General features: G+C 34.5%; 87 protein-coding genes and 1 riboswitch (2 of these 88 cut by a window edge). Of the genes, 37 read left to right on the top strand and 50 right to left on the bottom strand.

Annotated features, from left to right (window positions below):
* Positions 1-1,110, top strand: the 3' portion of a protein-coding gene (locus QMA06_RS00620) for a BaiN/RdsA family NAD(P)/FAD-dependent oxidoreductase (RefSeq protein ID WP_290204948.1). 108 nt of this gene lie to the left of the window's left edge; only the last 1,110 of its 1,218 coding nucleotides appear in the window; its start codon lies beyond the left edge, outside the window; it ends in the stop codon at positions 1,108-1,110.
* On the opposite strand, the gene QMA06_RS00615 is transcribed toward QMA06_RS00620, so the two are convergent.
* The gene (locus QMA06_RS00615) at positions 1,077-3,359 is read right to left on the bottom strand and encodes a response regulator (RefSeq protein ID WP_290204947.1); all 2,283 of its coding nucleotides are present in this window, start codon (positions 3,357-3,359) and stop codon (positions 1,077-1,079) included. The genes QMA06_RS00620 and QMA06_RS00615 overlap by 34 nt on opposite strands.
* Before the next feature lie 401 nt (positions 3,360-3,760).
* Between QMA06_RS00615 and QMA06_RS00610 the strand changes: the two genes are divergently transcribed.
* The 13 genes from QMA06_RS00610 to QMA06_RS00550 all read left to right on the top strand — a co-directional run bounded on the left by QMA06_RS00610 (position 3,761) and on the right by QMA06_RS00550 (position 15,981).
* Positions 3,761-4,294 (top strand): DUF1697 domain-containing protein, encoded by a 534-nt coding sequence (locus tag QMA06_RS00610; RefSeq protein ID WP_290204946.1) that lies wholly within the window; start codon positions 3,761-3,763, stop codon positions 4,292-4,294.
* A gap of 99 nt (positions 4,295-4,393) precedes the next feature.
* Positions 4,394-5,488: a diphosphomevalonate/mevalonate 3,5-bisphosphate decarboxylase family protein gene (locus QMA06_RS00605; RefSeq protein ID WP_290204945.1), complete on the top strand. Its 1,095-nt coding sequence runs from the start codon at positions 4,394-4,396 to the stop codon at positions 5,486-5,488.
* Positions 5,489-5,528: 40 nt separating this feature from the next.
* Positions 5,529-6,458: a mevalonate kinase family protein gene (locus tag QMA06_RS00600; protein WP_290204944.1), complete on the top strand. Its 930-nt coding sequence runs from the start codon at positions 5,529-5,531 to the stop codon at positions 6,456-6,458.
* A gap of 70 nt (positions 6,459-6,528) precedes the next feature.
* Entirely contained in the window at positions 6,529-7,431 is a 903-nt protein-coding gene (locus tag QMA06_RS00595) for a geranylgeranylglycerol-phosphate geranylgeranyltransferase (RefSeq protein WP_290204943.1), read from the top strand.
* A gap of 97 nt (positions 7,432-7,528) precedes the next feature.
* A complete protein-coding gene (locus QMA06_RS00590) occupies positions 7,529-8,377 on the top strand; it encodes a pseudouridine synthase (protein ID WP_290204942.1) in 849 nt (282 codons plus the stop codon).
* A 117-nt stretch (positions 8,378-8,494) separates the two neighbouring features.
* Positions 8,495-8,869 (top strand): hypothetical protein, encoded by a 375-nt coding sequence (locus tag QMA06_RS00585; protein WP_290204941.1) that lies wholly within the window; start codon positions 8,495-8,497, stop codon positions 8,867-8,869.
* Between the two features lie 622 nt (positions 8,870-9,491).
* Positions 9,492-10,898 (top strand): type III PLP-dependent enzyme domain-containing protein, encoded by a 1,407-nt coding sequence (locus tag QMA06_RS00580; protein WP_290204940.1) that lies wholly within the window; start codon positions 9,492-9,494, stop codon positions 10,896-10,898.
* Between the two features lie 151 nt (positions 10,899-11,049).
* The gene (speB, locus tag QMA06_RS00575; protein WP_290204939.1) at positions 11,050-11,991 is read left to right on the top strand and encodes an agmatinase; all 942 of its coding nucleotides are present in this window, start codon (positions 11,050-11,052) and stop codon (positions 11,989-11,991) included.
* A complete protein-coding gene (locus tag QMA06_RS00570; protein WP_290204938.1) occupies positions 11,981-12,958 on the top strand; it encodes a deoxyhypusine synthase family protein in 978 nt (325 codons plus the stop codon). Before speB ends, QMA06_RS00570 begins: the two co-directional genes overlap by 11 nt.
* Positions 12,958-14,490, top strand: a complete 1,533-nt coding sequence (locus QMA06_RS00565) for a carbon-nitrogen hydrolase family protein (protein ID WP_290204937.1) — start codon at positions 12,958-12,960, stop codon at positions 14,488-14,490. The genes QMA06_RS00570 and QMA06_RS00565 overlap by 1 nt, the downstream gene beginning before the upstream one ends.
* A 134-nt stretch (positions 14,491-14,624) precedes the next feature.
* Positions 14,625-14,951, top strand: coding sequence for a hypothetical protein (locus QMA06_RS00560; RefSeq protein WP_290204936.1), 327 nt, complete (start codon positions 14,625-14,627; stop codon positions 14,949-14,951).
* Between the two features lie 74 nt (positions 14,952-15,025).
* Positions 15,026-15,439: a VOC family protein gene (locus tag QMA06_RS00555; protein WP_290204935.1), complete on the top strand. Its 414-nt coding sequence runs from the start codon at positions 15,026-15,028 to the stop codon at positions 15,437-15,439.
* A 170-nt stretch (positions 15,440-15,609) separates the two neighbouring features.
* Positions 15,610-15,981 carry a hypothetical protein gene (locus QMA06_RS00550; protein WP_290204934.1) on the top strand — a complete coding sequence of 124 codons (372 nt, stop codon included), beginning with the start codon at positions 15,610-15,612 and terminating at the stop codon, positions 15,979-15,981.
* Between the two features lie 31 nt (positions 15,982-16,012).
* Here the strand turns inward: QMA06_RS00550 and QMA06_RS00545 are convergent, their stop codons facing one another.
* The 5 genes from QMA06_RS00545 to QMA06_RS00525 all read right to left on the bottom strand — a co-directional run bounded on the left by QMA06_RS00545 (position 16,013) and on the right by QMA06_RS00525 (position 22,727).
* Positions 16,013-17,404 carry a mannosyltransferase gene (locus QMA06_RS00545; RefSeq protein WP_290204933.1) on the bottom strand — a complete coding sequence of 464 codons (1,392 nt, stop codon included), beginning with the start codon at positions 17,402-17,404 and terminating at the stop codon, positions 16,013-16,015.
* A complete protein-coding gene (locus QMA06_RS00540) occupies positions 17,401-18,891 on the bottom strand; it encodes a cellulose synthase family protein (protein ID WP_290205746.1) in 1,491 nt (496 codons plus the stop codon). Before QMA06_RS00540 ends, QMA06_RS00545 begins: the two co-directional genes overlap by 4 nt.
* Complete coding sequence (locus tag QMA06_RS00535; RefSeq protein WP_290204932.1) at positions 18,891-19,580, bottom strand: glycosyltransferase family 2 protein; 690 nt, start codon at positions 19,578-19,580, stop codon at positions 18,891-18,893. Before QMA06_RS00535 ends, QMA06_RS00540 begins: the two co-directional genes overlap by 1 nt.
* Before the next feature lie 208 nt (positions 19,581-19,788).
* The gene (locus QMA06_RS00530) at positions 19,789-21,381 is read right to left on the bottom strand and encodes a 4Fe-4S binding protein (RefSeq protein ID WP_290204931.1); all 1,593 of its coding nucleotides are present in this window, start codon (positions 21,379-21,381) and stop codon (positions 19,789-19,791) included.
* Positions 21,382-21,413: 32 nt separating this feature from the next.
* Complete coding sequence (locus QMA06_RS00525) at positions 21,414-22,727, bottom strand: NAD(P)/FAD-dependent oxidoreductase (protein WP_290204930.1); 1,314 nt, start codon at positions 22,725-22,727, stop codon at positions 21,414-21,416.
* Between the two features lie 146 nt (positions 22,728-22,873).
* On the opposite strand from QMA06_RS00525, the gene QMA06_RS00520 reads away from it, so the two are divergent.
* Both QMA06_RS00520 and QMA06_RS00515 read left to right on the top strand, forming a co-directional pair.
* Positions 22,874-23,884: a glycoside hydrolase family 113 gene (locus QMA06_RS00520; protein WP_290204929.1), complete on the top strand. Its 1,011-nt coding sequence runs from the start codon at positions 22,874-22,876 to the stop codon at positions 23,882-23,884.
* On the top strand, positions 23,881-24,612 hold the full coding sequence (locus QMA06_RS00515) for a metallophosphoesterase family protein (protein WP_290204928.1): 732 nt from the start codon (positions 23,881-23,883) through the stop codon (positions 24,610-24,612). Before QMA06_RS00520 ends, QMA06_RS00515 begins: the two co-directional genes overlap by 4 nt.
* Here QMA06_RS00515 and QMA06_RS00510 read toward each other — a convergent pair whose 3' ends face one another.
* From QMA06_RS00510 to QMA06_RS00470, 9 genes are all read right to left on the bottom strand, one after another.
* Positions 24,613-25,350 carry a TIGR04283 family arsenosugar biosynthesis glycosyltransferase gene (locus QMA06_RS00510; RefSeq protein ID WP_290204927.1) on the bottom strand — a complete coding sequence of 246 codons (738 nt, stop codon included), beginning with the start codon at positions 25,348-25,350 and terminating at the stop codon, positions 24,613-24,615.
* Between the two features lie 33 nt (positions 25,351-25,383).
* The gene (locus tag QMA06_RS00505) at positions 25,384-26,187 is read right to left on the bottom strand and encodes a DUF547 domain-containing protein (RefSeq protein ID WP_290204926.1); all 804 of its coding nucleotides are present in this window, start codon (positions 26,185-26,187) and stop codon (positions 25,384-25,386) included.
* Between the two features lie 11 nt (positions 26,188-26,198).
* On the bottom strand, positions 26,199-27,101 hold the full coding sequence (locus QMA06_RS00500) for a sterol desaturase family protein (RefSeq protein ID WP_290205745.1): 903 nt from the start codon (positions 27,099-27,101) through the stop codon (positions 26,199-26,201).
* A gap of 129 nt (positions 27,102-27,230) precedes the next feature.
* On the bottom strand, positions 27,231-28,199 hold the full coding sequence (gene arsM, locus QMA06_RS00495; protein WP_290204925.1) for an arsenosugar biosynthesis arsenite methyltransferase ArsM: 969 nt from the start codon (positions 28,197-28,199) through the stop codon (positions 27,231-27,233).
* 90 nt (positions 28,200-28,289) lie between these two features.
* The gene (locus tag QMA06_RS00490; RefSeq protein WP_290204924.1) at positions 28,290-29,102 is read right to left on the bottom strand and encodes a purine-nucleoside phosphorylase; all 813 of its coding nucleotides are present in this window, start codon (positions 29,100-29,102) and stop codon (positions 28,290-28,292) included.
* Between the two features lie 2 nt (positions 29,103-29,104).
* Positions 29,105-29,755 carry a TIGR04282 family arsenosugar biosynthesis glycosyltransferase gene (locus QMA06_RS00485; protein WP_290204923.1) on the bottom strand — a complete coding sequence of 217 codons (651 nt, stop codon included), beginning with the start codon at positions 29,753-29,755 and terminating at the stop codon, positions 29,105-29,107.
* Positions 29,748-30,239 carry a rhodanese-like domain-containing protein gene (locus QMA06_RS00480; RefSeq protein ID WP_290204922.1) on the bottom strand — a complete coding sequence of 164 codons (492 nt, stop codon included), beginning with the start codon at positions 30,237-30,239 and terminating at the stop codon, positions 29,748-29,750. The genes QMA06_RS00485 and QMA06_RS00480 overlap by 8 nt, the downstream gene beginning before the upstream one ends.
* A gap of 16 nt (positions 30,240-30,255) precedes the next feature.
* Positions 30,256-31,323 (bottom strand): arsenosugar biosynthesis radical SAM (seleno)protein ArsS, encoded by a 1,068-nt coding sequence (arsS, locus tag QMA06_RS00475; RefSeq protein ID WP_290204921.1) that lies wholly within the window; start codon positions 31,321-31,323, stop codon positions 30,256-30,258.
* Positions 31,324-31,403: 80 nt separating this feature from the next.
* Positions 31,404-31,739, bottom strand: a complete 336-nt coding sequence (locus QMA06_RS00470; RefSeq protein WP_290204920.1) for an arsenosugar biosynthesis-associated peroxidase-like protein — start codon at positions 31,737-31,739, stop codon at positions 31,404-31,406.
* A gap of 166 nt (positions 31,740-31,905) precedes the next feature.
* Between QMA06_RS00470 and xdhC the strand changes: the two genes are divergently transcribed.
* On the top strand, positions 31,906-32,676 hold the full coding sequence (gene xdhC / locus QMA06_RS00465; protein ID WP_290204919.1) for a xanthine dehydrogenase accessory protein XdhC: 771 nt from the start codon (positions 31,906-31,908) through the stop codon (positions 32,674-32,676).
* 96 nt (positions 32,677-32,772) lie between these two features.
* On the opposite strand, the gene QMA06_RS00460 is transcribed toward xdhC, so the two are convergent.
* The 9 genes from QMA06_RS00460 to QMA06_RS00420 form a co-directional block, all read right to left on the bottom strand.
* Positions 32,773-33,147: a hypothetical protein gene (locus QMA06_RS00460; RefSeq protein WP_290204918.1), complete on the bottom strand. Its 375-nt coding sequence runs from the start codon at positions 33,145-33,147 to the stop codon at positions 32,773-32,775.
* Positions 33,148-33,290: 143 nt separating this feature from the next.
* Positions 33,291-35,624: a xanthine dehydrogenase molybdopterin binding subunit gene (locus tag QMA06_RS00455; protein WP_290204917.1), complete on the bottom strand. Its 2,334-nt coding sequence runs from the start codon at positions 35,622-35,624 to the stop codon at positions 33,291-33,293.
* On the bottom strand, positions 35,617-37,029 hold the full coding sequence (locus QMA06_RS00450) for an FAD binding domain-containing protein (protein ID WP_290204916.1): 1,413 nt from the start codon (positions 37,027-37,029) through the stop codon (positions 35,617-35,619). The genes QMA06_RS00455 and QMA06_RS00450 overlap by 8 nt, the downstream gene beginning before the upstream one ends.
* 167 nt (positions 37,030-37,196) lie before the next feature.
* Positions 37,197-37,670 carry a nucleoside deaminase gene (locus QMA06_RS00445; RefSeq protein WP_290204915.1) on the bottom strand — a complete coding sequence of 158 codons (474 nt, stop codon included), beginning with the start codon at positions 37,668-37,670 and terminating at the stop codon, positions 37,197-37,199.
* Between the two features lie 96 nt (positions 37,671-37,766).
* Positions 37,767-40,067 (bottom strand): translocation and assembly module lipoprotein TamL, encoded by a 2,301-nt coding sequence (gene tamL, locus QMA06_RS00440; protein ID WP_290204914.1) that lies wholly within the window; start codon positions 40,065-40,067, stop codon positions 37,767-37,769.
* Positions 40,068-40,070: 3 nt separating this feature from the next.
* Positions 40,071-45,107: a translocation/assembly module TamB domain-containing protein gene (locus tag QMA06_RS00435; protein WP_290204913.1), complete on the bottom strand. Its 5,037-nt coding sequence runs from the start codon at positions 45,105-45,107 to the stop codon at positions 40,071-40,073.
* A gap of 437 nt (positions 45,108-45,544) precedes the next feature.
* Positions 45,545-46,561 carry an alpha/beta fold hydrolase gene (locus QMA06_RS00430; protein ID WP_290204912.1) on the bottom strand — a complete coding sequence of 339 codons (1,017 nt, stop codon included), beginning with the start codon at positions 46,559-46,561 and terminating at the stop codon, positions 45,545-45,547.
* Positions 46,562-46,710: 149 nt separating this feature from the next.
* Positions 46,711-48,009, bottom strand: coding sequence for an O-acetylhomoserine aminocarboxypropyltransferase/cysteine synthase family protein (locus tag QMA06_RS00425; RefSeq protein ID WP_290204911.1), 1,299 nt, complete (start codon positions 48,007-48,009; stop codon positions 46,711-46,713).
* 131 nt (positions 48,010-48,140) lie between these two features.
* Positions 48,141-48,264, bottom strand: a riboswitch (SAM riboswitch).
* Positions 48,265-48,366: 102 nt separating this feature from the next.
* Positions 48,367-49,917, bottom strand: coding sequence for a hypothetical protein (locus tag QMA06_RS00420; protein WP_290204910.1), 1,551 nt, complete (start codon positions 49,915-49,917; stop codon positions 48,367-48,369).
* Between the two features lie 144 nt (positions 49,918-50,061).
* Between QMA06_RS00420 and QMA06_RS00415 the strand changes: the two genes are divergently transcribed.
* Genes QMA06_RS00415 through QMA06_RS00395 form a run of 5 tightly spaced genes read left to right on the top strand, consistent with a single transcriptional unit; the run spans position 50,062 to position 56,986 of the window.
* Complete coding sequence (locus QMA06_RS00415; RefSeq protein WP_290204909.1) at positions 50,062-51,237, top strand: 2-isopropylmalate synthase; 1,176 nt, start codon at positions 50,062-50,064, stop codon at positions 51,235-51,237.
* 55 nt (positions 51,238-51,292) lie between these two features.
* Entirely contained in the window at positions 51,293-52,681 is a 1,389-nt protein-coding gene (leuC, locus tag QMA06_RS00410) for a 3-isopropylmalate dehydratase large subunit (protein WP_290204908.1), read from the top strand.
* The gene (gene leuD, locus QMA06_RS00405; protein WP_290204907.1) at positions 52,681-53,271 is read left to right on the top strand and encodes a 3-isopropylmalate dehydratase small subunit; all 591 of its coding nucleotides are present in this window, start codon (positions 52,681-52,683) and stop codon (positions 53,269-53,271) included. Before leuC ends, leuD begins: the two co-directional genes overlap by 1 nt.
* Before the next feature lie 8 nt (positions 53,272-53,279).
* Positions 53,280-54,398 carry a 3-isopropylmalate dehydrogenase gene (gene leuB / locus QMA06_RS00400; RefSeq protein ID WP_290204906.1) on the top strand — a complete coding sequence of 373 codons (1,119 nt, stop codon included), beginning with the start codon at positions 53,280-53,282 and terminating at the stop codon, positions 54,396-54,398.
* Positions 54,399-54,403: 5 nt separating this feature from the next.
* Complete coding sequence (locus QMA06_RS00395; RefSeq protein WP_290204905.1) at positions 54,404-56,986, top strand: phosphoenolpyruvate carboxylase; 2,583 nt, start codon at positions 54,404-54,406, stop codon at positions 56,984-56,986.
* A 209-nt stretch (positions 56,987-57,195) separates the two neighbouring features.
* Here QMA06_RS00395 and QMA06_RS00390 read toward each other — a convergent pair whose 3' ends face one another.
* The 3 genes from QMA06_RS00390 to QMA06_RS00380 all read right to left on the bottom strand — a co-directional run bounded on the left by QMA06_RS00390 (position 57,196) and on the right by QMA06_RS00380 (position 59,638).
* Positions 57,196-58,428, bottom strand: coding sequence for an ammonium transporter (locus QMA06_RS00390; protein WP_290204904.1), 1,233 nt, complete (start codon positions 58,426-58,428; stop codon positions 57,196-57,198).
* A 5-nt stretch (positions 58,429-58,433) separates the two neighbouring features.
* Positions 58,434-58,772 carry a P-II family nitrogen regulator gene (locus QMA06_RS00385; protein WP_290204903.1) on the bottom strand — a complete coding sequence of 113 codons (339 nt, stop codon included), beginning with the start codon at positions 58,770-58,772 and terminating at the stop codon, positions 58,434-58,436.
* Positions 58,773-58,834: 62 nt separating this feature from the next.
* Positions 58,835-59,638: an outer membrane beta-barrel protein gene (locus QMA06_RS00380; RefSeq protein WP_290204902.1), complete on the bottom strand. Its 804-nt coding sequence runs from the start codon at positions 59,636-59,638 to the stop codon at positions 58,835-58,837.
* A gap of 470 nt (positions 59,639-60,108) precedes the next feature.
* On the opposite strand from QMA06_RS00380, the gene gltB reads away from it, so the two are divergent.
* Positions 60,109-64,623: a glutamate synthase large subunit gene (gltB, locus tag QMA06_RS00375; RefSeq protein ID WP_290204901.1), complete on the top strand. Its 4,515-nt coding sequence runs from the start codon at positions 60,109-60,111 to the stop codon at positions 64,621-64,623.
* A gap of 82 nt (positions 64,624-64,705) precedes the next feature.
* The gene (locus tag QMA06_RS00370; RefSeq protein ID WP_290204900.1) at positions 64,706-66,169 is read left to right on the top strand and encodes a glutamate synthase subunit beta; all 1,464 of its coding nucleotides are present in this window, start codon (positions 64,706-64,708) and stop codon (positions 66,167-66,169) included.
* A gap of 109 nt (positions 66,170-66,278) precedes the next feature.
* Here the strand turns inward: QMA06_RS00370 and hisIE are convergent, their stop codons facing one another.
* From hisIE to ilvD, 23 genes are all read right to left on the bottom strand, one after another.
* Positions 66,279-66,863, bottom strand: a complete 585-nt coding sequence (gene hisIE, locus QMA06_RS00365) for a bifunctional phosphoribosyl-AMP cyclohydrolase/phosphoribosyl-ATP diphosphatase HisIE (RefSeq protein ID WP_290204899.1) — start codon at positions 66,861-66,863, stop codon at positions 66,279-66,281.
* Positions 66,854-67,612: an imidazole glycerol phosphate synthase subunit HisF gene (gene hisF, locus QMA06_RS00360; RefSeq protein ID WP_290204898.1), complete on the bottom strand. Its 759-nt coding sequence runs from the start codon at positions 67,610-67,612 to the stop codon at positions 66,854-66,856. The genes hisIE and hisF overlap by 10 nt, the downstream gene beginning before the upstream one ends.
* Positions 67,606-68,319 carry a 1-(5-phosphoribosyl)-5-[(5-phosphoribosylamino)methylideneamino]imidazole-4-carboxamide isomerase gene (hisA, locus tag QMA06_RS00355; RefSeq protein ID WP_290204897.1) on the bottom strand — a complete coding sequence of 238 codons (714 nt, stop codon included), beginning with the start codon at positions 68,317-68,319 and terminating at the stop codon, positions 67,606-67,608. The genes hisF and hisA overlap by 7 nt, the downstream gene beginning before the upstream one ends.
* Positions 68,320-68,402: 83 nt before the next feature.
* Positions 68,403-68,981, bottom strand: coding sequence for an imidazole glycerol phosphate synthase subunit HisH (gene hisH / locus QMA06_RS00350; RefSeq protein ID WP_290204896.1), 579 nt, complete (start codon positions 68,979-68,981; stop codon positions 68,403-68,405).
* Positions 68,982-69,082: 101 nt separating this feature from the next.
* Positions 69,083-70,174: a bifunctional histidinol-phosphatase/imidazoleglycerol-phosphate dehydratase HisB gene (gene hisB / locus QMA06_RS00345; protein WP_290204895.1), complete on the bottom strand. Its 1,092-nt coding sequence runs from the start codon at positions 70,172-70,174 to the stop codon at positions 69,083-69,085.
* 55 nt (positions 70,175-70,229) lie between these two features.
* Entirely contained in the window at positions 70,230-71,255 is a 1,026-nt protein-coding gene (gene hisC, locus QMA06_RS00340; RefSeq protein WP_290204894.1) for a histidinol-phosphate transaminase, read from the bottom strand.
* On the bottom strand, positions 71,248-72,537 hold the full coding sequence (gene hisD, locus QMA06_RS00335; protein ID WP_290204893.1) for a histidinol dehydrogenase: 1,290 nt from the start codon (positions 72,535-72,537) through the stop codon (positions 71,248-71,250). Before hisD ends, hisC begins: the two co-directional genes overlap by 8 nt.
* Positions 72,537-73,394, bottom strand: coding sequence for an ATP phosphoribosyltransferase (hisG, locus tag QMA06_RS00330; RefSeq protein WP_290204892.1), 858 nt, complete (start codon positions 73,392-73,394; stop codon positions 72,537-72,539). The genes hisD and hisG overlap by 1 nt, the downstream gene beginning before the upstream one ends.
* Before the next feature lie 311 nt (positions 73,395-73,705).
* On the bottom strand, positions 73,706-74,983 hold the full coding sequence (gene argH / locus QMA06_RS00325; RefSeq protein WP_290204891.1) for an argininosuccinate lyase: 1,278 nt from the start codon (positions 74,981-74,983) through the stop codon (positions 73,706-73,708).
* Between the two features lie 129 nt (positions 74,984-75,112).
* Entirely contained in the window at positions 75,113-76,174 is a 1,062-nt protein-coding gene (locus tag QMA06_RS00320) for a M20 family metallo-hydrolase (protein WP_290204890.1), read from the bottom strand.
* Positions 76,171-76,947, bottom strand: a complete 777-nt coding sequence (argB, locus tag QMA06_RS00315) for an acetylglutamate kinase (protein WP_290204889.1) — start codon at positions 76,945-76,947, stop codon at positions 76,171-76,173. The genes QMA06_RS00320 and argB overlap by 4 nt, the downstream gene beginning before the upstream one ends.
* 75 nt (positions 76,948-77,022) lie before the next feature.
* On the bottom strand, positions 77,023-77,958 hold the full coding sequence (locus tag QMA06_RS00310; RefSeq protein ID WP_290204888.1) for an N-acetylornithine carbamoyltransferase: 936 nt from the start codon (positions 77,956-77,958) through the stop codon (positions 77,023-77,025).
* 91 nt (positions 77,959-78,049) lie between these two features.
* Positions 78,050-79,183, bottom strand: a complete 1,134-nt coding sequence (locus QMA06_RS00305) for an aspartate aminotransferase family protein (protein WP_290204887.1) — start codon at positions 79,181-79,183, stop codon at positions 78,050-78,052.
* Positions 79,180-79,980: a pyrroline-5-carboxylate reductase gene (proC, locus tag QMA06_RS00300; protein ID WP_290204886.1), complete on the bottom strand. Its 801-nt coding sequence runs from the start codon at positions 79,978-79,980 to the stop codon at positions 79,180-79,182. The genes QMA06_RS00305 and proC overlap by 4 nt, the downstream gene beginning before the upstream one ends.
* Before the next feature lie 151 nt (positions 79,981-80,131).
* Complete coding sequence (gene argC / locus QMA06_RS00295) at positions 80,132-81,115, bottom strand: N-acetyl-gamma-glutamyl-phosphate reductase (RefSeq protein ID WP_290204885.1); 984 nt, start codon at positions 81,113-81,115, stop codon at positions 80,132-80,134.
* Between the two features lie 144 nt (positions 81,116-81,259).
* On the bottom strand, positions 81,260-82,438 hold the full coding sequence (locus tag QMA06_RS00290; RefSeq protein WP_290204884.1) for an argininosuccinate synthase: 1,179 nt from the start codon (positions 82,436-82,438) through the stop codon (positions 81,260-81,262).
* Complete coding sequence (locus tag QMA06_RS00285) at positions 82,435-83,058, bottom strand: GNAT family N-acetyltransferase (protein ID WP_290204883.1); 624 nt, start codon at positions 83,056-83,058, stop codon at positions 82,435-82,437. The genes QMA06_RS00290 and QMA06_RS00285 overlap by 4 nt, the downstream gene beginning before the upstream one ends.
* Positions 83,059-83,510: 452 nt before the next feature.
* On the bottom strand, positions 83,511-85,103 hold the full coding sequence (locus QMA06_RS00280; RefSeq protein WP_290204882.1) for an NADP-dependent glyceraldehyde-3-phosphate dehydrogenase: 1,593 nt from the start codon (positions 85,101-85,103) through the stop codon (positions 83,511-83,513).
* Positions 85,104-85,191: 88 nt separating this feature from the next.
* Positions 85,192-86,460, bottom strand: a complete 1,269-nt coding sequence (gene ilvA / locus QMA06_RS00275) for a threonine ammonia-lyase IlvA (protein WP_290204881.1) — start codon at positions 86,458-86,460, stop codon at positions 85,192-85,194.
* Positions 86,461-86,606: 146 nt separating this feature from the next.
* Positions 86,607-88,109 carry a ketol-acid reductoisomerase gene (gene ilvC / locus QMA06_RS00270; protein ID WP_290204880.1) on the bottom strand — a complete coding sequence of 501 codons (1,503 nt, stop codon included), beginning with the start codon at positions 88,107-88,109 and terminating at the stop codon, positions 86,607-86,609.
* A 114-nt stretch (positions 88,110-88,223) separates the two neighbouring features.
* The gene (ilvN, locus tag QMA06_RS00265) at positions 88,224-88,754 is read right to left on the bottom strand and encodes an acetolactate synthase small subunit (protein ID WP_290204879.1); all 531 of its coding nucleotides are present in this window, start codon (positions 88,752-88,754) and stop codon (positions 88,224-88,226) included.
* Between the two features lie 112 nt (positions 88,755-88,866).
* Positions 88,867-90,603 (bottom strand): biosynthetic-type acetolactate synthase large subunit, encoded by a 1,737-nt coding sequence (gene ilvB / locus QMA06_RS00260; protein WP_290204878.1) that lies wholly within the window; start codon positions 90,601-90,603, stop codon positions 88,867-88,869.
* Positions 90,604-90,671: 68 nt separating this feature from the next.
* The gene (gene ilvD / locus QMA06_RS00255) at positions 90,672-92,351 is read right to left on the bottom strand and encodes a dihydroxy-acid dehydratase (protein ID WP_290204877.1); all 1,680 of its coding nucleotides are present in this window, start codon (positions 92,349-92,351) and stop codon (positions 90,672-90,674) included.
* 349 nt (positions 92,352-92,700) lie between these two features.
* On the opposite strand from ilvD, the gene QMA06_RS00250 reads away from it, so the two are divergent.
* From QMA06_RS00250 to QMA06_RS00190, 13 genes are all read left to right on the top strand, one after another.
* Positions 92,701-93,345 (top strand): fasciclin domain-containing protein, encoded by a 645-nt coding sequence (locus QMA06_RS00250; RefSeq protein WP_290204876.1) that lies wholly within the window; start codon positions 92,701-92,703, stop codon positions 93,343-93,345.
* 229 nt (positions 93,346-93,574) lie between these two features.
* Positions 93,575-96,277, top strand: a complete 2,703-nt coding sequence (locus QMA06_RS00245; RefSeq protein ID WP_290204875.1) for a helix-turn-helix and ligand-binding sensor domain-containing protein — start codon at positions 93,575-93,577, stop codon at positions 96,275-96,277.
* Positions 96,278-96,529: 252 nt separating this feature from the next.
* The gene (locus QMA06_RS00240; RefSeq protein ID WP_290204874.1) at positions 96,530-99,565 is read left to right on the top strand and encodes a SusC/RagA family TonB-linked outer membrane protein; all 3,036 of its coding nucleotides are present in this window, start codon (positions 96,530-96,532) and stop codon (positions 99,563-99,565) included.
* A gap of 13 nt (positions 99,566-99,578) precedes the next feature.
* Positions 99,579-101,123, top strand: coding sequence for a RagB/SusD family nutrient uptake outer membrane protein (locus QMA06_RS00235; protein ID WP_290204873.1), 1,545 nt, complete (start codon positions 99,579-99,581; stop codon positions 101,121-101,123).
* 13 nt (positions 101,124-101,136) lie between these two features.
* Positions 101,137-102,876 (top strand): LamG domain-containing protein, encoded by a 1,740-nt coding sequence (locus tag QMA06_RS00230; protein ID WP_290204872.1) that lies wholly within the window; start codon positions 101,137-101,139, stop codon positions 102,874-102,876.
* A 117-nt stretch (positions 102,877-102,993) separates the two neighbouring features.
* A complete protein-coding gene (locus QMA06_RS00225) occupies positions 102,994-104,373 on the top strand; it encodes a glucoamylase family protein (protein WP_290204871.1) in 1,380 nt (459 codons plus the stop codon).
* Between the two features lies 1 nt (position 104,374).
* Complete coding sequence (locus tag QMA06_RS00220; protein ID WP_290204870.1) at positions 104,375-105,733, top strand: glucoamylase family protein; 1,359 nt, start codon at positions 104,375-104,377, stop codon at positions 105,731-105,733.
* Between the two features lie 3 nt (positions 105,734-105,736).
* Complete coding sequence (locus tag QMA06_RS00215) at positions 105,737-106,711, top strand: metallophosphoesterase (RefSeq protein ID WP_290204869.1); 975 nt, start codon at positions 105,737-105,739, stop codon at positions 106,709-106,711.
* A 17-nt stretch (positions 106,712-106,728) separates the two neighbouring features.
* Positions 106,729-107,538, top strand: coding sequence for a carboxylesterase family protein (locus QMA06_RS00210; protein WP_290204868.1), 810 nt, complete (start codon positions 106,729-106,731; stop codon positions 107,536-107,538).
* Positions 107,528-109,873, top strand: a complete 2,346-nt coding sequence (gene bglX / locus QMA06_RS00205; RefSeq protein ID WP_407704286.1) for a beta-glucosidase BglX — start codon at positions 107,528-107,530, stop codon at positions 109,871-109,873. Before QMA06_RS00210 ends, bglX (QMA06_RS00205) begins: the two co-directional genes overlap by 11 nt.
* Positions 109,874-109,877: 4 nt before the next feature.
* Positions 109,878-112,097 carry a beta-glucosidase BglX gene (gene bglX, locus QMA06_RS00200; RefSeq protein ID WP_290204867.1) on the top strand — a complete coding sequence of 740 codons (2,220 nt, stop codon included), beginning with the start codon at positions 109,878-109,880 and terminating at the stop codon, positions 112,095-112,097.
* 23 nt (positions 112,098-112,120) lie between these two features.
* Complete coding sequence (locus QMA06_RS00195) at positions 112,121-114,709, top strand: glycoside hydrolase family 2 TIM barrel-domain containing protein (RefSeq protein ID WP_290204866.1); 2,589 nt, start codon at positions 112,121-112,123, stop codon at positions 114,707-114,709.
* Positions 114,710-115,343: the 5' portion of an alpha/beta hydrolase gene (locus QMA06_RS00190; protein WP_290204865.1), read on the top strand. The gene runs 257 nt beyond the window's last position; only the first 634 of its 891 coding nucleotides appear in the window; its start codon is at positions 114,710-114,712; its stop codon lies beyond the right edge, outside the window.

Raw genomic sequence — 115,343 nt, 5'->3', positions numbered from 1 at the left:
CGCGGAAAAGAAGGTTTGCAAAAAGTGAAAATCTCAGGTGGTGGTCGATGCAATGTTACGCATGCGGAATTTATACCTTCCGAATTAGTGTTGAATTATCCACGTGGCGAAAAAGAATTATTAGGCCCGTTTCACACTTTCATGACAGGCGATACCATCGCTTGGTTTGAAGAACGCGGGGTAGAATTGAAGATAGAGGAAGATGGGCGCATGTTTCCGGTTTCAAATACGTCACAAACTATAATTGATTGTTTCCTAAATGAAGCAAAGCAACATCAAGTTGAGGTATTATATAATCACGCAGTTAAAACTTTGCAGTCTTCGGAAAATGGTTTTAAAATTGAAACTTCTCAAGGTGTCTTTCAATCAAAAAAAATAGTAGTGACAACAGGTAGTAATCCTAAAATCTGGAAGTTACTTGAAGATTTGGGCCATACCATTGTTCCGCCAGTTCCATCGTTATTTACGTTCGATATAAAGGATAAGCGTATTAAAGATATACCTGGAGTTGTTGCCAAAAATGTTGACATTAAAGTGGTCGGCACAAATTTAGAATCGCAAGGGCCGTTATTAATTACACATGTCGGTATGAGTGCACCAGCCATTCTAAAGCTATCTGCTTTTGGAGCTGTAGAATTAGCAAAACGAAATTATAATTTTAAAATTGAAGTTAATTTTATTCAATTAGATTTCGCGACCTGTTTAGAACATTTAAAATTATGCAAACAAGATTTTGCTAAAAAAACAGTAATTAAATTAACCCAATTCGATTTGCCAAAACGACTGTGGAAGTCATTAATTTCGGCTTCAAATATTGAAGAATCCGAACGCTGGGCAGATATAAATAAGCAGCAATTAGAAGCTCTAGCTAATCAACTTACCAAAGCCGTGTTTCAGGTATCAGGAAAAAGCACTTTTAAAGAAGAATTTGTAACAGCTGGTGGTGTAGATTTAAAAGACGTAAACTTTAAAACTTTTGAAAGTAAACTAATTCCCAATCTTTATTTTGCAGGTGAAGTGATCAATGTAGATGCGGTAACAGGTGGATTTAATTTTCAGAACGCATGGACAGGCGCCTACATTGTAGCAATGTCTTTAGATTTTACATAGTTGATATCAGCATCGGTATGTGCTAATACAATATCTTTAAAATCATCGAAAACATAAGGTTTTGTAATGATTTGGTTAATTCCGGATGCTTGAGATTTAATTAATATTTCAGCAGAATTTAGGGCCGTTAAAGCAATTACGGGAACCGTAGGATTGAACATTCTAATATGTTTAGTGGCTTCAAAACCGTCCATATCTGGCATATTAATATCCATTAAAATTAGATCAAAATCTTTTTGCTTAATCATGGAAATGGCTTCGCGGCCATTAGTAGCTATTTCACAATTATAACAACCTATTTTTTCAATGTTCTTTTTGGTAATGAGTAAGTTGATTTTATTATCATCAACCACTAAAACTTGCATATTTCTATGAAAATTCGGTATAGCAGTTTTTGTGTTGTGTTTATCTTCAGCAATTTTAAAGGTGGTTTCAAAAAAGAAGGTGGTGCCTTTTCCAGGTTCAGAAATAAAATCGATATTAGAATTATGACTTTGTAATAGCGTTTTTACAATAAATAACCCTAATCCTGAACCACTACTATTTTTACTTAAAAATGCTTTATTTTCAAAAGCGCTAAAAACAACAGAACGATGCTCTTCTTTAATGCCAATTCCAGTATCCTCAATTTCAAATTTTAAAGTGACATGTCCCAAGGTTCGTTTTACAAGCAACACATTAATTTTTATGCCACCCTCAAAAGTATATCTAATGGCATTATAAATTAAGTTGATTAAAATTTGACTAAAAGCGATCTTATCAATTAAGATATGTTCACCTTCATTAGACGGATCAATATGGCAACTGATGTCTAATCCTTTGTTTTTGGCCGCAATTTCAACGGTACTTAAAACATATTTTACAACATTTTCTATTCTGGCTGGTTTTAGGTGAAGTGTTTTCTGTTCAAACTTTAATTTATTGGCTTGTAATATATTATCGATTAGTGTAGAAATATAACTACTAGAAGATATCAATGAGTTTAAATAATGCTGTTTTTTTTCTGGATTTTCTTCCTGCTCAATGAGTGTGGCTAATCCGTTAATTCCGTAAATTGGTGTTCGCAATTCATGGCTTAAAATAGAGAAAAACTCTAATCGGTTTTTATCAATGGCTATCAGTTTTTTATTAGAAGCTTGCAAGGCACTGTTAATTTTTACAATATTTTTTCTGGCTTTAAAATAGACATAAAATGAAGTAAGTACAACCGCCAAAAGTATACTTGTAATAATTGTACTTAATAAGAAAATATGAGAGGTTTGTGCATCTCTATTTCTAATTTCGTTAGATAGGGCTAACTTTTGCTCCGAATTAATAATTTTAGAAATCAATTCACCATTTCTGGTATTATTGGTAGCTACATTTACCAAAGCTTTATATTTATAAGCATCAGATTTTAATAAATATTTATTAGCAGAATCTAAATTTTTGATATTATTTGTATAATAGAGATACTTATAATAATTTAAAGTGGCTAACTTGCGGTAAGACGTAATATCTGTATCTAATGACGCTTTTAACTTTTCTTCATTTAGAGCGAATAGTAAATTAAAGCCATCAGCTTTAAATTCTGATAATTTAACCTTTGCAAGCGCTTTATGATACTGATAAGACTGAAATAAATTTTCTTTCAAATTTTCAGTACGGTAACTGTTAGAATAATTTAAGGTTTTAAAATCGGTGGTCGTAAGCGCTTCTAAACCAAGATCGCTATAAATCAGCATACTTTTATTATCGTTGCAGAAATAATCTTTTTTAATCTTATATTCCAGATTTATAAAATAAATTTCGCTATTTAGAGCTTTAGATACTGCTTCTGCTCTTGGATAAATGCTGTCAAATTTGTCGTAATTTTTAGAATAGACATAAGTATTTAATAAACCCGATAACGAACGATCTATCCCTTTTGTATCGTTAAGGGAATCGTGAATTTTTAACGCTTTATTGTGGTAAGATTCAGCATTATTGAAATTAGACATTTTAGATAATACGATACCTAGTGCGTCATAAGCCTTGGCTTCTAGTGGTTTTATACGATGTTTCTGAGAATAACTAATAGCATCGGTGAGTAATAACGTCGCTTTATACAAACTGTCGTTTTTTACCAATAAATCAAGTTTATAGTTATCAAATATGAAAGTAGAATTGCTATCAGCGTTTATAAGTGGTTGTTGGGCTTGTAATTTAAACCCTTGTAAAAATAGAATTACAAACAAAATAATTGCAATGTTCGATTTGGGAAAACACATGGCATTATACTATTAATACGGTAAAACTACATTATTTCTTTAAGGGTGCAACATTTTATCGTATTTATTTGCATTTTGTGGATTTTATAAGCCCTTCAAATTAGAAGAAAATATGAGGTTATAGATTAGAAAATTAGCAAAATCTAAAAATTAGTTTCAAAGTAAACATACAATAACTTCATTAGTATGACTTAATGCTCAGTGGTATGGCAAACGTTGCAACAATCTTTAATGAATGATTATAGAAGAGGCGATTAGTTGTTGAAAATAGAGGGGATAAAAAATTCTGTATTTCACCGAATGGAAATTTATACGTTCACACTTTGTTTTTATCCTTATTCTATAAACTATATTTTTACTATAAAGAAATAGAAATGTTTTAAAATGATTAGGTTTATTATATGATTACATACATCGCATTTCTTAGAGGTATTAATGTCGGTGGACACAAAAAAGTTCCCATGGTTGAGTTAAGAAATTTACTCACCCAATTAGGATTAAAAAATGTCCAAAGTTACATTCAAAGTGGAAATGTTATATTTCAATCATCAAATAAGAATTTAGAAAATTTAGAAAAAAACATTCAAAAATCAATTTTAAACCATTTCGGTTTTGAGGTGCATATTTTGATAAGAACGCCGTTAGTATTGGAATCGATCTTAAATAATTGTCCTTTCTCGGAAGAAAAAAAAACGAACAGCTATTTCATAATCTTGAAACAACCTCCTGAGGCTACATTGATAGAAGCTATAGCTAAACAAAATTTTCCCAATGAAGAATTTATAATCACTGAAAATTGTGTTTATATATATTATTCATTAGGTGCAGGAAAAGCAAAATTGGGGGTCAATTGGTTTGAAAAGAAATTAAAAGTAATAGCCACAGCTCGAAATTATAAAACCATGATAAAATTGCAGGCGCTCTCTAGGGAATAAAAAATAAGAACGTATATAATTTACGTATTTTTGTGCGCTTAAGATTAAAAAACATTAAAGTTTGCTGTAATGCAGACTTTCTGAGATATATGGTAGACTATGACAGCAGAAGACTTTATCCTGAAAACCTACAATTCAAAAATAAATAACGGTTCCGTAAAATGGGAGTCGCCAAGTAACATTGCTTTAGTAAAGTATTGGGGAAAAAAGGAACATCAAATTCCTGAAAATCCATCGATAAGTTTTACGCTTTCAGATTGTAAAACAATTACCGAAATCAACTTTACTAAAAAAGACCTCATAACTAAAGCGACATCAGGTTTGAGTTTCGATATCTATTTTGAAGGAAATAAAAATGAAGCCTTCAAACCTAAAATTCAAACTTTTTTTGAGCGCATTGAAACTTATATGCCGTTTTTAAGAGATTATCATTTCAAAATTGAAACGTCAAATACGTTCCCTCACAGTTCAGGAATAGCGTCTTCAGCATCCGGAATGAGCGCAATAGCTTTGTGCCTAATGAGTATTGAACGCTTATTAAGCGACGTTGAGATTTCAGAAAAGGCATTCAATCAAAAAGCGTCATTTTTAGCTAGATTAGGCTCAGGAAGTGCCTGTAGAAGTATTGAAGGGGAGCTCGTAGTTTGGGGGAAAAATGAGAGTATTGCTGAAAGTTCAGACTTATATGGAGTGAAATTTGAAGGTGAAGTGCATTCAAATTTTAATAATTTTCAAGACACTATTTTATTGGTCGATAAAGGTGAAAAGCAGGTAAGTAGTACTGTTGGTCATCAGTTAATGTATGGTCATCCATTTGCCGAAACACGTTTTGAGCAAGCACACACCAATTTGGCGGCTCTCAAAGCAATTTTAGCGTCTGGAGATTTAGACGAATTCATTAAAATTGTGGAAAGCGAAGCTTTAACGTTGCATGCTATGATGATGACAAGTATGCCTTATTTCATACTAATGAAACCAAACACATTAGAAATTATAAATAAAATCTGGGAATTTAGGGAAAAAACAAATTCTAAAGTCTGTTTTACTTTAGATGCTGGTGCTAATGTGCATGTATTATATCCGCAAAATGAAAGCAAATCTGTTCTTGAATTTATTAAAAATGAATTAATTAGCTATTGTCAAAATGAACATTATATTTGCGACAAAATTGGATTTGGCGCCAACCAAGTTTAATTATAATACGTATATTTGTTAAAGTAACAGCTATTAAATCATGAAAGGACCATTATTTTATTCAAAGATTCTTTTATTCGGAGAGTACGGAATTATTAAAGATTCTAAAGGCTTATCTATTCCTTATAATTTTTATAATGGGGCTTTAAAAGTAGATAAAAATCCTAATAAATTGGCTCAAGAATCTAACGCCAGTTTAAGACGTTTTGTAGCTTACTTAAATGATCTAGATAAAGAATTAGTGACATTCGATATTAAGGCTTTACAAAGTGATGTGGACAGCGGAATGTATTTTGATTCTTCTATTCCTCAAGGTTATGGGGTAGGTAGTAGTGGAGCTTTAGTCGCAGCAATTTATGATAAATATGCTACAGATAAAATTACTATTTTAGAGAATCTTACAAGAGAAAAATTATTAAAACTTAAAATGATATTTTCTGAAATGGAATCTTTTTTCCACGGAAAATCTTCGGGGTTAGATCCTTTAAATAGCTATTTAAGTCTTCCTATTTTAATTAACTCTAAAGATCATATTGAGGCTACTGGAATTCCTTCTCAACAGACAGACGGAAAAGGTGCCGTATTTTTATTAGACAGTGGTGTAGTTGGTGAAACGGCTCCAATGGTTAGCATTTTTATGGAAAACATGAAGAACGAAGGGTTTCGTAGCATGCTTAAAGACCAGTTTATAAAACATACCGACGCTTGTGTGGACGATTTCTTAAAAGGTGATATAAAATCTTTGTTTAAGAATACTAAACAATTATCTAAAGTAGTGCTAAATAACTTTAAGCCTATGATTCCGGCTCAATTTCATGAACTATGGAAAAAAGGTCTTGAAACCAACGACTATTATTTAAAACTTTGTGGCTCTGGTGGAGGTGGTTATATTTTAGGCTTTACCGAAAACTTAGACAAAGCTAAAGAAGCTCTGAAAGGCCAAAAGTTAGAAGTGGTATATAACTTCTAAAACGCATTATATAATATACGAACCTCACTAGTTATTAAAACTTGTGAGGTTTTTTTAATTAAAGCAATTTATGTTATCAAGACGGCAGAAACATATTCTTCTTAAATTTTTTAGCCTGTTTTCAGTCGTTCGAGGTTATAATATTCTCGTAATAGTCATTGCTCAGTACTTAGCTTCTATTTATATTTTTGCTCACGATAAGCCACTAAAAGCTGTACTTTTAGACCTTAATCTATTAATGCTTGTAATGGCGTCGTCAGCAACAATAGCAGGCGGTTACATCATTAATAACTTCTACGATTCGGAAAAAGATTTAATCAACAAGCCCAGAAAAACGATGTTAGATCGTTTGGTAAGTCAAAATACGAAGTTATCATTTTATTTTACGCTTAATTTTTTGGCGGTTGTTTTTGCAAGTTATGTATCTTTCAAGGCAGTAGTCTTTTTTGCGATTTATATTTTCGCTATTTGGTTTTATTCACATCGCTTTAAAAAGCAACCAATGATTGGTAATATTGTCTCAGCGATATTAACAGTTACCCCATTTTTTGTGATTTTTATTTATTATAAAAATTTTGAATTGGTTGTTTTTGCGCATGGTATATTTCTATTTTTGTTGATTTATATGCGCGAATTAACCAAGGATTTGGAAAATATAAGAGGAGATTTGGCCTTAAATTATAGAACAATTCCGGTAGTTTATGGTGAAAAAGTGTCTAAGCAAATGCTAACCGTAGTTGGTATGCTTACCATAATTTCGGCGGTGCTGCTCGTTTCTTTTTTTAGTATCGGCCATATGTTTTATTACTTCTATCTTAGTATGGGATTATTATCTATATATCTCATTTTTTTATTAAAATCAAATAAGAAAACCGATTATTTAATTCTTCATAATATTTTAAAATTTATTATTGTTGCTGGTGTATTTTCTATTTTATTAATAGATGTTTCTGTGGTTTTAAATAGAATTTAAGATGTAATCATTTATTTTCAGAACATTGTATGCTTTTAAATGAAAACAATAATCAAAAGTTGAAAACTATTGTTATAACTTTGCAAAAAATTAAACTATGAGCAGAAATCAAGATAGCACAGGAAAAGGAAAAGGAAAAACATCAGGAAGAGGAAATGCGAATAGCAAAATAAAAAGTTATGCTAGAGGGAATGCTCCTTTTAAAAAGAAAACACAATCCGTAAAACAATCTACTAATTCAGAGGAGATTCGTTTAAACAAATATATTGCTAACTCAGGGATGTGCTCGCGTCGTGAAGCCGATGAAAACATTGCCATTGGCTTGGTAACGGTTAACGGTAAGGTAATTAACGAAATGGGTTATAAAGTAAAACGGACAGATGAAGTCCGATTTGATGGTCAACGCATTACGCCAGAGGCAAAGGTTTATGTCTTACTGAATAAGCCAAAAGGATTTGCAACCACTACAGCTGAAGGCAAAGGGAGAACCGTTATGGATTTAGTAGCCAATGCCACTAATGCGAACATAAAACCCATTGGGCGTTTAGGTCGTAATTCTTTAGGGTTGCTGTTGTTTACAAATGATGATAACGTGGTACAGAAATTCACTAATTCTAAAAAAGGTGTGGCACGTTTATTTCAAGTTGAATTAGACAAAAATTTAAAATTCGAAGATTTAAAAAAGATCGAAGAAGGTTTTAAAGTGGAAGGCAAATTAATTACTGTGGAAGAGATTAGTTATATTCAGGGTGAATCTAAAAACCAAGTGGGTATAAAAATTAAAAATACAGGTAATACTATTCTACGTACTATTTTCGATCATTTTAATTACGATATTGTAAAAATCGATTGTGTTGCTATTGGTCATTTAACTAAAAAAGATATTCCTCGTGGTCATTGGAAGCATCTTACCGAACAAGAAGTAAGTACTTTAAAAATGTTATAAAAAATGGCTTAACCATTTGATAACATACCGTTTGTCGAATAAATTCATCTTTTTACCGACTAATTAGAGGTTTTTTCTATATTGCAGCCCCAAATAGAATGAAAAAATAACCTACTTATGAAAAATGTAAGACTACTTTTTGTGCTTTTACTTATGGTAAATTGTACAACAGATTCTCCAAATTTTGCTGAAAATTCAGAATTTTCACCCCCAGAAATGCTAACGTGTGTTGATGATTTGCCTAAAGTTAGATTAACAAATAACGGCACCAATAATTTCGATTTCACTATTTATGCTTTAGATTATAGTCAATTGCATTCTCAAAATGTCATTGCTACGGCTAATAGTAGTTATGTTGAACTTTCTAGCAATGAGGTGGTGCTAGTAGTCTCTAATTCCGTTAACTATGGTCAAAAAGTTCAATTAAGCCTTTCAAATTGCGACATTGTAGAATTAGAGGTAGATGCGGACAATTTGTTGGTAATTAACTAGAAATGTGTTTGTAGTAAGCTTTAATTTAGATTTTAATTAGAGAAATCCTTCAAAGACGTTAATATAAGTACCAATACTTATTTCTAAAAAATTAAATCTATTAGACATCGTTCTCATAGCATAGGACCCAGAGTCCGATCTGATTTTGAGTGATTTGAAATATTATCTTTCAAATCACTTTATTTTCAAACCTCATAAATTTATTTGAACATGCATGGTTTAGTTTATTGCATTTTTTTTTTTTTTGCTAAAGACCTTAAAAACTAGTGTTTTAAGAATGTTTTAAAAAAAATAAAAAAATGTTTTAGGTATTAAAAAATAATTTACATTTGTTGCCAAAATTGGTAAGGTCTCAACACGATTATTAAACCAATTTTAGCTGAACAATTGAAATATGTTTTTATGTTCGGGCTTTTGAAAATTAGGAAGTCATATTCAAAAGCAGCTTACAGGTTAAGTAACCGAATTTTAGAGCTAACTTCCGTTTTTACCATTGCTGCCAGTCAGCATATCTATGGTTTTGTGCCTACTACTCAAAGCCAAATTCAGGTATGATATAACGTAATCTTAACATAGTTTACGCTTATATTTTTTATTTTAACCTGAATTATTAATACTTCACATGAACAATAAATATATTGATCTTATCGATCAATCCTTTCACTTTCCACAAGACGAATTTAAACTTGAGGACAAAGCGCTGCATTTCCATGATATTGACTTAATGAAATTAGTCGAGGACTATGGTGTGCCATTAAAATTTACTTATTTACCGCAAATATCCAATAATATACAACGGGCCAAAACATGGTTTGCTGATGCTTTTAAAAAACATAATTATAAAGGCAAGTACAACTATTGTTACTGTACTAAGAGTTCGCACTTTAAACATGTTTTAGATGAAGCGCTAACCAATGATATTCATATTGAAACGTCTTCGGCTTTCGATATTGATATTGTTCGTTCCCTTAAAAAAGAAGGAAAAATAAACGACAATACCTATGTGTTGAGCAACGGTTTTAAACGTGAACAATACATTAATAATATTGCCGATCTTATAAATGATGGCCATAAAAATGTCATTCCCATTATAGATAATTACGAAGAACTCGATTTACTGTCCGAAGAAATAAAAGGCAAATTTCAAGTTGGTATTAGAATAGCTTCCGAAGAAGAGCCAAAATTTGAATTTTATACGTCTCGCTTAGGAATTGGTTACAAGAATATTGTACCATTTTACAAGAGTCAAATTCAAGATAATAAAAAAGTAGAGTTAAAAATGCTGCACTTTTTTATCAATACGGGGATTAGAGACAACGCCTATTATTGGAATGAATTACATAAATGTTTGAAAGTTTACACCTCATTAAAGAAAATTTGTCCATCATTAAATAGTTTGAATATTGGTGGAGGATTTCCTATAAAAAACTCTTTGGCTTTCGATTTTGACTATGCGTATATGGTCGATGAAATTGTAAATCAGATTAAGTTGGTTTGTGACGAAGAAGAGGTGGATACACCAAACATTTTTACAGAATTCGGAAGTTTTACAGTGGGCGAGAGCGGTGGAGCACTTTACAAAATCCTTTATCAAAAACAACAAAACGATCGTGAAAAGTGGAATATGATTAATTCATCATTCATCACAACCTTACCAGATACATGGGCCATCAACAAACGTTTTATTATGCTGCCAATTAACCGTTGGCACGACAGTTATGAACGTGTTTTGTTAGGTGGTTTAACATGCGATAGTGACGATTATTACAATAGCGAGCAGCATACTAACGCCATTTATTTACCAAAATATAACAAGGATAAAGACTTGTATATTGGCTTTTTCAACACTGGAGCTTACCAAGAAACTATTGGTGGTTTTGGAGGTTTGCAACATTGTTTAATTCCCACACCAAAGCATATTCTAATTCAAAAAGATGAAAACGGAAACTTATCAACTAAAGTATTTGCCGAGCAACAGAAAAGTGAAAATTTGTTGGATATTTTGGGGTATAAAACGGATAATAATTAATAAAAAACGAATAGGCCTATAGGTCTTCTTTAAAATATAAATTAAAGTAAAAAATTATACCTATTTTATAATTGTCCTCTTAATTGGACTTTAAAGGTGTTTTTTTTAAGTATAACAATTAATAAGATTCCCGTTAGTACGGGAAGTACACATGAAAACAAAAACTTACGCTGGCATTCCAGAAGAATTAGCAAAATTAGAAACGGCTAAAATCGTATTAATTCCTGTACCTTTTGATGGCACTAGTACATGGCAAAAAGGTGCTGATAAAGGACCTGATGCATTTTTAGATGCGTCGGCAAATATGGAACTTTATGATATTGAAACCGACTCAGAAGTTTACCAACAAGGTGTATTTTTAGCAGATGCTGTTACCGAAAATACGTCACCAGAAGCGATGGTAGAAGCGGTTCATCAGGCTACTAAAAAATACATTAAGAAAAACAAATTTGTAACTGTTTTTGGTGGAGAGCATTCTGTATCTATAGGAACGATTAGAGCTTTTAACGAGATGTTTGAGGATTTAACTGTTTTACATATCGATGCACATGCAGATTTACGTGAAAGCTACGAAGGTTCTACTTGTAACCACGCGTGCGCCGTTTATGAAGCTAGTCAAACGACCAATTTAATTCAGGTTGGTATTCGCTCTATGGATAGTATTGAAAAAACCGTTATGGATGAAGAAAAAACCTACTTCGCTCACGAAATGGCTGTGGATGATAGTTGGATGGATTCGGCAATTGATCAAATGACAGAAAATGTATTTATAACATTTGATTTAGATGCTTTCGATCCTTCAATTATGCCAAGTACAGGTACACCAGAACCAGGAGGTTTATTGTATTACGAAACTTTGGAATTTTTAAAACAAGTTTTTGCAGAAAAAAATGTGGTAGGATTTGATATCGTAGAATTATGTCCAAATGAAAACGATAAGTCTTCAGATTTCTTAGCCGCAAAATTATATTACAAAATGTTGAGCTATAAATTTCAAGATGAAAATATAGAAGATACTTTTGAAAGTAACTTTAGCAATTCAAACCAAGAAGGAAATAAAAAATCTAAATTTAATACAGAAGATGACTACTAATAAAGGAGAGATTTCAAAATTTATAGAAAAATATTATTTACACTTTAATGCGGCAGCTTTAGTGGATGCAGCAAAGGGATATGAAGAACAATTAAATTCGGGTGCCAAGATGTTGGTGTCTCTGGCGGGTGCGATGAGTACTGCGGAATTAGGTAAGATATTTGCAGAAATGATTCGTCAAGACAAAGTACAAATAGTGTCTTGTACAGGTGCAAATCTGGAAGAAGACATCATGAACTTGGTAGCACATTCTCATTACAAGCGTGTCCCTAATTATAGAGATTTAACACCTCAAGATGAGTGGGATTTGTTAGAAAAAGGCTTAAATCGTGTAACGGATACCTGTATCCCTGAAGAAGAAGCGTTTAGAAGAATTCAAGAACATATTGTAAAAATTTGGAAAGACGCTGAAGCCAAAGGCGAACGCTATTTACCACATGAGTATATGTACAAATTATTATTATCTGGTGTTTTAGAAGAGCATTACGAAATAGATATTAAGGATTCTTGGATGTATGCAGCTGCAGAAAAAAATCTACCTATTATCTGCCCTGGGTGGGAAGATAGTACTATGGGGAATATTTTTGCAAGCTACGTTCTTAAAGGCGAATTGAAAGCAAGTACAATGAAGTCTGGTATTGAGTACATGACATTCTTGGCCGATTGGTACACGGATAATTCTCAAAATGGTATCGGTTTCTTCCAGATTGGAGGTGGTATTGCAGGAGACTTTCCTATTTGTGTCGTACCGATGTTATATCAAGATATGGAACGACCAGAAACACCATTCTGGAGTTATTTTTGCCAAATAAGTGATAGTACTACCAGTTACGGATCGTATTCTGGAGCTGTACCAAACGAGAAAATTACTTGGGGAAAATTAGATATAAACACACCAAAATTTATTATTGAAAGTGATGCAACCATTGTTGCTCCGTTAATTTTTGCTTATCTTTTAGATATGTAATGGAAGATCAGAGGATTGAAAATATAGAATTGAAGTTTTTAACGGTTGATGATTTTGAAGAATTAAAATCAGCAACCTTAGAATCTTATGGAGGCGTTTTAAATTCCTATTGGAAAAAACAGCACATCGAACGGTTAACAACGATTTTTCCGCAAGGACAAGTAGTTATTAAAATCGATGGTAATATTGCCGGCTGTGCATTATCGCTAATTGTAGATTATGATAAGGTGGAGGATAACCATACTTATGCGGATATCATTGAAGGTGATAAATTTAATAATCACGATGAATTCGGTGATGTTTTATATGGTATTGATGTTTTTATTAAACCAGAATATCGAGGTCTAAGATTGGGACGTCGTTTATATGACTACAGAAAAGAACTTTGTGAAAATCTAAATCTTAAAGGGATTGTTTTTGGTGGTAGAATGCCAAACTATCATAAATTTCAAAGTGAATTAACACCAAAGGAATATATTGAAAAAGTAAGACATAAGGAAATTCATGATCCGGTTTTAAACTTTCAAATTTCAAATGATTTTCATCCATTACGAATTATTAAAGGATATTTAGAAGGTGATACAGCTTCCAGCGAATATGCGGTCTTAATGGAATGGGACAATATCTATTATACTAAAAAAAGTAAAAAGGCAAGTTCTGTAAAAACCATTGTACGCTTGGGATTGATTCAATGGCAAATGCGTACCTATAACAGTTTGGAGGATTTAATGCAGCAAGTAGAATATTTTGTAGATAGCGTTGCAGCGTACAGGTCTGATTTTGCTTTGTTTCCAGAGTTTTTCAATGCCCCATTAATGGCAAAATACAATCACATGTACGAGCCAGATGCTATTAGAGAATTGGCAAAATACACGACGATTATAGTTGAAAAGATGCAACAATTATCTATCTCTTATAATATCAATATTATTACAGGTAGCATGCCAGAACTTATCGACGATAAACTTTATAATGTCGGGTACTTGTGCAGAAGGGATGGCAGTTCGGAACGATATGAGAAAATACATGTAACTCCAGACGAAGCCAAAGTTTGGGGGATGCAACCTGGCCATCAACTAAAAACTTTTGACACCGATTGTGGTAAAATAGGAGTTTTAATTTGTTATGATTCCGAATTTCCTGAATTGTCAAGATTGTTGTCCGATGAAGGTATGGATATTCTGTTTATACCGTTTTTAACCGACACGCAAAACGGGTATTCGAGAGTCCGCTTGTGCTCACAAGCAAGGGCAATAGAGAATGAATGTTATGTGGCCATTGCTGGAAGCGTTGGTAATTTACCAAATGTAAACAATATGGACATTCAATATGCGCAATCTGCCGTATTTACGCCATGTGACTTCTCGTTTCCAAGTAATGGTATAAAAGCAGAAGCTACAACAAACACTGAAATGATTTTAGTAGCAGATGTAGATTTAAGTCTGTTAAGGGAGTTACATGCTTTTGGTGCCGTAAAAAATCTAAAAGATCGTAGAAAAGATGTTTACGATGTTATTCGAGTTAGTAAATAAGTATTATATTTAAAAAAAAATAGCCTCAGAAATATTCAAAAGGATAATAAATTTATGGTTGAATTTATACCTTTACACACAAAATTGGAGGTCACTTCTGATAAATAGAAAATTGAAAAAATAGAGATTACTTAATGAAACCAAAAGACGCACATTTAAAACGAGTTATAGTTGATTTTAAAAAATTAACACCTGAAATCCTAGCACTTTTAGTGGAAAGATATCCTGATGGATATGATGACGGCCAAATTGTTTCGTTTAAAAATGCAAAAAATGAAACTGTTGAAGCGGTCGAAGTCACTACTGAAGATACTAAATATTTAGTAAAAGTGAGTACAAAGCTAGAACAGACTATGGAGAATTACGACGAAGAGGATTATGAAGATTTTGAAGATGATGATCCAGATGCTGTAGTAGATCCAGATTTAGAACCAGGAGCTGAAGACGAAGATTTCGGCTAAAATAGTGGTGCTACACGATAATATTTTGTAATTTACTGTATATTAATTTGTTATAAATTTAAAATGGTTAAATTATGGAAACAGCATTTCACATGTCTTTACCATGTTTAAATATAGAGGATACTAAAAGTTTCTATATTAATAACATTGGTGCTTCTCTAGGAAGAACAAGCGAGAACTGGGTTGATATTAATCTGTTTGGTCATCAACTTACTTTTATTCAAGCTGAAAAATTTAATTTCAATAGTCCAAATTATGTATTTGAAGGTAAAATGTTGCCATCATTTCATTTTGGTGTTATTGTAGATGTAGAACAATGGGGTGAACTCTATGCAAAACTTAATCATTTAAATCTAAAGGTGGTCACTCAAACCACGTTTTTAAAAGACAAAACTGGAGAACATTTATCTTTCTTCATTAAAGATTCTAACGATTATATGTTAGAATTTAAGAGCTTTAAAGATGCTACAGAAATGTTTAACGTATAATGTTGCTTAAATTGAATTAAACAAAAAATAAATTCTTAAAAAGTGTCCACAGTATTTATAACCAAAAGGTTGTAATCTAAAAGCATTTGGGCTTGAGGTGGCAAAATCCCGAAAACCACAATCTAAAAATTAATCCGTGCTGAAATATTTCAGTATAAAAATTTATTGCGATGAATGCTAAAAAAATAACAGTGTTTGTGCTTATGGTAATGGTTTTAAGCGCAAATGCATTTTCAATATCTAAGGAGAGACTTCAAGATAAAATGAAGGTAACTACCGCTGCCACTTTTGATGGCTACGATGCGGACGATGGTTACGCTTTTATAATTACTCAAGAAACAGAAGATGAAGATAGTGAGGAAACCGTCTATTTTTCTGAAATTACCGAAGAGGCTCTGAAAGCGGGAAATTTACAGTCTAAAGACATGATTGGCAAACGTTTTGAGATTACATATGAAATCACAGAATTCGAAGAAGAAGACGAAAATGGCTACGTTGAAATATTTGAAAGCTACAAAATTATTAAAGTTAAGAAGTTGTAAATAATGCGTTAATTAGATAAAGATGAGACTGTTAGTAAGCTAGCGGTCTTTTTTTTATAAATACTTCCCATACAAAAACTGAAACTACAATACTATATTCTAAAGCAATAGCCCAAAGGTTCTCAGAATTTGCCATATTAGAGTATGCCAAATAACTTAACACAACCACCAAAGACCAAATAAAAGGAAATTTGTAGTCAGTAAATGTACTAAGAATTACTAAAGTTGCAATATACCATGGGTGTACAGTTGTACTCAAAAACAAGTAACATGTAAATACCAATAACATAGAGGTAATAAGTTTTTGCAAGCTATTATTCCGTTTAAAGAATGTAAATCCAAGTATGATAAGAACTGATATTAAAGGTAGAATTTTACCAATAATAGCAATTTCGTTATATCCAGTAATAGCATAGCCAATGGCTCTTGCTAAATAATAAATGCTGGCATTAAATTCAAAATTACCAAACCAAAGCCCTACTGTTTTTGAGTAATTTGTAATGAATTCTATGGAGAAGAATGGAAGGAAGAATAACAATGTTATTACACCAATAATCGTATAAAAAATTATTAACTTAAATAGATTTAGTTTTTCTTTTCGGTCACTGAGCGAATTATTAGTGAACCAATTAAAAAATAATGGTAAAAGCATCAATGGAATCAATTTTACAGAAATAGAACAGGCCAAAATTACAGCGGCCCATTTCCATTTTCCTACATGTAACAAATATAATGACCATACTAGAAAGAAAATCATGACACCTTCAAAGTGAAGATTGCCTGTTAGTTCAATAATTATAAACGGGTTTAACAAATACCAAAAAATTCTTCCTGTAGGCAGTTTTAAACGTTGTAATAATTTTCTTCCAAAATATAAAACACCGATATCTGCTGCAATGATTATAAGTCGCATTACAATAACAGAACCTATAATACTATTCCCAGAAAATAGTGCAGCAATCGTAAAACAAAGTTGATTAATTGGTGGGTAATTGGTAAAATGCGAAGCACTTAGACTACCCATACCATCATATAATTCTTGCGCCTGATGAATTGGAAATGTTCCATTTTCTATAAAAGAATGAGGTGTGTATAAATAGGGATTGAAACCTTCGAGTGCCATCCGTCCATCCCAAATAAAACGGTAAAAATCTTGTGATAAATTCGGAATAGCAAAAAGAAATATTAACCGTGAAAGAACAGAGAAAACTATTAAAAGTTTGAATGGGGTATTTAGTTTATTCGAAAAACTAATTCCAGATGTTTTAATAATTTGAAAAGCAAATACAAATAGCGCTACATACAGCCATAGTAATTTGGTAGTATCGAGACGCTCTAAATTATAAGCAAACGATACATAAAAGATACAGCTAAGAATAAAAAATAGACATGGAATTTTGTGATATTTCCAAATCGCAATCACACTTTAGAACTCAAAGATTTAAAAAACACGTAAGCAAAACCTATAAAGAGCATTAGATGAAACGGAAATAACCCGAAATCGCCTCCTTGGTCGCCTACTACGAACGCACTGTACATACCGAAAGCGAAGTATAACATTAAAATACCTTCAATAATAACATTTGGAGACAAGTTTTTACGTAAGTATTTGTTGTTTTTCCAGTTGTCTTTATACTTGCTTAAATTGAATTTCGGTGTTCTTACGAAGTCACTTCGTTTACCTGCATGTCCTTCTAAAACAGCGATGGAATTATGTAGTGAAAAACCCATGGCAATGGAAAAAAACGTAAAAAACATACCGATATAGCCAAAGAATTTCTTAAAACCACTACCATAAATGCTTTTGTACATAAACCAATAGCAGACAAAGAATATAATGGTGCTCATTACAAAGAAACTCATAATATAAAAGTAATTGCGCAGATGAGCATATTCATTTTTAATATACAACATCGGAATACTCAAAATTGCAACAGTAAATATGCTTAAGAACATGGTGCTATTTAACAAATGCAATAAACCATGTATTTTGGTTTTGGTTGAAATGTTCTCTGACTTAACAACGCGTTTAAGCATTTTTCTAAAGTTCTCCGCACCACCTTTATTCCAACGAAATTGTTGTGAACGAGCTGCACTGATAACAATTGGTAATTCTGCAGGCGTTTCAACATCCTCTAAGTATTTAAACTCCCAATTTTTTAATTGTGCTCTATAACTTAAATCTAAATCTTCGGTTAGTGTGTCACCTTCCCAATTGCCAGCATCAAGAATACACGCTTTTCGCCAAACCCCTGCCGTGCCGTTAAAATTAATGAAATGACCTTTACTATTTCTACCGACTTGCTCTAGTGTAAAATGGGCATCTAAAGCAAACGCCTGAATTTTTGTTAATAACGAATAATCCCGGTTAATATGTCCCCAGCGTGTCTGTACAACCCCAATTTTTTCATTTTTAAAATAAGGAATCGTGCGCTTTAGCCAATTAGGTTGTGGTAAAAAATCGGCATCAAAAATGGCGATATATTCACCTTTGGCAATTTTTAAGCCTTCCTTTAAAGCACCAGCTTTAAAGCCTGTTCTATCAGTTCTGGTTATATGTCTAATATCTAGACCTGTTTTAGCGAGTTGAGCTACGTGTGCTTTAGTAGTCTCAACGGTTTCATCTGTTGAATCGTCTAAAACTTGAATTTCTAATTTATTTTGTGGGTATTGTAATAAGGCGATATTATCTAATAAGCGTTCCATAACGTACATTTCATTAAATACGGGAAGCTGAATGGTTACCATCGGAATTTCCTCAGAATTTGAAAAATCGAACGTATCGCAATCGTCTCTTTTCTTTTTTGATGAAAGGTAATTGTAGAGTAAATTTAACTGCGCCAAAGCATACGCAAAAATCAGCACGATGGCAATTGTATAAATTACAATTATGGTGTATTGAAGATAGATCACTTAAAACTATATTTAAAAATCCATGTCAGGATTTTTACGCCTGCAAAGATAGCTCCTTTTATGGTTCCTGAAACTTTTGAGACACCTATTCTATTTCTGTACTGAACAGGAATCTCTCTGTAACTCAGTTTTTGTTTTAAGACTTTAAGTTGCATCTCTACGGTCCACCCATAAGTTTTGTCTTCCATTTTTAAGTCCAAGAGTTTTTGGTACTTAATCGCTCTAAAGGGACCTAAATCCGTAAATGTTGAATTAAAAAATAGGGCCATCAATTTGGTTGCTAGCCAATTACCAAAAATCTGCGGTGTGGTCATAGAGCCATCCTCACGCAATTCTTTAACTCTTGCACCAACGACAAAATCAATATTATCTTGTAATATCGGTTGTGTTATTTTTGTTAATTCCTCAGGGTAATCGCTGTAATCTCCATCCAAAAAAACTATAATATCTGGTTTAATTTCCTGTTGAGCTAAGTAGTCCATACCTTTTAAACAGGCATAACCGTACCCCTTTTGTTTTTCTACTAAGACTGTAGCGCCTGCATTTCGAGCATTAATTTCTGTAAGATCTGTTGAATTATTACTTATTACAATAATTTCGTCTACAATTTTTGGAATGTCCTTTATAACTAAAGCAATAGATTTTTCTTCGTTATAAGCAGGAATTATGACTTTAATATTGGGCATTTCATGAATTTGAAGGTGCAAAAGTAAGGGTTTGTAAGCTTAACGCGTACAAAATTCGGTATCATATTTTTAGACAAGGACGCTCTATTGCAAATTTTGCTAACGAAATATTTATAATATTCTAAGTTATTTAGAGATCATAAAATACTTAATATAATTGCGACGACTTTGAAAATAATTATTGTTATAAAGCTGCTGTGAATGAGATTTATTTTTGATTTAATAAATCCATTAAATCGACATCATTGCCTAAAAGAATTTCATTAGAATTAATACGTCCTTTCATGGAATCGTTCTCTAATTTTAGCACACCTCTTGGGCAAACCGCAGAACAAATACCACAACCAACGCAACTAGAGCGCACAATGTTTTCACCTTTTTGAGCATAAGCTCTAACATCTATTCCCATTTCACAATAGGTAGAACAGTTGCCACAAGATATACATTGACCTCCATTAGTTGTAATTCTAAATTTAGAAAATAATCGCTGCTGAAATCCCAGAATGGCTGCCATCGGACAACCAAAACGACACCATACGCGATTTCCAAAAATAGGATAGAAGCCCGTACCTATAACACCAGAAAATATAGCCCCAATAAGAAAGCCATAAAATTGCCTTAAGGATTCTGCTTTAAATAAAAATAAATTAGAACCATTTAAATAATGCATACCTATTAAAACCATGATAATAATAAAGTAGCCAATTGCTCCATATTTGGCATCCTTAGCCAATTGGTCTCGCTTAAAAATCATAACTAAGGCAAAAACAACGGTTAGTAATGTGGCAACACTGATCAGAAACGTACTTTTAGTTAGCCAATATTTACTACTATCATTGCCTAAATAAGAATAGATTACAGCGGTTGTCATAAGCGTTACAAATACCACAACACTATGTACTACCCATCTTTCTATATTCCAAGCAAACTGGCGCTTGTCGCTTAGATGTCTAAAAGCATCACCTGAAGTTTCTGCTAAGCCTCCACAACCGCAAACCCAAGAGCAATACCAACGTTTACCATATTTAAACGTTAAAATAGGAGTAATTACAAAAATTGAAAGTATGCCGAAGATGAGTAAAGCCAACCCAATGTCTCCTGCACTTATAAAGGAATCTACACGATACTGTTCAAAATTATAATAATTTAATGGCCAGATGTTTTTTAAATCGTAATACGGTAAACTGAAGGTATCTGAATTTAAGCGCGCCATAAATTCAGGAATTAAGAACGCAAATGCCAATTGAAAAAACATAACCGAAAACGTACGCAACCGTTCATAGCGGTTGTGTCTGTATTTTAGCAAAAACTTATAACCAAATACTAAAATCGCCACAGTATAAAGTGTACCGTAGACAAACCATTGGCTAGCTTGACCACCATTTAATAGTCTACTTAAAGGATCGAACAATGCTACTAAACCTGTATTATTAGCACCATCAGTACCCATCCCGAGCCATGCTGCTTTAAAATATAATATAATATAGAAACTAGTTAATGCAATACCCGTAATCCAAGCCCATAGTCCACGAGAAGATATGGATTTGAACATCACACCGTCATTTTTAATCCCTGGATGTTTGCCCAAATACAAATCGTTGGTAAACAATACGACGCCTGCAGTAATCATTACTAATGCCGCAGTTAATACGATGGGTTTATATGGAAAATTAACGTTAAACGCCGCAAGTGCTAATATAATCAGTCCTAAAATTCCAATTGCTGTAGATAGCTTTTGTTTTCCTGATAAATCAAATGCTTCAGGCTTGGTAAGGGACATGCTAGGTTTTGGTGTATTCATGTTTTTATGTATATGGTTCAAGACGATGTGTCTTATTTACTATAAGAAATTGCAAATTGGTTTTTATATTCAGAAATAATATCCTTTTCGTAGTGGGTATAAAATTCAGGATCAAAATTGGCTTGCTTTAAATGCGTAATCACATAATCGATATCACGTTGTTCGGTTAGCCATCGATTAAAAACCTCATGTTTCATTCTTACACCAAAAGTATTAATACCTAAAAATATATTGGTGTCTTTATGAAAAGCCACGGTAATACATTTGGTATCATCGCTATGTTTCCAATGAAAATGCTTTTCATACTCTGGTCTACCCTTCTTTCCAAATACCCAGCCGTACGTTTGGTATTCAATATCCATAAATTTTGCCGAATTAAACCAATGTCCAGGATTGTAAGCCATCTTGTTTCCACATATAGTTTGAGCCAAAACCTCTCCCATCATACGACCAGTATACCAAACCGCTTCAATTGGTCTGCGATTGCCCACAGGTTCTTGCTGCTCTGCGCAATCTCCAATGGCGTAAATATCTTCAATATTAGTTTCGAGATATTTATTGACTATAACCCCTTTGGAAGTTGCTATATCTGTTGATTTTAAGAAATCTATATTGGGTGAAACCCCAGCTGTAAGCCCCACCAAATCACATTCAATTTCTTCCCCGGTTTCTTCAATTATTACAGATTTTGCATGCCCATTTTCATCGGCTTTAATTTCTTTTAAATTTGTTGATAATCGTAAATCGATATGGTGGCTTCTAATGTGTCTATTAAGCATTTCGCTTTCTCCTTCCGGTAACACACCGTTCCAAAAGCTGCTTTCACGAACTAAAAAAGTTACAGGAATATTTCTAGAATTCAGCATTTCTGCTAATTCAATTCCTATTAAACCTCCTCCAACGATAACCGCACGTTTACAAACTGTTTTATTAGGTGCATCTTTTTCTAATTGATCGACATCTTGTTTGCTATATAAGCCTTGAACTCTTTTTAAATCTTGTCCTGGCCAACCAAACTTGTTGGGTTTGCTTCCGGTTGCAATGACCAATTTATCGTATTCTAAAGTTTCTCCGTTAGAAAAATGTAGCGTCTTAGATTTAGTTTCAATGGTTTTTACGTAGCCTTTTTTTAATTCAATGCGATTTTTTTTCCAAAACCAATCTTCATAGGGTTTAGTGTGTTCGTACGTCATATGTCCCATATAGATATACATTAATGCGGTACGAGAGAAGAAATAGTCCGTCTCAGCAGAAATTATAGTTATTTTTTTATCAGATAATTTTCTTACGTGCCTTGCTAGGGTCACTCCAGAAATTCCATTACCAATTATAACAAGATGCTCCATGTATTGTAGTTAGTTAGCCGTTAGGTCGAAGGTTTGGGTAAAACCTTAATTATTTATTTTAAATAAATATTAAAATTTACTTTGCTTATCTTAAAATTCAATAAGTATTTGCTGATTTTCTTTAAATTTAGGCATAATTGTAGAATATGCGATATTTTTTCTATTCCGTTTTGTTTCTTCTCTTTATAGGTTGCGCCGCGGTACCTTTTAAACCTTATAAAATTAAAGGATTGAGTTTAGTAGCAGCGGGTACTGCTATAGATTCTACCCATACAAAACCGGTAATTAACATGAATGCCAATGCGGTTTCAATAATGCCTTATGGTTTTATAAGAGATAAAAGTAATCCTGAAATTATTTATAATACGGAGCGGCAATGGTTTGGTGAAACAAAAGCAGGAGCAAAGCAGTATATAGAAACCTTACGGAAAGATGATATTGAAATTATGATTAAACCCCATATATGGTTATGGCATGGTGAATTTACAGGGTTTTTAAAAATGAATTCGGAAACCAATTGGAAACGACTTGAACAATCATATACTAATTATATTTTAGATTATGCAAAGTTAGCAGAAGACGTAAATGCTGAAGTTTTTTGTATAGGGACGGAACTAGAAGAATTTATAAAAAGCCGACCACAGTATTGGGAAAATCTCATAAAAGAGATCAGAAGTCTTTATTCCGGAAAACTAACCTATGCTGCCAATTGGGACGAGTTTTGGCATACACCATTTTGGTCTGATTTAGATTATATTGGTATTGATGCTTATTTTCCTATAAGTGATATGCGAACACCAACTGTAGAAAATTGTATAGAAGGATGGGAAAAGCATAAACAAGGTTTAAAGGAGTTTTCAGACAAACTGAATCGGCCTATTTTATTTACGGAATATGGTTATAGAAGTGTAGATTATGCAGGGAAAGAACCTTGGAGGTATGATCGTTCTATGATATCAGTTAATCACGAAGCGCAAAATAATACCACGCAAGCTTTGTTCGATACCGTTTGGCACGAGGATTGGTTTGCGGGCGGATACTTGTGGAAATGGTTTATAGAACATCATAAAGTTGGGGGTATGGATAATAATCAGTTTACTCCTCAAAATAAGCCTGTAGAAGACATTATTAAAAATTTTTATAAAAAGAAATTATGAGAACATTAGCAATTGGTGACATTCACGGAGGTTTTAGAGCCTTAAAAGAGCTTATGGATAAACTTCAAATTAGAAAAGATGATCAATTTATTTTCTTAGGAGACTACGTGGATGGCTGGAGCGAATCTGCGCAAGTTGTTCAGTATTTAATAGCACTTTCAGAGAATTACAATTGCACATTTATAAAAGGAAATCATGATGTATGGTGCGAACATTGGTTAAGATTGGGAGAGGCAAATGCGGTTTGGTTAGAACATGGAGGACAAGGAACAATGAAAAGTTACGAAGCGTTTGATAAAGCTAATAAAAAGCAGCATTTAGAGTTTTTTGAGAGCATGAAATTATATCATATTGATAATCAAAACAGATTATTTCTTCACGCAGGATTTACCTCTATGCATGGTGTTGAAAATGAAAGTCACAAAGAGAATTTTTATTTTGATAGAACCCTTTGGGAAATGGCTTTAACGATGGATAAACGAATTCAAAAAAACTCAGAATTATATCCAGATCGATTGAAACATTATAATGAAATATACATTGGGCATACACCAACTATTAATTATAAAATAACGGAACCTATGCATGCTATTAACGTATGGAATGTCGATACCGGAGCTGCATTTACAGGACCATTATCTGCTATAGATATTGATACTAAAGCGATTTTTCAGACCGATAAGGTTATGGAATTTTACCCTGATGAAAACGGACGAAATAAAAATTAATTAACACATGTGGTTTTTATAATACGTTACTAAATCTTCGGCTGAAGCTCCAAGCCATTTCTTAACATATATGGTCCAAAAGTGATATTGTAATTTCCAAATGCCATGCTTTTCATATAATCGGGCAGAGGTCTGTATCTTTTTATTAATCACTACATATTGACCACGTGCATAGAGTTCATTAATTAATATGTTATCTTCATATATAATATAATTCTCGTCGTAGCCACCAATAGTATCAAAAAGCGCACGAGTTATAAACTGACTCTGGTCTCCACCTCTACAAGCACGCCAAGAAAATTGTGTAAGCCAACTGGCCAAACGTAACCACCAATGATTGTTGTCAAACTGCAATCTAAAGCAACCGGCATTGTTACCATTTTTAACTTCATTGATTATATATTGGTCAAAGTTTATTGGCGGAAAAGAATCTGCATGTAAAAAATAGAAGATGCCTCCATTAGCATTTTTTGCACCAAAATTCATTTGTTTAGCGCGCCCTTTTTCAGAAGTTAATAATTTAATGTTTGGTCGAGCTCCGGTCAGATTTCCTTTTTGAGACTTCTCGGCTTGGCAAGAGATGACAGCACCCATAATTTCCAAAGTTCCATCAGTACTACCACCATCAACAACAATAATTTCCGTAATATGTTTTGATTGAGAATTTTCAGTAATATGTTTTAATAAGCTGCCAATCGTATTTACTTCATTTAAAACAGGAATTATTATACTAATCATATAACTATCTACGAAAAATCTTGAATTAAAGTTTTAATTGTTCAAACCCCAATCATAATCCTTATAGCGCACTTTTGCAGATTGGGAAATTTCAATATCAACAAATTCATTTATAAAATCAATAAGACTGCCCTTTTGTTCAAAATCTTTTTTAAACCATTTAAATATTTTGGATATTTTGAGGCTGTTTTGGGAAATTTCGTTTTTAGAGGTATCCGCTAAAAATTCTTTAGTAGCATTTGTTAATTGATCATCTAAATTTGATGCTGTGAACGCTTCATTCTGCAATTTGGGGCAAGAGATTGAAGCACAAACAATAGCAAAATGAATTCTTGGTTCATTCATTTCCCTGAGAATTTTATGTTCAATATCATTGAGATTTTGCCATTCGTCACCGAATTTCCAAAGGCGTTGATCCCATGGATCCTTAATATCTTTTATACTTTTAGTGGGGTAGTTTCTTAGAATTAAATCGATGGTTAGTGCGTTATAAGCATTAATCCAAAATGTGAGCGATTCATCTTTAGAACTTTCAGTAGTTAAGATTTTCTTTTTATACAAATTTTGAAGAAACCCGATATAATTTTGTAAATTTTTATAATCTGTTTTAAATCCTGCATAGTCCACTTTGCCATCTTCTGAAACATGCCTTTTTAAAATTTCGTCCCATAATTGGTGTTCGGTTCGAGTTTGCTCGGTTAAATTTTGAAGATCTGATGTATCACTAACATTGGTTTCAATCTTTGCAACTTCAGTAGTCTGTTTTAAAGTTCGGATTTGTGCATTACCATTGGAAAATATTAAAACGATAATTATTAAACGCGCGAAATACTTCATAGAGTACGTATTTATTTTTTTTGTTTATGCTTACGCTGAAAGGCCGGATATGCAGTTTGTCGCATAAAATCCTTAGGAAATTTGTCATCATCTTCAAAACCCAATTCGATATCTCGGCCGTTATGTGGCACATAGTCTGTTTTAAAAATATAATCCCAAAGGCTTAATGTTAGTCCGTAGTTAACACCATATTTTGTATGACTAGGCAATTCCTTGGCGTGATGCCAAATATGCATTTTCGGATTGTTGAAAAAATATTTTAGAACCCCATAATCCCAACCCAAATTAGCATGATTAAGATGACCAATAGCAATGCTAAAAAAGTAAACAATGGCTACATCTTGTGCATCAAACCCTCCTATAATTGCAATAGGAATATATAAAATGGATTTGTAAACTACAGGTTCCATCCAATGGTAACGCAAATGTGCAGCAAATCCCATTTCTTTTACTGAGTGATGCACTTTATGAAAATTCCAAAGCCACGGCACACGATGTAGCAGTCGGTGCGTGTTCCATTGTACAAAATCTGAAACTATAAAAAAGATAAATAAGCCTAACCACTTAGGTAGTTCATCTACATCAAAAAGTTGAAAGCTTGACACCGATAAACCGATAATTCCCAAAACATCATTAAAGAGTTCAGCAACGGTATTAGACAACGCTATAAAGACAATAAGATTTAACAAAAAGAAATTGAAGAACATGTAAAACGTATCTAGCCAAAAATCTTTTCTAAAAATGGCTTGATTTTTTCGCCATGGAAAAGCAATTTCTAAAATCCAAACTAAAATTGAAATCACTACCAGACCATAAAAGAAGTTATCCCAATGGTTGAGGTCAATGAGCTCGTATTTGAGGTAATTCCAGTAGTCGGAATAAGATGATTTAAATATGTCTAGGTATTTTTGCATTCCAGTTCCCGCAATAAAGGGAGGTTTTTTTATCATTCCTGCAAAGGCAAGAATTTCATTTAGTAATTGACCTCACGTTGTAAATGTCTGTTAAGTCCTATTTATAAATAATTAAATGGCGATTATTGTTTAACAACAGCCTCCACCATCATAATGAAACGTTGAATCACTAATAAAGATATCATCTCTTCCTAAACTTGCCAAAGCACCAGCGGTTTTATCACAAATTGCTAATGGTTGATTTTTTAGTAAAATATGTCCCTTTTTATCATCCACATAATCATCGTCACCAAAATATATGGCCGCTTTTCCTGTAAATATACATGGGCCATCTTCTGGCATTGGATCTTTAATCGCCGCAACTTCAATAGATTCGATGTAAATTAATTCGTCGGTATTGTAATTCTTTGGGTCTAAAATTCTGTAAGGTTTGCGTGCTCTAATTTCAATAGTGCCAAAGCCAGCATCAGTTAATGCTTTCACATAATCTGCAATAGGTAAACTGCCGCTTAAACATAATGCCCTAAGACGATCGTCGTTTCGTAATTCATCGTTCATAGGTTGTTCACAAGTCGGATCACTCATTACCAAACGACCATGAGGTTTTAAAACACGATACATTTCTGCAATCGCTTTCTTTAAATCTTCGGCTTTAAAAATATTGAATAAACAATTTTGAGCCGCCACATCAATACTATTGTCCTCAACAGGAAGATTCATAGCATCCCCTTTTTTGAGCTCAACAAAATTAGATTTAAACCAATCATTTTGGACTTCAGCTTCTTTAAAGTTTTTACGCGACGCTTCTAACATCTCAACAACCACATCGACACCAATAACACCTCCTTTTTGTCTGTTAAAATATGAAAATTGTAATAATTCCATGCCGCCGCCAACACCAACATATAGCATTTTTGGGTTGTTGGTCAAATCTCGAGCATTAACTGTTGAACCACAACCGTAGTTCATTTCTTGCATAATCTTAGGAATCTTTAGTCCGGGTAGTTCCCAAATAGGATTTGTGGTACAGCAAAGTCCAACGTCTGGTGTTAAGGCTGCTTCTTTATACAGGTTATTTGTCGCTTCTAGGTAACTCATAGTTCAATCTTCAGGTTTTTAATAGTCTTATAATCACAATTTTACGCAATCAGCATGACTGAGGACTGCAAATTAAGAACTGCTAACTTTTTATAATGTCTTTATTAATTCTTTAAAAAGCATAATCATATTCGGTTCTGCTTTTTCTGCCATGGCAATAATTTCTGAAATGTCAACAGGTTCTAAATTACCAGGATCACATTCGTCAGTTAAGACAGAAACAGCTGCTACTTTTAAATTTAGATGATTGGCAACAATCACTTCCGGAACTGTGCTCATACCAACGGCATCTGCTCCAATAATTTTAAGCATGCGGTATTCTGCTCTGGTTTCTAATTGAGGCCCTACTACACTTGCATATACACCCTTGTGCAAGGTGATGTTATTGGCTTTGGCAATGTTTTCAAATTTTGAATTGATTTCAGCATCATAAGGAGCGCTCATATCTGTAAATCGTTCTCCTAATTCCGATACGCCTTTGAATGCCAATGGTGAACCTCCTTGCAAATTAATATGGTCGTCAATAAGCATTAATTCGCCTTTCTTAAAGTTGAGATTTACAGCTCCAGATGCATTAGAAACCAATAAGGTTTTGATACCGAGTTTCTCCATAATCCGAACCGGAAGCGTTACATCTTGTAGAGTGTAACCTTCATAAACATGAAAACGACCTTGCATTACCATAACTTTTTTACCTTCAAGATTACCGTAAATTAATTTTCCTTTGTGGAACTCTACAGTTGCTGTGGGGAAGTTGGGAATATGGTTATAACTTGCTTCAGCTAAGATTTCAATTTCATCAATGAGTTGTCCTAAACCTGTTCCTAAAATAATACCAATTTCAGGGTTTTCAAAACCTTTACTTTGTAAGTACTCTGTACTTTCTGTGATCTGTTTAATCATATTTATTTTTCTTGAAAAAGGAAGTCTGCTTTTTGGGTTACTATTTTTTCTTGTAATTTTAAGTTGGATTTGTAAAAATCTGAAACAATTAAATCGTCATAAGTATCAATATCATTCAGCACAGCTAAAGTACCAACTGAGATGTGTTTACTATGTAACTCTTGTAACGTTACTTCTAATAAATTTGGTTGACTCCATGGCTTATCAGTAAAAATATCGGTATTTAATTTTGATAAACCCACCAAATAATATCCGCCATCTTCAGCAGGTCCAAAAACAACATCGTTCGTTTCTAAAGCCTTTAAACCTGAAGTAATATGAGTGGAATTGATATCGGGTAAATCGGAACCGATTAAAACGATTTTTTTATAACCAGCATCAAAACCTTCTTTAAAAGCATTCATCATGCGTTCGCCTAAGTCCTTCCCATTCTGAACGGTTTTAAAATCATTTTGCCATTTACTTTCAACTACTGCGTTAGAAAAATAAATACGCTTGTCCATAGTTAATGCATCAGTGGCTTTCTCTGTTATTTTTACCAATTCGGAATACACTTCAAATGCACCAAAATCGCCAATGGTTTTGGCGAGTCGGGTTTTTACTGTACCTAATTTTATGTTTTTTACAAATACTATTACGAGGGCGTCAGTCATATATTTTAGTTCCTTTTAAAAGCCATTGGCTCCAATCTTTAGAGAATGCGTGTACATTTTCTGTTTCGCCAGTAGTGTTATAGACTGTGAAATCATTATTTTTCCATTCAAAAATACCACCAAATAAATTGTAAACGTTAGTATATCCTGATCTTTTGAGTTGTTCGGCAATATCTTCTGAACGTATGCCTAAGGAACAATATACCACGATGGTTTGTTGTTTATCATTCAGTAATTTTGTTGTATCTTCTAATTTGAAATTATCATAACCTACATAGATAGCATCTTTTAAATGACTGGTTTCAAATTCTATTAATTCTCTCGAATCTAAAAGCACGACTTCGGTTTTTGGCATCGCTAATTCCTGAACTGAGATATATGGAACACTTTCAGAATTGTGTCTTTTCAATAACTCCGAAATGGTTTCTTGTGAAAACCCAAGTGTAGAAAATATGAGAAATATGTAAAAGATCACTTTTTTCATAATATGAGATTCCTGCCTACACCGAAGTAGTATTTCCTTGACAACTACTACCAGCACCAGCAGTACAACCGTAACAATGTTGTGAAATCACAATATTTCTGCCTTCAAGTAGTTCTTCATTATAGTCTGAAATGTGTTTTATTTTACTATTTACAGGCAATTCTAACATTTGATTAAAATCACAATCAAATAAATAACCATCCCAACTAATGGAAAGTGTATTAGTACACATTACACTTTTTACAGCGGCAGGATTATAAGCTTCAACAAGCGAATACATATAATCTTCGTAATTTTCTGAAGCGATTAAATAGTCTAAAAATCGTGCAATAGGTAAATTGGTAATGGCAAATAAATTATGAAATTGAATATTAAAATCTTCCAATAACGCTTTTTTGAAATCTTTTTCCATAGCCGCTTGGTCTCCAGGTAAAAATGCACCTGAAGGATTATATACCAAATCCAACCGCAAATCGCTATCTGGCATGCCGTAACCAACAGCATTTAATTCTTGTAATGCTTTTATAGATTTATCAAAAACACCATCGCCACGTTGTTTGTCGGTTTTTCCACGCGTCCAATGTGGCATGGAACTCACCACATGCACATTATGTTTTTTAAAGAATTCTGGTAAATCGTAATATTTTTTGTTGGCACGAATAATCGTCAAATTAGAACGGACAATAAAATCTTTAATGCCTGCTTTGGCCGCTTCTTCAACAAACCATCTAAAATCCGGATTCATTTCTGGTGCGCCGCCTGTTAAATCTAAAGTATGTGCACTTGTGTTTTTTATAACCTCAAGGCATTGACGCATGGTTTCGCGGGTCATAATTTCCTTTCGGTCTGGGCCAGCATCGACATGGCAATGATCGCAAACCTGGTTACACATGTAGCCAACGTTAATCTGAAGGATTTCAAGTTTATTAGCTTTAAGCGGAAATTGGTTCGTCTCAGAAATTTTATCCTTAAAAGTAGACAATTCGCCACTTTTAAAAATACCATTGGAAAGTATTTCTATCTGTCGATTGCTTTGTGCTAAATCGCTTCCTTGTTTTTTAAGTGATTTTGTTGCTGTCGCCATTAATCTATTTCGGGTTTTAAATGCTTGCTCATTAATCGAGTGCTAATTTTTTTCCTTTGGGGAAATTAAAAGGGGCTTTTTTACCCATCTAACTTATTAACCTTATTCATCATTTGCACACCATGTACCAAAGTAGCTCCGCTTTTAATCGCAGCACCGACATGGATTGCTTCCATCATTTGTTCTTTGGTTACGCCACGTTGAAGTGTGTCCTTTGTGTAAGCATCAATACAATACGGACATTGCTCAGTATGTGCAACGGCTAAGGCGATTAATGATTTTTCACGCGCAGTGAGAGCTCCTTCTTCAAAAACTTTACCGTAATATTCGAAAAATCTGTTACCCAATTCCTCATCCCATTCAGTGATATTTCCAAATTTTCTTAAATCGGCTGGGTCATAATATGTTTTTGACATGTTTTTATATTTAGTGATTATAATATTTACGAAAAAGTCAAGCTTTGGGTTTTTGTCGAGATTAGATACCAAACTTAACAGAAAAAGAATAGGAAAGCTAATTTTATTTACGAACTAAGCGTTACACAAAAATTGTATTACTTTTAATTTCTAGTTTTATGTAAGAATGAACAATTGGATTGAACTTTTATCAGAATTTAAAGCTAAACAAAAACCTGTCGCTTTAATCACTATAATTAAGTGCTTTGGCTCGGCACCTTGTGTGGTTGGATCGCGGATGATTGTAACAAAAGCTAAAGAAATTTATGGAACTATTGGTGGCGGAAAATTAGAATTTCTTGCTATTGATGAGGCCGTAGTTGCGATTAATGAAAATAGAATTATTGAATCGTCTTATACATTAGGGCCCGAATTTGAACAATGCTGTGGCGGAAAAGTTGAATTTATTATAGAGCATATGAATCAATCACCTGAATTATTTTTGTTTGGTGCAGGTCATATTGGTGTAGAAATTTCCAAATTGTTAGTAGACACTCCGTTTCAAGTAAATCTTATTGATTCTCGTGATGACTGGTTTTTTAATCTCGATTTAGATAAAAGTATTTCAACGCACCAAACTTCTGAAACCGATTTTAAAACCTTTAAGGATGTCGTAAATTGGGGAAGTAATTGTTATGTTTTGGTACTCACGCATAATCATGCCATTGATTTTGATATTATTGCAATGGCCTTGCATAATGAAACCAAATTTTTAGGGTTAATTGGAAGCAAAACTAAAAAAGTGCGTTTCAATAATATGCTGATAAAAGATTTAGATATCAAAGAAGGTATGAGCAACGTGGTTTGCCCAATCGGTTTAGATTTAGGGGGCAGTACACCAAAGGAAATTGCCATAAGCGTGGTAGCGCAGTTGTTACAGGTGCATTATCAAGAATAAAAACAGTACTTCCTCATCATACATTCACATGTGTAACTCTGTGATGTGGACTATAATTTAAAGGCATTCAGTATTTATTTTCTTCAAAATTATGCGTTAACTAAAAATAGTCTCACTCAAAGCGTAATAAATAGCCATAATTGCGGAAAAAACAGCACTTCCCAGAAATCGCCATTTAATCTTAAATCGATTTTGAATAATATAATTTGCCGTAAATGATATTGGAATATTCACCAAAAATGACCAAAAGGCGATTTCTAGAAGGGTCATGTTAATATCATAGAATTGTCCTGAAAACAATTGAATAAACAACAGATGCCTAGCAATCCATAATGGATTAAAATATAGAATGGCTAAAACGGTTTTTGTTATTGTGGCTTTGATGCCTTTTAGATGCGAAGTCTTTTTTACAATCCAATCAAAATAATTCGGGATTTCAAAAGCATAGAATGTGGCCCCAATAAACATCAAACCTAGTAAACGGTATATGGAAAATTCGTCTAATAAAAATGCGGCAATGGTGTCCCCAGCACTATATATTAGCGCACCTTTTAGGATGTTTTGTTTTTTATAGTGAAGTGCGATACGCGCCTTTTTGTTAGGTTTATTTAAAATTAATCAGGTTTCTTTTCGTACAAACCCATTAAAACCTTTTCTGGTGTCATAGGAGCATGAAACTTCATATTGTAATTAGGATTAAAAGCTTTTATCGCATTTTGAATGGCAAAATAAGCACCTATACCATACATTAATGGTGGTTCGCCAACGGCTTTGGATTTTAAAATCGCTAAAACATGACCGTCGGTTTCTAAGGGCACAGTTTCAACATGTTTTGGAACTGAGAATAAATCTGGAATTTTATAGGTCGATAAAGCATTTGACAATAATTTTCCGTCTTCATTATATGAAATTTCTTCCATTGTCATCCAACCAATACCTTGAATTAACGCTCCTTCTACCTGACCCAAATCAATGCCTTTACTCATACTCTTTCCATAATCGTGAACAATTTTAGCCGAGTCGAATTCGTAAGTGCCACGCATACAATCAACCGTTGTGGTTATTATAGATGTTCCGTAAACATGATAGGCAAAAGGATGACCTTTTTCTTTCGATTTATCAAAATGGATTTCAGGTGTAGCATAGTGTGCATTTTCGGTTAGCGCTACTCGTTCTATCATAGCCATACTAATGAGATGTTGCCATTCTACTTGAGATTTTTCATGGTCAACATAGACAAATCCATCTTTTAATGAAACTTGATCTGGATTCACTTTGTGGTATTTAGAGGCTACTTTTTTTAAGCGCTCCAATAATATATTACAAGCTTTAAGAGTGGCTTTTCCGTTCAAATCTGCCGTAGAACTAGCGGCAGAAGGTGAGGTGTTGGCAACTCTAGTCGTATTGGTAGATTCAATCTTAATAGACTCGAGAGGAATGGAAAATACCTGTGCAGCAATTTGTATTATTTTAGTATTGACACCTTGTCCCATTTCAACAGCTGCTGTACTGATACCAACACTTCCGTCCAAATAAATATGAACCAAAGCACGGGCATGATTCATTGGTGTGTTGGTAAATGAAATCCCAAAGCAAATGGGCATAAAGGCCATTCCTTTTTTGAAAACCGAATTATTTTTATTGAAATCTTCAACCTCTTGGTCTAAGGATTCAATCTCGAATAATGATTTGGCCGAATTCCAAGAGTTTTTAGCTTCTACTTGCTTGGCAACTTGTCCGTATGAGAAGGTGTCATTTTCATCTAATAAATTAGCTTCTTGTATTGTTCTCGCACTCACACCAATGCTATCAGCTGCCCTTGCTATAGCAGATTCGATAACGAACATCCCTTGCGGTCCACCAAACCCTCGAAACGCTGTATTAGGTGGTAAATTGGTTTTACAACTCAATACTTTTGTGGTAACATTCGGTACATAATAACTATTGGTCGCATGAAACAATGTACGTTCTGCAATGGCTGGTGATAAATCGGCGGCGGCACCAGAATTCTGAAGAAATTCCACTTGGTAAGCTAATATTTTTAAATCTTTAGATAAACCAATTTTATACGAACTTTCATAAGGGTGGCGTTTGCCTGTCATACGCAAATCATCATGACGATTCAGTACAAGTTTTACCGATTGGTTTAAATGATAGGTAGCTAGAGCTGCCATTACCGCCCATGGTGTTGCTTGGTCTTCTTTACCACCAAATCCACCACCAAGACGCGTGACATCAACTTCAATTTTATGCATAGCTATACCCAAAACCAAGGCAGTCGTTTTTTGGACAGCCGTTGGTCCTTGCGTTGATGACGTTATTTTTATGTTACCGTTTTCTAAGGGTTCGGCATACGCTCCTTGTGCTTCTATATATAAATGTTCTTGACCATTTGAGAAGGTTTCGCCTTCAAAAATATACTCGCAATTTTCAAAAGCTTTTTCAGAATCACCTAAATTAAAGGTTCTTGGTTCGTTAATAAAACTGCCTTTTTCTTTAGCGTCTTTTGCGGTTATGATTACTGGTAAATCTTCAATATCTATGGTAATTAGACGTCTGGCCTCTCGAGCTATAAATTCAGTTTCGGCAATAATAAGTGCAATGGGCATACCGCAAAAATGTACTTCGTTTTCAGCAAATAAAGGTTCATCTGGAATAATACCACCAATTTGATTTTTTCCAGGTATATCTTTGTATGTAAGAATGCGCTCCACGCCTTCCAAAGCCTCTGCCTTCGAATAATCAATATGTTTAATTTTACCATGTGCTTTTGGCGAATCGAAGACTACTGCATGAAATGTGCCTTGTCTAATATTAACATCATCCACATATAAAGATTCTCCACGTACATGTGTATAAGAATCTCGGTTTTTAATGCTCTTTTTCAACGCTGTGTATTCAGCATCAAGCTTAGCATCTAATATGTTATATGATTTGTTTTTATGCATGTTGAACAAAATCGTTTAAAGTGAAAAGCTTAGGAAATAACGCGATAAAGTGAGCAAAAAATAATTGTCTCGCTAATAGACGTTTATAATTGTCGGAACCGCGAACATCACTAATCGGTGAAATCTCATTTTGAAGTCTATCGCTAGCTTCCAAAATGGTTGTTGATGTCAATGGTTTTCCAGATAAAAATGCGGATGTTTTATGTAAATATTTCGGAATGGCCGCAACGCCTCCTATGGCCACATGAGCTTCTAAAATCACCTCTTTTTCCACAGCAATATAGATTGCAGAATTTACACTTGCAATATCTAAATGGGTTCGTTTAGATACTTTTTCGAAATTGAAGTAGGAATGTTTTGTTGGTAGATTAAAACTGATATTTTTTATAAGTTCACTTTCTTTTAAATCGAACGTCTTATAATCTTGATAGAAATTTTTCAGTGCAACGGTCCGTTCTTTTTGATTATTAGTTGTAATCGTAATATCGCTATTTAATGCTAAAAATAAAATTGTCATATCTCCAATTGGGGAGGCATTAACCAAGTTGCCTCCAAAAGAAGCCATATTTCTTATTTGCTCAGAAGATACGAGTTTTAAATAATTTTTTAAATTTGGGAAATGGGTATTCAGTTCGGTGTGATTCCATAAGTCTGAAACCGTAGAGTTGGTGCCTATCGTGCAGGTGTGTTTTTCAATTTTAATTCCTTTTAAATAGTCTTTTTCTGCAATAAGATGTACCGAATTATCAATTAAATTATCCGCTTGTTGGACATATAAATCCGTACCTCCCGAAACAAATTTTCCTTTCGGTTGATTTAAATCTTTTAACTCTAAATCTTTTAAGCGATCTGGTATGGTTTCAAAATATGCTGGAATAAAGTCGTTGTCAATTAACCAGCTAAACGATTGATGTTTTTTGTTTTCTAATTTCTCAACAACGTCACGTGCCGCTCGTTCTATAGATTTATAACCTGTACATCGGCAGATATTTCCACTAATAGCATCAAGAGCATTGGTGTAATTGTTGTCTGAATTCGATAGCGCAAAACCAGTTAAAGCCACCACAAAACCAGGTGTGCAAAAACCACATTGTGTGGCATAATTGGCTTTCATGGCGTGTTGCGTAGCGGTAAGTTTATTCTGAAGATTTGTGCCCTCAACGGTAACAATATGTTTACCATGCGCATTTCCTAATGGTGAAATACAAGAAGTGATGCTCTGATATTCTACAAAACCTTCAGAATTTAAAGTGCCAACTAAAACGGTACAAGCACCGCAATCTCCTTCGCGACAGCCAATTTTAGTGCCAGTGAGTCGTTGTTGATAGCGAACAAAATCCAGCAAAGTCATTCCAGAATTTTCTGGTGTTTTGATGGTTTTATTGTTTAGGATGAAGGTTATCATTTATTTTTATTGGTTATCAGTAGTTCTTTTGAAAATTGAACTCCAAGCTCATTTCGAGTGAAATTCTCTATTTCGAAATCTTGTATCGAGAAACTTTAGGAACACTTAAGATTCTCGATACATTTCGGCAAAAAATTCGAAACATTCAAACTGACGTTAGTTTTAATTCAATACTCAGTCTTATCTACCTTCTTAGACCATTCTTGAAAAGGCTCCAAAGCAATATCTCTCGCTAATTGCTCAAAAGGAATACTTCTCTTTTCGTAGGGTAAGGGAATTTCTTTATAGATAAATTCATCGTCAAAGCCAATATTTGCAGCATCTACTTGATTACTGCCATAATACACTTTATCTGGTCGTGCCCAATAAATAGCGCCTAAACACATTGGGCAAGGTTCGCAAGAGGTATAAATCTCGCAACCTTCTAATTGGAAAGAATCTAAATTTTTACAAGCATCTCTAATAGCTGTAACCTCGGCATGCGCTGTTGGGTCGTTAGTTGAGGTTACCTTATTGTTACCGCGCCCTACAATTTTTCCATCTTTTACCACGATGCAGCCAAAAGGGCCACCTTCGTTGTTATTCATACCTTTTAAAGCGGCATTCACCGCTTCTTTCATGAATTGTTCTTTTTCAGTCATATATAATTAGTGTCTTTTTTTTTAAAATTTTATTTTTAATAAAGGTATTAAATTTTTAAGAATAGGGTGAGTACTAATTGAGCTAAGGGCCAAATTCTAGAATGAATATCCTATAGCAAAATTAAGTACTGGCTCGTCGGCCCTAAAATCGAAACGCTGCCCTTTGGGTAGTGCAGGGTCGTGAAATGGTGCTGCCAAATCAAATCGAATTACAAATCCTTGTACATCTACACGCAATCCGAAACCAGCTCCCATACCTAATTCGTTTATAAAGTTGGATGTGAATTTATCGGTTTCATTTCCCTCTTCATCATCGAAAGTAGGATTTGATTTTGAATTCCAAACATTTCCGGCGTCAGCGAAAACAGCACCTTTAAAAAATGAAAATATTGGAAAGCGATATTCTATATTAGCTTCTAAGCGTATGTTACCGGTTTGGTCGAAAAATGTACCATCGCTGTTAGGATCATCATCTTCATCATAAGTTCCAGGTCCTAATGATCTAATTCTAAATGCTCTAACACTGTATGGTCCGCCAGAAAAATATTGTTTTACAAACGGAATCACATCAGAATTACCGTACGCTAATCCGTAACCGGCAAATAATCTCGTAGCTATGGTTTGTGTATTGTTTTTTCCAAAATTAAGATGAAATCTAGCATCGATATCTGCTTTAGCATATTGTGCGTATTCTAATCCCAAAAACTGTTTGGGTTCTCCTGCTTCTTTTTCTTTTCCGAAAAGACTTATAGAATTACCCGCAATATCTAGAGTGGAATTTACATAAAATTGGTTAGGGTCATTGGTGTCAACCATGCCGTTATACGTAAAAGAAAATGTTAATCCTGAAATAAACTGTTGATCAAAACTGCGTTCTAAAAAAGGATTATCATCTAAGATTTCCTGAAATTCATCTGTAGTATTAGATAAGCTGGTATAATTGACAGAAATAGGGTTAAGCTCATAGGTAATGTAACGATTGGCATTCCAGATATAGCCAAATAGAGCATTTCCTGAAAGTAGCGAATACAATTTACTACGTTTTAAAAGCGTCACTCCCAAACTTGTTTTCGTTTTAGGTATTGAATATTCGAAAAAATCATCACTAATTTTAAAAGGCGAGATGACTCTTGGAAAAATAAGTTCACCTTTTAATCCTAATTCTAAACTGCTTAATCCTGCGTTTTCGCCGCTTCCAAATTGTGTTTCATAGCCAACATTCGCACTTAGGTTAAATGTTTCACCACCCTGAAAAAGATTCCTGTTACTATAGGTTAGGGCTAGGTTTGGACCAGTAAAATTATTTGATTTTGTTACCGCTTGTAATTCCGCCCTCACAGCGCGCTTAGTTAAAGGAGATAAAAAGATATTGGCTTCTAGCGCACCTAAACTATCGGTTAAGGACGAATCGATTTCTTTATATTGAATGTTTACATATTTATATGCACCTATAGTGGATAAGCGCCGAGCGGTGTTTTTTGATGTTTGAGGGTCGAAAAATTCTCCTTCTTTTAACGTCACAAACTTATCGAGATATTTCGGCTTGAAAAATAAAGAATCTTGAAAATAATTTTTTTCGCTAAAACGTTCTGGTGTTGCTCTAGTCGAATCTTGAAGATCGTGATTAGGATATACATTAACCCGTTTAACCACATACGGGACTATTGCTTTTTTTGGTACTTCTGCCTTTAATTTTAGAAATAGGTCAAACCTTTTATTATTGTATTGGTTGGTATCTGCTTCAAAAATGAAAAAATCTGGATTTAGATTATAATAGCCTTTCTGCTTTAATTCAGAATCTATTCGCTGCCGTTCCAATTTCATGTTAGATAAATCGAAACGCATGTTTTCTTGAAAGTTTGAAAGTTTAGATGCCTGTTTTACATCACTCTCTATTGGAGCAGGCATAGAATCTAACTGATAACTTGCCATGGTATAAGGTTCTACAATATTTAGTTTATAGGTTGCAGATGCCTCGATTTCTTTCTCTTGAAATGACGAACTTGCTGTGCTGTAAAAAAAACCGTTATTTTCTAATCGGTTACGTAAAATGTCTTCAACTTCAAAAGTTTCAACATCAGATTGATATACAGGTTCTTCACCAAATTGTTTGTAAAGCCAACGGTTAATAAATCCTGGTTTCTCTTTACGAGTTTTATAATAATAGTATAATCCTGGTCGCATGCCCAAGAATTTTGAATTAGGCTCAGGACGTAAAATAGTTTCCAATTGGCTTTTTAAACCATCAACATTCTTAACGGTAGAATCGGCCTTGATTTCTATTGTAGCACCGGTGTACAAACGTTCGTCTTCAGGAATATGTTTTCTAATACTGCACGAGTATATAAACAGTCCTGAGGTAATAATTAACGCTATGTATTTTGTTTTTAATTTCAAGGTTTAATTCTTTTTCTTTTCAATGCTTTTGTCAGTTGCTTCTTCTTTGGCCTTTAGTTTTTCGTCCGCTGCTTTTTTTTCAGCTTCCAGTTTTGCTTTCTTTTCATTTTGAGCTCGGAAAATAGCGTCCCAAAGTTCGTTAAATTGGTTGAACTCTTGTGTGAAAATAAGGGCAATTCCACTCACAATAGTCTGACCGTCGATAACATTCTCAAATTCACTTTTTCTAAACCCTTTTAGTCGATATCTCCCGTCTTCAGAAAGTGTATATTCTAAACTCACATTACCAATTAGCGGTGATTCGTCTTCTGTGGAACCACTGCCTTCAATATCTACTTCACTACCAACCCTTACAGTTAACCGATCATTAAACAATTTCTTTTGTGCAGCAACATCTAATTGGGTTCGGTTGGTTGGCGAATCGCCTTGGTAGTCGGTATAACTATCGAGACCAAAATCGAGTTCAATACCAGAATTGCCCAATAATTTATCTGAAAAGGCATTGAGCTGTTCAGAAACAGCATCATTAAGGTTGTCTCTAGCAATGGTTGCGAAGCCCCCCGTACTACCGTCGCTTCCAGGTTCTGGGTAGAAGCGATTAAGGACTAATAAGGAAAATACTTGTCGATTAAGTTCTCCTTCTTGCTGATTCACTTGTTGTACCCGTCCATAAACTTGTCCGCCAATAGCTCCCTGTTCTTCTTCAGGCATATCTAAACCAAATGATATTTTGGGCTGAAGCAGTTCTCCATCAATATTTAAATATACATTAAACGGTAATACCTGTCTGTATTTACTTTTTACAGACGGATCTGCACCAGAAATTTGAGGGGCCATAAGCGCAGAAGCTGACGTTTCTAGGTTGTAAATTGCGCGTACATCTAATTTGGCATCAAATGGATCTCCTGACCAGGTGACGCGACTACCAGGTGCGATTAAAAATTTTCTATTAACTAAATTGTAAAGATTAAGTTCGTAATGTCCGTCTGAAATTTCATAACCACCCGAAAGAGAGATGCGACCGTTTGGTGTCATGGTGAAGACAAAATCGCCTTCTCCCGAAACTTTAAAATTGTCACCAGTTTCTTCATCAATTATTATGGTTACAGCTGCTTCTTTACCGACGTTGATTTGTGTTGAAATATCAAAACCTTTTATAGTTGCAGTTTGTTCTTCGGTTTGGGTAAGAATGGCATCAGGGTTTTCCCGATTAACAAATACCACAACACCATCGCGTTCTTCTATACTTGCAAGACTCGAAGGTAGAACGTACGTAAAATCAGTTTCAGAGCCTAAAGTTAGTTTAGCACTTAATTTTGGAATTTGTAAATCGCCAGTGAGTTTGGCGTTAGCATCAAAAGTGACCTTTCCATAGAATTCCTCATTGTCTTCTTGTGTGGCATTAAGAACTTGGAAATTGTTCGCTTTAACGTTTAAATTAAAGGTTGGGTTTATGAAACTTTCAGTACCAATATCGCCAGATAGTACCAAATCATTATTGTTTTCATCACGAATGGTAAAATTAGACATTGAAAATCCATCGTTATCAATGTTTAACGTCTCGCTGTTTAAGGTAAATTGTGTGTTGAGTTTGGCAATATTAAAATCGGCGTCATTAAATGTTACAGAACCATTATATTGCGGATCTGCCGTGGTGCCTGTAACCTTGAATGCTCCAGAAAAACTACCATCAGTTTCTTTTATTTCGCCTAATGAAAGTGTGTTAAGAGCTTTCATTTTAAATTCATTAATATCAAAATCGAGGTCGAGGTTAGCCGTGTTATTATCTACCATATAATCGCCAACCAAATCAAAATCGATATCACCACCTTTTAAGCCAGCATTAAATGCGTAACTACCTTGACCAAGTGAATTTCCATTTAGGCTAAACGTGCCCAGATCGGTATTCAACATTTCAAATTTTTCAATACTTAAATCTGCTATTAAACCTGTATTTATAAAAGGGTCTTCCAAAATAAAGCTGCCATTGAGTTGCCCTGAAGCGATTTCAGAATCTGGATTTAAATATTTAAACACTTCAGTAATATTAAAATTAGCGAACTCGATAGCTATATGTTGCTTTGAAATATTTGGGAGTTTATTTGTGATTTCTATAGATTGATTGTTTTTATTAATTTTAAAATCATTGAATTCTAGATTCTTGTCAGTTATAATAACTTCATTTGATGATGGGATAACCCACTTTTCTTTATTCAAGATTAAACTATCCGGACTGACGGAGAACTGCAACCGTTCACGACTCCCGGTAATCTTAGTATTGACGTTCATTAGTTGCTCATCATTATGATAACCTAGAAAATTTAGAGATAATTCGTTATTGGCCTGATTTCCTGTAATTATGGTTTCAGGGATATCTAACGGGCCTGCGTTAATATTTTTAAAACCGAGATTAAAATTAAAACTGTCCTTGTCCGTATCCATAGAGAAGGCCAAGCTGTCTAATACGTTACCGCTATAGTTAATGTGTGGAGCTGTAATGTTGGCTTTTAATTTTCGAGCTTTTTCATTGAAATCTACAGCAATGTCAATAGTATCTAGGTCTTTTACATTAACCAAAAAAACATCGTTTAACAATGGGGATTCGGAAATTTTACCTTTCAGTTGTAAGATGACATATTTATTAATGGTATCTGGGAGTTTTTCATCGCGATAGAAATAACTGAATACATGTCGTTTTAGCGCATTACTAAATGTAACAGGATCGGAATTAGACTTTAAGTTTAAATCAATCATTTTGTTACTCAAAGAAACGGATGAGGTGTCTTTTCGCACATGAGCTAATGCGTCTAACGAACCTAATAAGTAAGTTTTGTTATCATATATAACAACACCATCATCAATGATAGCAGAGACGTCATAGTTTTCTCCATTACCTTTAAAATCAGCGTAAATTTTCATGCCTGTTTTTACGTTTCGCTGCATTAATCCAAGTGCTTGTAAATCTGCACCAATAAGATTGAGCTCAACCGTTGCTTCAGGCGCTATAGAATCTAAAACCACCAAAGCATCTAAATTAATATTGAGGTTGTCGTCTTTGTATTTTGAAACCACATTACCTGTGCCGTTTTTAATATTACCTTTAAGATTAAGGTTTTTAATGGCGTAATTATTAAGTTGAAATTTTGAAACCGTGGCGTCTAAAGTTGCATCTAATGTGTTAATGGTTGTACCGCTACCTTTAGAATCGAGAGTTAAACTCAATTCCCCAAACTGAGGATTGTTTAGCAACTCATTCACCTTATAATCTTCAATAGTTACCGTGGCATCGTAAGCAATGGCTTCTTTATTTTTAAAATTTCCGTTTACAGTGGCAATACCTTGTGTTGTAGTTAGTTTCGCTTTACCTGAAATGTCTTCTAGATTTCCAGATAGTCCGCCTGTAAGTTGAATATCTTGTGGTAAACTGACACCCAAATCGTTCTCACTTACAAATTGAATTACATCCGATCGTTTAGTTTTAGCAAAAAACTCAGGAATGTTGAATTGAAGTGTTTCCGGTGTGGTTACATTTTTAATGGTTCCTTTAGCAGAAATCTGCGTGGCATTCCCCCAATTTACTTCAGCTTTTGTCAAGTCTATCGATGCTAAAGTTCCTGAAGCATTAAGGCTTCCTTTTAGTTGCTTTTCGCTTAGTTTTTTGAGATATTCGTTCTGTTTTAGTTCGGGTTGAAACTTGAAGAGTTCTGAAATAGAGACGCGAAATGCTGGTAAATTCAACTTGACTTTTGTCAATTCTGGTGTTTTCATTAATTGCGAAAGCGATTGATAATTTAAAGTAGCATAACCTGATATAGAATTGTTATTCAGTTGAAATTGTAAATTCTCTAAACGCATATTTTGGTCTGTCACATTAAAATTAACAGCCAATTGTTTGAGATTAAACCCAGAAATTTCATTAAAATTTAGTTGCTCTAAGTTGAGTGACGCTTTTTTGTCTCTGAAGGTAATCTCTTTTGCTTGAAGCGTTAGATTTGAAAGTGCAATCGCATTAGGATTAAAAACATTCTTTTTCGGTTGCGCATTGCCAACACGATAATCAAAATGATTGTTTTCAAAATCTATGGCAGCGACATCGACTTTTATTTGAGGCCATTCGAAGGTGTTGCCATCACTGGTTACGTCAGTCTTTGCGGTTTCATTTTGTGTGAGACTATTAATTTCGGTTTCGGTTCTTAGTTTTATTTTAGAGTTTTTGAGAACTATTCTTTTAAGGTTAAAATCACTGGCTTCCAAATTAATTATGGGAACTTCTGTGGTAAACTCGGAAATATCGACATCTGCAATGAGGCGGTCTGGTTGGGATTCATAATAAGCAACCACATTGTTTAAGGTTAAATTATCGAATGCTAATTTTGGTAAAGGCACATCTGTAGTGGTGGTATCAATGGCAACAGCTTTCTGTATAAAATTGATGTAGGAATTGTTGAGTTCAATATTCGAAGCCTCGAAAACCATGTCTTCAATATTGGTGGTTTCCATGTCCGCTTCTAAGTGACCAATTTTAAACCTAGAATCTATGCCGGCAACCGCATCGTCAAATACAATATCAAAATCATTGAAGTTTAAGTCACCCATTACCAGATTTAGTGATGCGGCAGTCGTATCTGTTGCGACTGTAGTGGTATCTGCGGGTCCAAACGCGTCAATTAAAAATTGAAAGTTATAGCCTTCAATTGAATCTTTACGAATAATATTAGCTCGTAAACCCTCCCAATCGAGTGCGTCAACGCCTACACTTTTACCGTTGATCATGGCCCAAAGCGGAATGTTGGCTTCTAGTGATTTCGAATAAACTAACGTGTCTCCTTTCTTGTCTTCGAGATAAAGTCCATCGAGTTGTATGTCTCCATCAAAAGTGATAAAAAGTTTTTCTATGGCGACTTTAGTATTAGTTTTATCTGAGACGTATGTGACCACTTTATCGACGATAACGCTTTGTCCCCAAGGACTTCTTACAAAAAGTACAACGAGAAAAAGAAAAACAAAAATACCCAAAAGTACTCGCAGGGTTCTACGCAACCAGCGAAATTTCGTTTTATTTTGAGATTTTGGTTCTATGTTTTCGGTATCCTCCAAGGTGTAAATATACTATGCCAAATTTATGTTATTTAGCACTATTACAACGTATATTAACCCTTTTACTGTATTATGATTTTCTTAAAAATTTTTTGAATGTAAATCAGTAGCTGAAATTTTTAATGACACCTTCTATTGTTATAGAAAAATGGAACTATTGCTTATAATCAAATTGCGTTTAATATGTATTAATTTTACTGCGTTGCAACTTAAGTTATTCAAATTTTTGGAGCCGTTACCTAATACTAGTGTAGGTCTAAACGCTAAGTGGTGAACCATGAAATTTTAATCCGTTGAGCATCATTTTTTTTGAAGCGTTCCACAGATAAAAAATGCAAAAATTCTCAATTATTATAAAACGTTAGATGTATTTGAAATACTTAGCTAAAGTACGCAACTTCTTTACGAGATTTTTCATCTGACTTTAATTCAGACTTAAAAATCGGTTTTAAAAAACGTTTTAATTGATCGAACTCTATTAAAAAAGCATCGTGACCATGAATGGATTTAATCTCATGGATGTAAGTATTGTTTTTTACGCTTTTCAATTCTACAAAAGCATTCCAGTTTTCTTCAGCCTTAAAGAATAAATCTGAATTAATTGTAATTATGTGAATATCTGAAGAAATTTGAGAGGCCACTTCAAGAAAAGTACCGCGATTTTTAGTGATATCGATAGTTCTCAGTATTTGATTCATGGTTTTGTAGGCAGATACGTTAAAACGCTGACTTAAATTATTACCATGATAGTTTAACCAAGATTCAATATTGTAGAGTGACTCATTCTTTTTAGTTCTTGCAAATTTTTTAGTTAACGATTCTGGTGTTCGATATAAGGTCATAGCATGCATTCTGGCATCAGCTAAAGGTTGTGAAGAATTATTAAGAATTGCATCTTGTATATGGCAATTAGCTATTAACCAATCGGTAGATTTCCAATCTGTTGCTATGGGGATTAAATGCTCTGTTAATTTTGGCTTTAACGCGGCTAATTCCCAAGCGATACCACCACCAACCGATCCGCCTACTACAGCAAAAAGCTTATTAATTTTTAGTTGCTCTATACCGATAGCAAATAGTTTGGCAATATCTCTAGCTGAAAATATTTTGTAATCTTCAATTAGATTTTTAGGGTTGTCATCAAAACCGTTACCAGCAATATTGAAAGTTAAAACGGTGAATTTTTCTGTGTCAATACATTTGTGTTTTCCAATTAAATCGTTCCACCAACCATCCTTTCCAATAACGTTGGAATTTCCAGTGAGCGCGTGGTTGATTAAAACGATTGGTGCTGAGTGTAATTCTTTTCCAAAGGTTTGATATGACAAATTAATGGGATAAGATTTACCAGAATTAGTAACAAAATTAGAGATGTTAAGGTAGTGTAATTCTTTCATATTACTTTCTGCATTGGCAGTCCCGAAATCTCGGGCTATTATTAATTAAATCGTCTATTTAAAAGTGTGATAGCTGTCAGTGTGAGCGCAGTAGAACTCTTTAGGAAATTAATCTAAAAGCCTTTCTATTGCGCTCAATAACAGGTTTTCTAATTTTGAAGCGCTATTTTCTTCTTTACAACAGAAAAAGCATCTTTTAAATCGGCTTTTAAATCTTCAATATTTTCTATTCCAACGGATAAACGAATTAAATCTTTAGTGACGCCTGTAGATTCTTGAGCTTCATCATTTAATTGCTGATGTGTAGTACTAGCTGGGTGGATAATCAATGATTTTGTATCTCCAATATTAGCCAATAACGAAAATACCTTTGTAGTATCGGCTATGGTTTTAGCTGCTTCGTAGCCTCCATCAACTCCAAAAGTTACGACACCACTTTGTCCTTGAGGTAAGTATTTTTTAGCTAGCGTATTGTATGGACTAGATTCTAATCCTGGATAATTTACCCATTTCACTTCGGGTTGTTTTTGTAACCATTGTGCTAATTCGAGTGCATTTTCGCTGTGTTTTTTTATGCGCAATTCTAAAGTTTCTAAACCTTGAATAATTTGAAATGCATTAAACGGACTTAATGCTCCGCCATAATCTCTTAAGCCTTCAATTCTAATCTTTGCAATAAACGCTGCTGGGCCAATAGCTTCACTATACACTAAGCCATGGTAGCCCGCTGATGGTTCGGTGAATTCTGGGAATTTGCCGTTGGTCCAATCAAATGTTCCAGCATCGATAATAACCCCTCCTAGTGATGTACCGTTTCCTGTAATATATTTAGTCAAAGAATGGATAACAATGTTAGCACCATGCTCAATTGGTCTTAATAAATATGGTGTAGCCACTGTATTATCTACAATTAATGGCGCTTTATGTGCTTGAGCTTCTTTTGAAATCGCTTCAAGATCTAAAACATCTAACTTTGGGTTTCCTAAAGATTCTACAAAAAATGCTCTTGTATTTTCTTGTGTAGCCTTCTTAAACTCTTCTGGATTAGAGGCATCGACAAATGTTGTAGTGATACCATGTCTCGGCAAAGTCACACTTAATAAATTATACGTGCCTCCATACAAACTGCTAGAGGCTACAATATGGTCTCCTGCTCGTAAAAGTGTTAAGAGCGTTGTTGAGATTGCTGCTGTACCAGAAGCAGTTGCAACTGCGGCGATTCCACCTTCTAATGTTGCTAAACGTTGTTCTAAAATGTCGTTTGTTGGGTTGTTTAAACGGGTGTAAATAAATCCAGGAATTGATAAATTGAATCGTCCTGCGGCATCGTCTGAATTATCGAATACGTATGATGATGTTTGATAAATTGGGACAGCTCTTGTTCCTGCTGTTTGATTGGTGTCGTGACCTGCGTGCAACGCTTGTGTTGCAAATTTTTGTGTACTCATTCTTCTAAGTTTTTGAGTTAATAAAAGATTAAACCAAAAGCCAAATAAGCCTCATGTTCTTTGAACGTGAAGCGTACTTAATAGAAAAATATTAAAAAGAAAATACTAATTACAGATGAGTAATTAGTCTTGAGTTATCTATCCAAATGTGCAAAAAATGACTTGCATATTTAAGTAGAATTTAGCACCTTCTTAGTAAATCTAAGGGTTGCTAAGGTTTCATAGGGTCATTCCCTCCACCTTTCTTGATAACATTTCAGTAAGTGTTTGAACTTTGTGAGCACAAATATTGCAATACAAAAATTAGAATTCCAAATTTTTTTAGACTTTTTATATTTTTTTATGATATTCTGACAATCAAAGCGTATTTTTTAACAAATACTTAGTCTGGATAATTTCTCCAACAGGCTTGTTTTCAATTTTACTTTCAAGCCAAGAAATAATATCTAAATAGAGAAATGCTCGTCTTTCAAAGGGATGGTCCTCGTAAGTTTTTAGGGTTGTATGCAATTCCTTAAACGCATTTTTAAGATCGTGAGGATAAATATCTTGCAGTCCTCTAATAAATTTTATCATTTCCTTTTGCACTTCATGCAAGTCATTCATTTTTATTAAAAATTTGTACGTACTTCTTAAAAGGGATTCTAAATGATAGTCTAACCCGGCTTCATAATGGGCCACAAGATTTAATACTCTTGAAAAACAGAGTAAATCTTCGCGCATTGAAAGGGATTTATTAGAAATAATTTTATCGAGATATTTTATACAGGCTTTATTATTACCGGCCCCGAAGTGCAAACTGGCAAACTTGTAATAAAATATCATTTTATGATGTGGATCAATACGCTCTTTATACTGAATCAGTTCTTTTTCAATTTTCGGAATTACAGCTAACCCTTCTTCAAAGCTACCGTCAATATAGTGTTGATTAATACTATGAAAGTTGGTGTAAAGAAATATTAAAGCAGATACATTTTCGTCTTTATTAAATTTTGTATTGTGAACGGTGGTTTCAAATTGTTTTAATTTGTTTATGAATTTTGGCTTGTTTCCAATAAAGAACAAAGACTCTAAAAGATAATTATTTCCTTTTAAATAGAAAACAGGATTGAGATTAATCATGCTAGGGTTTTGGTGAAATAAATCTACCCATTTTGAAGCATATTTATAACAGTTCAAAAAATCTTGAAGTAAAAAACTTTGCCATAAATTGGCTTTATATAGCCATAATTTTTCACGAAAACCTAAGGTGTCAAAATTTAATTTAGGTAATCGTTCATTAAAATAATTGATAACAATATTGGCCTCTTGTTCATTTTTAACATAGCCTGTTTTTAATATATTGCTGTATAATTGAAGTGATAAATTAGAAAGCTTACTTGCAATAACATTAAGAGAACTGAGCTCTTTAGCTTGAATAGCCAATTCATCTGCTCGGGTACTGATACTACGGGTAATGTATTGAGACTCTATAACTTTTTCGAGTTCAACAATTTCAAAAGCTGAATTTTTTTCTTCGTTTATAATCGCGAGTTCTTTGGCTTTGTCTAAAATTTTTAAGCTTTGTTTGTAGAGTCCTTTGTGATATAAAATTGCAGCAAAATCTTGCTGTTCTCTAATTTGTAAGCGTAGATCTTGATGTGAGGGGTTAAGTCTTAAACTTATTAAAATTTGTTTATATAGATGTGCTTTTACATTAGATAGCTGCTGTTTTTTTACTATACCACTTTTTATTATTAAATCTTCGTTGTAACCTTTTGCTTTATCTAAAAAATTAAAAAGTTTTAAAAATTTAGAATTAGAATTCACCCCAAGTCGGCCTACATAAAGTTTGAATTGTCGTTTCTCGGACTTGGTCAATGACTTAATGAGAGAAAATAAATTATCTTTTTGGTCTTTAGTTGTCAATGGAAAACAAGTTTATATAACTGTAAATCAAATAAATACAATCTATTTGAGCGACTGAACATCGTAAATTAACTCATGAGTCAAAGTTCGAATCTAGATCAAAACATATATTCGTAAGACAATACTATAAATATATTTTGATATATGTCTGATAACAATATACAAATCTTCGATACAACTTTGCGTGATGGGGAACAAGTTCCAGGTTGCAAACTTAATAAAGAACAAAAAGTACTTATCGCAGAACGGTTAGATGCGCTTGGTGTCGATGTTATAGAGGCCGGTTTTCCGGTATCTAGTCCTGGCGATTTTAAATCAGTTGAGGCTATTTCAAAAATGGTAAAAAATGCAACTGTTTGTGGGTTAACCCGTTCGGTTCAAAACGATATTAAGGTGGCTGCAGAATCGTTAAAGTATGCTGTAAAACCGAGAATTCATACGGGTATCGGTACTTCTGATTCACACATAATTCATAAATTTAAATCGAATAGAGAGTCTATTATAGAGCGGGCTTTTGAAGCTGTAAAATATGCGAAATCATTTGTTGAAGATGTTGAGTTTTACGCTGAAGATGCGGGTAGAACTGATAACGAGTATTTAGCTAGAGTTTGTGAGGCTGCTATTAAGGCCGGTGCAACGGTCTTAAACATTCCTGACACTACAGGTTATTGCTTACCAGGTGAGTACGGTGCAAAAATTAAGTACTTAAAAGAGCATGTTAAGGGTATAGAAAAAGCAATTTTATCTTGCCATTGCCACAATGATTTAGGGTTGGCAACTGCAAATTCTATTGAAGGTGTTATTAATGGAGCAAGACAAATAGAATGTACCATTAATGGTATTGGAGAACGTGCAGGAAACACAGCATTAGAAGAAGTGGTAATGGTGTTAAAACAACACCCTTATCTCAACTTAGATACTCACATTAATACGTCAATGCTATACGGAATAAGTCAATTAGTAAGTGATAGTATGGGAATTTATACCCAGCCAAATAAGGCTATTGTCGGTGCAAATGCCTTTGCTCACAGTTCTGGAATTCATCAAGATGGGGTTATAAAAAACCGAGCCACATACGAAATTATAAATCCTAAAGATGTTGGGGTTACTAAGTCGGCTATAGTTTTAACCGCAAGAAGTGGACGTGCGGCGTTGGCTTATAGAGCTAAAAATGTAGGTTATGAACTAACAAAACTTCAGTTAGATGAAGTGTATTCTAATTTTTTGAATTTTGCAGATAGAAAGAAAGAAATAAATGATAATGATATTCATCAAATTATTGAAACGAGCAAGGTGTATCAACAGATAATTTCAGCCTAACCCATAATAGACACATGTCTAAAAAAAGAAATTACCGCTTTCGCGGAAAATAAATATGACAACAAAAAAAACATTATTCGATAAAGTCTGGGATTCTCACGTGGTAAGTAATATAACCAATGGTCCTCAGGTTTTATATATTGATAAACATTTAATTCACGAAGTAACAAGTCCGCAAGCTTTCAATGAATTAGAAGATCGTGGTATTCCGGTTTTCAGACCTAAACAAATTGTGGCTACGGCAGATCACAATACTCCAACATTACATCAAGATCAGCCCATTAAAGATGCACTATCGAGAAAACAATTAGAGCAGCTTTCTGAAAATTGTAAAAAAAACAATATTACATTATATGAATTGGGACATAAATATAATGGAATTGTCCATGTAATGGCGCCTGAGTTAGGGGTTACACAACCTGGTTTAACCATGGTCTGTGGTGATAGTCATACGTCGACACATGGTGCTTTCGGAGCTATTGCTTTTGGTATCGGAACTAGTCAGGTAGCGCAAGTTTTTGCAAGTCAATGCTTGTTGATTACCAAACCAAAAAGTCTAAGGGTTTCCGTTAATGGCAAATTAAAGAATGGCGTCTTACCAAAAGATGTCATTCTTTATATTATTTCAAAATTAGGCACCAATTCGGGTACGGGCTATTTCTGTGAATATGCAGGAAATGTGTTTGAAGACATGAGTATGGAAGGCCGAATGACCGTTTGTAACATGAGTATAGAAATGGGTGCGCGAGGAGGTATGATTGCGCCAGATGAAACTACTTTCAACTATGTAAAAGGACGAAAATTTGCTCCAACAGGAGATGATTTCGAAAAGAAAGTTGTCTATTGGAAAACTTTACCAACAGATAACGGCGCACAATTTGACCAAGAATATAGCTTCGATGCAGAAGATATAGAACCCATGATTACGTATGGCACAAATCCAGGCATGGGTATTAAAATTTCTGAAAATATCCCGGTTGATGAAAACCCATCATTTAAAAAATCATTGGCCTATATGGATTTTGAAGCTGGTGAAAGTTTAATTAATAAGCCTATCAATTTTGTGTTTATAGGGAGTTGTACCAATTCTAGAATCGAAGATTTTAGAGTTGCTGCAAACTATATAAAAGGAAAGAAAAAAGCGGATAATGTAACAGCTTGGTTGGTGCCAGGAAGTAAACAAGTTGAAACACAGATTATAAAAGAAGGCTTAAAAACTGTTTTTGATGAAGCCGGGTTTGAATTGCGTCAGCCGGGGTGTTCGGCATGTTTGGCTATGAATGACGATAAGATTCCACAAGGGGAATACTGTGTATCAACCTCCAATAGGAATTTTGAAGGACGACAAGGTCAGGGGTCGCGTACCATTTTAGCAAGTCCTTTAGTGGCTGCTGCAACTGCAGTAGAAGGTAAAATTATAGATATTTCAAAGCAATTAAATTAATGGAGAAATTTACAACATTACAATCTAGGGCCATTCCATTAAATATTGAGAATGTAGATACCGATCAAATCATACCTGCGCGTTTTTTAAAAGCAACGGATAGAAAAGGCTTTGGTGATAATGTCTTCAGAGATTGGAGATACCATAAAGATGGAACCATAAATACGGATTTTGTTTTAAATGATTCAAAATATTCAGGAAGCATTTTAGTGGCCGGAGATAATTTTGGCTGCGGATCGAGTAGAGAGCATGCAGCGTGGGCCATTACAGATTTTGGATTTGAAGTAGTCGTGTCTAGTTTTTTTGCTGACATATTTAAAGGCAATGCTTTAAATAATGGATTGTTGCCAGTACAGGTGTCACCAGAATTTTTAAGTGACTTAATGCATAAAATTGAGTCCAATCCAGAGACAGAATTAGTAGTTAATCTCCAAAAACAGATTATTTCAATTAAGGATTCAGAATTATCCGAGAATTTCGAAATTGATGCCTATAAAAAAACATGTATGATCAATGGTTATGATGACATTGATTATCTTATAAATCATAAAGAACAAATTGAGACTTTTGAAGCTCAGAAAATATATTAAATAACACAATGAAGTTAAATATAGCCGTTTTACCAGGTGACGGTATTGGTTCAGAAGTAACCAGTCAAGCCGTAAAAGTTCTAAAAGCGATTGCTTCAGAATTTAACCATAATTTTAAATTTACCAATGCAGATGTTGGTGCAATAGCAATAGATAAGTATAATAATCCATTACCGGAGAAAACTTTAGATTTATGTCGGTCTACAGATGCTATTTTATTTGGAGCAATTGGGCATCCGAAATATGACAACGACCCTTCTGCAAAAGTGCGACCAGAACAAGGACTTTTAAGACTGAGAAAAGAATTAGGTCTATTTGCTAATATTAGACCAGTTCAAGCTTATGAGGCATTACTAGATAAATCTCCATTAAAGAAACATATCATTAAAGGTACAGATATTAGTATTTATCGTGAATTAACAGGTGGCATTTATTTTGGTGAAAAACAATTGAGTAAGGATGGTAATGTGGCCTCGGATTTATGTGAATATTCACGGAAAGAAATTGAGCGTATTGCCCACTTGGCTTTTAAAGCGGCACAAATGCGAAAGCATAAAGTAACGTTAATAGATAAAGCCAATGTACTAGAAACTTCAAGACTCTGGAGAAAAGTGGTGGCTGAAATTGCAGAAGACTATAAAGATGTTATCTTAGATTTCTTATTTGTAGATAATGCTGCTATGCAAATGATATTGAATCCTAAACAATTTGATGTAATTTTAACCGAAAATATGTTTGGAGATATTATTAGTGATGAGGCTAGCGTTATCGGCGGTTCTATTGGCTTACTTGCTTCAGCATCGATAGGAGAAAAATACGCAATGTTTGAACCTATTCACGGGTCATTTCCGCAAGCTACGGGAAAAGGAATTGCCAATCCTGTGGCTTCTATTTTATCTGCAGCCATGTTATTAGAACATTTTGGTTTATTCTCTGAGGCGGAGTTGATACGCCTGGGAGTCGATAAATCATTAAAACTTAATATTTCAACACCAGATATAAATACAAAATACGACAATGTAACCACGGGAAAAGTTGGTGAGTTTATCGAAGATTTTATTAATAACCCGAGCGATACCAACATGAATTTTACTAACATCCACTTAGGACAATCTACAATCATATAAATTAAATGCCTACACAACCAAAGCTTACACGATTCAATCAAAATGTTCTATCAAAATATCAGATATATAACAGTATATTTATGACGCTGCCGTTTGATAGTGTGACAAAAACAGGAGCCTTATTGCCTTTATTTCACGAAACTTGTCAAAAAGGATTTGCAAATAAAGAAAACCCAACAGCTATAGTTGAATCATTTTTCAAGAAATATCAAGCCAGACGTTCACCAGAAAGTCAGATTAATTTATTGTTTCGATTTATTCAATATATAGAACGACAAGTTGTTTTATTCGATGCTATTGAGGATGCTGCTTTTCCGGTGGTAAATAACATGGATGGTATTGGGACTTTGAGAAGTCTGAAAGAATCTACGACAGCAGAAAATAAGTTAGATTCCCTTCAGAAATACCTTGAAGAATTTAAAGTGCGGATTGTTTTAACGGCACATCCTACACAGTTTTATCCAGGTTCAGTTTTAGGAATTATTACCGATTTAACAGAGGCCATTCGTCAGAATGATTTGTTGAGAATTAATGATTTACTAGCACAATTAGGTAAAACCCCTTTTTTCAAGCACGAAAAACCATCACCTTTTGATGAAGCTGTGAGTTTAATCTGGTATTTAGAAAATGTATTTTATAAATCTTTTGGATCGATTTACGATTACATTCAACAAAATATTTTCGATGGAAAACAAATAGATAACGATATTATAAATATTGGTTTCTGGCCTGGTGGCGATAGAGATGGAAACCCATTTGTAACTCCAGAAATCACTTTGAAGGTTGCTGCAAGATTACGACTCTCTATAATAAAGAATTATTACAGAAATGTAAGGCAACTAAAGCGAAAGTTAACTTTTGAAGGAGTAGAAGATAGAATGATGAATTTGGAGCGCAAACTTTATAGCATTATTACAAATGAAGCTTCCGACTTAACGCTAAATCATTTTATTTCAGAATTAAAAGCGGTTAAACAGATTATTGTAGAAAACCATCAGTCGCTTTATGTAGAAGAAATAAATAGTTTAATTAATAAAACGCATTTATTTGGGTTTCATTTTGCGAATTTAGACATACGCCAAGATAGTAGAAAACACCACCAGTTTTTTAACGATATGGTGAAAGCTTTAATAGAAAGCGGAAGCGACATACTCCCAAAAAATTATTTCGATTTATCAGAACAAGAACAGGTACAGATTTTATCTAAAGTAGAAGGGGAAGTTGATTTGTCCTTAATTAATGATGCAGAAACTTTAAAAGCTTTAAATACGATGAAAGCGATAAAAGCCATTCAGAAAACCAATGGCGAAAAAGCGGCGAATCGTTATATTATAAGTAATAATCAAACCACCCTTAATGTCATGCAACTGTTTACTATGTTAAAGTTAGTTGCATTTCAAGATGAATTAACGGTTGATATTGGACCACTTTTTGAAACGATAACGGATTTAGAAAATGCACCAGCCGTGATGGAAGAATTATACAAAAATCCTAAATATGCTGCGCATTTAAAATCTAGAGGAAATCGGCAAACCATTATGCTAGGCTTTAGTGATGGCACCAAAGATGGGGGTTATTTAATGGCGAATTGGGCGATATATAAAGCCAAAGAAAATTTAACCAGAGTCTCTAGAGAACATGGTATTAAAGTGATTTTCTTTGATGGTCGTGGTGGGCCACCTGCGCGTGGAGGTGGGAAAACACATAATTTTTATGCGTCTTTAGGACCAACGATTGAAGATGAAGAAGTGCAGCTCACTATTCAAGGGCAGACGATAAGTTCTAATTTTGGGACTTTAGAATCTTCGCAATATAATTTGGAGCAATTAATAAGTTCTGGAATTGGAAATAGTCTTAGCAATAAAGATTTAAGTATGACTCCAGAGAACAGAGAGGTTATGACAGATTTGTCTAAGCGTAGCTACAAAGCTTATTCAGATTTTAAAGCGCATCCAAAGTTTATTCCCTATTTAGAACACATGAGTACGCTTAAATATTATGCAAAAACTAATATTGGTAGTCGTCCATCTAAGCGTGGTAAAGCTGAAGGTTTAGTATTCGAAGATTTAAGAGCCATTCCATTTGTTGGTTCGTGGAGTCAGTTAAAGCAAAATGTTCCTGGATTTTTTGGCGTTGGAACAGCCTTAAAACATTATGAAGATTCAGGAGAGTTTGAAAAAGTACAAACGCTATTTAAAACATCTGATTTCTTTAAAACCTTAATTGAAAACAGTATGATGTCCTTGTCTAAATCCTTTTTTGATTTAACAAGATATATGGCAGAAGATACTGAATATGGCGAATTTTGGACAATTATTTATAACGAATATGAAACATCAAAACGTCTCATACTAAAATTAACAGGTTATAAAGAATTAATGGAAGAAGAGCCTGCGGGTAAAGCATCCATTGCAGTTAGGGAGTCCATTGTTTTGCCTTTGCTAACCATTCAGCAATATGCCTTAAAGAAAATTCAAGAGCTTGAAAAGGCTGGTGTAAAACCAGATGATGAACAAATGAAGATTTACGCTAATATGGTTACGCGTTCATTATTTGGGAATATTAATGCGAGTCGTAATTCGGCGTAAGGAATGGATTTTTAGACTTGTTAAGTTTCAATAATTGATAATTTTTAAAGAATAATAGAAAGTAAAATCCTGCTAAGTTTTAAAACATGGCAGGATTCTTTTGATTAAAAACAGTTATAGGTGAAATGAAAAACCCTTCAAGCAATAAGCCCAAAGGGTTTTCACTAACAACTAGTTTAATATATAAACAACAATTTAAATCCTTAATATTAGTGTTCGTTCAGTCTAAAATCTGGATAAGCATACATGCTATGCTCATGGGCATCAAGACCCTCTAGTTCTTCGCGTTCAGAAATTCTAATTCCAACCGTTTTCTTCAAAATAAAAATGATTAAGAAAGAAGATGTAATACAGGTCCCAGCGTAAGAAACGACACCAATAAATTGACTTACAAGTTGTGCACCACTAGCTAGCGCACCAAAGATTCCTACAGCTAAAGTTCCCCAAATACCACATGCTAAGTGAACGGCAATAGCGCCAACAGGATCATCTAATCTAATTTTATCTACCAATGCTACGGCAAAAACAATAGTTGCTCCTGCAACAGCACCAATAATAATGGCGTCGGTTGGACTCATTTGGTCAGCGCCAGCAGTTATACCAACTAGACCTCCCAATATACCATTAAGAAACATTGTTAAGTCTAAATTTTTATATTTTAATGTAGAAACTAGGGCGGCAACAACACCACCAGCTGCGGCGGCTAAACAAGTAGTAACTAATGTCAACGATGTTAGACTTGGGTCTGCGGATAATACAGAGCCACCATTAAATCCAAACCAGCCCAGCCATAAAATGATAACACCAGCAGTTGCTAACGGAATATTATGTCCAGGTATTGCTTGTGGTTTTCCATTTTTAAATTTACCAATTCTAGATCCTAATAAATATACTGCAACCAAAGCAGCCCAGCCACCCACAGAGTGTACTAATGTTGAACCTGCAAAATCATAAAATGGTGTTTCTAAAGTTTGTAAAAAACCGCCTCCCCATTTCCATGAACCGGCTATTGGATATATTAATCCAACATAGATTACGGTGAACATCATAAAAGGGCCTATTTTCATTCGCTCTGCAACGGCTCCGGAAACTATAGTCGCAGCAGTAGCGGCAAACATTCCTTGGAATAAGAAATCCGTCCAGTAAGTATAACCTTCATTATAGGTTAAATCTAGTGTTCCTTCAGCGGTTAAGGGAGAGTCTAAGCCAAACCCTGCGAAACCTATAAATCCATTGAAATCTCCTGGATACATGAGGTTAAATCCAACTAAACAATAGAGTAATAAACCAACTGTGATAATAAAAATGTTTTTAAATAAAATATTAAGGGTGTTTTTTTGACGTGTTAATCCGATTTCTAAAAATGCAAATCCTAAGTGCATAAAGAACACGAGTGCTGTACAGATCATCATCCATACATTATTTATAGTTAATAATTCCATGTGTTTTATTTTAAAGTGGTTCCTCCTTTTTCTCCTGTTCGTATTCTATAACATTCTTCGATATTTGAAACGAAGATTTTACCATCGCCAACATCTCCTGTAGATGCAGAATCTAGTATAGCTTTTATGGCTACGTCTAGAAAATCGTCATTAACCACGATTGATAAATAACGTCTTTGAATATCACTTGTGCTATAAGACACACCTCGGTAAACATGCCCTTCTTGTTCGTTGCCGAGTCCAGTAACATCCCAATAAGAGAAAAAGTTTATTCCGACTTCATGAAGAGCATTTTTTACAGTAGTAAATTTGGATTTTCTAATTATTGCTTCGATTTTTTTCATAAAAACTGGTTTTTTATTTTCCACGAAAGAGGAAATCTTAATAAATGTTTAGTGAGTAAATTTTAAAAGGTGTAGATCGCTGCTAATGCTCCTAAACTACTTGAAGCCTCTCCGTCAGCGTCAAAATAACGATCGTCCCAATTCCTCCAAACGTCTAATCCAAGTTCAGGTTTAATGATTAAGTGACTGTCTACAGTATAGTAACCTGTTAAAGTTGCTGCGAATACACTTGGTAAGTCATCATCTTCTTCAGCATAATATCCAAAATATTCACTTTTTAAGCCAAGTGCTAATTTGTTAGACATGGAATATTGGAAGTATAGAGCAGCGTCATAGAGTCCATTGGCGAAATTATCGCTCAGTACATCGCCGTTGTCATCAAATAAATAAGAAGTTCTTTGATGAGCAGCGTTAATTCCTAAGAATATTTCTTCAGATACCTCAAAACCACCAGTATTATCGACTTTGAAACTTAAGCCGTTATTAGCGCCATTATCATAATATGAATTTAGAACTTGTCCTTTGTAACCTAGTTGAGCTCCAAAAGAATAGTCTCCTGTTGTAGTGGTGTCATTGGTGCCCCAAGGATTCATAACAGCGAGCATTAGGCTAAAATCTTCAGATAAGGCAATATCTACTTTTAGTCCGAGATGTGAGAAAGGTCTGTTAATAAATAAATAAGAGGTGCTATAGTTAAAGTTTACAACTGGGGCAAGAACTTCATAACCTAAAAACGTATTAAAACGGCCGAATATTAAAGTGGTGCTTTCTGATACGTTCCAGTAGGCATCAACACTACCTCTAAAAATGAATTTATTTACAGCAATTACTCCAGAATAATCTTGTGCATAAAGTACTAATGACATTGATAATGATGTTAAAGTGAAATTTTTTTTAATAATTACTGTTTTTAAAACGTTAACCTCAATCAAAACTATGTAATATTGAAGTATACCCATTAAAAAACAGGGTATATATTTAATTTTTATGAAAATGTGATTTTGAGCCATTAAAAAGAGGGGTTAAAGTTATTTAAAGGTATTTTTTTATTATATCGATATTTTGGGTTTTCATATTTCGAAGTAAAAATGAGATATTATTAAATAGTTCTTAAGTTATAAGTCTTAACGAAATCGTTTTCGCATTAAAAATCAATTTTTATTGAAAAATATTTATTATTCAATTGGTAGTATAATCCGTAATTATTGCAAAATTTTCATTCAACAACCACATTATTATCGATTTGGGAAAAGTGTTTGTACAATTTTTATAATCAGTTTTTTGAATCTATATTAGAGTAGTAATAAGGTGTAAAAACCTATAAAATTTGGGAATTATGCTGAAGAAACAAGGGCTCTATTTGCCAGAATTTGAACACGAAAATTGTGGAGCAGGATTTATCTGTAATCTAAAGGGCGAAAAGACAAACCAAATTATACATGATGCACTAGAAATATTAGTAAAATTAGAGCATCGAGGAGGTGTAAGTGCTGATGGGAAAACGGGTGATGGAGCAGGTTTGTTAATAGATATTCCACATGCCTATTTTAAGCGTGTTTGTAGTTTTAAAGTTCCTGTTAAAGGGAAGTATGCTGTAGGTATGGTGTTCTTGCCAAAAAATAGAAATCAATACAAGTTTTGTAAGGATCATTTTGAGAAAGAAATTCTCGCTCAAGGGCTAACGGTTATAGGTTGGAGAGAGGTGCCTGTAGATTCTACGCAACTAGGAGAAATCGCTTTGGCTTCAGAGCCAAATATTGAACAACTATTCGTTGGTAAATCAAATGAAGTATCCGAAGAAGACTTTAAAGCAAAACTCTATGCTGCACGTAAAATTACTGAGCATATTGTACGACAATCAAAAATGTCGCAAAGTTCATATTTCTATGTATCTAGTTTGTCCATGAATACACTTATATATAAAGGTATTATTATGCCAGAAGATATAGGGCCTTATTATAAAGATTTACAAGAAGATGATTTGGTAACGCGTTTGGCATTAGTGCACCAACGTTTTTCAACTAATACAATGCCAACTTGGGAATTAGCGCAACCCTTCCGATTTATGTGTCAGAATGGAGAAATTAACACCCTTCGTGGAAACGTGAGTAGAATGCGTGTGCGTGAAGAAATCATGAAAAGTGAGGTTTTCGGTCCGCAAATCGATAAATTATTCCCAATCATTTTACCAGGAAAGTCAGATTCGGCATCTATGGATATGGTAGTAGAATTATTAACGCATACTGGACGATCGTTGCCAGAAGTCATGATGATGATGATTCCAGAAGCATGGGAAAAACATAAAACCATGTCGCCAGAGCGTAAAGCGTTTTACGATTACAACGCTTGTATTATGGAGCCTTGGGATGGTCCAGCTTCTGTGCCATTTACAGATGGTAATTATATAGGTGCACTTTTAGATAGAAATGGTTTAAGGCCATCGCGTTATACGGTTACCAAAAGTGGTAAACTAATAATGTCTTCGGAAATTGGAGTTGTTGATATCGATCCTGAAGATGTACAAAGTCATGGTCGTTTAGAGCCAGGTAAAATGTTTTTAGTAGACATGAACCAAGGTCGTATTATTAATGACGAAGAAATAAAAAGTAAAATCGTTAAGGAGAGACCATATCAAGAATGGTTAGATAAGACGAGATTGCATTTAAAAGATATTCCATACACAGGCGAAACGTGTCCTGTAGAGTTGTTAGATATTAAAACAAGACAACGTCTGTTTAATTATACGTACGAAGATATTCAAGAGGTCATCACACCAATGGCGCAAAAAGCCAAAGAAGCTTTAGGTTCCATGGGAATAGACACACCTTTAGCTGTGTTATCAAACAAACCACAGTTAATTTCAAACTACTTTAAGCAGTTGTTCGCGCAAGTAACTAATCCGCCTTTAGACGGAATTAGAGAAGAAATTGTAACAGATATTAGTCTCTCTTTAGGAAAGGATAGAAATATTTTCAGCATTACAGAAAGACAATGTCGAAAGTTGAAAATTCAGAACCCAGTAATTTCAAATGACGATTTAGCAAAAATTAGAAATATTCAAGTGGAAGGTTTTAAAGCTGAAACTGTTGAATTATTATATCAAAAAGATAAAGGACTTAACGGGTTGGAAGATGCTTTAGATGATATTATTATTCAAATTGAAAAAGCGCTGACTCGAAAAACCAATATCATCATTTTATCAGATAGAGGTGTAAGTAAGGTAATGGCGCCAATTCCTGCGCTGTTAGCGTGTTCCTATGTGAGTCATCAAATGAACCGTTTACGTAAGCGTTCCTATTTCGATATTATAATCGAATCTGCAGAACCACGTGAGCCACATCATTTCGCAACCTTATTTGGTTATGGCGCATCTGCTGTAAATCCTTATATGGTTAACGAAATTATCAGAATGCAAGTGACAGATGGTTTTATCACTGATATGGACGAGCAGAAAGCAGTTGATAATTTCAATAAAGCCATCGGAAAAGGAATTCTGAAAGTGATGAATAAAATCGGTATTTCGACGTTACGTTCGTATAGAGGTTCTCAAATTTTCGAAATCGTTGGTTTTAATTCACAATTCGTAGAAAAATATTTCCCATATACAGCATCAAGAATTGAAGGTATTGGGTTGTATGAAATCGAAAAAGAAATTGATAAACGATACAAACATGCGTATCCAAGTAATGTTTTAGATAAACGTTTAGGGTTAAATATTGGTGGCGATTACCGATGGAGACGAAATGGAGAAAAACATTTATTTAATCCAACAACGGTTGCCAAATTACAACAAGCGGTTCGTTTAAGCGATCAAGCGAGTTATGATGTGTATGCAAAAAACATCAATGAGCAATCAAAAAATTTAATGACCATTCGAGGCTTATTCGAATTTAATAATATCGATCCTATTCCAATTGAAGAAGTAGAGCCTTGGACAGAAATTGTAAAACGTTTCAAAACAGGAGCCATGTCTTATGGTTCAATTTCTCGTGAAGCACATGAAAATTTAGCCATTGCCATGAATAGAATTGGAGGAAAATCTAATTCTGGAGAAGGTGGAGAAGATAGAAGACGTTTTCAGCCAGATGTGAATGGAGATAGCAGAAACTCTGCAATTAAGCAAGTAGCTTCTGGTCGTTTTGGAGTAACGTCGCATTATTTAACCAATGCTAAAGAGATTCAAATTAAAATGGCTCAAGGTGCAAAACCTGGAGAAGGCGGTCAGTTGCCAGGCGAAAAGGTACTACCTTGGATTGCTGCGGCTCGTAACTCAACACCATTCGTGGGATTAATTTCGCCACCACCACATCACGATATTTATTCTATTGAAGATTTAGCACAATTAATTTACGATCTTAAAAATGCAAATCGAGATGCTAGAATTAATGTAAAATTAGTCTCTGAGGTTGGTGTTGGTACCATCGCAGCTGGTGTTGCAAAAGCAAAAGCAGATGTTGTACTCATCGCAGGTTACGATGGTGGAACAGGAGCATCACCTTTAACATCGTTAAAGCATGCTGGTTTACCATGGGAACTTGGTTTAGCAGAAGCGCAACAAACTTTAGTACTTAATAATTTAAGAAGTAGAATTGTTGTAGAATGTGATGGACAATTAAAAACTGGTCGTGATGTTGCTATTGCAGCTTTATTAGGAGCTGAGGAATTTGGTTTCGCCACGGCACCTTTGGTCGCTTCAGGTTGTATTATGATGCGTAAATGTCATTTAAATACCTGTCCTGTTGGTATCGCAACACAAGACAAAGAATTGCGTAAAAACTTTAAAGGCACACCAGAGCACGTTATTAATTTCTTCTATTATATCGCAGAAGAATTAAGAGCAATTATGGCAGAACTTGGATTTAGATCAATGGCAGAAATGGTTGGTCAAACGCATAAAATTAATGCCAATAAAGCCATCAAGCATTACAAAGCTAAAGGCCTAGATTTATCTTCAATTTTACACAGACCAGAAGTCTATAATCAAATGACGGTTAAAAATACTGAGAAACAAGAACACAACTTAGATAGTGTTTTAGATTTCAGAATTTTGAAAGATTCACATCGTGCTTTATACCGAAAAGAGCAAATGACATTATCGTATCCTATTAAGAATACTAATAGAACTGTTGGAGCAATTGTAAGTAACGAAATTTCGAAAATATATGGTCATTTAGGATTACCTGAAGATACCTTAAATATCCATTTTGAAGGTTCAGCCGGACAAAGTTTCGGAGCTTTTGGAGCTCACGGATTAACATTCAACCTTCAAGGAAATACCAATGATTATTTAGGTAAAGGTTTGTCTGGAGCCAAATTAATTGTAAAGAAACCTGAAAAGGCAGATTTCAAAGCAGAGAACAATATCATTATTGGTAATGTGTGCTTGTTTGGAGCTGTTGAAGGTCAGGCTTACATTAACGGAATTGCAGGCGAGCGTTTTGCAGTTAGAAACTCTGGTGCAACTGCGGTTGTAGAAGGTGTAGGAGATCACTGTTGTGAGTACATGACAGGTGGAAAAGTAGTAGTTCTTGGTAAAACAGGACGAAACTTTGCTGCAGGAATGAGTGGAGGAATCGCTTATGTATACGATCCAGAAAACAAGTTTAAAAATGGTTTGTGTAATACCGAAACTATAGAGTTTGAAAAGATTCTGAAGAAAGATGCAAACGATTTAAAAGCAATGATAGAGAAGCACGTAAAATATACAAACAGTGATTTAGGAAAATCGCTATTAGATGATTGGGAAACAAGCTTGAAGCATTTTGTACGCGTAATGCCTACGGAATACAAACGTGCATTGAAGCGTTTAGAGACAGAAGAACAAATGGTTGAAGAGTTAGAAATAGCATAGTGTTACGCTGTTTTGAAGAGTTAAAGAATAGGAATTTAAATTTAGAAAGTATGGAAGAGATTCCTGCTTTCGCAGGAATAAAATGGGAAAAGTAACAGGTTTTAAAGAATTCGAAAGAAAAGATGAGTCATACAAACCCGTAAAGGATCGTGTAAAACATTATAATGAATTTACGGTTCCTTTAAAGGGTAAAGAGATGACCGAGCAAGGATCACGTTGTATGGATTGCGGAATTCCATTTTGTCATAGTGGTTGTCCGCTTGGTAATCTCATTCCAGATTTTAACCACATGGTGCATCAAGGTGAGTGGCAAAAAGCCTCTTGGATTTTACATTCCACAAATAATTTCCCTGAATTTACAGGTCGTTTGTGTCCTGCACCTTGTGAGCAAGCATGCGTTTTAGGAATTATTGAAGATCCAGTATCAATAGAAAATATCGAAAAAAATATAGTTGAACGCGCTTTTAAAGAAGGTTGGATAAAACCACAACCACCAAAAGTGAGAACAGGAAAAACGATTGCTGTCGTTGGTTCTGGACCTGCTGGTTTGGCGGCTGCACAACAATTAAATAGAGCTGGTCATACAGTCACTGTTTTTGAGCGTGATGATGCTATTGGAGGATTATTACGCTACGGAATTCCGAATTTTAAAATGGAAAAAGGCATCATAGATCGTCGTTTAGCGATTCTTGAAGCAGAAGGCATTGTATTTAAAACCAATGTAAATGTTGGTGTGAATTACGATGTTGAAGAGTTGAAAAAGTTTGATGCTGTTGTGCTTTGTGGAGGAGCAACTGAAAGACGTAGTTTACCAACACCTGGTATTGATGCAGATGGAGTAGTGCAAGCTATGGACTTTTTAACGCAGCAGACAAAAACTGTTTTCGGACAGAAAATAAAAGATCAAGTTTTAGCAACTGGTAAAAATGTGATTGTAATTGGAGGTGGTGATACGGGAAGTGATTGTATTGGTACATCAAATCGTCAAGTTGCAAAATCGGTAGTAAATTTTGAGATTATGCCAAAACCACCAGGACATCGTTCGCCAGCAACACCTTGGCCATATTGGCCGTTGCAATTAAAAACATCGTCTTCTCATAAAGAAGGGGTAGAGCGTAACTGGTTAATCAATACTAAAGAGTTTGTTACTAATGCTAAAGGAAAATTAACAGCTTTAAAAACGGTTAATGTAGAATGGGAAATGATTCCTGGCGAGCGTCCAAAATTAATTGAAATTCCTGGTACAGAGAAAACTTGGAAGTGTGATTTAGCATTGTTGGCACTTGGTTTTACAGGTCCAGAATCTACAATTGCAGATCAATTAGGGTTAGATAGAGATGTGCGTTCTAACTACAAGGCGAGTTATGGAAAATACCAAACTAACATACCAAATATATTCACAGCAGGAGATATGCGAAGAGGGCAATCTTTAATCGTTTGGGCAATTTCTGAAGGTAGAGAAGCAGCCAGACAAGTTGATATTTACTTAATGGGTAAATCAGATTTGGCGACTAAAAACGAAGAAGGCGATTTAGTGGCCTTATAAGGAATTTATATTACTTCTGTTACTATAAATTCTTAGGGTTAATTTATAATTAGGGTAGAAGATAAAAGCATCTGAAATTCAGATGCTTTTTCTTATTGTCTGACAATTGTTAATGTCTGGATTTCAAAACAGACTCAATATCTTCAAATCTAAAGCCCTTAGCTTTCAATAGAATTAAATAATGATACATTAAATCCGCAGCCTCATTTTTAAATAAATCGGCGTCATTATCTTTGGCCTCAATAACCAATTCTACAGCTTCCTCACCTACTTTTTGAGCGACTTTATTTATACCTCTTCTGTACAATGTATTAGTGTACGAATTCTCATCGTTAGTATCAATTCTTTCATTGATGGTTTCTTGTAATTCGTATAAAAACCCTTTAGATGTTTCTTCTTTAAAACACGAGGTACTTCCTGTGTGGCAGGTAGGGCCTTTTGGTTCTGCTTTAATTAAAATGGTATCGTTATCACAATCAATTTGGATGTCTTTAACTAATAACAAGTTTCCTGATTCCTCACCTTTTGTCCACAGTCGGTTTTTACTTCTGCTGAAAAACGTGACTTTGTTTTCGGCTTTTGTTTTTTTGAAAGCTTCATCATTCATATACCCTAACATTAAAACCTGTAAGGTGTTATTATTTTGAATGATTACAGGAACTAATCCATCTCCTTTTGAAAAATCTATGTCCATCGTATTGCTATGTTTTCGTTTTTTAAATATTGTTTTAATTCCGGAATTGGTATTTCGCCATAATGAAAAATACTCGCTGCCAATCCTGCGCTGGCCTGTGTAGTTTCAAACAAGGTTTTAAAATGTGTTTTTGTTCCTGCTCCTCCAGATGCGATTACTGGAATATTAACCAATTCGCTTACTTTTTCAGTAATGTCTAGCGCAAATCCAGCTTTTGTACCATCATTATTCATGGAAGTCAATAGTATTTCGCCTGCACCTAAAGTTTCAACTTGCTTTACCCATTCTAATGTTTTTAGAGGTGTTGCTGTTCGTCCGCCATGAACAAACACCATCCATTCCCCATCAACAAATTTCGTGTCTATCGCAACAACACAACATTGACTGCCAAATTGTCTCGCGATTTGTGTAATCAACTCTGGATTTTTAACGGCTGAAGAATTTACACTCACTTTATCGGCTCCAGCTTTTATAACACTAGAAACGTCTTCAATGGTATTAATGCCGCCTCCGACAGTAAAAGGAATATTGATTTCTTCGGCAATATGAGTAACTAGCTCTACTAAGGTTTTTCGCTTTTCTACGGTTGCAGTAATATCTAGAAACACCAGTTCGTCAGCTCCATGCTCAACGTATTGTTTGGCGAGTTCAATTGGGTCTCCAGCATCTCTAATACCCACAAAGTTAATTCCTTTTACAGTTCTACCGTTTTTGATATCTAGGCAAGGTATGATTCGTTTCTTTAACATAATTTCTGAAGTTCTTTTAAGGAAATATTTCCTTCATAAATGGCTTTTCCAAGAATAACTCCTTCGCAACCAATGTCTTTTACCAATTCTAAATCTTTCAGTGATGAAACACCTCCACTTGCAATTAATTTCACATTAGATTCTGATATGATTTCTCTATATAAATCGTTGGACGTACCTTGAAGCATTCCATCTTTTGCTATGTCCGTACAAATTACATATTTAACACCCTTAGATTCGTAGTCTTTTATAAAATCAACAACATCTAATTCTGAAGCTTCTAGCCAGCCATTAGTGGCAATTTTTCGGTCTTTACAATCCGCACCTAAAATGATTTTTTCAGGACCATAATTTTCTAGCCATGTTAAAAACACATTAGGATTGTTGGCTGCAATACTTCCGCCTGTAATTTGATTTGCACCACATTCAAAAGCGATTCTTAAATCATCATCTGATTTTAGTCCACCGCCAAAGTCGACTTTTAGATGCGTTTTAGAAGCAATAGTTTCTAAAATTTTATGATTGACAATATGCTTGGATTTTGCGCCATCTAAATCTACTAAATGCAAGTATTGAATGCCACTGGCTTCAAATTCCTTGGCGACTTCTAGAGGGTTTTCGTTATATACTTTCTTCGTGCTGTAATCGCCTTTAGTGAGTCGAACACATTTTCCGTCGATGATATCTATAGCTGGTATTATTCTCATAAATTCCTGCGAAAGCAGAAATCTCATCCTACTTTCTTGTTTTTTTATTACTTTATTAGACCTGCTAGGTCCACTTTATTTTTTTACAATTCCAAAAAATTCTTTAACAATTGTGTTCCCACATCAGCCGATTTTTCTGGGTGAAATTGTGTCGCATAAAAGTTATTATGTTGAATTGCCGTTGCAAAAGGTAAAATATAATTGCATGTAGCAATAGTTTGTTCGTTTTTTTCAGCATAATAACTGTGAACATAGTACATGTCCTCATTCGTTTTTATATCGTGAAAAAGTTTCCCATTAACATCTGAAAAACTATTCCAACCCATGTGTGGTACTTTTTTATTTGGTGGAAATTTTTTTACTTGTGTATTGAAAATGCCTAGACATTGTGTATTGCCTTCTTCACTATAATCACACATTAATTGCAAACCTAAACAAATTCCGAGCATTGGTTTTTCAATAGCCCTAATAACCTCGTCAAGTCCTTTATCTTTTAAATATTTCATCGCAGAACTCGCTTCGCCAACACCGGGGAAAATGACTTTGCTTGCATTTAAGATTTCAGTTTTATCGTCTGTAATTATGCTTTCGTAACCTAAACGATTTAAGGCATTTTGTACAGAACGGATGTTGCCTGCGTTGTATTTAATAATTGCTATCATTTTAATTTTTGATGTATAATTTACGATTTTCGAATGCGATTCAGAAAAATTGAAACTTAGTGGTATGTCTAAATCTGAAATCGTAATTCAAAATTCGTAAATCACAAAGTTCCTTTTGTACTTGGGATCGAAAAATTACTAGTTTTCGAAACGGCCATTTTTATAGCTTTTGCAAACGCTTTAAAAATAGCTTCAATTTTATGGTGTTCGTTATCGCCATCCGCTTTAATGTTTAAATTACATTTAGAGGCATCGCTAAAGGATTTAAAAAAGTGCATAAACATTTCCGTGGGCATTTCTCCAATCATTTCACGTTTAAATTCGACTTCCCAAACTAACCAAGGCCTCCCACCAAAATCGATGGCTACTTGCGCCAAACAATCGTCCATAGGTAATAAAAAGCCATAACGTTCAATACCTCGCTTGCTTCCCAAAGCTTCAATAAAAGCCTCGCCGAAGGTAATAGCAACATCTTCAATAGTATGATGCTCGTCAATTTCTAAATCGCCATTGACGTTTACAAACAAATCGATATTACCATGTTTGGATATTTGTTCTAACATGTGGTCAAAAAAGCCTAAACCAGTTGAAATATTATTTTTTCCTGAACCGTCTAAATTTATTTCAACTTGGATATCCGTTTCATTAGTTTTTCTAACAACGTTGGCTGTTCTCGGAATCGCTTTTAAATAATTATAAATCTCTTCCCAAGATGTGGTAGTTAAAGTGGCATAATTACTGGTGTCATCACTCATATAAATACCTTTACTCCCTAAATTTTTTGCTAATTCAATATCGGTTGCTCGGTCTCCAATGACATATGAGTTTTCTAAATCATAATTTCCATGAATGTATTTTCTTAATAATCCTGTTCTCGGTTTTCTAGTTGGTGCGTTATCTTCTGGAAAACTTTTGTCAATTAGAATTTCTGAAAATTCCACATTTTCATTTTTAAACGCTTGAATTATTTTGTCTTGTGTAGGCCAAAAGGTATCATCAGGAAAAGAGTCCGTACCCAATCCATCTTGATTCGTAACCATAACTAGTTCGTAATCTAGTTCTTTGGCAATACGTGATAACCATTGAAAAACACCTGGATAATATTCCAGTTTTTCTAAACTATCGAGTTGAAAATCGATTGGTGGTTCTATGGCTAACGTGCCGTCTCTGTCTATGAATAATACGCGCTTCATGTCACTTTTATTTTCAGCCCAAGTAGGTTGTTAAAATTTACTTGGGCTTTGTTAATTAACTATTTTTTAGTGCTTTTATTAGTTGTTGGTTCTCTTCGGGCTTCCCAACAGTAATTCTTATGCTATTTTTTACTAAACTATTTCGGTTTCTAGTGATTACTTTTTGTTCCACTAAATTTTGATATAATTGATTAGCATCATCAACTTCAACTAATAAAAAATTAGCATCAGACGGATATATCTTTTTTATGATATCTAAAGTTTTTAATTCTTGAATTAATTTTGCTTTTTCTTCGAGTATTATTCGTTTGTTAGATTCAAAAGTACTCCGATTATCTAAAGCCTCAATAGCAGCTTTTTCATTTAGCTGACTAATATTATAAGGCATTTTAACCTTGTTCAGCAATTGCACAATTTCTTTGCTAGCATAGGCAATTCCAATTCTTGCAGCCGCTAAAGCCCAAGCTTTGCTAAAAGTTTGAGTCACGATAAGATTAGGGTAAGATTCAAACGATTTGCTCCAAGATTCGCGATCGCTAAAATCCGCATAAGCTTCATCGATTACAACAATACCTTTGAAGTTTTTTAAGATAAATTCAATATCAGAAGCATTAAAACAATTGCCAGTAGGATTGTTTGGCGAACAGATAAAAATCAACTTTAAATTGTCATCATTAAAATATGGTGTTAAAGCATCTGTATTTATCTGAAATTTATCATTCAAAGGAAGCGTTATCAATTCAATAGCATTAATATCAGCAGCTACTTGATACATGCCGAATGTTGGTGTAAACGTTAAAGCTTTATCTTGATTTGGATTGCAAAAAATACGATAAATTAAATCGATTATCTCATCACTACCATTTCCAACAAATATATTGTTGCTGGAAAGTTTTTTATAATCTGCGAGCTTTTGTTTTAGTATTTTTTGATCTGAATTTGGATAACGGTTCAACGTGCCAAAAGGATTTTCGTTGGCATCTAAAAACACACCATCGTTACCTTTAAATTCATCGCGCGCACTAGAATAGGGTTGCAGTGCTAAGATATTTTGGCGAACTAAAGTCTTTAAATTAAACATGGTTAATCGATTTTAATCTTAATGTTACAGCATTTTTATGCGCATCCAAACCTTCTGCTTCAGCCATTAATTCTATTGATGGACCGATGTTTTTAATGCCGTCTTCATTCAAGTTTTGGAAGGTTATTTTCTTTACAAAACTATCGAGTGAAACTCCACTGTAATTTTTGGCATAACCGTTTGTTGGTAAGGTGTGATTGGTGCCACTAGCATAATCGCCAGCACTTTCGCAACTGTATTTTCCTAGAAATACCGAACCTGCATTTGTAATTAGATTTATGTAATCTGAAGCATTATCGGTAGCGATAATTAAATGTTCTGGAGCGTATAAATTGCTAAATTCTAAACATTCGTCAATAGAGTTTAGCAGAATAGCACGACTAATTTTTAAAGCTTCGGAAGCAATATTATTTCTTGTTAATTTGCCAAGTTGCTTTTTTAGTTCTTGTAGAGTTCTATTAATGATATCCTCATTGTCGGATAACAAAATCACTTGACTGTCTGGGCCATGTTCTGCTTGTGATAACAAATCGGCAGCCACAAACTCAGGATTACTAGTTTTGTCCGCAATGACCAAAACTTCACTAGGACCAGCTGGCATATCTATGGCAACTCCATCTTGCTGAATCAATTCTTTAGCTTTTGTTACGAACTGATTGCCTGGTCCGAATATTTTATAGACTTGCGGAATCGTTTCCGTTCCATAAGCCATAGCTGCAATAGCTTGCGCACCACCAACTTTATAAATCTTTGAAATGCCAACAAGGCTAGCTGTATACAGAATAGCAGGATTTATCTGTCCTTCTTTATTTGGTGGTGAACATAAAATGATCTCTTTACAACCCGCCAATTTAGCAGGAATTCCCAACATTAAAATGGTAGAAAATAAAGGAGCAGAACCACCAGGAATGTACAAGCCGACTTTTTCAATACCCACAGATTTACGCCAACATTTTACGCCTTTTGTGGTTTCTATAATTTGTTCCTTTTCCTTCTGACTTTTGTGAAAAGTCTCAATATTTTCTTTTGCTAGATTGATGGCATCTTTTAAATCTTGAGGAACTTGGTTGATGGCGAATTCAATTTCAGAATTTTCAACTTGAAGTGACTTTAGAATTACATTGTCAAACTTTTCAGCATATCCTACTAAGGCTTTGTCCTTGTTAATTTTAACGTCTTTGAGAATGTCAAGGACAACAGCATCTAGCTTTTGCTTTTCAAAAACCGGTCGTTCTGCGAGCGAGTTCCAGTCGGAAGCATTAGGGTTTTTATACACTTTCATTACATGACCATTTTATCAATTGGAACGACTAAAATGCCTTCTGCTCCAGCATCTTTTAGGGCATCGATATTATTCCAAAATTTATCTTCATCAATTACAGAGTGTAACGAGCTCCAGCCTTTTTTTGCCAATGGTAATATCGTCGGACTCTTTAAAACGGGAAGTATCGCAGTGACTTCATCTATTTTATCCGTTGGAACATTCATCAAAACGTATCGTGAGTTTTTAGCTCTTAAAACCGCTTGAATTCTGAATACAAGTTTTTCTAAAATAGCTTCTTTTTCAGAATTTAAATTACTGTTTTTTGCTAAGACCGCTTCAGATTTTAAAATTACTTGTGTTTCTCTCAGCCCATTTTTAAAAAGGGTACTGCCCGAACTTACAATATCGCAAACACCATCTGCTAAACCAATATTTGGTGCAATCTCTACAGAACCAGAAATGACGTGAATGTCAGCTTCAATATTGTTTTGTTTTAAAAACGTATTAAGTGTATTTGGGTAAGACGTAGCTATCTTTTTTCCGTTGAAATAGGTCGCCTTATCTGATGCGATTGATTTAGGTACAGCTAAAGAAACTCTGCATTTTGCAAAGCCTAGTTTTTCAACAATTTCAGTTTTTTTCTCTTTTTCAATCAGAATATTTTCACCAATTATTGCAATGTCTACGACACCGTCTTCAATATATTGTGGAATATCTGAATTTCTCAAATACAATACTTCTAAAGGAAAATTCTGTGCTGAAACTTTCAGTTGATCTTTTCCGTTATCGATTTTAATACCACAATCCTTTAAGAGTTTTAAAGAATCTTCATTTAATCGTCCGCTTTTTTGGATGGCAATTTTTAGTTTACTCATTTTAATTTAATTAATAGTATCTAAATAAATCAATCGTGCAGAATTAAAAAAACCCGACTGATTTATTCAGACGGGTTTGAAATATTTTTAAATTACATATATCAATTCCTGCTCGCCTGAATGCAAGTATGAAAATGATGATGATGTGTTTGACTAAAAGTCATTAGATTTTAATTTGAGTGGCAAAAGTAGTATTTATTTTTGGATTACAAAATATTTTTTTGCTAATCCGACAGGGCAGAAAATAATTTCGACTTCACTAAAAGAGTAGCTAATAGGATTTACTTAATGATTTCTGATAAAATAAAAGCTCATGAAGTTGGAAACTTAGCTCGAATATCTTCCAAGCACAAATTATGAATACTCCCAATGTGAGAGTGTTCTTTACCCAAATCTGGCTTGTAAGTTCCGGCTTGTACTTGGCTTCCAATTTTTTGATAGGCTTCTCTAAAACTCATACCGTCAACCACTAAATTATTGATGCTATCTACCGTAAATAAGTATTGGTATTTCTCATCGTTGAGGTCAATATCCTTTACGATGATTTGTTGAATTGAATAATTAAAAATGTCTAAAATGTCTTTCACATCTTCAAAGGCATTGATGATGTTTTCTTTCAGTAATTGAAAATCTCTATGGTAACCACTTGGTAAATTATTCGTGATTAATAACATTTCAGAATGTAAGGCTTGAATTTTGTTGCACTTGCCTCGAATTAATTCGAACACATCAGGATTTTTTTTGTGTGGCATAATGCTACTTCCTGTGGTTAATTCATCTGGAAACGTAATAAAGCCAAAATTCTGACTCATATACAGGCAAATATCCATAGCAAAACGAGCCATAGTATTACATAAGCCGCCTAATGCATTGGCGATAGCACGTTCACTTTTTCCTCTACTCAATTGAGCAGCAACCACATTATATTTTAAAGTCGAAAACCCAAGTGTTTTGGTGGTAATATCTCTATCAATAGGAAATGAACTTCCGTAACCAGCAGCCGATCCTAATGGGTTTTGGTCGGCAATTTTTGAAACAGCATTTAAAACGTAAATATCATCAATCAACAATTCCGCATAGGCAGAAAACCATAAGCCAAAAGAGGAAGGCATGGCCACTTGCAAATGTGTGTAACCTGGTAAAAGTTTGGTTTTATGCGTTTCAGCGAGACCTAGAAGTGTATCGAAAAACGTCTTCGTTTTGTCGTTTATGATTTGAAGGTTCTCTTTATAGTAAAGTTGAAGTGCCACTAAAACTTGATCGTTCCTAGAGCGTGCTGTGTGGATTTTTTTTCCGACGTCGCCTAAAGTTTTCGTGAGTTCATGCTCAATTTTAGAATGTACATCTTCAAACGAATCTTCGATGATGAATGTCTCGTCTTCAATGGACTTTGCCAAAATTTCTAATCCTAATTTCAGTTGTTCTAATTCTTCCGACGTTATAATGTCTATGGATTCTAACATGATGGCATGAGCCAACGATGCTTGCACATCATATTTGGCGATATGCATGTCAATTTCACGGTCGTTACCAACGGTAAATAATTCTATTTTTTTATCTATTGAATAGCCTTTGTCCCACAACTTCATAGTTTCAAAATTTTAGTTTTTTAAATAAAATATAGAGATTAGACCGCTTCGCTGTTAGAAAATAAATCGCTCACTCATTGAATAAAAATCTAGACTTTTTTCTATTATCCTTTCTCTATTTTCTTCTTTTTACAATATCTTCTCCAACAATTTAATATACAAATCAACACCTTCCTCAATCTCAGCCAAATAAATAAACTCATCTGCAGTGTGTGAACGTGTGCTATCGCCTGGCCCTAATTTTAACGATTGACAAGTTAACACAGATTGGTCAGATAACGTTGGCGAACCGTAAGTCTTTCGTCCTAATTCGATTCCTGCCTTTACCAGTTCGTGATTAATCGAAATTGAGGACGAATTTAATCGTAAACTTCGCGCTTTAATGCTTGAGCATGGCGATTCTTTCGTTAAAATATCTGCAATTTCTTGATTCGAATATTTGTCATTTACACGCACATCAATCACTAAATCTACTTCTGCAGGTACGGCATTATGTTGTTTCCCGGCATTAATTTGTGTAACTGTCATTTTTACGTCACCTAAAGCTTGAGATGATCTTTCGAATTTATAATTTTGAAACCATTTTAAAACAGCAATAGTGTTGTAAATTGAATTGTCATTATTTGGGTGTGCAGCATGACTGGCTGTTCCTTTAACCTGTGCATCAAAAACAACCAAACCTTTTTCGGCAACGGCTAAATTCATTAAGGTTGGTTCTCCAATAATACCGACATCTATTTTTGGAATGACGCTCAACATACTATTCAATCCGTTTGGCCCACTACTTTCTTCTTCAGCAGAAGCGACAATTACTAAATTATAATTCAGGTCTTTTTTATCATAGAAATAAGTGAACGTTGCGATTAATGATACTAAACATCCACCAGCATCATTACTACCTAAACCGTATAATTTTCCATCTTCTACATTGGCTTTAAAAGGGTCTTTGGTGTAACCGTTGTTTGGTTTTACGGTATCGTGATGTGAGTTTAGTAATAAATTTGGTTTGTTGTCGTTGAAATATTTGTTGGTGGACCATACATTATGATTATTCCTTTTAAATGGGATATTATGCGCTATAAACCAATTCTCAATCAGCAAAGCCGTGTTGTCTTCTTCCGAGGAAAATGACTGCGTTTCTATTAATTGCTTTAGTAAAACAATGGCTTCTTTTGTTAGTTTTTCAATCATTCTGTAATGGTTGTATGTTTGTTGTTGGTATTGAAAAGCATGTCTGATTTTCCAATACAAACTTTTTGAACGTTTTGGTTTATCGCATGAAAACAGTTATCTAATTTCGGTAGCATGCCTTCGAATATAATATTGTTTTCTTTTAATGTTTTGTAGCTTTGAGTGTTGATGTTCTCAATAACAGAATCAGCGTTTTCAACGTCTTCAAGAACACCATTTTTTTCGAAACAATAATACAATTCGGTGTTGAATATTGACGATAATCCAATGGCTAATTCTGATGCAATAGTGTCTGCATTCGTGTTTAATAATTGTCCGTTTTCGTCGTGAGTTATGGCACAAAAAACTGGTGTTATGTTGTTTTTTAATAACACTTCTATAGCCTTAGTATTTACTTTTTTTACATCGCCTACGAAGCCGTAATCAATAGTGTTAATCGGTCTTTTTGCTGAAACAATAGTGTTGCCATCTGCACCAGAAAAACCGATCGCATTGCAGTTATTAGCTTGCAATTGAGCGACGATAGTTTTATTGATTTTTCCAGCGTAAACCATCGTAATGATATCTAAAGTTTCACCATCTGTGATGCGTCTGCCTTCGGTTATTTTTACAGGAACCTTCATTTGGGTTGCCAACTTAGTGGCTAATTTTCCACCACCATGAACCAAAATTTTTGGACCTGATATTGTAGCAAAATCTTTAATGAATGAAGCTAATATTTCTTCATTATCGATGATGTTTCCACCTATTTTTATGACTTTTATTGTTTTCATCTTGTGCTCGCGTAAGCGAGTATCTTTTTAGTTTAGACCTGCTGGTTTTTTGTAACCTGCTAGGTTTTACTTAGATTATAATTCTTCCAATATCTGCTTCAATACCACTTGCGCAGCATAGGTTCTATTATTCGCTTGTCGAATAACCACGGATTGCTCACTATCCAAAACCGCATCTTCTACAACCACATTTCGTCTAACAGGTAAACAATGCATAAATTTTGCTTTACCTAATTTCGTTTTGGTCATCATCCAATTTTCATCTTGGTTTAATATTTTTCCGTAATCATTATAACTGCTCCAATTTTTCACATAAACGAAATCAGCATTTTTTAAGGCTTCGTCTTGATTGTGATTGATAATTGTATTTTTCGTGACTTCTTCACTTAATTCGTAACCTTCAGGGTGTGTAATGGTTAAATCTACTTCTAAATTTTGCATCATCTCTACAAACGAATTTGGAACCGCTTGAGGCAAGGCTTTTGGGTGTGGTGCCCACGACAACACCACTTTTGGTTTCACTTTTTCTGTGAGTTCAGTAATCGTAATGGCATCTGCTAAGGCTTGTAAAGGATGCGCTGTGGCAGATTCCATATTCACAATCGGAACTGTGGAGTATTTTATAAAGTTATTGAGTACATATTCCGATTCGTCTTTGGCTTTATCCTGTAAGGTGGGAAATGCTCTCACTGCAATCACATCTGCATATTGCGAAATAACCTGTGCAGCTTCTTTAATATGTTCTGACGAATTGCCATTCATAATTGTGCCATCTTCAAACTCAATATTCCAAGCATCATTGACGTTTAAAATCATGACCTCCATGCCCAAATTTTTTGCTGCTTTTTCTGTGCTCAATCGTGTTCTTAAACTCGAATTAAAAAAGAGCATCACTAAGGTTTTATGTGTTCCTAAATCTTGAAACTCAAAAGGGTTCATTTTTAATAAAATGGCATCCTTTATGGTTTCGGAAAGGTTGGAAATATCTTTTATTTTGGTGTAGTTTTTCATGTTCATTTCCCACGAAAGTGGGTGTCTCTTTAATTTGACTTATTTTGTACGTGTGACCGCTAAAGTCCCTTCTAGGGTGTTTTTAAAATTCCTATTTTTCGTTTAATTCTTGTTTTAACGCTTCAAAAAACAAATCAATATGCTTTTCTTGAATCGTTAATGGTGGAAGAATTCGTAATAAATTAGGATTTTTTGCACTTCCTGTAAATATATGATGATCGAAAATTAATTTTTTCCGTAATTCTGAAATAGGAAATTCGAATTCTAAACCCATCATTAATCCTCTCCCTTTTATCGATTTCAAACTTGGTAAAGCCTTAGCCTTTTCTTGAAAATAGTATGAAATGTTAATAGCATTTTCCATCAGCTTTTCATCTTCCAAAACCTCTAAAACTGAAAGGGTCGCTGCACAAGCCAAATGATTGCCACCAAATGTTGTTCCTAATAAACCGAAAGACGCTTCAATCGACGGATGAATTAAAATGCCACCAATTGGAAATCCATTTCCCATGCCTTTAGCGATAGAAATAATATCTGGTGTAATGTTATGCTTTTGAAAAGCAAAAAAGTCGCCAGTTCTTCCAAACCCAGATTGTACTTCGTCTGCAATTAAAGCGGTGTTATATTGCTTGCACAGCTTTTCAAGGCCTTGATAAAATTCAGTCGTGCTTTGGTCTAAACCTCCGACCCCTTGAATAAATTCTACGATTACAGCACAAGTTAAATTTTGTTTTAATATGGTTTCAACAGTTTTTAATTCGCCTAATTCTACAAAATCGACTTCTTGTTGCGCGTTTATTGGTGCAACAATTTTTGGGTTATCAGTTGCCGCAACAGCTGCAGATGTCCTACCATGAAATGAATTTTTAAACGCTAAAATTTTCTTTTTTTTGTTATGAAATGAGGCTAATTTTAAAGCATTCTCATTGGCTTCGGCACCAGAATTACACAAGAATAAATGGTAATCCTTGCAGCCAGAAAGTTGCTCTAATTTGTCTGCCAGTTCAACTTGCAACGGATTTTGAATCGCATTGCTGTAAAACCCAAGTTTTTCAACTTGCCTAGAAATGGCGTTCACATATTTTGGGTGTGAATGTCCTATGGATATTACAGCATGACCACCATATAAATCTAAGTATTTCACGTTTTTGTCATCGTAAACGTACATGTCTTTGGCGCTAACTGGTGTGATATCGTAAAGAGGGTAAACATTAAATAAACTCATATCTGCTCTTTTTTAATGTTATTAATTTTATTAAACGAAGCCACCATGCCTTGAATTAAAGACGAGCTCAAGCCTTTGTGTTCCATTTCATTCAAACCTTCAATGGTACAACCTTTTGGTGTGGTAACTCGGTCAATTTCTTCTTCAGGATGGTCTCCATTGGTAATTAATAAATTGGCAGCTCCTTCACTGGTATACATCGCTAATTCTTGGGCCTCTTTAGCGTCGAATCCCAATTGAATTGCCGCTTGTGTTGTGGCACGAATCAATCGCATCCAGAACGCAATGCCGCTCGCACAAACCACCGTTGCAGCTTGCATTTGAGATTCTGGAATAGCCAGAGTGTGTCCTAACCTGTTGAAAATCGCTTCGGCAATTTTAATCCGTTTCGCTCCTTTTTCGTTACTGCACATGCATGTCATGGATTTACCCACAGCGATGGCTGTGTTAGGCATGGCTCTGATAATGAATTGGTCTGTCCCAACGATAGTTTCAATCTGTGGGATTAAAAAACCAGTTATCGTTGAAATTAAAACATGTTTGTCTGTTAAATGAAGTTTAATTTCATCTAAAATGTTTTCGAAATGTGCTGGTTGAACAGCAAAAATTAATATATCGGATTGTTTAACTGCATCAATATTATCTGTCGTTAAGACCACATTTTTATACCCATCTAAATCTTGGATAGAATTTAAATTTCGTTTGGTTAAGTATAATGTCGTAATCGCATTGTTAGTGATAAGTCCTTTGGCGATGGACTTTCCTAAATTTCCTGTTCCTATAATTGCTATTTTCATGTTTACTGACCGCGAAAGCGGTTATCTTTTTCGCCTGACCTGTTTTGGGACATCTTCCCAAAGGAAAGAATGGCGAGATTAATTGTTCTTGTTTTATAGACCTTATAGTGTCGAGGCTTCGGGTTTAAGACCTGCGAGGTCTGGTTATGTTCTAAAAATAATTCGCCTTCAAATTTAATCCTTCAGTTTCTTCATAACCTAACATTAAATTCATGTTTTGAATGGCTTGTCCTGATGCTCCTTTTAATAAATTATCAATGATGCTGGTGACCAATAATTTGTTATTGTGTCTATGTAAATGAAGCAAACATTTATTGGTGTTTACGACTTGTTTTAAATGAATATCTTCATCTGAAACAAATGTGAAGGCAGCACCTTTGTAGAAATCGTTAAACAATGTTTTTGCGTCGTCAATTGAACCTCTAAATTTGGTGTAAAGTGTAGCGAAAATTCCTCTTGAAAAATTCCCGCGATTCGGCATAAAGTTGATTTCAGAATTAAAACTACTTTGCAACTGATTCACCGTCTGATTAATCTCTCCTAAATGCTGATGTGAAAAAGCTTTATAATGAGAAAAATTGTTGTCTCGATATGTAAAATGGGTGGTTTCAGATAAAGACGTTCCTGCGCCAGTTGCTCCTGTTACCGCATTAATATGAATATCATCATGTAATAAATCTGCTTTTGCTAAAGGTAATAATGCCAATTGAATCGCAGTAGCAAAACAGCCAGGATTAGCGATGTAATTGGCTTTTTTAATCGCTTCTTTATGTAATTCTGGCAGACCGTAAATAAACGTTTTTCCGTTAAATATTTCGTCTTTTGTTAATCTGAAGTCGTTACTTAAATCAATGATTTTTGTCGTTTCTGAAAAACTATTTTTTTCCAAAAAGGCTTTCGAATTTCCATGGCCTAAACACAAAAATAATACATCAACTTCAGGGTTGATTTCACTTGTAAAATTCAAATCCGTAGAACCTAATAAATCTTGATGAATTTTACTGACTTTGTTTCCAGCATTGGTGGTGCTATAAATAAAATCGATTTCCACTTTAGAGTGATGCATCAGTAGTCGTATTAATTCACCTGCCGTGTAACCTGCGCCTCCAATTATTCCTATTGTTTTTTTCTTCATTATCATTCTATTTTTACACCTTTAATGAGCTACACTCGGTATCTCAAAGGAAAACATATTTTCTATTCGATAATCCTCAAGGGGACAATATTCCAATTATTCGTGTAGATTGTCCCCTCGAGCAGACTTTATTGGTGTGTTTTCCTAACTATTTACTTGTTGGTATATCTTATTCTGATTTCCAAAAATCTTGATAAACCCTTTAGCTTCATCTGCGGTCCATCCTTTGTTTTCCTCTCCATAACTTCCGAATTTGGTATTCATTAGATCATGTTTGGATGTTATACCATCTAATGAGAAATGATAAGGTTTTAGAGTAACCATAACATCTCCCGAAACTTTATCTTGGCTACTTAGTAAAAAGGCTTCCATATCTCGCATAACTGGGTCTAAATATTGACCTTCGTGTAAATGCATACCGTAAAAGCTCGACAAATAATCTTTATGCTGCAATTGCCATTTGGTTAAAGTATGCTTTTCTAATAAATGGTGTGATTTGATGATGATTAACGCTGCGGCAGCTTCAAAACCAACACGTCCTTTAATGCCAACAATAGTATCTCCCACATGAATGTCCCTTCCAATTGCATAAGTCGAAGCCAAATTGTTTAAGACCTGAATATTGATTTCTGGGTCATTTCCAATACCATTAATAGCGACTAATTCACCTTTAGAAAACGATAAAACTACTTTCTCAGGGTCTGAGTGTTTTAATTGCGATGGATAAGCTGAGTCTGGTAAAGACTTTTCAGAAGTTAAGGTTTCTTCGCCTCCAACACTTGTTCCCCAAAGTCCTTTATTAACTGAGTATTTTGCTTTGTTCCAAGACATATCGATTCCGTTATCAATTAGGTAATCAATTTCTTGTTGTCGGGTTAACTTGCCATCTCTAATTGGTGTAACGATTTCAATTTCTGGGGCTAAGGTTTGAAAAATCATATCAAAACGGACTTGGTCGTTTCCTGCTCCTGTGCTGCCATGGGCAATATATTTTGCTCCAATACTTTTTGCGTATTGTACAATTTCAATAGCCTGAATGATACGTTCTGCGCTAACAGACAGAGGATAGGTGTTATTTTTAAGTACATTTCCAAAGATTAAATACTTAATGACCTTATCATAATATGAAGCAATGGCGTCGATATTTTTATAAGTTGAAACACCCATTTTATAGGCGTTATTTTCAATGGATTTTATTTCTTCCGCTGTAAAACCACCTGTATTCACACTTACGGCATGAACATCATATCCTGCTTTTGATAAACTTACTGCGCAGTATGAGGTGTCTAAACCTCCACTATATGCTATGACTAATTTTTTCATTTTTTATCTTTTTTTAGGAACATGTTTTGTTTTATAAGTTTCAATCGTGTCCATACTTTTTTATCGTATTTGTGATTATGTGTTTTTGCCGCTTCCTTTTTTAAAGGATCGTATAACATGCCAGTACATAAGCACATTTTTTGTTCTGTTCTGGTAAGAACATCGAAATTTTTGCAGGTTTGGCAGCCTTTCCAGAAGGATTGATCATCGGTTAATTCTGAAAAAGTAACCGGTTTATAGCCTAGTTCACTATTCATTTTCATAACCGCCAATCCTGTGGTGATACTGAATATTTTGGAATCGGGAAACTTGGTTCTTGAATGTTCAAAAATCACTTGCTTAATTTGTTTGGCAAGCCCTTGATTTCTAAAATCTGGATGCACAATAAGTCCGGAATTGGCTACAAACTTACCATGACCCCATGCTTCAATATAACAGAAACCTGCGAATTTGTCGTCTTCTAAAGCAATGACGGCATTACCATTTTCCATTTTGGTTATAATGTATTCGGGTTGTCGTTTTGCAATACCAGTACCTCTAACTTGTGCGGCTTCTGCAATGGTTTCACAAATGAGCTCAGCGTAAATACTATGTGATTTATCAGCAATAACAATTTTCATACTATTGACCGCGAAAGCGGTTATCTCTTTAATTAAACTTTGATTTTATCTTTATTTTTGAGATTCCCACTTTCGTGAGAAGTAGCAAGAAGAACCGGACACACCTTAGTTCCTAATATAAATCGTACCCAAAAGGGCGACGATTGCGTATAGTAGGTCGATTAGTAAATATAACGAAAAGTGGTAAAAAATGTGATGAATTGTTCAAAATGAAAAAATTAAAATTGATTAACTAAATGGTTTAAAGAAGTTCCATTAGCGACGTCGCCTGTTGGACAACAAGCTTGTGGGTCTTTCAATTCTATTTACATGATTAAACATAGTGTAAATTTAGAATTAAAATTTAATAATTGTCCTAATCTCTTTTATTTTTTTAAATTTTTATGAAATTCATAATTCTATTAAATAAAACTGTAATTACTTCATTTTAAATCATTCTGAAACTGCTTTTTTTAAAGTATATAATCTGTACTCACAAAATTGGACGCTTTTGAGTCCATCAAATCTTTTAAAATAGCGTTGTTATAATCGTTGTCTTTTGAAGCGACAAAAGTTCTGATTGAAAACGAACGCAAGGCATCATGTACACTTAAAGTTCCAACGGCTGAATCCTTTCTTCCTGTAAATGGATATACATCTGGTCCACGTTGACATGAACTGTTCAAATTTACACGGCAGACCAAATTTACAAGTGTATCGATTAGTGGCGCTAAGGTTTTTATATCTTTTCCGAACAAACTAACTTGTTGTCCGTAATTGGATTCTGCCATATCATCTAATGGTTCTTCAATATCTGAAAATGGCACCACCGGAATTACAGGTCCAAATTGTTCTTCTTGAAATACGCGCATATCTTTAGTCACAGGATATAAAACAGCTGGGAAAATATAATTTTCTGTAGTTTCTCCACCTTTTTCATTAATCACTTTTGCACCTTTTTCAGTAGCATCGTCAATTAATTCTTGAATATATAACGGTTTATCTGGTTCTGGTAATGGTGTCAATTTAGCGCCATCTTCCCATGGATTTCCAAATTTAAGAGCATCAACTTTTGCCGAAAATCGTTTGTTGAATTCTTCCACAATATCTTCATGTACATATAAAACTTTTAAAGCTGTACATCGTTGACCGTTAAAAGAGGTTGTTCCAGCAATACATTCGTCAATGGCTAAATCCAAATCCGCATCAGGTAAAACAATCGCCGGATTTTTAGCTTCCAAACCTAAAACCAAACGTAATCTATTACTTTTTGGATGTTGATTTTGTAAGGCATTTGCTGATTTACTGTTCCCTATTAAAGCTAGAACATCGACTTTACCCGATTGCATAATTGGTGCAGCTACAGTTCTTCCTCGACCATAAATAATATTGACAACCCCTTTTGGAAAACTATCTCTAAACGCTTCTAGCAATGGCGAAATCAACAACACGCCATGTTTAGCAGGTTTAAAAATGGCTGTATTTCCCATAATTAATGCAGGAATCAATAAAGCAAATGTTTCATTTAAAGGATAATTATAAGGCCCTAAACAAAGTACAACTCCTAATGGGCCTCTTCTAATATGTGCGTAAACACCAGAATTTTTTTCAAATTTGGCACTATTTCGATCCATTTGTCTGTAATCTTCAATCGTGTCGTAAATATAGTCTACCGTTCTATCGAATTCTTTTTCTGAATCTGGAAGATTTTTTCCGATTTCCCACATTAATAATTTTACTACTTCATCACGCTTGGTTTTCATTTGTTCCACAAACTTTTCCATACAGGCAATTCTATCCACAACCTTCATTGTTGGCCATAATCCTTGACCTTTATTATAGGCAGAAACAGCAGAATCTAAAGCTTTAATCGCTTCTTTTTTTCCTAAGGTTGGAATGGTTCCGAGTAATGTAGGCTTATAATCTTCGGTCGAGGAAATGGTTGAATACACTTTAGATGTTTCACCTCGCCATGGAATTAGGGCACCGTCTGTTAAATAGGTGTTTTGTTCGACTAATTCTTTTATTTGAAATTGTTCTGGAATATTCAGAAATGTTGAAGTCATAATAACTTATTTTAAACTATTAATTATTAGTAATAAAGATACTAAAGACATTTTTTTAGATGGTTAAGTATATGTTAAGCTATGAGGATTATACCAAAAATTGAAATAGATCGGGTTTGTCATTTAAATAATCTCCAAAGAAATTATTGAGTTTCATTTTGGTAATTAAGGGTTCTAAATCTTCAGGGGATTTTAGTTGTAGTCCAACTACCGCAACATCGTTCTCTCGGTTGGCTTTTTTGGTATATTCAAAATGGGTAATATCATCTGTAGGCCCTAAAATATCAACTACAAATTCTCTTAAAGCTCCTGCACGTTGTGGGAATTTAATAATGAAATAGTGTTTTAAATTGGTGTATATTAAAGCGCGTTCTTTAATTTCTGCCATTCTTGTGATATCATTGTTGCTACCACTAATAACGCAAACGACATTTTTACCTTTAATTTCTTCAGAAAACTGCTCCAAAGCACAAAGACTTAAGGCTCCGGCTGGTTCCACAACGATAGCATCTTTATTGTATAAATCTAAAATCGTCTGACAAATTTTACCCTCGTCCACGGTAACCACACGATGTAAAGTTTCTTTACAAATGGCAAAGCTTAAATCTCCAACCCGTTTCACGGCCGCACCATCCACAAAATTATCTATGGATTTTAACTCTGTATTTTTATTGGCTCTAATAGAAGTTAACATGGCTGGCGCACCTTTGGGCTCTACACTAATAATTTTGGTTTGCGGTGATAAAATTTTAAAAACCGTTGATAATCCTGCTGCTAATCCACCACCTCCAACTGGGACAAAAACGTAATGTATAGGATGTATTTTTACTTGATCTATAATTTCTAAACCAACTGTGGCTTGTCCTTCAATAACTTTTTTATCATTAAATGGATGAACAAAAGTTTTGTTCAGTTCTTCACTTTGCTGCATAGCAGCATGATAAGCATCGTCGAAAGTATCACCAATTAAAACGACATCTACATAATCTTCACCAAACATTTTAACCTGCTCAATCTTTTGGTTTGGTGTTGGCGAAGGCATAAAAATAGTGCCTTTTATTTTTAAGAGTTTACAGGAAAGTGCCACACCTTGTGCATGATTTCCTGCACTTGCACACACAATTCCATTTTCAATCTGACCGCTATCTAAGGATGAAATTTTATTATAAGCCCCTCGAATTTTGTAGGAACGCACTTCTTGTAAATCTTCTCTTTTGAAATAAATGTTCGCCCCAAAATGCTTAGAGTATCTAGTATTTTTAATCAAAGGTGTTACTGCAGCAATACCATTTAATTTTTCAGCGGCAGCTTCAATATCTATTAAGGTGGGTCTGTATGTGGTTTTTGTGTTTTCCATGTTTACTTCCTACTATAGCAGAAATCTCTTATTTAAATTTTTCCTAATCACCCCAAAAGTCCCCTCAAGGGGACACCCTCTGAACAATCTTATAACTATTATCCTCTTGGGACTTTAGGGGTGTATTTATCACCATATATTTATGTTTACGCTAAAACCGAATCTTTAACTTCAACATCAGATTTTATAACTTTCATCGCTGTCATTGCCGTACGTAAACGTTGGCCAACAGCCTCAATAGGATGATTTCTTATGGCATCATTAATGGCAATTAATTCTACATTGTCTACTCCATTAGAATCTGAAAATGGTTTTCCGATGATAGAGGTGTCAACGGTTTTCATGAAATCCGTTAATAAGGGTTTACAAGCATGGTCGAATAAATAACAACCATATTCTGCCGTGTCGGAAATAACTCTATTCATTTCAAATAATTTTTTTCGTGCGATGGTGTTGGCGATTAATGGTAGTTCATGCAAAGATTCATAATAAGCAGAATCTTCAATGATTCCTGCAGCCACCATAGTTTCAAAGGCTAATTCTACACCAGATTTTACAAATGCTACTAATAAAACACCATTATCAAAATACTCTTGTTCAGAAATGTGCTCTGAAGTTAGTTCAGTTTTTTCAAAAGCAGTTTCTCCTGTTGCTTCTCGCCATTTTAATAAGTTGACATCGTCATTTGCCCAATCTTCCATCATCGTTTTTGAGAAATGACCAGAAATGATATCGTCCATGTGCTTTTCAAAAAGTGGACGCATAATGTCTTTTAATTCTTCAGATAAATTGTACGCTTTAATTTTTGCTGGATTCGATAAACGGTCCATCATATTGGTAATACCTCCATGTTTCAACGCTTCAGTAATCGTTTCCCAACCAAATTGAATAAGTTTAGCCGCATAACCCGGTTCAATACCGTTTTCAACCATTTTATCGAAAGATAAAATCGCTCCAGTTTGAAGCAAACCGCATAAAATGGTTTGTTCTCCCATTAAATCACTTTTTACTTCTGCAATGAAAGACGATTCTAAAACTCCAGCTCTGTGACCTCCAGTTGCTGCAGCATAAGCTTTGGCCTGTGCCCAACCTTTTCCTTCTGGGTCATTTTCTGGGTGTACAGCTGTTAAGGTTGGAACACCAAATCCTCTTTTGTATTCTTCACGTACTTCTGTCCCAGGACACTTTGGTGCCACCATAATTACCGTTAAATCTTCACGAATTTTTGTGCCTTCTTCTACAATATTAAAACCATGAGAATAGCTCAGCGTTGCGCCTTTTTTCATTAAAGGCATAACCGCTTTTACGACATTGGTATGTTGTTTGTCTGGCGTTAAGTTCAATACCAAATCGGCCGTCGGGATTAATTCCTCATAAGTGCCCACAGTAAAATCATTAGACGTTGCGTTTTTATAAGAATCACGTTTTTCACCGATGGCTTTCTGTCTTAAAGCATAGGAAACATCTAATCCAGAATCGCGCATATTCAATCCCTGATTTAGGCCTTGAGCACCACAACCCACAATTACGATTTTTTTTCCTTTTAAAGCGCTTACACCATCTTCAAATTCTGAAACGTCCATAAAACGACACTTTCCTAATTGCTCTAATTGTTCTCTTAATGGTAATGTGTTGAAATAATTTGACATTGTTACTTTTTTTAGATAATAGAAGTTAGATGTTAGAAAATAAACTGATAAATTTTCAGTCAAAACATCAAAACTTCTATTTATTCATTTTTTTATATTAATCTCAATCTTTTTTTACTCTTGAAATGCTTTAAGCATCGTTGATATTTTCATTTCGTCCTTAGTTACTGCAATTCTACCAGAACGCGTAAACTGCATAATACCAAAAACGTATAATTCGCGATGTAATAAATCTATTTCTTCTTTTCTTCCTGATTTTTCTATAGCAAAAAAATCTTTGTTTACCGTTACAATTCTGGCATTGCTATCTTTGATGATATTCTGAATTTGACGTTCATCAAATAATAATTCAGACTTTATTTTGAATAAACACGATTCCTGATAAATAATTTCATCTTCGGTATGATAGTAAGCCTTTATCACTTCGACCTGCTTTTCAATCTGACCAATGACCTTTTTCATTTGAGATTCTGTGATGTTAACAACTAGCGTAAATCTTGATACACCATCAATCTCTGAAGGTGAGGTGTTTAAGCTCTCCACATTCATGTGTCTTCTTTGGAATATCGCGGAAATTCGGTTCAACAATCCTATGTTGTTTTCCGTATATATAGATACGGTAAATTGTTTTTTTTCTGTACTCATTTTTTTGAGATTATAGATAAAAGAGAATAGAAAATAGACTCGTAATTAGTTCCATTTTATTTTTTATCTCATTCATCTTATTTCTTTTCTCCCGTTCTTTTTTTTCTTTGATTTATTCTAATCTAATATCTGAAACACTTGCGCCTGTCGGTATCATAGGGAAAACATTGCCTTCCTTTTCAACGCGAACCTCTAGAAAATAAGGGCCTTCACAATCAATCATTTCTTTTACCGCGGCTTTTAAATCTTTTCTTTCGGTAACTTTTTTAGCATCAATATGGTATCCTTTTGCGATCGCCACAAAATCTGGATTTACCATTTCGGTAGAGGCATAACGTCTATCAAAAAACAACTGTTGCCATTGACGAACCATACCCAAAAACTCATTGTTTAAGACCACAATTTTTACGGGTACTTTTTGCTGAAAAATAGTACCCAATTCTTGAATATTCATTTGATAACCTCCATCTCCTGCAATCATTACAACCTCTCTATCTGGTGCTGCCATTTTTGCTCCAATGGCCGCAGGTAATGCAAATCCCATAGTGCCTAAACCTCCAGAAGTGATATTACTTTTGGTTTTGTTGAATTCTGCGTAACGACAAGCGACCATTTGATGTTGACCAACATCACTAACAATCGCAGCTTCCCCTTTTGTTTGACTGTTGATTTCTTTCAACACTTCTCCCATGGTTAAGCCTTCCTTTGTTGGATGTAAATCATCTTTAATGACTTTATCGTATTCTATATGATATAAATCCTTGAATTTTTGATGCCATTCTGTATGCGAATTGGCATTTAGTAATGGCAATAATTCTTTTAAGCTTGTTTTAGCATTGCCAAGGACAGCGACATCTGCTTTTACGTTTTTATCTACTTCAGCAGGGTCAATTTCAAAATGAACTACTTTAGCTTGTTTGGCATAGGTGGCTAAATTTCCTGTTACACGGTCATCAAAACGCATACCTATAGCAATTAAAACATCACATTCATTGGTTAAAACATTTGGTGCATAATTGCCATGCATACCAACCATACCAATATTTAATGGATGCGACGTTGGAATCGCAGAAGCTCCTAAAATAGTCCAAGCAGAAGGCATACCAGCTTTTTCAATAACGGCTTTAAATTCTTCTTCAGCTTTTCCTAATATTACTCCCTGTCCCCAAACCACTAGAGGTTTTTTTGCATTATTTATAAGATCGGCCGCAGCTTTTAATGAATTCTCTTCTGTGTTTGGAATGGGTTTATAACTTCTTACTCCTTTACATTTTTCATATTTAAAATCGAATTCTTCAAATTGAGCATCTTTAGTAATGTCAATCAAAACAGGTCCTGGTCGTCCACTTTTGGCAATGTAAAATGCTTTGGCCAAAATTTCAGGAATTTGGGATGCTTTGGTAATTTGACAATTCCATTTAGTCACAGGCGTTGAAATACCGACAATATCAGTTTCTTGAAACGCATCGCTTCCTAATAAATGCGATGCTACCTGACCAGTAATACATACCAAAGGTGTAGAATCGATTTGTGCATCTGCAATACCGGTTACTAAATTAGTAGCGCCAGGTCCCGAAGTCGCCATCGCGACACCAACTTTACCAGAAATACGTGCATACCCTTGAGCTGCATGTGCTGCACCTTGCTCATGACGTGTAAGCACATGATGAATTTTATCTTGATATTTATATAATTCATCATAAACAGGCATAATGGCGCCTCCTGGATATCCGTAAAGGATGTCCACCCCTTCGGCAAGCAAACATTTTATAACGGCTTCGCTTCCTGAGATACGTTCAGTGGTTTCTGTGCTTTTGGTGTTGTTTTTTATAGTTTGAGTTTCTTTCATGTTTATTAAAATCTATTTGAGACTCTTCGACTGCGCTCAGAGTGACATTCAAGAAATATTATTGTGTATTAAAATTCATCAGTAACACAACCTTTACTAGCCGATGATACTGTTTTAGCATATTTATAAAGCACTCCTCGTTCAAATTTTAATGCTGGTGCTTTCCATTTTTCGCGTCTTCTTTGAAGTTCTGCTTCTGATACTTCTAATGATATTGAATTGGTTTCAGCATCAATAGTGATGATGTCGCCATCTTTTACGACAGCAATCGTACCACCTTCTTGTGCTTCAGGTGTAATATGTCCGACGACAAAACCGTGCGTTCCACCAGAGAATCTTCCATCAGTAATTAATGCTACGTCTTTTCCTAAACCTGCTCCCATTATGGCAGCAGTTGGTTTTAGCATTTCGGGCATTCCTGGACCACCTTTTGGGCCTTCATATCTAATGACCACGACATCACCTTTTTCAACTTTTCCGTCTCTAATGCCATCATTTGCGGCATATTCGCCTTCAAAAACTTTCGCTTTTCCTCTAAAACATAAGCCTTCTTTACCTGTGATTTTAGCCACACTTCCTTCGGTTGCTAAATTTCCGTAAAGCATTCTTAAGTGTCCTGAAATTTTGATGGGTTCTTCAATTGGTTTAATGACGTCTTGTCCTTCTTTCAAATCATCAACATCCAATAAATTTTCTGCTATTGTTTTTCCTGTTACGGTTAAACAATCGCCATGTATTAATCCTTTCTTTAACAAATATTTTAATACAGCAGGAATGCCTCCAACCGCATGTACATCTTCCATTAAATATTTTCCACTTGGCTTTAAATCCGCCAAAAATGGAGTGTTATCACTAATATCTTGAAAGTCTTTTAATGTAAAATCAATTTGTGCTGCTCTCGCAATGGCTAAAAAGTGTAATACAGCGTTTGTAGAACCACCTAAAATAGTTACTAATCGTACAGCATTCTCTAGAGATTTTCTTGTGATTATATCCGAAGGTTTGATATCCTTTTCAAGCAACAATCGTAATGCTTCACCAGCTCTAACTGATTCTTGTTTCTTTTCATCACTCAACGCAGGATTTGAAGAATTGAAAGGTAAGGTCATTCCTAAAGCTTCAATTGCTGACGCCATCGTGTTTGCGGTATACATACCTCCACAAGCACCAGCTCCCGGACATGCCTTTTCTACAATACTTTGGTATTCCGTTTCTTCCATAGTGCCGGCTACTTTGCTGCCCCAAGCTTCAAACGCCGAGACAACATCTAATTTTTGCCCGTTATGGCAACCAGAATCAATAGTACCTCCATAGACTAAAATACTTGGTCTATTTAATCGAATCATGGCCATTAAAGCACCAGGCATATTTTTGTCACAACCGACTACAGTAACCAATCCGTCGTAACTCATGGCTTGTACTACAGTTTCCATGGAATCTGCAATAATATCACGTGATGGCAAAGAGTAGCGCATTCCTGGTGTACCCATTGAAATACCATCACTTACCCCAATGGTATTAAAAATTAAACCGATGACATCCTCGTTTTTTGTACCTTCTTTAACCAATTTTGCCAGGTCATTCAAGTGCATGTTGCAAGGATTACCTTCGTAACCTGTACTTGCAATACCAACGATAGGTTTAAAAAAATCTTTTTTTGTAAGACCGATGGCGTGCAACATGGCTTGTGCTGCTGGCTGTGTAGGATCTTGGGTAACGGTTTTACTGTATTTATTTAGTTGACTCATTCGTTTTATTTAGGCATTCTGTTCCTATAGCTATTCACTTTGATACGCATATTTATTTGTGGAAACTAAATTACTTCATATACTATACTTATGGACTTAGAATCCATATAGCTATCTAAATTCAATATTACTATGAAATTCATATTACACTGAAAATAAGCACATTAGTGTAGTTTAAATATGATGTTCAAGTGTATTAATTTTCTGTATAGAATGCGTCCTCTTTATTTGAAATAACTTAATTTCCTGTGTAAGGGATTACTGTTAAAATTATCTTAAATCTGATATGAAGTAAATCCAAACCCCAGTATTTCCGTATATATAGTATAACCAATAAATAATTTTAATTATGAAATTAAGAATGAACAGAATATTTGGAACTATCGCATGTGTTGGATTAGTAGTGTTAACTGCATGTAACGATGGTAAAAAAGAGCAAGAACGAATGGAAGTTGAGGCTGAGAAGATGGAAATGGAAGCTAAACAAAAGAAAGACATGGAAATGAAGAAAATGGAAGAAGAAAAGAAAACCATGGCTATGGAATCTAGTATAGCCGGTAAAGCAATGGCAACTGATGATCTTACGACTTTAGTGGCAGCTCTAAAAGCTGCAGATTTAGATACTATGCTATCTGAACCAGGTGAATATACGGTATTTGCTCCGTCTAATAACGCGTTTTCTAAATTACCAGAAGGCACCGTAGAAAATTTAATGAAACCAGAAAATAAGGAGATGCTTCAAAATATTTTACAATATCATGTAGTATCGGGAAAAATAACTTCTGATAATCTTATGGCGGCAATTAAAGGAGCAAAAGGGAAGTATACTTTTAAAACAGTTGCAGGTGAAGAATTAACAGCAATGATGGATGGAGACCAATTTGTAATTAAAGATGCTACAGGTACAAAATCTCAAGTTGTTCAAGGCAATGTTGATGCATCTAACGGTATTGTGTATATCGTTAACGATGTTTTAATGGCAAAGAAAAAGTAAGCTATCAGTTATAATTGATAAAAGGTTCAACATGTGTTGGGCCTTTTTTTATGTTCGAATTTTAGGGATAAGATGCTTACCTTTTGAATGAAATTATTAATTTTAAACTATTTCATCATAACTTATGTATTATATCAGTATAAAAAAGTGTTTATCACTTTTGCTATTCTTCTTTTTATTTTCTTCCAATTGTTTTAGTCAGTTTTCACCGAGCGTACAGAATTATTCTTTGGCAGAATATAAAGCAGGAAATCAAAACTGGGATATTTCAAGAGCAGATAATGGCAAGGTCTATGTAGCTAATCATAATGGACTGCTGGAGTATGATGCTTTAATTTGGAAATTCTATCAATTACCAAATAATACAACAATTAGATCTGTTTTAGCAGTTGGTGATAGTATATATACAGGATCTTATGAGGAGTTTGGCTATTGGAAGCGGGACGATTTTGGCCTATTAGAATATTATTCAATAAGCGCCTCTATAGCCGATATTATTTCTCCTAATGAAGAAATTTGGGAAATCGTAAAATTTAAGAATAAAGTTATATTCCGTTCATTTTCAAATATTTATATTTATGAAGATGAAGTTGTAACGCAACTAAAACCAAATTCTGTTGTTATCTCATGCAGTGTAATTGATGACGATTTGTATATAAGCACTTTAAATAAAGGTGTTTTTTTATTAAAAGAAAACGGTTTAGAGTTGTTTTATTTTCATAAACAATTAACCGATACCAAAATTATCTCGATTAATAGATATGAAGAAAAGTTACTATTAATGACGTCTTTAAAAGGTAGTTTCTTTTTAGAAAATAATACACTAGTCCCGACAACGTTCAAAATCAACGAACAAATAAAATTGCATCAACTAAATGCGTTTTCAGTTTTAGATAATGGTGAAATGGTTTTTGGAACTATAAAGGATGGTATTCTTCTAACCGACAAAAAGGGGGAATTAAAATTTCATGTTAGTAAAGAAAATGGTTTAATTAATAACACCGTATTAGGACAAACAGTAGACGAACGGAATAATCTCTGGATAGGACTAGACAATGGCATCTCTAAGATAGATTTAAATAATAAGAATTATTTTTTCAACGATGTTTCAGGCAGGTTAGGTGCCGTATATGATATTGTTGAGTATAAAAATGTTATTTATATTGGTACTAATACTGGTCTTTTTTGGTTAGATGAAAACGATAAACTAATGTTCGTTGAAGGTTCTCAAGGGCAAGTATGGGATTTGGAAATTATAGAGGGAGATCTTTTTTGCGGTCATAATGAAGGTACTTTTTTAGTTGATAAAGATAATTTTAGAATGATTTCTAATTATACAGGTGGATGGACAATTCAAAAAGTGCCAGAAAGAAATCATACCTACATTCAAGGAACATATTCTGGGCTTGTAATATTTGAAAAAGAGAATAGTGAATGGAAAGTAAAACATCTCGGCAAAACTACCATTCCATCACGTTTTGTGGTTTTCGAAAATCCGTTTACAGCTTGGATAGCCCATGCCACAAAAGGTGTTTTTAAAGTCAATTTTAGTACTGATTTTGATACAATAAAATCGGTAACTAACTATCAGGACAAAGGCATTAATTCAAATTATAATATTCGTATATACAATATAAAGAACAATATAAGTTTTAAAACTAATGAAGGTTGGCAAAAGTATGAACCAATATTAGATTCAATTGTGCCATTTGAATTGTTAAATGATAAATTAGGAAAAGATAGTTATATAATTTCTGAAGACCATACAGATCTAATAGCCTTAAAACATAAAAGAGGTTTTATAAAATTTAAATCGTTTTCTAATAATGAAGAAAGCTTAATTTTAAATAATGGTTTTTTAAAAGATCGCTATATCGTAGGATATGAAAATGTTTCAAAAATAAGAGATTCACTTTTTGCTTTAAATCTCAACAATGGTTTTATGATGATTAATAGCGCTTCAAAAAGCAAAATTAAATTAGAAAAGCCAAATATAGAATCGATTTCAATTGCTGGTGAAACGATTAATATTTCTGATATAACGAATAATGAAGTTAGTTTTAAATTTAATGAGAATTTGGCGGTTGCACTGTCATCTCCAGGCTCCTTAAATCATTTTTTTGAGTATAATATATCAGATACAGATAGCCGATGGTATAAAATAGATTATAATAAGGTGGATTTTTCCAACTTACAAGATGGTGAGTATACCATTTCTTTCAGAACTAGTGATAATTCTGGTAATGCCTCTGCAATTCAATCTTTATACATAGATGTGATGCCACCTTGGTATAGAAACCATTTAGGATTTTTACTCTATTTGCTTATAGCTGGCTTAGTGGTATTCCTATTTTATACCATGCATAATAAAAAAATTGCGAAAGAACAGCGAATCATAAAAATTAAATATCAGAGAGAACAGCAGAAACTGTTGCGAGAAAAATCTTTAGAAAACGAAAAGCAGATAGTACAGTTTAAAAATGAAACACTTCAAAACGAAATTAAACTTAAAAGTAAGCAACTTGCCAATAACGCTATGGCTCTGGTAAAGAAGAATGAAACTTTACAAGATATTAAGAAGGAACTTATAAATAATAAGAATGAATTTAGTGACTATTACTCTTATAAAAAGTTGGTAAAGAAGTTAGATAATTCAATTGTTTTAAAAGATGAATGGGAGGTTTTTGAAAATAATTTTAGCCAAGTACATGATGAATATTTTGAACTTTTAAAAGCGAAACATTCAAAACTAACTCCAAAAGATTTAAAAGTTTGTGCCTACATAAAAATGAATTTATCTTCCAAAGAAATTGCGCCACTTATGAATATTTCAGTAAGAGGTGTAGAAACCCACAGATATCGTCTAAAAAAGAAATTAGATCTAGAAAATGATATTTCTTTAGTGGATTATTTATTAAATATTAAAAGTTAGATACTTTTTCTTACTAAATTCTAATTTTTAATTACGTCATTACTACGTCAAGTAGCTAATATCCTTGGAGCTGCATTGTTTTTTTTATAGCTTTATGATACGTCAAATCAAGTTTTATTAACAATTGTTAACCTTCGTTATATATATTGACGTATTTAAAATGTAAACAGATATTAACGTTGTTTAACATTAGATTATAACTTCGAGTTTCTAAATAAACTAATCAGTCTAATCAAATATTAATCAACTTCTATGAAAACAAAAATCAGTTTATTATTAATGCTGTTTTTTTCAATTTGCTCAGTAGCGCAGCAACTTGAGATTAATGGAATTGTAACAAGTGAAAGCGATGGAATGCCTTTACCCGGAGTTAATATCATTGTTCAAGGAACCAGTAGAGGTACTACAACCGATTTTGATGGTAAATACATTATTAACATCAATCGTGGTGAACAAATTGAGTTCAGTTATGTGGGCTTCATTACACAAACCGTTACGGTAGAAAATCAATCAGTTATAAATATTGTCTTGCAAGATGATATTGCTTCTTTAAGTGAGGTCGTAGTTATCGGTTATGGTACTCAGAAAAAAGCAGATGTTACAGGGGCAATAACAACTATAAAATCAGAGGACATTGCTAAAACTCCTAACAGTAATGTTGTTCAATCTTTGCAAGGTAAGGTGGCTGGTGTTCAAGTGGTAAGTAATGGTTCGCCTGGTAGCTCACCAACAATTAGAGTGCGCGGTGTAAGTTCTTTTAGAGGTGGTAATAATCCGTTATATGTAGTTGACGGTATGTTTTACGATGAAATTGATTTTTTAGACAGTAGTCAAATTGAAACGATTTCAGTTCTTAAGGATGCATCCTCTATTTCTATTTTTGGACAGAGAGGTGTAAATGGTGTTATTATCATTGAGACTAAGAATGGTAAACAAGAACAAAAACCAGTATTTACCTATAATGGCTTTACAGGTTATCAAAATGCTCAGAATGTCGTTAAAATGGCTAACGCAGAACAGTTTACCACTATGGCATACGAATCTGGTTCACAAGCTGACATTGAATTTGTAGAAAATGCCATTCAACGATTTGGAAGAAGTAGAATTAATCCTAATATACCAGACGTTAACACAGATTGGTATAAAGAAATTTTAAGAGTGGCACCCATTTCTAGTCATAGTATTGGAGTTGCTGGGGGATCAGAAAAAACAACGTACAGCGTTAACGCAAGTTATTTTTCGCAAGATGGAATTTTGGACATGAAGAATGAGTATGAACGTTTCAATATTCAATCTAATATTCAGATAGATCTTTCCGATCGCTTAACTGTAGGTACCAATGCTATTTTTAGTAATGCCACAAAATATAATCCTGAAAATGGAGCATGGTTTCAGGCCTATTTCGCGGTTCCAATTTTACCGGTTTTTGATGAAACTAATATGGACGCAACTCCAATTCCGTATGCTGATGCGAGTCTATTAGGCTATCGTAGCGCGCAAAATCCATTTCCAGCGATGACATTTAACAATAATCAGCTCAAAATCAGAAAGGTTTTAACCAGTATGTTTTTAGAGTATGATTTAATTCCAGATAAATTAAAATTTAAAACGTCATATAGTCACGATTATTCAACCATATCTGAACGAAATGTACGATTACCTTATTTTATTTCAGGTCAATCGCAAAGAGAAACTTCGAATATAAGACGTGCTGAAAATAAATATTCAAATCAAATTTGGGATAATACATTAACTTATACAGACGACTTTGGGGAACATAATCTTACCGTATTAGCAGGTTCATCCTATAGGGATCAACAACAGAATTTGTTTAATGCTACCGGAAATGATATACAAGGTATTGGATTAGAAAGTTCGTGGTATCTTGATTTTGCCGATCCGACTACATTCAGTGACCAAGTCAATGAAATCGGTGATCGTTTCTATTCATTTGCCGTTTTTAGTAGGTTAGAATATAGCTTTAAGGATAGATATTTGCTTAACGCCACTATAAGACATGAAGGAGATGGAAGATTTCCTGAAAAATTATGGGTAACAACACCATCAGTTGGTTTAGGCTGGGTAGTTTCCAATGAAAATTTTATGGAAAATAGTGGTCTATTTAACTTTTTAAAGTTACGTGCTAGTTGGGGGCAATTGGCCAATGGATCTTTAGGTGGTAGTACCGGAACCAATACAATATCCACCTTAGTAACTAGTATTGGAGATACACCTACAAACGGATTTTTAGCAACGAGCACCTTCCGAAATTTAATTAGAGAGATTTTAGAAGAAACGAATTTTGGAATTAGTACACGTCTTTTTGATAATAAATTAAATTTAGAGGTCGATTATTATATAAGAGATACTAAGGATTTAGTATTGCCTCGTCAGGTGCCTATAATCTCGCAAACGGTGGATGATAACATTGGTGAAATGAGAAATCAAGGTTTAGAAGTTGCGGCTAATTGGAGTCAGAATATTAATGATAACTGGAGTTTTTCTGTTGGAGGAAATATCACTACACTTAAAAATGAAATCACTCAAATAGATAGCGATCAGGGATATTTTGATACAGGAAGCGCTGCATTTCGTCAAAGATTAATTGTAGGCGAACCTGTTAATGCATTTTTCGGTTGGGAAGTAGATGGAGTTTACCAAAATGAAGCTCAAGTAGCGGCAGATCCTACTGCTCAAAATGAGTTGACCGCCATTCAAAATCAATTGGTGCCTGGGGATTTTATTTATAAAGATCAAAATAACGATGGTGTAATTGATGCAGAAGATAGAGTGGTTCTTGGGTCGTATCTACCTTCTTTCTCCTATGGTGGTAATCTAAATGTGTCTTATAAGAATTTTGATCTATCTGTAGCTGTATCTGGCCAAACAGGTAATAAAATTTTGAACCGTAAAAGAGGAGAAGTGATTTTTACTAACGATACTAACATCGATGCAGAGTATGCTATAAACAGATGGCATGGTGAAGGCACATCTAATTCTTATCCATCCTCTGAAGGGCGTAGAAAAGCTTGGAATCAAAGGATGAGTAGCTTTTTTGTAGAGGACGGATCTTATTTTCGGGTTCAGAACATTCAATTAGCTTATACTATTCCGGCTAAGGCTCTTGGAGGTGAAAATATGCCAGAAGTGAGACTAACTTGTACTGCCGAACGTCCTATAACTATCTTTAGTTATAATGGGTTCGACCCAGAAGTAAACGATGGTGTAGATCGCCAAACTTATCCGGTTCCTGCCGTTTATACCTTCGGAATTAATATTAAAATTTAAAAAAATGCTAGATATGAAAAATTTAAAACAAGGAACAAAACAGTTGGCTCTAATGCTATCGTTTTGTGTGATTGTATTTTCTTGTAATGATAAATTGGAAGAAAATGATGGTCAGCTGGCTGCAGGCGATGTGGATTATACCATATCTGAAGATATGAATTTGCCATTAATTGGTGCTTATTCTGCAGTTTATTCAAGAGGTTGGGAAGACCCAATACTCATTGGTGTAAGAGGAGATGATGTTAATGCAGGAGGACTTGGTGACCAGCAACCGTTAGCAGATACAGATCTTTTTATTTATGATAATAACTATTGGATGTACAATCAAATATGGGAAAATTTCTATGGCGATATTGTACGAATTTTAAGTGCACGCGAAACGATTCAACTCTATCAGAATTTTGCAACGGAGGAGGAGTATTTGGACAGAGCAGACCAGTATATGGCAGAATGTAAGGTGTTAAGCGGGTTTACACATTTTCAGATGTCTAGGTTATGGGGAGATATTTTTATAATAGGTTCTACTGATATTGCTTTAGAGTTAGAAAATGGTGTTAAAACCAAAGCGGAGGTAATGCAGTATATTTCAGATTTAATGGATGAAGCGATACCTTTTCTCCCTAATAAAAGACCAAATGAAAGAGAAGATGTACTCGGTGGAGTTACAAAATATACGGCTTTGGCAATTAAAGCTATGGCCAATTTAGAACTTGAAAATTACCAAGGCGTAGCTAATGCTACCGGTGAGATTATTGAGTCTAACAAGTTTATGCTTTATCCAGAATTTTATGAATTATTCAAAAAGCCGGGTGAATTGAGTAACGAAAGTTTATTTGAGCTCCAGTTTTCGGATTATAACACAGAAGATGGTGCGGCAAACAATCATTTGTTTGCACCATTTGGCCCTTCTAGCTGGACACCAGCTGTCGAAGGAGCATCTGCAGGTTGGGGATTCTATGAGCCGAGTTTAAAATATATTAAATTTATGATTGATAGAGGAGATCAAACAAGATTAGTGACTAGTGTGAATTTTACACCTAGAGGAATCGATGAATTGATGATGGATCCGCAATATGCCTCATTGCCTAATTATATTTCAAATACTACTTTAGATGGTGATATCTTCAATGATTACCCTAGAGCTATGTTTGGAAGTGGTAAACATTATTTGCCATCGAATCAATTAACAGCAGGAAGAACCTCGTATGGGTCTAGTAAAAATCTTATTGTTATTAGATATGCTGAAATATTATTAATGCATGCAGAAGCACTGACGCAAGGAGCAAGTAGTTCTGCTATGACCGCAGATGCTGCAGTAAATATGGTTAGAGGAAGAGTTGGTATGCCTTCACTTTCAGGCGTTACTAATGACCAAGTTATGGACGAGAAATTTGCAGAATTGGCCATGGAATGGGGAATTCGCTATTTTGATATGATTCGCTTGAATAATTATGACGAATTAAGCTATGATGGTAGAACGTTTACAGCGGATAAAGAATTGTTGCCATATCCCCAAGCACAATTGGATTTATTACCCCTTGAGAGTGATAACAATTAAAAAAAAATTCAACATGAAAAACTTTAAAAAATATATTTTAGCGATTTCAGCCTTGCTAATGATGGTGTCTTGTTATGATGGCATCGATTCAATCACCGAAGTAGATCCAGGACCAGATGCTGGATCACCTATTGTAACCATTATAAAACCGTCAGAAGGTTTTGAGATTCAGGTACCAGAACCGGTAACATCAACATCCATTGAATTTAAAGTAGAAGACGATATAGAAATTATGTCGGTAAAGGTCAGTTTAGACGGTCAGACCATTGCAACTTTCGATTCATTTTTGGATTATAGAATTTTCAATAACCAATTCATGTACGACAATATTACTACAGGTGAACATGTATTGCAGGTTACAGCTACAGATATTGCAGGCAATGAAACAACGGCTACATCAAATTTTAGTAAAGAACCTCCGTATACCCCTCTTTTTAGCGGTGAAACTTTTTATATGAATTTCGATGGTAGTTATACCGAATTAATTTCAGTTACAGATGCTACTGAGGTTGGAAATCCTGGTTTTGCGCCAGAAGCTAGAGTAGGTTCAGGTGCCTATCAGGGAGCTACAAATTCTTATTTAACATTTCCAACAGACGGTTTATTGGGTACACAATTTAGTGCTTCATTATGGACTAAAGTTAACGCAACGCCAGATAGAGCAGCTTTGCTAGTTATTGGCCCTCCAGACACTGATAATCCAGATGCTCAAAATAATAGAACTAGTGGATTTAGATTTTTTCGTGAAAATGCAGGTGGTATGCAACGTTATAAGCTTAATGTAGGAAACGGTACTGCAGACATTTGGTTTGATGGTGGAGCCGCTGCAGATGTCGATCCAACTACAAATGATTGGGTGCACTTAGCGTTTACAATTTCAGAAACAGAAGCCGTTGTGTACATCAATGGTGAGGTCGTAAAACAGGGGGCATTCGATGGTATAGATTGGACAGGGAGCGACATTCTTTCAATAATGTCTGGGGCACCTAGATTTTCCGGTTGGGGTCATTTATCAGATTCGAGTTATTTAGATGATTTAAGATTATTTAATGTTGCGTTATCACAAAATGAAATTTTAGAAATTATTGCTCAGAGTGATGAAATTTTTGAACTTGGATTTAATGGTAGTTATAAAGAAAGCTATAGCGGTGAAGATTGTAATGAAATTGGTAATCCTTCATTTACTGGTATGGTTGGGGCTTACGAGGGAAGCAATGCATATCTCGGTGCAGCAGACTCTTATCTAACCTTCCCAACTGATGGGTTATTGAATGACGAATTTTCTGCGGTATTTAACTATAAAGTTAATGCTATGCCAGATAGAGCAGGCATATTAGTAGTTGGTCCTCCAGATACTGATAATCCTGATGCTCAAAATAACAGAACAAGTGGATTTAGAGTATTTCGTGAAAACGCTGGTGGTATGCAACGTATTAAACTAAATGTCGGTAATGGAGAAAGTGAGACATGGTTTGATGGTGGTGCGGCAGCCGATATTGACCCAAGTAGTAATCAATGGGTTCAAATAGCAGTAACTATTTCTGAAACAGAATGTGTGGTTTATATAGACGGAGACATTGTAAAACAGGGTGAGTTTTCTGGTATTGATTGGACAGGGTGCGATATCCTATCCATAATGTCTGGTGCTCCACGTTTTACGGGTTGGGGTCACTTGTCTGACGAAAGCGCAATGGATGCTTTAAAAATTTATAAAAAGGCCTTATCTCAAGCTGAAATCCAAGCAATGCTTTGATATTTGAGATTAAGTTAAATTGACTTAAATAGAATTTGAATTAGTCTTCCTTGCTTTAGCTGTATTTATAAAATAATAAATGCAGCTAAAGCTTATTGAAATCTTACTTTTTTTGGTATGAAACGATCAAAACACATCATATTTTTAGTTTTGATAGCTTTGCTATATCTATTCGTGAGCTGTAACAATGACAATTCTGAAAAGGAACTGGCACATGCTGAGTTTTTTTTACAGGAAATTACATACAGCGAAAGCAAGTTGTTAGACACTATTCAAAAACAAACCATCGACTATTTTTGGGAAGGTGCTGAGCCCAATTCAGGTTTGGCAAGAGAACGTATTCACATGGATAATGTTTATCCAACATCTCCAAAAAATACAGTCACTACTGGTGGAAGTGGTTTTGGTCTTATGGCCATTTTAGTAGGGATAGAAAGAGGATTTATTCCTAAGGAAGAAGCACTCACCAGATATCATAAAATTGTAGATTTTCTAGAGAATGCAGATCGTTTCCATGGCGCATGGTCACATTGGATTGATGGTGAAACAGGAAAAGTCTATCCGTTTAGCAAAAAAGACAATGGTGGAGACTTGGTTGAAACCGCATTTTTAATGCAAGGATTGCTAACCGTAGCTGAGTATTTTGATGGTGATACGGAAAAGGAAAGACAATTAGTTGCTAAGATTAATCAACTATGGAGAGAAGTGGAATGGGATTGGTATACTAAAAATGGAGAAGATGTTTTGTATTGGCATTGGTCACCAGAATATGGTTGGGAAATGAACTTTCCCGTTGGTGGATATAACGAATGCTTAATAATGTACGTGCTTGCTGCAGCATCTCCAACACATCCCATTAGTAAAACGGTTTATGAAGAAGGTTGGGCCAAAAATGGCGATATCGTTTCAAATAAAAATCAATATGATTTAGATTTGGTTTTAAACTATTATGGTAATCACAAGCCAGAGGTTGGTCCCTTGTTTTGGTCGCATTATTCCTATTTAGGATTAAATCCAAAAGGCCTAAAAGATCAATATGCCGATTATTGGAAACTGGTTCAAAACCACGCTAAAATTCAATATAGATATGCTATTGACAACCCTAAAAATTTTAAAGGTTACGGAGATAATCTTTGGGGATTAACTTCTAGTTATTCTGTAAACGGCTATAAAGGTCATAGGCCAGGAAGGGACCTCGGAGTTATTTCGCCCACAGCAGCGTTATCGTCATTTCCATATACTCCAAAAGAGAGTATGAATGTTTTAGAAAATATATATAAACACCACGATAGTTTGGTTGGTAAATTTGGACCTTATGACGCTTTTAGCTTTGAGTATAATTGGTCTACTCCAAAATATTTGGCTATAGATCAGGGCCCAATACCGGTGATGATAGAAAATTATAGAACAGGTTTATTGTGGAGTTTATTCATGAAAAATAAAGACGTACAATCTGGTTTAGACAAGCTCGGTTTTACATATAATAAGATTAATTAATATGAAAAATTTTAGAATTTTATTGCTAGCGGTATTATTAATTAATTGCGGTTCAGACGATGGTCCAGGTTATCAAGAGCCTTACAATCCTAGTGACGACGATCCTGTTGTTGAAACGTTGACTGACGATGAACTTATGGATTTAACTCAAGAACGCACTTTTAAATACTTTTGGGATTTTGCAGAATCAAATTCTGGCGCTGCAAGAGAGAGATACCATACTAACGATCCTTCAAACAGTCAAAATGTAGTAACGACTGGAGGAAGTGGTTTTGGATTAATGGCGATTTTAGTGGGTATAGAAAGGGGTTATATATCAAGAACTGAAGGCTTAAGTAGATTGAGCCAAATTTTAACCTTTTTTGAAAATGCAGATCGTTTTCATGGAGCGTGGTCGCATTGGATAGATGGCACTAACGGAAACACAATACCTTTTAGTCCAGAGGATGATGGAGGCGATTTAGTAGAAACGGCTTTTTTAGTACAAGGTCTTATTTGTGTAAAAGAATATTTTGAAGGAGGTTCAACAGAAGAAGAAGCTTTAGCTGCCCAAGCTGACATGCTTTGGAAAGGTGTAGAATGGGATTGGTATACGCAGAACCAAAATACGTTATACTGGCACTGGAGTCCTAATAACGCATTTGCCATGAATTTAAAACTGAAAGGGCATAATGAAACCATGATTGCCTTTATTCTGGGAGCAGCTTCACCAGATTATACTATTCCTGCTGAGACATATCACGAAGGTTATGCTAACAATGGAAATATCGTTTCAGCCGCAAACCAATTTGATATTCCATTAATTTTAGATCATGCTGGTAGCGGAACAGGGCCTTTATTTTGGGCGCATTATTCTTTTTTGGGTTTAAATCCTACAAATTTATCAGATCAATATGCTAACTACTGGAGTTTAAATGTAAACCACACCAATATCAATTATCAACATTGTGTCAATAATCCAAATAGTTATGTAGATTATGGTGAAGATTGTTGGGGCTTAACGGCGAGTTATAGTAGAAATTCAGACGGATCTACGGGGTATTCTGCTCACGATCCAGAGAATGATCTTGGAATTATTTCCCCAACAGCAGCCATCAGTTCCATTCCGTATACACCAGAAAAATCATTGGCAGCCATGCATTATTTTTATAGTAAAAAAGATATTTTATTAGGTCCAGCAGGTTTTTATGATGCGTTCAGTCCACATTATAACGATTGGGTGACTGAACGTTACTTAGCCATTGATCAAGGTCCAGAAATTATTATGATTGAAAATTATAGAACGGGTTTATTATGGTCGCTTTTTATGCAAAATGGAGATGTGCAAAATGGGTTAGATGCCTTGGGATTTAGTTATTAAAGTATGAAGATTGAATATTACATAATCATTTTTACAGTTTTCTGTACTTTATCTTGTAAAACTAAAGATAGTTTTGAGTTTGTAGTACTTCCAGATACCCAAACCTATATGGAAGAATTTCCTGAGGTGTATATAAATCAAATGCAGTGGATTGCAACACAAGAAAAAAGATTTTCATTTGTATTGCACGAAGGCGATATTACGCAAAATAATTCAGAAAAAGAATGGGAAATCGCTAGAGAAGGATTTGCTTTAATAGATGGCAAAGTTCCTTATAATTTATCGCTAGGTAATCATGATATGGGAAGTGAAACTGGGAAATTCGCCGATACTAGAAATACCGAGCTCGCTAATAAATATTTTGTATCGTCAGCGTACATAAACCAATCAAATAGCATTGCCACATTTCCTAAAGGCGCAATTGATAACAACTGTGCTGAATATGATATTATAGGTGAAAAATGGCTGGTATTTTCATTAGAATTCGGACCTAGAAATAAAACTATTGAATGGGCTAATAAATTGATAGAAAATCATCCGAATCATCACGTCATCGTAAACACGCATTCTTATATGTATAATGATAATACCTTGCAAGATGGGGAAGATTGGTATTTGCCACAGAAATATGGAGTTGGTAAAGAGATTGGTGAAAATGCGGTTAATCACGGTGGTGATTTATGGGAAAAGCTCATTAAGAGAAATGAAAATGTTTTAATGGTTTTTTCAGGACATATCTTAGGTTCAGGTGTGGGACAATTAGTTTCAAAAAACGATTTCAAAAAGGATGTTTATCAAATGTTGGCTAATTACCAAAAAAATGTAAAAGGTGTCGAGAAAGGTGATTCAGGTTATTTACGAATCATTAAAGTCGACAAAAAAAACCAATTGATTACGGTGAAAACCTATTCACCTTGGTTAGATAAATTTAATACGGATCCAGAGCACGAATTTATTTTTAATAATGTTAAAATGTAAAATGTAAAATGTAAATTATGACTATTAATTTAAGAGATATACACTCGGTTATTGGTTTACTATTTTTAATAAGTAGTATCAATCTAACCGCCCAAGAAAAAGATTATTTTTCCGAAGAACGCTATATTCAAAATGGCGATACGCTAAGATATCGAATGCTACTTCCTAAAAATTTTGATAAAACGAAAGAATATCCACTAGTATTATTTCTTCATGGAGCAGGTGAAAGAGGAAATGATAATAAAAAACAATTGGTCCATGGAAGTCATTTATTTTTAAATGATCAAAATAGAGATTCGTTGCCGTCTATTGTAATATTTCCACAATGTTCGCAAAATGATTATTGGTCTAAACTCGACGCTGACCGTTCAACAAAACCGATAACATTCAATTATAAATATGATGAACCACCAACAACGGCATTGGCTTTAGTTATGGGATTAATGGATAATATAATAATTAAACCTTACGTAAAAAGAGATCGCGTTTATGTTATGGGGTTATCTATGGGAGGTATGGGGACTTTTGAAATCTTACATAGAAAACCAAAAATGTTCGCTGCCGCAATTCCTATTTGTGGAGGTGGAGATCCAGATTCCGTAACAAATTATGCAAAAGAAATTCCACTTTGGATTTTCCACGGAGCTAAAGACGATGTGGTAGATCCAAAATTATCATTACAAATGACATCAGCAATTATAGCGGCTGGCGGATTTCCAAAATTAACATTATACGACTTTGCAAACCACAACAGTTGGGATACAGCTTTTGCTGAACCCGAATTATTAACCTGGCTTTTTTCTAAATCAAAACAGAATGATGAGTAAACTATTTAATCTAAACACCATAACAATTGTAGCTATAGCTCTAATTTACACGGGCTGCAAAGCACAAACGCAAACACCTAGAACGACTTCAATTTCTAATAATACTACAGTAGAGGCAAAAGTAGATTCTATATTAAATCTGATGACATTAGATGAAAAAATTGGACAATTGAATCTTCCTGTGTCAGGAGATATTACCACGGGTCAAGGTAAAAGTTCTGATGTCGGTAAAAAGATTCAAAACGGTTTAGTAGGCGGTATGTTCAATATTAAGTCTGTCGAAAAAATCAAAGCTGTTCAAAAAATTGCTGTTGAAGAAAGCCGATTGAAGATTCCACTTTTATTTGGTATGGATGTTATTCATGGTTACGAAACAACATTTCCTATTCCATTAGGTCTGTCTTCAACTTGGGATATGGAACTCATTGAAAAAACCGCTCGTATGGCGGCAAACGAAGCAAGTGCAGATGGTATCAATTGGACATTTTCACCTATGGTAGATATTTCACGCGATCCTCGTTGGGGAAGAGTTTCTGAAGGGAACGGAGAAGATCCATATTTGGGTAGTCGTATCGCCGAAGCCATGGTGAAAGGTTATCAGCAAAATGATTTAAGCGCCAATAATACATTAATGGCATGTGTAAAACATTTTGCCTTGTATGGAGCTTCAGAAGCGGGACGAGATTATAATACGGTGGACATGAGTAAAATACGAATGTTTAACGAATATATGGAGCCCTATAAAGCGGCTATTGATGCAGGAGTGGGTTCAGTAATGGCTTCATTTAATGAAATTGATGGCATACCAGCAACAGGTAATAAATGGTTATTGACAGATTTATTGCGTGATGATTGGGGTTTTGACGGTTTTGTAGTAACGGATTACACCGGAATTTATGAAATGATGGCTCATGGTATGGGAAATGAGGAACAAGTGGTGTCCCAAGCTTTAAATGCGGGAATCGACATGGATATGGCTGGAGATTCACCTGCGGCTACAGCGGCATTTGTAAAATCATTGAAAACCGCATTAGATAAGAACATGGTAAAAATTGAGGATATTGATACGGCTGTAAGACGTATGCTAACTGCAAAATATCAGTTAGGATTATTTGAAGATCCTTATAAGTACTTAGATAGCGATAGAGCAAAAAATGAAGTATTCACAACTGAAAATAGAGCTTTTGCCAGAAAAGTAGGAGCAGAATCTACCGTTTTACTAAAAAATCAAGGAGATTTACTTCCATTGAAAAAAGAAGGCACAATAGCTTTAATAGGGCCATTGGCAAACAATGCAAAAAATATGGCTGGCACATGGAGTGTGGCCACGCAGCAAGATAAATCAAACCCTTTCCTGGCAGGTCTTAAAACTGTAGTTGGAGATAAGGCTAAAATATTGCATGCTAAAGGAAGTAATCTCGATTACGATTTAGAACTCGAAAAAAGAGCGACAATGTTCGGTAAAACTATTCCAAGAGACGGAAGATCAGATAAAGAGCTGTTGGATGAAGCTTTAAATATTGCTGACAAGGCGGATGTTATTATTGCAGCCATTGGTGAATCTGCTGAATTTAGTGGTGAAAGTAGCAGTAGAACCGAAATTGGAATTCCTCAAGTACAAAAAGATTTGTTGAATGCTTTGCTTAAAACAGGAAAACCTGTGGTATTAGTTTTATTTACAGGAAGACCATTAGAATTGGTAGAAGAAAACGAAAATGTACCAGCTATACTTAATGTTTGGTTTCCAGGGAGTGAAGCCGGTTTAGCTATTTCAGATGTATTATTTGGTGATGTAAATCCTTCGGGAAAATTAACCGCCACGTTTCCAAGAAGTGTAGGACAGATTCCAATTTTTTATAATCATAAAAACACGGGACGACCATTGATGAATGAAGAAGGTAAATTTGAAAAATTCCGAAGTAATTATATCGACGAGCGTAACGAACCATTATATCCATTTGGTTACGGATTAAGCTATACCAAATACGATTATAAAAATTTAAAGTTAAGTTCAGATACCATCGGTACAAATGGTTCAATCGATGTTTCTGTTGAGGTCACTAATGCTGGTAATTACGATGGGAAGGAAGTCGTGCAACTTTACATTAGAGATTTAGTAGGTTCAGTCACCAGACCTTTAAAAGAATTAAAAGGTTTTCAGAAAGTCTACCTTAAAAAAGGAGACACAAAAACGGTCACTTTTAAGATTTCGGTTGAAGATTTAAAATTCTATAATTCAAACTTAGACTTTGTAGCAGAACCAGGAAAATTTCATGTATTTGTGGGTACAGATTCAACCACCAAAATGATGAAAGAATTTCAATTAACTGAATAAAAGGATGGGAATTAAACGACTTCTAATATTATTAATTTGCATTGGCAATTATGGTTTTGCTCAAAACTATGAAGCTAAAGTAGATTCGCTAATGCGTCTAATGACACTTCAAGAAAAAATAGGTCAAACGGTGATGTATAGTGGACATTTTGACCAAACAGGGCCCATAATTAAAACCGATAATAAAAAACATATTAAAGAAGGTAATGTTGGAGCCATGTTAAATGCGCACACGGTGGAAGGTACAACCAATATGCAAAAATTAGCAGTTGAGAATACACGTTTAGGGATTCCTTTATTGTTTGGATATGACGTAATTCACGGTTTTCGAACCATATTTCCAATAAATTTGGGCCTGTCAGCTAGTTGGGATTTAAAAATGGTAGAAGAAAGTTCACGCATTGCAGCAGAAGAAGCTTCTGCAGAAGGCATTCATTGGACATTTGCACCAATGATTGATGTCTCTCGAGAACCACGTTGGGGTCGTATTTCTGAAGGCGCAGGGGAAGATGTTTATTTAAATAATGAAATAGCGAAAGCGTATGTTCGTGGGTTTCAAGGTGACGATCTTACTAAAACCAATACCATTTTAGCTTGTGCCAAGCATTATATAGCTTATGGGGCGGCGCAAGCTGGCCGCGATTACCACACCACCAATATGGGAGAAGGCGAATTGCGCAACACCTATTTACCACCTTTTAAAGCTGCAATCGATGCTGGTGTAGAAACTGTGATGTCGGCTTTTAATGAATTAAATGGTGTACCAACTTCAGGAAGTAAAGCCCTACTGCGAGATGTTCTTAGAGATGAAATGGGATTCGAAGGCTTCGTCGTTTCAGATTATACGTCTATAAATGAAATGATACCACATGGATTTGCTAAGGATAGTATTGATGCCGCAAGAATTGGTATGAATGCCGGAGTAGATATGGATATGATGGGAGAAATATACCGTTTACATTTAAAGAAATTGGTTGAGGATGGTAAAGTAGAAGAAGCAGTTATCAATGAAGCATGCCGAAAAATTCTTTTGGCCAAATTCAAACTAGGATTATTTGATGATCCTTACCGATATATCGACCAGCAACGTGAAGATACTACTAAATACCAACAAAGATATTTAGATAAAGCCCAAGAAATTGCCGCTGCATCATCGGTTTTATTACAAAATAAGAACAATACATTACCACTTTCTAAAAATTCAAAATCTATCGCATTTATAGGCCCTTTAGTGAAAGACGAAGCGCATATACTTGGTAACTGGGCGGCTAAGGGTAACCGTAGTGGAAAAGCCATAAGTGTATTTGAAGGAATTCAAGATTATCTAAAGCCGAACCAAATTTTATATGCTAAAGGCTGTGAAATTTTAAGTGATGATGATTCTGGTTTTGAGGAAGCAATTAGAGTTTCTAACCAAGCTAACGAAATTGTTTTGGTAATGGGAGAAGATCATCACATGAGTGGAGAGGCAGCATCAAGAACAGACCTAAAAATTCCAGGTATTCAACCACAACTTATTAAGAAGATAAGAGAAGCCAACCCGAATAAAAAAATCACATTGATTATAATGAATGGTCGCCCATTGAATCTTTCGGAAGAAGTTGATTTAGTAGATGCTATTCTAGAAATCTGGTTTCCAGGAACTATGGGAGGAGCTGCCACAGCAGATTTGCTCTTTGGTAAAGTCAACCCTTCAGGGAAATTAACGGTTACATTTCCTAGAAATGTGGGTCAAGTGCCAATTTATTACAATATGAAAAACACCGGACGTCCTATTCCTGAAAACAATCCGAAACAAGATTACAAAAGTAATTATATCGATGTTCCGAACTCACCCTTGTTTGTTTTTGGGCATGGAATAAGTTATACGAACTTTAAGTATTCTGATTTAAAATTGTCTTCAGAAAAATTGACATTTTCAAATTCGATTGAAGCAAGTGTTGAGGTTACCAATTCTGGAAATTATGACGGACATGAAGTAGTTCAACTCTACATTCGCGATAAAGTAGGGAGCATTACAAGACCAGTAAAAGAGCTCAAAGGCTTTGAGAAAATATTTCTAAAAAAAGGAGAAACCAAAACAGTCACTTTTACGATTTCAGTTGAGGATTTAAAATTTTACAATAGCGACATGATGTATGGTGTAGAACCTGGAGAATTTGAGATTGCTATTGCACCAAGTTCTGACTTTAAATTTAAACATCTATTTAACTTAAACGATTAATAGCAGAAATGATGCCGCACATAATGAACAAATTAAATTCCCTACCCTTATTATTATGTGTGGCTTTTTCATTTCAAATTTTTGCGCAATCTAAAGTCATTAATTCTGGCTGGCAGTTTTCTGAAAATAAAACCAATTGGGAAACTATAAATATTCCACATACTTGGAATAAGTTGGATGCTTTCGATGATGCATCTGGCTATCGCAGAGGATTAGGGTATTATAAAAAACAGGTTTTCATAGCATCAGAAGAAATAGAAAAAGTTCACTACGTAAAGTTTAATGCTGTAAACCAAGAAGCCACCATATTTATTAATGGTAAAGAAGTAGGTAATCATAAGGGAGGTTACACCGCGTTCAATTTTAATATTACGAAATACCTTAATTATAACACGTACAATTTAATTGAAGTTACCGTAGAGAATACGCATAATGAAGACATTCCTCCTTTAGATGCCGATTTTACATTTTATGGTGGAATTTACCGTGATGTGGAACTGATTGCCTTACCCAAACAACATTTTAGTTTAGATGATTTTGCTACTGATGGGTTTTATATCAACTACCCAGAAGTCTCAGCGGACGAAGCACGTATAGAAATAACAGCGATTCTAAACAATGCTGCATTAAGACATAAAAATGTAAAATTGAAATTTAATCTTTCCAATGCTCAAGGAAATATTGTAAAATCACATACAGAGAACTTAAATCTTAAATCTGAAACAACAGAGGTATTTAAAATTAATCTTCCAGAAATTACGGACCCAAAATTATGGTCCCCAGAAAATCCATATTTGTACAAACTCAAACTTGTACTTCAAGATAATAAAGGCAGAATTTTAGATACAAAAACTACTAATATCGGATTTCGTTGGGTATCCGTTGATCCAAAAAAGGGTTTCTTTTTAAACGGAAAACCAATAAAATTGATAGGTGTAAATCGTCATCAAGATTACGAAAGCTATGGGAATGCAGTTCCACTTTCACTTCAGAAAAAAGATATAAAACTCATCAAAGATATGGGCTCAAATGTCATTCGATTTGCACACTACCCGCATGCTCGCGAACTCTATAAACACTGTGATGAACTCGGAATTTTGGTGTGGACCGAAATCCCAATCGTCAATAAAGTCACAAATTCAGAAGCATTTTTTGAAACGTCAATCACTATGCAAAAGGAGCATATAAAGCAATATTATAATTATCCTTCGGTAGTAATGATGGGGTATATGAACGAAATATTCTTGAGATTAGCATTCGATAAAAAAGAATCGGAAGCTGAAAAAGAAGAGCGAAAAAAATACACATACCAACTCGCCAAACTATTAGAAGATTTAACCCGAAAAGAAGCGCCAAATCATATAACGGTAATGGCATTGCATTTTAATGAACTTTATAACGACACCAAAATAGCAGATTTATCGATGCTAGTTGGTTGGAACTTATATTTTGGCTGGTATCACGACACCATTAAAGATTTGGGAGTTTTTCTAGATGACCAGCACCAGCGTTATCCAGATCGTGCTATCATGATTTCTGAGTATGGTCCAGGTGCCGATGTCAATATTTCAACAACAACACCATTACGCTACGATTATTCACAAGAATATCAATTATTATTGCATTCAGGCTATTACCATCAAGTTCAAGAACGAGAATTTGTCACCGGAATGACAGCATGGAATTTTGCCGATTTTGGTTCAGAGTTCCGTGGGGAAACCAAGCCACATGTCAACCAAAAAGGATTGGTACAATACAATCGTGAGCCCAAAGAAGTTTATTATTGGTATCAATCGGTTTTAAACAATTCGCCTTTTATTCATATTGCGAAGTATCAGAATGAATTGACCTTGTTAGAAAATAACACACATGACGTCGTTGTATTTTCAAATCAACACAATGGGAAAATTTATGTGAATGGAGAATTTTTCAAAGATCTAAATTTTGAAACTGGCATAGCAAAAATCAAAATTCCGTTTAAAGAAGGTGATAATACAATTAAAGTAGTTGCGGGAAATCAACAGGATGAAACTGTTTTCAATGCTAATATTATCCAGAATTTAAAAACTTATCCAACAAATGTTTTAGGAATTAATTTAGGGACACACATTAATTATACAGACGAGGTTTCGGGAGTTACTTATCTTCAAGACCGATCATATTCTGAAAACTTGTATGGTTATATGCCAAATTCAGGAAAGTGTGAAAAAAAGCGCATTCCGAACAATATTAAAAACTCAAACTTAGAGACTGTTTATCAAACCATTTTGGTTGACTGTAGCCAATATAAGGTTGATGTCCCTGATGGTGAATATAAAGTAACGTTGTATTTCGTAGAGCCACAATTAAAGAGTAATGTCGAGTTAGTTTATAATTTAAATGCTTCTAATAAATCGTCTGAGGAAATACAAGAACAGCGTATTTTCGACATTAAGTTGAATGGCATTACCATCGCTAAACAATTTAATATGGCAGAAACATTTCCAGATAAATACGGTATTCAAGAAACTGCTAAAATTGATATTATTAATAATGAAGGATTAACAATTTCACTTAACTCAATAGATGGTGAAACTGTAATAAGTGGAATTCTAATAGAAAAAATGGATTAAATGAAAAAGGTAACAATTATCCTTGTTTTACTGATTGCTTATGGACTTTCCGCACAAAATATGGAGACGTTCACCTATGCGATAAAAGGTAATGACACTTTGAAAATCGATGTATTTACACCAGAAAAAGTAAAAAAGGACGAAAGATTACCGGTTCTGCTCTGGATGCATGGCGGTGGATTTTCAGGCAGTCATCGTGCGTTTCCAGATGATAACAAATTAGTGAAATATGCTGCTAAAGAACAGAATTACATTGGTGTTTCTATTGATTATCGCTTATTAAGAAAAGGAACCACTACAGGTTTTGGTTGCGATTGTACCAAAGACGAAAAATTAGAAACGTTTAAACAAGCCGCCATTGATTATTTAGATGCGGCAAGATATTTAGTTGAGCGTGCTGACATGTTTCAAATCGATACCACTAAAATTATAGCAGGTGGAAGTAGCGCTGGAGCCGAGGGCGTATTGAATGCCGTTTTTATGAAAGATTATTTCATTGAACATAAAGAAGAATATAAAAGCATCAAATTTGCAGGCTTATTTTCTTGTGCTGGTGCTGTAATGGATGCGCGTTATATTACCGAAGACAATGCTGTCCCATCCGTTTTATATCATGGAACAGAAGACCAACTAG

Source organism: Winogradskyella bathintestinalis (genome assembly GCF_030407435.1).
Lineage (GTDB): Bacteria > Bacteroidota > Bacteroidia > Flavobacteriales > Flavobacteriaceae > Winogradskyella > Winogradskyella bathintestinalis.
This window is presented reverse-complemented; position numbering and strand designations above follow the sequence as displayed.

Bases quoted from the DNA above. Each gene is read 5' to 3' on its own strand.
- QMA06_RS00615 (WP_290204947.1), bottom strand. From the start codon at position 3,359: ATGTGTTTTCCCAAATCGAACATTGCAATTATTTTGTTTGTAATTCTA.
- QMA06_RS00610 (WP_290204946.1), top strand. From the start codon at position 3,761: ATGATTACATACATCGCATTTCTTAGAGGTATTAATGTCGGTGGACAC.
- QMA06_RS00605 (WP_290204945.1), top strand. From the start codon at position 4,394: ATGACAGCAGAAGACTTTATCCTGAAAACCTACAATTCAAAAATAAAT.
- QMA06_RS00600 (WP_290204944.1), top strand. From the start codon at position 5,529: ATGAAAGGACCATTATTTTATTCAAAGATTCTTTTATTCGGAGAGTAC.
- QMA06_RS00595 (WP_290204943.1), top strand. From the start codon at position 6,529: ATGTTATCAAGACGGCAGAAACATATTCTTCTTAAATTTTTTAGCCTG.
- QMA06_RS00590 (WP_290204942.1), top strand. From the start codon at position 7,529: ATGAGCAGAAATCAAGATAGCACAGGAAAAGGAAAAGGAAAAACATCA.
- QMA06_RS00585 (WP_290204941.1), top strand. From the start codon at position 8,495: ATGAAAAATGTAAGACTACTTTTTGTGCTTTTACTTATGGTAAATTGT.
- QMA06_RS00580 (WP_290204940.1), top strand. From the start codon at position 9,492: ATGAACAATAAATATATTGATCTTATCGATCAATCCTTTCACTTTCCA.
- speB (WP_290204939.1), top strand. From the start codon at position 11,050: ATGAAAACAAAAACTTACGCTGGCATTCCAGAAGAATTAGCAAAATTA.
- QMA06_RS00570 (WP_290204938.1), top strand. From the start codon at position 11,981: ATGACTACTAATAAAGGAGAGATTTCAAAATTTATAGAAAAATATTAT.
- QMA06_RS00565 (WP_290204937.1), top strand. From the start codon at position 12,958: ATGGAAGATCAGAGGATTGAAAATATAGAATTGAAGTTTTTAACGGTT.
- QMA06_RS00560 (WP_290204936.1), top strand. From the start codon at position 14,625: ATGAAACCAAAAGACGCACATTTAAAACGAGTTATAGTTGATTTTAAA.
- QMA06_RS00555 (WP_290204935.1), top strand. From the start codon at position 15,026: ATGGAAACAGCATTTCACATGTCTTTACCATGTTTAAATATAGAGGAT.
- QMA06_RS00550 (WP_290204934.1), top strand. From the start codon at position 15,610: ATGAATGCTAAAAAAATAACAGTGTTTGTGCTTATGGTAATGGTTTTA.
- QMA06_RS00535 (WP_290204932.1), bottom strand. From the start codon at position 19,580: ATGCCCAATATTAAAGTCATAATTCCTGCTTATAACGAAGAAAAATCT.
- QMA06_RS00530 (WP_290204931.1), bottom strand. From the start codon at position 21,381: ATGAATACACCAAAACCTAGCATGTCCCTTACCAAGCCTGAAGCATTT.
- QMA06_RS00525 (WP_290204930.1), bottom strand. From the start codon at position 22,727: ATGGAGCATCTTGTTATAATTGGTAATGGAATTTCTGGAGTGACCCTA.
- QMA06_RS00520 (WP_290204929.1), top strand. From the start codon at position 22,874: ATGCGATATTTTTTCTATTCCGTTTTGTTTCTTCTCTTTATAGGTTGC.
- QMA06_RS00515 (WP_290204928.1), top strand. From the start codon at position 23,881: ATGAGAACATTAGCAATTGGTGACATTCACGGAGGTTTTAGAGCCTTA.
- QMA06_RS00510 (WP_290204927.1), bottom strand. From the start codon at position 25,350: ATGATTAGTATAATAATTCCTGTTTTAAATGAAGTAAATACGATTGGC.
- QMA06_RS00505 (WP_290204926.1), bottom strand. From the start codon at position 26,187: ATGAAGTATTTCGCGCGTTTAATAATTATCGTTTTAATATTTTCCAAT.
- QMA06_RS00500 (WP_290205745.1), bottom strand. From the start codon at position 27,101: ATGCAAAAATACCTAGACATATTTAAATCATCTTATTCCGACTACTGG.
- arsM (WP_290204925.1), bottom strand. From the start codon at position 28,199: ATGAGTTACCTAGAAGCGACAAATAACCTGTATAAAGAAGCAGCCTTA.
- QMA06_RS00490 (WP_290204924.1), bottom strand. From the start codon at position 29,102: ATGATTAAACAGATCACAGAAAGTACAGAGTACTTACAAAGTAAAGGT.
- QMA06_RS00485 (WP_290204923.1), bottom strand. From the start codon at position 29,755: ATGACTGACGCCCTCGTAATAGTATTTGTAAAAAACATAAAATTAGGT.
- QMA06_RS00480 (WP_290204922.1), bottom strand. From the start codon at position 30,239: ATGAAAAAAGTGATCTTTTACATATTTCTCATATTTTCTACACTTGGG.
- arsS (WP_290204921.1), bottom strand. From the start codon at position 31,323: ATGGCGACAGCAACAAAATCACTTAAAAAACAAGGAAGCGATTTAGCA.
- QMA06_RS00470 (WP_290204920.1), bottom strand. From the start codon at position 31,739: ATGTCAAAAACATATTATGACCCAGCCGATTTAAGAAAATTTGGAAAT.
- xdhC (WP_290204919.1), top strand. From the start codon at position 31,906: ATGAACAATTGGATTGAACTTTTATCAGAATTTAAAGCTAAACAAAAA.
- QMA06_RS00455 (WP_290204917.1), bottom strand. From the start codon at position 35,624: ATGCATAAAAACAAATCATATAACATATTAGATGCTAAGCTTGATGCT.
- QMA06_RS00450 (WP_290204916.1), bottom strand. From the start codon at position 37,029: ATGATAACCTTCATCCTAAACAATAAAACCATCAAAACACCAGAAAAT.
- QMA06_RS00445 (WP_290204915.1), bottom strand. From the start codon at position 37,670: ATGACTGAAAAAGAACAATTCATGAAAGAAGCGGTGAATGCCGCTTTA.
- QMA06_RS00430 (WP_290204912.1), bottom strand. From the start codon at position 46,561: ATGAAAGAATTACACTACCTTAACATCTCTAATTTTGTTACTAATTCT.
- QMA06_RS00425 (WP_290204911.1), bottom strand. From the start codon at position 48,009: ATGAGTACACAAAAATTTGCAACACAAGCGTTGCACGCAGGTCACGAC.
- QMA06_RS00415 (WP_290204909.1), top strand. From the start codon at position 50,062: ATGTCTGATAACAATATACAAATCTTCGATACAACTTTGCGTGATGGG.
- leuC (WP_290204908.1), top strand. From the start codon at position 51,293: ATGACAACAAAAAAAACATTATTCGATAAAGTCTGGGATTCTCACGTG.
- leuD (WP_290204907.1), top strand. From the start codon at position 52,681: ATGGAGAAATTTACAACATTACAATCTAGGGCCATTCCATTAAATATT.
- leuB (WP_290204906.1), top strand. From the start codon at position 53,280: ATGAAGTTAAATATAGCCGTTTTACCAGGTGACGGTATTGGTTCAGAA.
- QMA06_RS00395 (WP_290204905.1), top strand. From the start codon at position 54,404: ATGCCTACACAACCAAAGCTTACACGATTCAATCAAAATGTTCTATCA.
- QMA06_RS00390 (WP_290204904.1), bottom strand. From the start codon at position 58,428: ATGGAATTATTAACTATAAATAATGTATGGATGATGATCTGTACAGCA.
- QMA06_RS00385 (WP_290204903.1), bottom strand. From the start codon at position 58,772: ATGAAAAAAATCGAAGCAATAATTAGAAAATCCAAATTTACTACTGTA.
- QMA06_RS00380 (WP_290204902.1), bottom strand. From the start codon at position 59,638: ATGTCATTAGTACTTTATGCACAAGATTATTCTGGAGTAATTGCTGTA.
- gltB (WP_290204901.1), top strand. From the start codon at position 60,109: ATGCTGAAGAAACAAGGGCTCTATTTGCCAGAATTTGAACACGAAAAT.
- QMA06_RS00370 (WP_290204900.1), top strand. From the start codon at position 64,706: ATGGGAAAAGTAACAGGTTTTAAAGAATTCGAAAGAAAAGATGAGTCA.
- hisIE (WP_290204899.1), bottom strand. From the start codon at position 66,863: ATGGACATAGATTTTTCAAAAGGAGATGGATTAGTTCCTGTAATCATT.
- hisF (WP_290204898.1), bottom strand. From the start codon at position 67,612: ATGTTAAAGAAACGAATCATACCTTGCCTAGATATCAAAAACGGTAGA.
- hisA (WP_290204897.1), bottom strand. From the start codon at position 68,319: ATGAGAATAATACCAGCTATAGATATCATCGACGGAAAATGTGTTCGA.
- hisH (WP_290204896.1), bottom strand. From the start codon at position 68,981: ATGATAGCAATTATTAAATACAACGCAGGCAACATCCGTTCTGTACAA.
- hisB (WP_290204895.1), bottom strand. From the start codon at position 70,174: ATGAAGCGCGTATTATTCATAGACAGAGACGGCACGTTAGCCATAGAA.
- hisC (WP_290204894.1), bottom strand. From the start codon at position 71,255: ATGTTTAATTTAAAGACTTTAGTTCGCCAAAATATCTTAGCACTGCAA.
- hisD (WP_290204893.1), bottom strand. From the start codon at position 72,537: ATGAAAGTGTATAAAAACCCTAATGCTTCCGACTGGAACTCGCTCGCA.
- hisG (WP_290204892.1), bottom strand. From the start codon at position 73,394: ATGAGTAAACTAAAAATTGCCATCCAAAAAAGCGGACGATTAAATGAA.
- argH (WP_290204891.1), bottom strand. From the start codon at position 74,983: ATGAAGTTGTGGGACAAAGGCTATTCAATAGATAAAAAAATAGAATTA.
- QMA06_RS00320 (WP_290204890.1), bottom strand. From the start codon at position 76,174: ATGATTGAAAAACTAACAAAAGAAGCCATTGTTTTACTAAAGCAATTA.
- argB (WP_290204889.1), bottom strand. From the start codon at position 76,947: ATGAAAACAATAAAAGTCATAAAAATAGGTGGAAACATCATCGATAAT.
- QMA06_RS00310 (WP_290204888.1), bottom strand. From the start codon at position 77,958: ATGAAAAACTACACCAAAATAAAAGATATTTCCAACCTTTCCGAAACC.
- QMA06_RS00305 (WP_290204887.1), bottom strand. From the start codon at position 79,183: ATGAGTTTATTTAATGTTTACCCTCTTTACGATATCACACCAGTTAGC.
- proC (WP_290204886.1), bottom strand. From the start codon at position 79,980: ATGAAAATAGCAATTATAGGAACAGGAAATTTAGGAAAGTCCATCGCC.
- argC (WP_290204885.1), bottom strand. From the start codon at position 81,115: ATGAAGAAAAAAACAATAGGAATAATTGGAGGCGCAGGTTACACGGCA.
- QMA06_RS00290 (WP_290204884.1), bottom strand. From the start codon at position 82,438: ATGAAAAAATTAGTCATAGCATATAGTGGAGGTTTAGACACCTCATAC.
- QMA06_RS00285 (WP_290204883.1), bottom strand. From the start codon at position 83,058: ATGAAAATTGTTATTGCTGATAAATCACATAGTATTTACGCTGAGCTC.
- QMA06_RS00280 (WP_290204882.1), bottom strand. From the start codon at position 85,103: ATGACTTCAACATTTCTGAATATTCCAGAACAATTTCAAATAAAAGAA.
- ilvA (WP_290204881.1), bottom strand. From the start codon at position 86,460: ATGGAAAACACAAAAACCACATACAGACCCACCTTAATAGATATTGAA.
- ilvC (WP_290204880.1), bottom strand. From the start codon at position 88,109: ATGTCAAATTATTTCAACACATTACCATTAAGAGAACAATTAGAGCAA.
- ilvN (WP_290204879.1), bottom strand. From the start codon at position 88,754: ATGAGTACAGAAAAAAAACAATTTACCGTATCTATATATACGGAAAAC.
- ilvB (WP_290204878.1), bottom strand. From the start codon at position 90,603: ATGAAAGAAACTCAAACTATAAAAAACAACACCAAAAGCACAGAAACC.
- ilvD (WP_290204877.1), bottom strand. From the start codon at position 92,351: ATGAGTCAACTAAATAAATACAGTAAAACCGTTACCCAAGATCCTACA.
- QMA06_RS00250 (WP_290204876.1), top strand. From the start codon at position 92,701: ATGAAATTAAGAATGAACAGAATATTTGGAACTATCGCATGTGTTGGA.
- QMA06_RS00240 (WP_290204874.1), top strand. From the start codon at position 96,530: ATGAAAACAAAAATCAGTTTATTATTAATGCTGTTTTTTTCAATTTGC.
- QMA06_RS00235 (WP_290204873.1), top strand. From the start codon at position 99,579: ATGAAAAATTTAAAACAAGGAACAAAACAGTTGGCTCTAATGCTATCG.
- QMA06_RS00230 (WP_290204872.1), top strand. From the start codon at position 101,137: ATGAAAAACTTTAAAAAATATATTTTAGCGATTTCAGCCTTGCTAATG.
- QMA06_RS00225 (WP_290204871.1), top strand. From the start codon at position 102,994: ATGAAACGATCAAAACACATCATATTTTTAGTTTTGATAGCTTTGCTA.
- QMA06_RS00220 (WP_290204870.1), top strand. From the start codon at position 104,375: ATGAAAAATTTTAGAATTTTATTGCTAGCGGTATTATTAATTAATTGC.
- QMA06_RS00215 (WP_290204869.1), top strand. From the start codon at position 105,737: ATGAAGATTGAATATTACATAATCATTTTTACAGTTTTCTGTACTTTA.
- QMA06_RS00210 (WP_290204868.1), top strand. From the start codon at position 106,729: ATGACTATTAATTTAAGAGATATACACTCGGTTATTGGTTTACTATTT.
- bglX (WP_407704286.1), top strand. From the start codon at position 107,528: ATGATGAGTAAACTATTTAATCTAAACACCATAACAATTGTAGCTATA.
- bglX (WP_290204867.1), top strand. From the start codon at position 109,878: ATGGGAATTAAACGACTTCTAATATTATTAATTTGCATTGGCAATTAT.
- QMA06_RS00195 (WP_290204866.1), top strand. From the start codon at position 112,121: ATGAACAAATTAAATTCCCTACCCTTATTATTATGTGTGGCTTTTTCA.